Annotated in this window: 101 protein-coding genes and 2 tRNA genes (2 of these 103 only partly in view); 62 read left to right on the top strand and 41 right to left on the bottom strand. The window is 70.8% G+C overall.

Annotated features, from left to right (window positions below; genetic code table 11):
- The 3 genes from OHT77_RS20145 to OHT77_RS20135 form a co-directional block, all read right to left on the bottom strand.
- Positions 1-1696, bottom strand: the 5' portion of a protein-coding gene (locus OHT77_RS20145; RefSeq protein ID WP_328829935.1) for an acetate--CoA ligase family protein. The gene continues 530 nt to the left of window position 1, outside the view; only the first 1696 of its 2226 coding nucleotides appear in the window; the start codon lies at positions 1694-1696; the stop codon falls past the left edge of the window.
- 125 nt (positions 1697-1821) lie between these two features.
- Complete coding sequence (locus OHT77_RS20140; protein ID WP_328829934.1) at positions 1822-3078, bottom strand: flavin-containing monooxygenase; 1257 nt, start codon at positions 3076-3078, stop codon at positions 1822-1824.
- Between the two features lie 231 nt (positions 3079-3309).
- Complete coding sequence (locus tag OHT77_RS20135) at positions 3310-4923, bottom strand: subtype B tannase (protein WP_328829933.1); 1614 nt, start codon at positions 4921-4923, stop codon at positions 3310-3312.
- A gap of 232 nt (positions 4924-5155) precedes the next feature.
- Here OHT77_RS20135 and OHT77_RS20130 point away from each other — a divergent pair, with 232 nt between their 5' ends.
- The 7 genes from OHT77_RS20130 (at position 5156) to OHT77_RS20100 (ending at position 10889) form a co-directional block, all read left to right on the top strand.
- Entirely contained in the window at positions 5156-5605 is a 450-nt protein-coding gene (locus tag OHT77_RS20130; RefSeq protein WP_328829932.1) for a DoxX family protein, read from the top strand.
- Complete coding sequence (locus OHT77_RS20125) at positions 5605-6027, top strand: Zn-ribbon domain-containing OB-fold protein (protein WP_328829930.1); 423 nt, start codon at positions 5605-5607, stop codon at positions 6025-6027. The genes OHT77_RS20130 and OHT77_RS20125 overlap by 1 nt, the downstream gene beginning before the upstream one ends.
- A 12-nt stretch (positions 6028-6039) precedes the next feature.
- On the top strand, positions 6040-6639 hold the full coding sequence (locus tag OHT77_RS20120; protein ID WP_328829929.1) for a GNAT family N-acetyltransferase: 600 nt from the start codon (positions 6040-6042) through the stop codon (positions 6637-6639).
- Positions 6636-7514 carry a GNAT family N-acetyltransferase gene (locus OHT77_RS20115; RefSeq protein WP_328829928.1) on the top strand — a complete coding sequence of 293 codons (879 nt, stop codon included), beginning with the start codon at positions 6636-6638 and terminating at the stop codon, positions 7512-7514. The genes OHT77_RS20120 and OHT77_RS20115 overlap by 4 nt, the downstream gene beginning before the upstream one ends.
- 10 nt (positions 7515-7524) lie before the next feature.
- The gene (locus tag OHT77_RS20110; protein WP_328829927.1) at positions 7525-8214 is read left to right on the top strand and encodes a pyridoxine/pyridoxamine 5'-phosphate oxidase; all 690 of its coding nucleotides are present in this window, start codon (positions 7525-7527) and stop codon (positions 8212-8214) included.
- Complete coding sequence (locus OHT77_RS20105) at positions 8187-9584, top strand: hypothetical protein (protein WP_328829925.1); 1398 nt, start codon at positions 8187-8189, stop codon at positions 9582-9584. Before OHT77_RS20110 ends, OHT77_RS20105 begins: the two co-directional genes overlap by 28 nt.
- Positions 9585-9710: 126 nt before the next feature.
- A complete protein-coding gene (locus OHT77_RS20100) occupies positions 9711-10889 on the top strand; it encodes an acyltransferase family protein (protein WP_328829924.1) in 1179 nt (392 codons plus the stop codon).
- Here OHT77_RS20100 and OHT77_RS20095 read toward each other — a convergent pair.
- A complete protein-coding gene (locus OHT77_RS20095) occupies positions 10787-11959 on the bottom strand; it encodes a thiolase C-terminal domain-containing protein (RefSeq protein WP_328829923.1) in 1173 nt (390 codons plus the stop codon). The two genes, OHT77_RS20100 and OHT77_RS20095, sit on opposite strands and share 103 nt — an antisense overlap.
- 76 nt (positions 11960-12035) lie before the next feature.
- Between OHT77_RS20095 and OHT77_RS20090 the strand changes: the two genes are divergently transcribed.
- Positions 12036-13241 (top strand): acyl-CoA dehydrogenase family protein, encoded by a 1206-nt coding sequence (locus OHT77_RS20090; RefSeq protein WP_328829922.1) that lies wholly within the window; start codon positions 12036-12038, stop codon positions 13239-13241.
- Positions 13238-13723: a nitroreductase family deazaflavin-dependent oxidoreductase gene (locus tag OHT77_RS20085; protein WP_328829921.1), complete on the top strand. Its 486-nt coding sequence runs from the start codon at positions 13238-13240 to the stop codon at positions 13721-13723. Before OHT77_RS20090 ends, OHT77_RS20085 begins: the two co-directional genes overlap by 4 nt.
- A gap of 45 nt (positions 13724-13768) precedes the next feature.
- Here the strand turns inward: OHT77_RS20085 and OHT77_RS20080 are convergent, their stop codons facing one another.
- Positions 13769-14404 (bottom strand): TetR family transcriptional regulator, encoded by a 636-nt coding sequence (locus tag OHT77_RS20080; RefSeq protein ID WP_328834284.1) that lies wholly within the window; start codon positions 14402-14404, stop codon positions 13769-13771.
- 134 nt (positions 14405-14538) lie between these two features.
- On the opposite strand from OHT77_RS20080, the gene OHT77_RS20075 reads away from it, so the two are divergent.
- From OHT77_RS20075 to OHT77_RS20065, 3 genes are all read left to right on the top strand, one after another.
- Positions 14539-15261, top strand: a complete 723-nt coding sequence (locus tag OHT77_RS20075; protein WP_328829919.1) for a VOC family protein — start codon at positions 14539-14541, stop codon at positions 15259-15261.
- Positions 15262-15440: 179 nt separating this feature from the next.
- Positions 15441-17777 carry a serine/threonine-protein kinase gene (locus OHT77_RS20070; protein WP_328829918.1) on the top strand — a complete coding sequence of 779 codons (2337 nt, stop codon included), beginning with the start codon at positions 15441-15443 and terminating at the stop codon, positions 17775-17777.
- Positions 17778-17812: 35 nt separating this feature from the next.
- On the top strand, positions 17813-18349 hold the full coding sequence (locus OHT77_RS20065) for a hypothetical protein (protein ID WP_328829917.1): 537 nt from the start codon (positions 17813-17815) through the stop codon (positions 18347-18349).
- 16 nt (positions 18350-18365) lie between these two features.
- Here the strand turns inward: OHT77_RS20065 and OHT77_RS20060 are convergent, their stop codons facing one another.
- Genes OHT77_RS20060 through OHT77_RS20050 form a run of 3 tightly spaced genes read right to left on the bottom strand, consistent with a single transcriptional unit; the run spans position 18366 to position 20722 of the window.
- Positions 18366-19139, bottom strand: a complete 774-nt coding sequence (locus OHT77_RS20060) for an enoyl-CoA hydratase/isomerase family protein (protein WP_328829916.1) — start codon at positions 19137-19139, stop codon at positions 18366-18368.
- Complete coding sequence (locus OHT77_RS20055; RefSeq protein ID WP_328829914.1) at positions 19136-19552, bottom strand: Zn-ribbon domain-containing OB-fold protein; 417 nt, start codon at positions 19550-19552, stop codon at positions 19136-19138. Before OHT77_RS20055 ends, OHT77_RS20060 begins: the two co-directional genes overlap by 4 nt.
- A gap of 6 nt (positions 19553-19558) precedes the next feature.
- Positions 19559-20722 carry a lipid-transfer protein gene (locus tag OHT77_RS20050; RefSeq protein ID WP_328829913.1) on the bottom strand — a complete coding sequence of 388 codons (1164 nt, stop codon included), beginning with the start codon at positions 20720-20722 and terminating at the stop codon, positions 19559-19561.
- Positions 20723-20820: 98 nt separating this feature from the next.
- Here OHT77_RS20050 and OHT77_RS20045 point away from each other — a divergent pair, with 98 nt between their 5' ends.
- Positions 20821-22401, top strand: a complete 1581-nt coding sequence (locus OHT77_RS20045; protein WP_328829911.1) for a FadD3 family acyl-CoA ligase — start codon at positions 20821-20823, stop codon at positions 22399-22401.
- Between the two features lie 118 nt (positions 22402-22519).
- Here OHT77_RS20045 and OHT77_RS20040 read toward each other — a convergent pair whose 3' ends face one another.
- Positions 22520-22705, bottom strand: coding sequence for a hypothetical protein (locus tag OHT77_RS20040; RefSeq protein ID WP_266771324.1), 186 nt, complete (start codon positions 22703-22705; stop codon positions 22520-22522).
- 220 nt (positions 22706-22925) lie between these two features.
- Positions 22926-25880, bottom strand: a complete 2955-nt coding sequence (locus tag OHT77_RS20035) for an AfsR/SARP family transcriptional regulator (RefSeq protein ID WP_328829910.1) — start codon at positions 25878-25880, stop codon at positions 22926-22928.
- Between the two features lie 210 nt (positions 25881-26090).
- Here OHT77_RS20035 and OHT77_RS20030 point away from each other — a divergent pair, with 210 nt between their 5' ends.
- The 6 genes from OHT77_RS20030 to OHT77_RS20005 all read left to right on the top strand — a co-directional run bounded on the left by OHT77_RS20030 (position 26091) and on the right by OHT77_RS20005 (position 33575).
- Positions 26091-27335 carry an amidohydrolase family protein gene (locus tag OHT77_RS20030; RefSeq protein WP_328829908.1) on the top strand — a complete coding sequence of 415 codons (1245 nt, stop codon included), beginning with the start codon at positions 26091-26093 and terminating at the stop codon, positions 27333-27335.
- Positions 27332-28267 carry an LLM class F420-dependent oxidoreductase gene (locus OHT77_RS20025; RefSeq protein WP_328829907.1) on the top strand — a complete coding sequence of 312 codons (936 nt, stop codon included), beginning with the start codon at positions 27332-27334 and terminating at the stop codon, positions 28265-28267. The genes OHT77_RS20030 and OHT77_RS20025 overlap by 4 nt, the downstream gene beginning before the upstream one ends.
- A 9-nt stretch (positions 28268-28276) precedes the next feature.
- Entirely contained in the window at positions 28277-29047 is a 771-nt protein-coding gene (locus OHT77_RS20020) for an SDR family NAD(P)-dependent oxidoreductase (RefSeq protein WP_328829905.1), read from the top strand.
- An 88-nt stretch (positions 29048-29135) separates the two neighbouring features.
- The gene (locus OHT77_RS20015; RefSeq protein WP_328829904.1) at positions 29136-30254 is read left to right on the top strand and encodes an LLM class flavin-dependent oxidoreductase; all 1119 of its coding nucleotides are present in this window, start codon (positions 29136-29138) and stop codon (positions 30252-30254) included.
- 97 nt (positions 30255-30351) lie between these two features.
- Positions 30352-32073, top strand: a complete 1722-nt coding sequence (locus tag OHT77_RS20010; RefSeq protein WP_328829903.1) for an N-acyl-D-amino-acid deacylase family protein — start codon at positions 30352-30354, stop codon at positions 32071-32073.
- A 68-nt stretch (positions 32074-32141) separates the two neighbouring features.
- A complete protein-coding gene (locus OHT77_RS20005) occupies positions 32142-33575 on the top strand; it encodes an aldehyde dehydrogenase family protein (RefSeq protein ID WP_328829902.1) in 1434 nt (477 codons plus the stop codon).
- A 27-nt stretch (positions 33576-33602) separates the two neighbouring features.
- On the opposite strand, the gene OHT77_RS20000 is transcribed toward OHT77_RS20005, so the two are convergent.
- Positions 33603-33998 (bottom strand): nitroreductase/quinone reductase family protein, encoded by a 396-nt coding sequence (locus OHT77_RS20000; RefSeq protein WP_328829901.1) that lies wholly within the window; start codon positions 33996-33998, stop codon positions 33603-33605.
- A gap of 51 nt (positions 33999-34049) precedes the next feature.
- On the opposite strand from OHT77_RS20000, the gene OHT77_RS19995 reads away from it, so the two are divergent.
- Positions 34050-34931: an endonuclease/exonuclease/phosphatase family protein gene (locus OHT77_RS19995; RefSeq protein ID WP_328829900.1), complete on the top strand. Its 882-nt coding sequence runs from the start codon at positions 34050-34052 to the stop codon at positions 34929-34931.
- Here OHT77_RS19995 and OHT77_RS19990 read toward each other — a convergent pair.
- A complete protein-coding gene (locus OHT77_RS19990; RefSeq protein ID WP_328829899.1) occupies positions 34894-36423 on the bottom strand; it encodes a CehA/McbA family metallohydrolase in 1530 nt (509 codons plus the stop codon). The genes OHT77_RS19995 and OHT77_RS19990 overlap by 38 nt on opposite strands.
- 318 nt (positions 36424-36741) lie before the next feature.
- Between OHT77_RS19990 and OHT77_RS19985 the strand changes: the two genes are divergently transcribed.
- On the top strand, positions 36742-39327 hold the full coding sequence (locus OHT77_RS19985) for a bifunctional FO biosynthesis protein CofGH (RefSeq protein WP_328829897.1): 2586 nt from the start codon (positions 36742-36744) through the stop codon (positions 39325-39327).
- A gap of 113 nt (positions 39328-39440) precedes the next feature.
- Positions 39441-39998: a hypothetical protein gene (locus tag OHT77_RS19980; RefSeq protein WP_328829896.1), complete on the top strand. Its 558-nt coding sequence runs from the start codon at positions 39441-39443 to the stop codon at positions 39996-39998.
- Here the strand turns inward: OHT77_RS19980 and OHT77_RS19975 are convergent.
- A complete protein-coding gene (locus OHT77_RS19975) occupies positions 39991-40491 on the bottom strand; it encodes a DUF2165 domain-containing protein (RefSeq protein WP_328829894.1) in 501 nt (166 codons plus the stop codon). The genes OHT77_RS19980 and OHT77_RS19975 overlap by 8 nt on opposite strands.
- Before the next feature lie 121 nt (positions 40492-40612).
- Here OHT77_RS19975 and OHT77_RS19970 point away from each other — a divergent pair, with 121 nt between their 5' ends.
- Positions 40613-41731, top strand: coding sequence for an ADP-ribosylglycohydrolase family protein (locus tag OHT77_RS19970; RefSeq protein WP_328829893.1), 1119 nt, complete (start codon positions 40613-40615; stop codon positions 41729-41731).
- A 3-nt stretch (positions 41732-41734) separates the two neighbouring features.
- Here the strand turns inward: OHT77_RS19970 and OHT77_RS19965 are convergent, their stop codons facing one another.
- Both OHT77_RS19965 and OHT77_RS19960 read right to left on the bottom strand, forming a co-directional pair.
- Positions 41735-43318 carry a sodium:solute symporter family protein gene (locus OHT77_RS19965; protein WP_328829891.1) on the bottom strand — a complete coding sequence of 528 codons (1584 nt, stop codon included), beginning with the start codon at positions 43316-43318 and terminating at the stop codon, positions 41735-41737.
- A gap of 135 nt (positions 43319-43453) precedes the next feature.
- Entirely contained in the window at positions 43454-44242 is a 789-nt protein-coding gene (locus OHT77_RS19960; protein WP_328829890.1) for an SDR family oxidoreductase, read from the bottom strand.
- Between the two features lie 81 nt (positions 44243-44323).
- On the opposite strand from OHT77_RS19960, the gene OHT77_RS19955 reads away from it, so the two are divergent.
- Positions 44324-45163 (top strand): hypothetical protein, encoded by an 840-nt coding sequence (locus OHT77_RS19955; protein WP_328829889.1) that lies wholly within the window; start codon positions 44324-44326, stop codon positions 45161-45163.
- Here the strand turns inward: OHT77_RS19955 and OHT77_RS19950 are convergent, their stop codons facing one another.
- Entirely contained in the window at positions 45164-47044 is a 1881-nt protein-coding gene (locus OHT77_RS19950; protein WP_328829887.1) for an MFS transporter, read from the bottom strand.
- A 187-nt stretch (positions 47045-47231) separates the two neighbouring features.
- The gene (locus tag OHT77_RS19945; protein WP_328829886.1) at positions 47232-50024 is read right to left on the bottom strand and encodes a D-alanyl-D-alanine carboxypeptidase; all 2793 of its coding nucleotides are present in this window, start codon (positions 50022-50024) and stop codon (positions 47232-47234) included.
- Positions 50025-50493: 469 nt separating this feature from the next.
- On the opposite strand from OHT77_RS19945, the gene OHT77_RS19940 reads away from it, so the two are divergent.
- From OHT77_RS19940 to OHT77_RS19930, 3 genes are all read left to right on the top strand, one after another.
- Positions 50494-51246 (top strand): GOLPH3/VPS74 family protein, encoded by a 753-nt coding sequence (locus OHT77_RS19940; protein WP_026150485.1) that lies wholly within the window; start codon positions 50494-50496, stop codon positions 51244-51246.
- A gap of 361 nt (positions 51247-51607) precedes the next feature.
- The gene (locus tag OHT77_RS19935) at positions 51608-52465 is read left to right on the top strand and encodes a helix-turn-helix domain-containing protein (RefSeq protein ID WP_266771353.1); all 858 of its coding nucleotides are present in this window, start codon (positions 51608-51610) and stop codon (positions 52463-52465) included.
- A 240-nt stretch (positions 52466-52705) separates the two neighbouring features.
- Positions 52706-52897, top strand: coding sequence for a DUF397 domain-containing protein (locus tag OHT77_RS19930; protein WP_328829885.1), 192 nt, complete (start codon positions 52706-52708; stop codon positions 52895-52897).
- 196 nt (positions 52898-53093) lie between these two features.
- On the opposite strand, the gene OHT77_RS19925 is transcribed toward OHT77_RS19930, so the two are convergent.
- The 3 genes from OHT77_RS19925 to OHT77_RS19915 form a co-directional block, all read right to left on the bottom strand.
- Positions 53094-53972, bottom strand: a complete 879-nt coding sequence (locus OHT77_RS19925; protein ID WP_328829884.1) for a MerR family transcriptional regulator — start codon at positions 53970-53972, stop codon at positions 53094-53096.
- Between the two features lie 79 nt (positions 53973-54051).
- Entirely contained in the window at positions 54052-54555 is a 504-nt protein-coding gene (locus OHT77_RS19920) for a glutathione peroxidase (RefSeq protein WP_328829883.1), read from the bottom strand.
- A gap of 111 nt (positions 54556-54666) precedes the next feature.
- The gene (locus OHT77_RS19915; protein WP_328829882.1) at positions 54667-55632 is read right to left on the bottom strand and encodes an ArsR/SmtB family transcription factor; all 966 of its coding nucleotides are present in this window, start codon (positions 55630-55632) and stop codon (positions 54667-54669) included.
- Positions 55633-55702: 70 nt separating this feature from the next.
- On the opposite strand from OHT77_RS19915, the gene OHT77_RS19910 reads away from it, so the two are divergent.
- The 4 genes from OHT77_RS19910 to OHT77_RS19895 all read left to right on the top strand — a co-directional run bounded on the left by OHT77_RS19910 (position 55703) and on the right by OHT77_RS19895 (position 60758).
- A complete protein-coding gene (locus OHT77_RS19910) occupies positions 55703-56890 on the top strand; it encodes an MFS transporter (RefSeq protein WP_328829881.1) in 1188 nt (395 codons plus the stop codon).
- Positions 56891-57021: 131 nt separating this feature from the next.
- Entirely contained in the window at positions 57022-58212 is a 1191-nt protein-coding gene (locus OHT77_RS19905; protein ID WP_328829880.1) for a M23 family metallopeptidase, read from the top strand.
- Between the two features lie 139 nt (positions 58213-58351).
- Positions 58352-59473, top strand: a complete 1122-nt coding sequence (locus tag OHT77_RS19900) for a GNAT family N-acetyltransferase (protein WP_328829879.1) — start codon at positions 58352-58354, stop codon at positions 59471-59473.
- A 175-nt stretch (positions 59474-59648) separates the two neighbouring features.
- Complete coding sequence (locus OHT77_RS19895) at positions 59649-60758, top strand: DUF475 domain-containing protein (protein WP_328829878.1); 1110 nt, start codon at positions 59649-59651, stop codon at positions 60756-60758.
- A 104-nt stretch (positions 60759-60862) separates the two neighbouring features.
- Here OHT77_RS19895 and OHT77_RS19890 read toward each other — a convergent pair.
- From OHT77_RS19890 to OHT77_RS19880, 3 genes are all read right to left on the bottom strand, one after another.
- Positions 60863-60935, bottom strand: a tRNA-Arg gene (locus tag OHT77_RS19890).
- A 195-nt stretch (positions 60936-61130) separates the two neighbouring features.
- Positions 61131-62789: an IclR family transcriptional regulator domain-containing protein gene (locus OHT77_RS19885; protein ID WP_328829877.1), complete on the bottom strand. Its 1659-nt coding sequence runs from the start codon at positions 62787-62789 to the stop codon at positions 61131-61133.
- Positions 62790-62862: 73 nt separating this feature from the next.
- Positions 62863-64146: a M6 family metalloprotease domain-containing protein gene (locus tag OHT77_RS19880; protein WP_328829876.1), complete on the bottom strand. Its 1284-nt coding sequence runs from the start codon at positions 64144-64146 to the stop codon at positions 62863-62865.
- 320 nt (positions 64147-64466) lie between these two features.
- On the opposite strand from OHT77_RS19880, the gene OHT77_RS19875 reads away from it, so the two are divergent.
- Together OHT77_RS19875 and OHT77_RS19870 are read left to right on the top strand one after the other, a co-directional pair.
- Complete coding sequence (locus OHT77_RS19875) at positions 64467-65111, top strand: TetR/AcrR family transcriptional regulator (protein WP_266771369.1); 645 nt, start codon at positions 64467-64469, stop codon at positions 65109-65111.
- Between the two features lie 151 nt (positions 65112-65262).
- Positions 65263-66825: an MFS transporter gene (locus OHT77_RS19870; protein ID WP_328829875.1), complete on the top strand. Its 1563-nt coding sequence runs from the start codon at positions 65263-65265 to the stop codon at positions 66823-66825.
- A 111-nt stretch (positions 66826-66936) separates the two neighbouring features.
- Here the strand turns inward: OHT77_RS19870 and OHT77_RS19865 are convergent, their stop codons facing one another.
- Positions 66937-67449, bottom strand: coding sequence for a MarR family winged helix-turn-helix transcriptional regulator (locus tag OHT77_RS19865; RefSeq protein WP_328829874.1), 513 nt, complete (start codon positions 67447-67449; stop codon positions 66937-66939).
- A gap of 110 nt (positions 67450-67559) precedes the next feature.
- Here OHT77_RS19865 and OHT77_RS19860 point away from each other — a divergent pair, with 110 nt between their 5' ends.
- A complete protein-coding gene (locus OHT77_RS19860) occupies positions 67560-68363 on the top strand; it encodes a dioxygenase family protein (RefSeq protein WP_328829872.1) in 804 nt (267 codons plus the stop codon).
- A gap of 40 nt (positions 68364-68403) precedes the next feature.
- Here the strand turns inward: OHT77_RS19860 and OHT77_RS19855 are convergent, their stop codons facing one another.
- Entirely contained in the window at positions 68404-68934 is a 531-nt protein-coding gene (locus tag OHT77_RS19855) for a GNAT family N-acetyltransferase (RefSeq protein WP_328829871.1), read from the bottom strand.
- A 201-nt stretch (positions 68935-69135) separates the two neighbouring features.
- Between OHT77_RS19855 and OHT77_RS19850 the strand changes: the two genes are divergently transcribed.
- Both OHT77_RS19850 and OHT77_RS19845 read left to right on the top strand, forming a co-directional pair.
- Entirely contained in the window at positions 69136-70134 is a 999-nt protein-coding gene (locus OHT77_RS19850) for a sigma-70 family RNA polymerase sigma factor (protein WP_328829870.1), read from the top strand.
- A gap of 431 nt (positions 70135-70565) precedes the next feature.
- On the top strand, positions 70566-71192 hold the full coding sequence (locus OHT77_RS19845; RefSeq protein ID WP_328834283.1) for a TetR/AcrR family transcriptional regulator: 627 nt from the start codon (positions 70566-70568) through the stop codon (positions 71190-71192).
- Positions 71193-71199: 7 nt separating this feature from the next.
- Here the strand turns inward: OHT77_RS19845 and OHT77_RS19840 are convergent, their stop codons facing one another.
- The gene (locus OHT77_RS19840; protein ID WP_328829869.1) at positions 71200-72171 is read right to left on the bottom strand and encodes a helix-turn-helix transcriptional regulator; all 972 of its coding nucleotides are present in this window, start codon (positions 72169-72171) and stop codon (positions 71200-71202) included.
- A 154-nt stretch (positions 72172-72325) separates the two neighbouring features.
- On the opposite strand from OHT77_RS19840, the gene OHT77_RS19835 reads away from it, so the two are divergent.
- From OHT77_RS19835 to OHT77_RS19800, 8 genes are all read left to right on the top strand, one after another.
- Entirely contained in the window at positions 72326-73879 is a 1554-nt protein-coding gene (locus tag OHT77_RS19835) for an MFS transporter (protein ID WP_328829868.1), read from the top strand.
- Positions 73880-75136: 1257 nt separating this feature from the next.
- Entirely contained in the window at positions 75137-75283 is a 147-nt protein-coding gene (locus OHT77_RS19830; protein WP_328829867.1) for a hypothetical protein, read from the top strand.
- Between the two features lie 2 nt (positions 75284-75285).
- Positions 75286-76020: a Crp/Fnr family transcriptional regulator gene (locus tag OHT77_RS19825; RefSeq protein ID WP_328829865.1), complete on the top strand. Its 735-nt coding sequence runs from the start codon at positions 75286-75288 to the stop codon at positions 76018-76020.
- A 59-nt stretch (positions 76021-76079) separates the two neighbouring features.
- Positions 76080-76553, top strand: a complete 474-nt coding sequence (locus OHT77_RS19820) for a hypothetical protein (protein WP_328829864.1) — start codon at positions 76080-76082, stop codon at positions 76551-76553.
- Positions 76554-76790: 237 nt separating this feature from the next.
- Entirely contained in the window at positions 76791-77552 is a 762-nt protein-coding gene (locus OHT77_RS19815) for a DeoR/GlpR family DNA-binding transcription regulator (protein WP_266771381.1), read from the top strand.
- Positions 77549-78496: a 1-phosphofructokinase gene (pfkB, locus tag OHT77_RS19810; RefSeq protein WP_328829862.1), complete on the top strand. Its 948-nt coding sequence runs from the start codon at positions 77549-77551 to the stop codon at positions 78494-78496. Before OHT77_RS19815 ends, pfkB begins: the two co-directional genes overlap by 4 nt.
- Positions 78497-78638: 142 nt before the next feature.
- Positions 78639-80714: a PTS fructose transporter subunit IIABC gene (locus OHT77_RS19805; protein WP_328829861.1), complete on the top strand. Its 2076-nt coding sequence runs from the start codon at positions 78639-78641 to the stop codon at positions 80712-80714.
- A gap of 115 nt (positions 80715-80829) precedes the next feature.
- Positions 80830-81084, top strand: coding sequence for a hypothetical protein (locus OHT77_RS19800; RefSeq protein WP_266771384.1), 255 nt, complete (start codon positions 80830-80832; stop codon positions 81082-81084).
- Positions 81085-81201: 117 nt separating this feature from the next.
- Here the strand turns inward: OHT77_RS19800 and OHT77_RS19795 are convergent, their stop codons facing one another.
- From OHT77_RS19795 to OHT77_RS19780, 4 genes are all read right to left on the bottom strand, one after another.
- Complete coding sequence (locus OHT77_RS19795; protein ID WP_266771386.1) at positions 81202-81948, bottom strand: DUF6227 family protein; 747 nt, start codon at positions 81946-81948, stop codon at positions 81202-81204.
- A gap of 157 nt (positions 81949-82105) precedes the next feature.
- The gene (locus OHT77_RS19790) at positions 82106-83335 is read right to left on the bottom strand and encodes a L,D-transpeptidase (RefSeq protein ID WP_328829860.1); all 1230 of its coding nucleotides are present in this window, start codon (positions 83333-83335) and stop codon (positions 82106-82108) included.
- A gap of 208 nt (positions 83336-83543) precedes the next feature.
- Positions 83544-84575 carry a P1 family peptidase gene (locus OHT77_RS19785; protein ID WP_328829859.1) on the bottom strand — a complete coding sequence of 344 codons (1032 nt, stop codon included), beginning with the start codon at positions 84573-84575 and terminating at the stop codon, positions 83544-83546.
- Between the two features lie 53 nt (positions 84576-84628).
- On the bottom strand, positions 84629-85867 hold the full coding sequence (locus OHT77_RS19780; protein WP_328829858.1) for a low temperature requirement protein A: 1239 nt from the start codon (positions 85865-85867) through the stop codon (positions 84629-84631).
- Between the two features lie 49 nt (positions 85868-85916).
- Between OHT77_RS19780 and OHT77_RS19775 the strand changes: the two genes are divergently transcribed.
- Positions 85917-86093: a hypothetical protein gene (locus tag OHT77_RS19775; RefSeq protein WP_328829857.1), complete on the top strand. Its 177-nt coding sequence runs from the start codon at positions 85917-85919 to the stop codon at positions 86091-86093.
- Positions 86094-86101: 8 nt separating this feature from the next.
- Here OHT77_RS19775 and mscL read toward each other — a convergent pair whose 3' ends face one another.
- From mscL to OHT77_RS19745, 6 genes are all read right to left on the bottom strand, one after another.
- Entirely contained in the window at positions 86102-86560 is a 459-nt protein-coding gene (gene mscL, locus OHT77_RS19770) for a large conductance mechanosensitive channel protein MscL (protein WP_328829856.1), read from the bottom strand.
- Between the two features lie 174 nt (positions 86561-86734).
- Positions 86735-87349, bottom strand: a complete 615-nt coding sequence (locus OHT77_RS19765; RefSeq protein ID WP_328829854.1) for a hypothetical protein — start codon at positions 87347-87349, stop codon at positions 86735-86737.
- A 141-nt stretch (positions 87350-87490) separates the two neighbouring features.
- Positions 87491-88324 carry an S-methyl-5'-thioadenosine phosphorylase gene (locus OHT77_RS19760; RefSeq protein WP_328829852.1) on the bottom strand — a complete coding sequence of 278 codons (834 nt, stop codon included), beginning with the start codon at positions 88322-88324 and terminating at the stop codon, positions 87491-87493.
- Between the two features lie 98 nt (positions 88325-88422).
- Positions 88423-88743 (bottom strand): FmdB family zinc ribbon protein, encoded by a 321-nt coding sequence (locus OHT77_RS19755; RefSeq protein ID WP_266771399.1) that lies wholly within the window; start codon positions 88741-88743, stop codon positions 88423-88425.
- A gap of 70 nt (positions 88744-88813) precedes the next feature.
- Positions 88814-90091: an MFS transporter gene (locus tag OHT77_RS19750; RefSeq protein WP_328829851.1), complete on the bottom strand. Its 1278-nt coding sequence runs from the start codon at positions 90089-90091 to the stop codon at positions 88814-88816.
- Positions 90092-90362: 271 nt separating this feature from the next.
- Entirely contained in the window at positions 90363-91943 is a 1581-nt protein-coding gene (locus OHT77_RS19745; RefSeq protein WP_328829850.1) for a potassium/proton antiporter, read from the bottom strand.
- A gap of 194 nt (positions 91944-92137) precedes the next feature.
- On the opposite strand from OHT77_RS19745, the gene OHT77_RS19740 reads away from it, so the two are divergent.
- Positions 92138-94888 (top strand): penicillin acylase family protein, encoded by a 2751-nt coding sequence (locus OHT77_RS19740; protein WP_328829849.1) that lies wholly within the window; start codon positions 92138-92140, stop codon positions 94886-94888.
- A gap of 49 nt (positions 94889-94937) precedes the next feature.
- Here the strand turns inward: OHT77_RS19740 and OHT77_RS19735 are convergent, their stop codons facing one another.
- Positions 94938-95519 (bottom strand): 5-formyltetrahydrofolate cyclo-ligase, encoded by a 582-nt coding sequence (locus tag OHT77_RS19735; RefSeq protein ID WP_328829847.1) that lies wholly within the window; start codon positions 95517-95519, stop codon positions 94938-94940.
- A 132-nt stretch (positions 95520-95651) separates the two neighbouring features.
- Here OHT77_RS19735 and galU point away from each other — a divergent pair, with 132 nt between their 5' ends.
- From galU to OHT77_RS19700, 7 genes are all read left to right on the top strand, one after another.
- The gene (gene galU / locus OHT77_RS19730) at positions 95652-96554 is read left to right on the top strand and encodes a UTP--glucose-1-phosphate uridylyltransferase GalU (protein WP_266771406.1); all 903 of its coding nucleotides are present in this window, start codon (positions 95652-95654) and stop codon (positions 96552-96554) included.
- Positions 96555-96559: 5 nt separating this feature from the next.
- Positions 96560-97882, top strand: a complete 1323-nt coding sequence (gene glp, locus OHT77_RS19725; RefSeq protein ID WP_328829846.1) for a molybdotransferase-like divisome protein Glp — start codon at positions 96560-96562, stop codon at positions 97880-97882.
- Positions 97883-97944: 62 nt separating this feature from the next.
- Positions 97945-98457: a cyclic pyranopterin monophosphate synthase MoaC gene (gene moaC, locus OHT77_RS19720; protein WP_328829844.1), complete on the top strand. Its 513-nt coding sequence runs from the start codon at positions 97945-97947 to the stop codon at positions 98455-98457.
- Positions 98454-98984, top strand: coding sequence for a MogA/MoaB family molybdenum cofactor biosynthesis protein (locus OHT77_RS19715; protein ID WP_328829842.1), 531 nt, complete (start codon positions 98454-98456; stop codon positions 98982-98984). The genes moaC and OHT77_RS19715 overlap by 4 nt, the downstream gene beginning before the upstream one ends.
- 20 nt (positions 98985-99004) lie before the next feature.
- The gene (locus OHT77_RS19710) at positions 99005-99619 is read left to right on the top strand and encodes a GNAT family N-acetyltransferase (protein WP_328829841.1); all 615 of its coding nucleotides are present in this window, start codon (positions 99005-99007) and stop codon (positions 99617-99619) included.
- Between the two features lie 208 nt (positions 99620-99827).
- Positions 99828-101168, top strand: a complete 1341-nt coding sequence (sepX, locus tag OHT77_RS19705; protein WP_328829839.1) for a divisome protein SepX/GlpR — start codon at positions 99828-99830, stop codon at positions 101166-101168.
- Positions 101169-101229: 61 nt separating this feature from the next.
- A tRNA-Ala gene (locus OHT77_RS19700) sits at positions 101230-101303 on the top strand.
- Between the two features lie 116 nt (positions 101304-101419).
- Here OHT77_RS19700 and OHT77_RS19695 read toward each other — a convergent pair.
- Entirely contained in the window at positions 101420-102100 is a 681-nt protein-coding gene (locus OHT77_RS19695; protein WP_328829837.1) for an ArsR/SmtB family transcription factor, read from the bottom strand.
- Between OHT77_RS19695 and OHT77_RS19690 the strand changes: the two genes are divergently transcribed.
- On the top strand, positions 102099-103058 hold the full coding sequence (locus tag OHT77_RS19690) for a hypothetical protein (protein WP_328829836.1): 960 nt from the start codon (positions 102099-102101) through the stop codon (positions 103056-103058). The two genes, OHT77_RS19695 and OHT77_RS19690, sit on opposite strands and share 2 nt — an antisense overlap.
- Entirely contained in the window at positions 103055-103177 is a 123-nt protein-coding gene (locus tag OHT77_RS19685; RefSeq protein WP_328829834.1) for a hypothetical protein, read from the top strand. Before OHT77_RS19690 ends, OHT77_RS19685 begins: the two co-directional genes overlap by 4 nt.
- A gap of 137 nt (positions 103178-103314) precedes the next feature.
- Here the strand turns inward: OHT77_RS19685 and OHT77_RS19680 are convergent, their stop codons facing one another.
- Positions 103315-103791 (bottom strand): GNAT family N-acetyltransferase, encoded by a 477-nt coding sequence (locus OHT77_RS19680; protein WP_328829833.1) that lies wholly within the window; start codon positions 103789-103791, stop codon positions 103315-103317.
- 163 nt (positions 103792-103954) lie between these two features.
- Here OHT77_RS19680 and OHT77_RS19675 point away from each other — a divergent pair, with 163 nt between their 5' ends.
- A complete protein-coding gene (locus OHT77_RS19675; protein WP_328829832.1) occupies positions 103955-104758 on the top strand; it encodes an exodeoxyribonuclease III in 804 nt (267 codons plus the stop codon).
- A 196-nt stretch (positions 104759-104954) separates the two neighbouring features.
- Here OHT77_RS19675 and OHT77_RS19670 read toward each other — a convergent pair whose 3' ends face one another.
- Positions 104955-105587: a MerR family transcriptional regulator gene (locus OHT77_RS19670; protein WP_328834282.1), complete on the bottom strand. Its 633-nt coding sequence runs from the start codon at positions 105585-105587 to the stop codon at positions 104955-104957.
- Between the two features lie 198 nt (positions 105588-105785).
- Between OHT77_RS19670 and OHT77_RS19665 the strand changes: the two genes are divergently transcribed.
- The 4 genes from OHT77_RS19665 (at position 105786) to OHT77_RS19650 (ending at position 109413) form a co-directional block, all read left to right on the top strand.
- Positions 105786-107318 carry a flavin-containing monooxygenase gene (locus OHT77_RS19665; RefSeq protein WP_328829831.1) on the top strand — a complete coding sequence of 511 codons (1533 nt, stop codon included), beginning with the start codon at positions 105786-105788 and terminating at the stop codon, positions 107316-107318.
- Positions 107315-108253 carry an alpha/beta fold hydrolase gene (locus OHT77_RS19660; protein WP_328829830.1) on the top strand — a complete coding sequence of 313 codons (939 nt, stop codon included), beginning with the start codon at positions 107315-107317 and terminating at the stop codon, positions 108251-108253. Before OHT77_RS19665 ends, OHT77_RS19660 begins: the two co-directional genes overlap by 4 nt.
- Positions 108250-109134, top strand: a complete 885-nt coding sequence (locus tag OHT77_RS19655) for an SDR family oxidoreductase (RefSeq protein WP_266771451.1) — start codon at positions 108250-108252, stop codon at positions 109132-109134. The genes OHT77_RS19660 and OHT77_RS19655 overlap by 4 nt, the downstream gene beginning before the upstream one ends.
- Before the next feature lie 93 nt (positions 109135-109227).
- Complete coding sequence (locus OHT77_RS19650; RefSeq protein WP_328829829.1) at positions 109228-109413, top strand: hypothetical protein; 186 nt, start codon at positions 109228-109230, stop codon at positions 109411-109413.
- A gap of 281 nt (positions 109414-109694) precedes the next feature.
- Here OHT77_RS19650 and OHT77_RS19645 read toward each other — a convergent pair whose 3' ends face one another.
- Positions 109695-112922 carry a S41 family peptidase gene (locus OHT77_RS19645; RefSeq protein ID WP_328829827.1) on the bottom strand — a complete coding sequence of 1076 codons (3228 nt, stop codon included), beginning with the start codon at positions 112920-112922 and terminating at the stop codon, positions 109695-109697.
- Between the two features lie 165 nt (positions 112923-113087).
- On the opposite strand from OHT77_RS19645, the gene OHT77_RS19640 reads away from it, so the two are divergent.
- Together OHT77_RS19640 and OHT77_RS19635 are read left to right on the top strand one after the other, a co-directional pair.
- Positions 113088-113687 carry a TetR/AcrR family transcriptional regulator gene (locus tag OHT77_RS19640; protein WP_328829825.1) on the top strand — a complete coding sequence of 200 codons (600 nt, stop codon included), beginning with the start codon at positions 113088-113090 and terminating at the stop codon, positions 113685-113687.
- A 122-nt stretch (positions 113688-113809) separates the two neighbouring features.
- Positions 113810-115343 carry the 5' portion of an MMPL family transporter gene (locus OHT77_RS19635; protein WP_328829824.1) on the top strand. Its footprint extends 689 nt past the window's final position, so 1534 of the gene's 2223 nt are visible here — the first part of the coding sequence; the start codon lies at positions 113810-113812; the stop codon falls past the right edge of the window.

Below are 115343 nucleotides of genomic sequence, written 5' to 3'. Positions count from 1 at the left end.
GGTAGCCCACCAGCCCGGCCGCCCGTACGGCCGCCGCCGCGCTGGTCACCAACTGCTCGCGGGGGACCCGGATCCCGTACGCCCGCAGGAGCTGCTTCGCCGCGTGCTCGCTGAGCTGCTGGCCCGGGCGCATCAGGGCCTGGGCCTTGCGGAAGGAGGGGGAGAGGGCGCGGGGGGCCTCGTCGAAGGGGGAGCGGTAGGCGTGGACGAAGCGGTGGTGGGAGAAGTAGGCACGGAGGGCGGTGATGCAGTTGCCGACCGTGCGGAAGGTGGCCACCCGGGACGAGCCCAACAGGCGCTCGCGGTAGGCCGGTTCGGTGCCCACCGGTGAGCCCCACACCACGCACACCAGCTTGTCGGTCTCCTCCGCCGCGGCCACCAGGTCCTCCACCAGCTTGTCGCTCAGCGGGGGGAACGGGCCCGTGATGGGGCAGACCAGCACCCCCACCTCCGGGTCGTCCAGGATCGCGTCGATGATCTTCCGCCCGCGCCAGTCGCCCACGGGGTGACCGCCGTTGTCGACCGGGTTCGCCACGCTCAGGTACGGCGGTATCCACTCGTGGAGCTCGGCCTGCTTGGCGGTCGACAGCTGCGGCAGCCGCAGTCCCGCCTCGCTCGCCAGGTCGGCGAAGTGGGCGCCCGTGCCGCCGGAGATCGAGTAGACGACGACCCCCTCGGCCACCGGAGGCTTCGCCCGCGCCAACAGGGCTGATGTGTCCTGGAGTTCGTCCAGGCCGTCGACGCGGATCACGCCGTACTGGCGCATCGCCGCGTCCACCACCGTGTCCGCGCCGGTGAGTTTGCCGGTGTGGGAGGCGGCCGTGCGGGCGCCGGTCTCGGTGCGGCCGACCTTCACCGCGACCACCGGGACCTGGCGGCGGGCGGCGCGGTCGGCGGCGAGGAGGAAGGAGCGGCCGTCCTTGAGGCCCTCGACGTAGCAGGCGATGGCGCCGACCTCGGGGCGCTCGGCGAAGTAGGAGATGAAGTCGGCTGTCTCCAGGTCGGCTTCGTTGCCGGTGGGGGCCCAGTGGGAGAGGCGGATGCCGAGTTCCTGGAGGGCGAAGACCGGGCGGCCCTGGTGGCCGGACTGGGTGATCAGCGCGATCGCGGGGCCGTCCAGGTCCTCGCGGAAGTGCTCGAAGGCGTTGAGGTTGGTGTTCGGACCGAGGAGACGCAGGCCCGATCGGCCCACCGCGGTGGCGAGTTGGGCCTGCGCCTGCGCGCCCTCCTCGCCGGTCTCCGCGAACCCGGACGCGAAGGCGACCGCGAACTTCACCTTCGCCTCGGCGAGTTGCTCGATCACCGGGAGCGGGTCGGCCACCAGCACCACGGCCAGGTCGACCTGTTCGGGGAGATCGGCGACGGACGGGAAGCAGGGGACGCCGAAGACCGCCGTACGGGTGGGATGGACCGGGTGGAGCCGGGCGCCCACCCGCCCTGCCCAGGCCATGAGCTGGCGGGTGATGCCGGTGTTCGGGCGGCCCTCCGCGTCCGAGGCGCCGATCACGGCGACCGACTCGGGGCGGAAGAAGCGGTCCAGGTCGGGGACGCCGGCGTACAACGGCCGCCCGCTGACGTCGAGATCGTCGACGTCGGCCGGCCTGCCGTGGACGGCGGGGCCGGGTTGCTCACCGCAGGCGATGACCCGGGCCCGGCGGGAGTCGGTGGTGAGGGTGCCGTGGGTTGATCCAAGCATCGGTTCGCCCCGCTCCTGTGTGACGTGACAGTCGTGACAGCGCAAATAACTGACGCACTGTCAGATTACTGAACTGACAGTGCGTCAGGAACTGTCGTGCACGCAAAGAACGGACGGACCCCGGGTCAGGAGGCGGCGGGCACACCCTTCCGGGCGCTCTTCGAGGCCTCCTTGGCCTCCCTCCTGGCCGCTCTCCTGGCTTCCTTCCGGGTCTCCTTGGCGAGCGCCTTCGCGATCTTCTCGGCGTCGATCGCCATCTCGCGGAACATGCCGCTGATGGGGTTGGTGAACCCGGTGAAGTAGAGGCCGGGCGCGTCCTTCGGGGTGTCCGCGCCGTGCACGACCGGCTTGCCGCGTGCGTCCAACACGCCCAGGTGGCCGACGAGTTGCTCCAGGGAGCGGCGGTAGCCCGTGGCCGCGACCACCGCGTCGGGGCCGATGCGGTCGCCGCCGGCGAGGACCACCTTGCCGTCCTCGAAGCTCTCCACCGCCGTCACCACCTCGACCCGCCCCTTGCGCACGGCGTCGATCAGCCCGACGTCCTGCACCGGGATCGACCCCTCCTTGACCCGGCTGTACAGCCCGGTGTCGGGGCGCGGCAGCCCCTGCGCCGCCAGGTCCGGCACGCTGAGCCTGCCCACCGGCCCCGCGAGCCGGTCGACCAGGGCGACCGGCAGCCGTCGTACGAGAACGCCCGTGTACTGGGCCGCCCAGCCCGCGGTCGAGCGGCGCAGGATGTGCGGGGCCGTGCGGACGGCGAGGCGGACGCGGGACGCGCCGCCCTCCACCAGGTCGACCGCGATCTCCGCGCCCGTGTTGCCGATGCCGACGACCAGGACGTCACGGCCGGCGTAGGGCTCGGCGTTGCGGTAGTCGGCGGCGTGCACGAGGTCGCCGGTGTAGGTGTCGCGGCCGGGCCAGTCGGGGATGCGGGGCGTGTGGTTGGTGCCGGTCGCGACGACGACCGCGCGGCCGGTCAGCTCACGGCCGCCGGTGGCGTGCAGCAGCCAGCCGGTGCCGTCGGCCGAGCGCTCGACGCGGGAGACCTCGACGCCGGTGACGATCTCCAGCTCGTGGACCTCGGCGTACTTCTCCAGATAGCGCACCACGTCGTCCCGCGAGACCCAGCGGCCGAACCGGCGCGGTATCGCGAGCCCGGGCAGCGCCGAGAGCCGCCGGGTGGTGTGCAGGTGCAGGCGGTCGTAGTGCCTGCGCCAGGAGGCTCCGACCCGGTCCGACTTCTCCAGTACGACGGCACGGATGCCCTGTGCGCGCAGCGCGTACGCGGCGGCGAGACCGCCGGGACCGCCGCCGATGACGTACACGGGACGGTCTGCGTGGTTCTGCGCCGCGAGGTTCGGGGACGCTGTGGAGTCGGCCATGAGCGCGAGCGTAATCACGCACTACGTTGATGGGTCTCGGTCAAGCCCGGAATTGGTTGCGGATTGATCACGGGTGTGGAGGTGAGGGTGAAGTCGCTGGCGTAGGCGCTCTGGTTGTGGGATGCGGTCGGGCGGCGCGGAGGCCGGGAGACGGGAACGACGCCGAGCCGGCAGGGTGTGCGGTGGGGCTCGGCGTCGTGGTCGGTGGCGGTGCTCGGTCGGTGGCGGTGCCTACTTGTGCTTGGCCTTGTGGCCCGTCACCTGGGCGATCCAGGTGATGAAGTCGCCCGGGTCGGTGTTGGCGCCGTGGCCCTCGTCCCAGTAGTAGAGGTGGTTCACGTCGTCGCCCAGGTTGTCGAGGCGGGCGGCGAGGTTCGCGGCGACCGTCAGCGCGGTGTCCGAGTCCTTGGTGCCGAGGCGGATCCACCAGTGCTTCGAGCGGTTCGGGTTCACCTTCTCGACCAGGTGGTGCATCGGGTTCATCAGGTCGAGCTTCGCCGGGATGTCGCTCGCGACACGCTTGCCGCTCAGCCCTGTTGAGTCGTTCTTCGCGCCGTACGCCGTGAAGTGGCGGGCCAGGGTCTTGCCCGTGCCGAACTCGTTGTTCTCGCCGGCCGACAGGTCGAAGGCGTCGAACGCGGGGGCGTCCTTCTTGCGGGCGCCGACATGGGTGAGGAAGTCGGTCCAGGTGAAGGTGGCCTTGCCGCCGGACCAGGTGATGAAGGTGTTGGCCTTCAGGTAGGTCGCGCGGGCGGTGTCCGAGAGGGCCGCGAGGTACCTGGTCGCCGAGGGCTCCAGGTACTGCTTGACCATGTACTCGTCGAGGTTGCGGGCGTTCAGCGGGCCGAAGCCGCCGAGGCCCCGCAGCTTCAGACCGGCCTGGTACTCGGCGAACTGGGCCTGCAGCGCCTTGGACACCGTCTGGTCGACCGGCTTGCCGGTGCTCAGGTCGTTGGCGCCCCAGTTCCACTCGTAGGCACCGTCCGCGTGCTCCAGGTCCGTGATCGGGCACCAGGCGCCGGTGGCGAAGACCGCGTCGGACGCGTCGGCCGCGCCCAGCGCCTTGAGGTAGGGGTCGTAGATCGGGCTGTCGCCGGAGGCGCCGAGGAGCGAGGACAGCGCGCCACCGGCGCTGGTGCCCGCGGAGACGATCCGCTCGACGTTCCCGGGGATGCGGCCCTTGTTGGCCTTGATGTAGCGGACCGCGGCCTTGAGGTCGACGATCGCGGCGGGCGCGGTGCCGTAGTACTCGCCGCCGGAGTTCTTGAGGGTGCGGCCGCGGGCGCCGGGCTCGACGACGACGTAGCCGGCGGCCAGGGCGAGGAGCTGGTTGCTGGAGGTGGCGCCGCCGGTGGCGTTGGTGTTGCCGTTGGCACCGGGGGCGGACGCGGAGGCGCTCGGGGCGGCCGAACCGCCGGTCGAGCCCGTGGGGGCGCCGCTGGGGGCCGCGCCGCCGCCCATCGCGGAACCGCCGCCGCCGACCTCGGTGGCGGTCGACACGGAGGCGGGGAGGTAGCCGCCGACGGAGTTCGCGAACAGGATCGGCGCGTCGCTCGCGTCGACCGCCCTGCCGTCGATCTCCACCGGGGCGCTGACGATCAGGGACTGGTAGGTGGCGTCGACCGGCTTGGCGACGTACGTGATCGCCTTCCAGAAGTGGTAGACGACCGTGTGCTCGGTGCCCGCGGTGTCCGTGATCGTCTTCGTCAGCTTCGTGAAGGCGTCCGGGTCGAAGACCAGGGAGCCCGCGGACGACGAGGACGCCGACTTCGAGTCGCTCGACGCGTTCGCGTTGAGCGCGATGCCGCCGACCGCCGCGACACCGGCGGTCGCGCCGATGCCCATGACTACCGTCCTGCGCTTCACTGCCCTGTGCTTCACCGTGCTGCCTCTCGTCTTCCTGACCGCGTCGTCCCGACCGCTCCGTGGCCTTGCGCTTGCGAACGTAATCGGGGGTGAACAAAATCGTCAACAATCTGCGGGGCATTCATGGGTGACCCACAGCGGCACCGCCGGTACACAGGAATTTCCTGGCCGGCTCTCGGCTTTCCTCGGCTTCTGACGTACCGTCAGATTCATGGATGCGATCTGGCTCAGCGGAGCGGACTGGCTCGCGGTCCTCCGCATAGGACTCGGGCTGTGGTGGCTGGAGAGCTGGCGGCACAAGGACAAGAAGGCCTGGTTCGAGCGGGGCACCGGCATCGCGTGGGCGTCCGACGTCGCCGCCAAACACCGCTGGACGGCCGTCCGTTCGGGCTTCGACACGGTGGTCGCGCCCCGCCCGCGCGCCATGTCGTACGTCGTCGTCTACGCCGAACTCGCGACCGGCCTCGGCCTGATCGCGGGGTTCCTCACCCCGGCCGCCCTCGTCGGGGGCCTGCTCCTCAACGTCCTCTACTTCACGCTCATGATCCACGACTGGGCGGAGCAGGGGCAGAACGCGATGATGGCGCTCATCTCGGTGGTCGCGCTGTTCGCGATGTCCTGGCAGGTGTGGTCGGTGGACGCGGCCCTGGGGTGGTTCTGATGGGCGACGCGCGCTACGACATCCCCGAGCCCGACGCGTTCACCCGCACCTACTGGGACGCGGCGGCGCAGGGCCGGCTCCTCCTCCGCCGCTGCGCGGACTGCGGACGCGCCCACCACTACCCCCGCGAGTTCTGCCCCCACTGCTGGAGCGAGCACGTCACCTGGGAACCCGCGAGCGGCCACGCCACCCTCTACACGTGGTCCGTCGTCCACCGCAACGACCTGCCGCCCTTCGGGCAGCGGGTGCCGTACGTCGCGGCCGTCGTCGATCTCGCGGAGGGCCCCCGGATGATGACCGAACTGGTGGAGTCCGACACGGCCGGGCTGCGGGCCGGAACCCCGGTCGACGTCGCGTTCCGGGACGGGGTGCCCGTGTTCAGGCTGAGGAAAAAAGACGTATCCGGGGCACGGGACGCTTGATTCAATGGCGCGATGGCCCACATACGCGAGCGGTCCCTCCAGCACCCCTTCCCCGAGCTGAACGGTCACGGACTCCGGCTGCGCCCCTGGGACCCCGACGCCGACAGCGACGTGACCGACTGGCTGCGCGGAGTCTCCGACCCCGAGTTCCAGCGCTGGAACACCCCGCTGCGGCCGATCACGGACACCACCAGCGCCCGCAACTCGCTCCGCTCCCGCGCCGAGAGCGCGGAGGACGGCGTCAGCGCCTCGTTCTGCGTCACCGACGCGGCCAGCGGTACGACGCTGGGGCACATCGGCGTCAACGACATCGACCACATCGTGCGCGTCGCCCGCGTCGGCTACTGGACCCTTCCCGAGGCCCGCGGCCGGCACGTCGCCGTCCGCGCCCTCACCCTCGCCGCGCGCTGGGCGCTGGCCGACCTCGGACTGCACCGCCTCGAACTCGGCCACGCCCTCGGCCACGACGCGTCCTGCCACATCGCCGAACGCTGCGGCTTCCCGGCGGAGGGAGTCCTGCGCGGGGCGATGTTCGAGGCCGGCAGCCAGGACGCCTTCCGTGACGTGCACCTGCACGGCCGCCTGGCCACGGACCCGGAGACCGCCGCATGACACCGCCCGGCTGGCACATCACCGGTGACTTGGCCCGATTCCTCACCCGGGCAGGCGAGTTCCTGCGCTCGCGCCCCGCACTGCACACGGTCCACCTGACGGTGACGGAGGCGCTGCGCAGCCGGGGGCTTCGCATCTACGGCGAGGGCGACCCGGTGTTCGGGGTGCTGGAACGCGACGGCGAAGTGCGGGCCGCCTTCTTCCGCACCCCGCCCGGCCGCCTGATGCTGACCCCGCTGGCCGCAGGGGAGGCCACCGGACTCGCGGCCCGACTGGCGCTGCGCGGCGACAAGTTGCCGGGAGTCATGGCCGAGCTGGACACGGCGGCGGAGTTCGCGCAGGAGTGGGGACGGCGGACGGACTCGACCGCCGGCCTCCACGCCCGCCAACGCCTCTACCGCCTGGGTGAGTTGACGCCCCCGCACCCCGTCCCGCCGGGCCGCCCGAGAATCGCGACGGCAAACGACCGCGAGCAACTCACGCGCTGGTACGTCGAGTTCACCGAGGCGATCGGGGAGAGCGGTCCTTCGCAGGACCCCGGCGAGTGGGCCGACGCCCGGATCGCGTACGGCGGGATCACGTTCTGGGAGACCCCGGACGGTACGCCGGTGTCCATGGCCGGGATCACGACGAAGGTGGCCGGCCAGGTGCGGGTGGCCCCCGTCTACACCCCGACGGACCTCAGGGGTCGGGGTTACGCGGGCGCGGTCACGGCGGAGGTCAGCAGGATGGCGAGGGCGGCGAACGCGGAGGAGGTCCTCCTCTTCACGGACCTGGCCAACCCCACGAGCAACGCCCTGTACCAGCGCCTCGGTTACCGCCCGGTGGAGGACTTCGCGGGCTACGACTTCCACGCCGGGTCCGCCCTGAGGTGATACTCACCCCATGGCAACGGGAACGGACCTCCACGAACTGCTCCGATCACTCCGCGTCTGGGACCCCGAGCTGACGAAGCTCCCGCCCCTGGACCCGGCGACGGCACCGGACGCCCCCCTCCCCCTCTTCACCACCTGGTTCGCGGAGGCGGTGGCGGCCGGGGAGACGGAGCCCCACGTCATGTCGCTGGCCACGCGGGACGGCGACCCGGCGACCGAGGGCGGCGGGCTCCCCGACGTACGGATGGTGATGCTGCACGGCGCGGACGAGGAGGGCTGGTCCTTCGCCACCCACACCACCAGCCGCAAGGGCCACCAGCTCACCACGTTCCCGTACGCCGCCCTCGCCTTCTACTGGCCCCTCCTGGGCCGCCAGGTCCGCCTGCGGGGCCCGGTGATCCCGGCCACCCCGGCCGAATCCCAGGCGGACCTCCACGCCCACTCGGCCGGCGCCCTCGCAGCGGCCCTGACCGGCCACCAGAGCGCCCCCCTCTCCTCCCTGACCGAACTGACCCAGGCCTCGGAGACCTCCTGGTCCCTGGCCCGACGCGACCCGAAGACCCCGGCCCCCTCCTGGTCCCTGTACCGCGTGTTCCCGGACGAGGTCGAGTTCTTCCAGGGCGACGCCCGACGCCGCCACGTACGCCTGAGCTACGTCCGAGAGGAGCGAGGATGGTCGACGGGCCTGCTCTGGCCGTGAGCCCATACGTGGTGAGGTGGGCGACCGGCGTCGGCGCAACCGCCGCCCTCCTGCTGAGCGCGCTCACCGCCTGCGGCAGCGGGGCGACCGACAAGGCGCCCTCGATCACCGCGCCCGAGGTGTTCTACCTCCGCCCCGTCGGCGACAGGTCCGGTCCCAAGGACAAGGCGCCCTTCGGCATGTCCGCCGACGACGGCAAGGTGCACACCGGGGGCACGGGAGCCGTCGATCACACCCTCACCGCGGACGTCCTCCCCGGCGCGAAGGCAGCGGTCGTGCTGCACAGGAGCGGTAACTGCACGGGGAGTTCCACCCATGTGACGTGCCAGGTCGGCGCCAAGTACGACAGTGCCTCGGGCGCCGGGAGTGTCTCCCCGGTCGCCGCCGAGGGCAGCAAGCCGGGGGACGCGGGCACGGTCCGGTTCACCTACGCGGATCGGAACGGCAAGAAGGTGACCGCGCGGACGCGAGCCGTCGTAGGCGAGCCGGTTGTTGAAGTGCTGACCGCCGAGGCCGTCGGCGGGGTCCGTCCCGGGGCCGCGCTGAGCGAACCCGTCGTCGTCCGGAACACCGGCGAGGTGCCGGTCAGCGGGCTGGGGCTGCAAGTCGGCCTCGAACAGCTGGAGTTCGAGAAGCGGTATGCCAACTGCCGTTATCCGGGCATCCATCGGGGCCACACCGCGGTGTGCGAGTTCCCGGATCTCCGTATCGCACCCGGTGCGACCGTGACCCTCCGGCCCGCGCTCCGGCTCCGGACGGACGAGACGGAGATGTACGCCTCCTTCAACAGCGAGGCCTGGGCGCTGGACATGGGGCAGGGGCAGTACGGGAGTCACCCGGCCGGAGGTGACCACGGGGACGGCCCCGCCCTGCGTGCCGAGACCGTAACCGCCAAGAAGGGCCCCTACGCCAAGGGCGGCGGCTGGACGCACGTCGTGCTCGACACCCACGCCGACTACTCCGTCTCCGACGTGGACCTCCACGGCGCCCCCGGCACCAGACGCACCTTCAAGCTCACCGTCCGCAACAACGGCCCCGCCGACGCCGGCGCCACGGAGCAGCTGGTGTTCAGCCCGGCGCCGGGCATGACCATGGTCAAGCAGCCGATGAGCGAGATCGACGAGGACGTCCACGAGCCCTTCTGCAAGCACCGCGGCGCGACCTACACCTGCGACCTCGACGCCCTGAAGCCCGGCAGGACCCAGGACTTCACGTTCACGATGCTCCTCGGCGAACCGGGCGCGGGCACCCTGACCCTCCGGGACAAGGCTCCGGCAGGTGGGTGGTACGCCGGTGGGTGGTACGTCGGCGACCGCGACCCCGATCCCGCCAACGACGAGGCCGTCATCACGGTCCACCCGGAGCGGTAGCGGGCCGGTGGCCGGCCGTCCGTTGAACTGCCCGGCCGGGAGCCGCGTACCACTGGCAGAGGGCCGCGTCGGAGAAAGGGTCGAGCGATTTCAGTCTCAGTGGAAGTGAGGGCGAGCAGCACACCCGTGCGTCGGCAGGTGCTGGGGCTGGACGGCCTCCGGGGGCTGGCGGCGCTGTATGTGGTGCTGTTCCACTGCTGGTTGTACACCTTCCCGGGGTACCCCCACAGTTCGGCGCCGAAGGTCCTGGACGTGCTGATGTTCGGCCGCCTCGCCGTCGTCTTCTTCCTGGTGCTGTCCGGCTTCTCGCTCGCGATCTCCCCGGCCCGGCACGGCTGGCGGACCGGCGGCGTCGGCCAGTTCCTGCGCCGGCGCGCCTGGCGCATCCTGCCGCCGTACTGGGCCGCGCTGGCCATGAGCCTCGCCGTCTCGCTGTACGTGGTCCCGGCCTCGCACCACGGCCCGCCCACCGGCTCGTCGGTTCTCGTCTACGGCCTCGTGCTCCAGGACGTGTTCTTCGCCCCGACCCCGAACGGCGCGTTCTGGTCGATCGGGGTGGAGGCCGAGCTGTACCTCCTCTTCCCGCTGATCCTTCTCGTCCGGCGCCGGTTCAGCGCGGCGGCGGCGGTCGCCTGTGTGACGCTCCCGGTGATCGTCCGCGGGCTGATGGCCCCCGGCGCCAACCCGGTCGAGGGCGACAACTGGCTCGCCCCGCATCTCGCCCCCGTGTTCGTCGCGGGTGTGGTGGGGGCGGGCATCGTCGTCGCGTCGGAGCGCGTCCGGCGCCTGCCGTGGGGATGGTTCGCCGTCCTGGCCGCCCTACCTGTCCTGGCGCTCGGTCTCGTCCAGGGGTCCGTCTGGACCGTGAACCACTACTTCTGGATCGACCTCGCCATCGCCCCCGCCATGACGATGCTGATCGCCGCCGTCGCCACCGGCCAACCTGCCCGGCTCGTACGGCTGTTGACCACCCGGCCGCTGCGGATGCTCGGCGACGCCTCCTACAGCCTCTACCTGATCCACCTGCCGATCGTCCTGGTCGTCATCCGCCGCGTCGCCCCGCAGGTCGTCGCTCCCGGGCTGCCCACCTTCTGCTTCACCCTGCTCGTGGGCCTGCCCGTCTCGGTACTGGCGGCATGGCTGTTCTCCCGGATCTTCGAACTGCCCTTCAAGCGCAACCGATCGTGGAAGTCCCTGCTGGCTCAGTCCCGCCCCAGGACCACGGTCCCCGAGGAGCAGAACCAGCCGCCGGTCCCCGAGGCGACCCCCAGCCGCGGCACGTCGCCGTCCGCGCCCGTCACCTGACGCGCCCCGCCCTCTCCGCGCAACTGCCGCACCGCCTCCACCAGCAGGAACAGGCCCCGCATGCCGGGGTGTTGGGCCGACAGCCCGCCGCCGTCCGTGTTCACCGGCAGCTCCCCGCCCGCCACCCGCAACCGCCCCTTCTCCACGAAGGCACCCCCCTCGCCCTTCGCGCAGAACCCCAGGTCCTCCAGCGTCACCAACGTCATGTAGGTGAACGCGTCGTAGATCTCCGCGAAGTCGATCTCCTCGGGCCCGACTCCCGCCCGCTCGAAGGCAAGTCGGCCGCTCACCGCCGCCGGTGACACCGTGAAGTCCGGCCACTCGGACATCGTCGCGTGCGAGACGTGCTCCCCGGTGCCGAGCACCCACACCGGTGCGGTACGGCAGTCCCGTACGTACTCCTCGGCGGCCAGCAGCACCGCCGCGCCGCCGTCGGACCGTATGCAGCAGTGCAGTTTGGTGAAGGGGTCGGCGATCATCGGGCCCGAGAGGACGTCGTCCACGGTGATCGGGTCGCGGAACATCGCCTCGGGATTCAGGGCGGCGTTCGCGCGGGCCTGTACCGCCACCTCCGCCAACTGCTCGATGGTCGTGCCGTGTTCGAGCATGTGGCGGCGCGCGGCCATCGCGTACTTCGCGATCAGCGTGTGGCCGTAGGGGACCTCGAACTGGAGCGGGCCCCGCGCGCCGAAGGAGAGATCGCCGGTACGGCGGCCCGCCTTGATGTCTGCCCGGGCCGTCGAGCCGTAGACCAGGAGGACGGCGTTCGCGTGGCCCGCCGCGATCGCGTCTGCCGCGTGGGCCGCCATGACCTCCCAGGTCGAGCCGCCCACGGAGGTGGAGTCGACCCACGTGGGGCGCAGGCCGAGGTATTCGGCCACCTCCACCGGGGCCAGGGTGCCCAGGCCCGCCGACGCGAAGCCGTCCACCACCTCCCTGCCCAGGCCCGCGTCCGCCAGCGCGCGGCGGGCCGCCTGGGCGTGCAGGGCGTAGGGGGTCGCGTCGTCCACGCGCCCGCAGTCCGACAGCGCCACGCCCACCACGGCGACCTTGCGGCTCCCCACTGGCATGAGGGGCCTCCTCCCTCTGTGCATATCGTGCCCGGACTCCTAATATGACGGACCGTCAGATCTGGAGGGAAGTGCCATGGACGCCAGCTTCACCGCCGAGCAGGACGAGATCCGCCGTACCCTCCGCGAACTGCTCCACAAGCGGTGCGGTTCCGAGGAGTTGCGCACGGCCGTCGACACCCCCGCCGGACACGACCCCGCCCTCTGGACCGCCCTCGCCCGGCAACTGGGCCTGCCCGGACTCGCCCTCCCCGAGGCCTACGGCGGTATCGGCTGCTCGGTGACCGAACTCGCCCTCGCGGCCGAGGAGACGGGCCGCTTCCTCGCCCCCTCGCCGCTCCTCGCCACCGCCGTGCTCACCGCACCCCTCGTCCTCGCCCTCGGCACCGACACCCAGCGCGCCCGCCTGCTGCCCCGCATCGCCGCCGGCTCCCTCACCGCCGCCCTCGCCGTCCCCGGCACCGAACTCACCACCGCCCTCACCCTCACCGGCCCCAACGGCGGGGAATGGGCCGGGGGCGGACGCGCGGGCGGGGTGCAGGCCCGGCAGGTCGGAGACGCCGGGTGGCGGCTGTACGGGCAGGTCGCGCAGGTGCTCGACGGGCACACCGCCGACGTGCTGCTGGTCGCCGCGCACGCCGGGGGGTTCGCCCGGTCGCGGACTCTCCTCTTCCTCGTCGCGGGCGATGCGGACGGTCTCGTACGCATACGGCAGACGGCACTTGACGCGACCCGGCCGCAGGCCCGCCTCGAACTGAGGGACGTGCAGGCCGAGTTGCTCGGCGAGGACGACGACAGCGCGGCCGACGGCCCCCGTGTCCTCCGTGAACTCTCCGCCACCGGCGACACCGTCGCCGCCGTCCTCGCCGCCGAAGCCGTCGGCGCCGCCGATCGCGCGCTGGAGCGGACCGTCCAGTACGTCAAACAGCGGGAGCAGTTCGGGCGGGCGATCGGGTCGTTCCAGGCGGTGAAGCACCGGCTGGCCGATGTGTACGTACAGGTCCAGGCCGCCAAGTCGGCCGCCTACTACGCCGCCTGGGCAGCCGGCCAGGGGGAACGGGTCGGCGGGCTCGCCCTCGCGCAGGCGCTGGAGGCACTGCGGACCGCCGCAGCCGAGGGGATCCAGCTGCACGGCGGGATCGGGTTCACCTGGGAGCACGAGGCCCATCTCTACTTCAAGCGTGCCGCCGGCGACGAGCTGCTGTTCGGGCCGGTGCACCGGCTGCGGGCGCACGCCGCCGAGGGGGCGCGTCTCTTCGAGAGCCGCGAGGTGACGGTGTGATCGGTGTGCGTGCGATGCAGAAGGTGTCGTCGACCAGGGCGTTCGCGCGGATCGCCCCGCATGTCGTCCCCGCCATGGACCGGACCGTGCACCGGCTCACCCGCGGGAAGGTGCTGCTCAGCGCCCGGATGCTGCCGGGGGTGATCCTGACCTCCACCGGCGCGCGGAGCGGGCAGCCGCGCCGAAGTCCCCTTGCCTGTATGCCGGATGACGGCGGCTGGGTACTCGTCGGGTCCAACTTCGGGCGTACCGGGCATCCCGCCTGGACGCACAACCTGATCGCCCGTCCCGACGCCACGATCAACTGGAAGGGCCGCGAAATCCCCGTCACAGCGCGGCTGTTGGAGGGCGAGGAGCGGGCCGCGGTGTGGAAGACCGCGCTGGTGTTCTGGCCGCCGTACGCCACGTACCAGAAACGGATCGAGCGGGAGATCCGGCTGTTCCGGATCACACGCAGGGCAGGCGGTGGTCCACCGGAGTGAACCACCGCCCACGAGACAGGACTTGGGACCTGGAAGCAGGGACTCCTACTTCGTCGGCTTCTTGCCGGTCACGCCCAGGTGGACCAACAGCGCCAGGTTCGGCTTGAGTTCAGCCTCCTTGACGCCCCACGTCTGGAAACCCTTCTGGTGCGAGGCGACGGCCGCGAGCATCGCGACCAGTGAACCGGCGACCGCCGCCGGGTTCACGTCCTTGTCGACCCTGCCCTTGGCCTGCAGCTCGGCGACCGCGTCCGAGAGGGAGTTGTTCACGGAGTTCAGGATCTTCATCCGGATCTTGTAGAACCGTTTGTCGCCCTCGGCGGCTCCGAGGTCGACGACCCTGAGGATCGCGTCGTTCCGGCGCCAGAACTCCAGGAATCCGTCCACGAGTTCCTGGGAGGTCTGCCAGCCCGCCTTGCCGACCCATGACCGGCCGGCCAGGAGCTCGGTCAACTGACCGCCCTCCGTGGCCATTTGCTCGGCGATCTCCAGGACGGCGCCTTCGACGTCCGGGAAGTACTGGTAGAAGGTCGCGGGTGAAGTCCCCGCCTTCCGGGCGACATCGATGACTTTGACGTCCCGGTAAGGGGAGGAGCTGAGCATCTCGCTTAGGCAGTCGAGCAGCTTCTGCCGGGTCGCCTGCCCACGCCGGCCGGCCACGCGGCCGTCGACGGTACGCACTTGTCCTGTCATGCCGTCAGCTTACCGAGGGGTGATCGGAGCGCGATTCGGCCGACTGCAAATGGGGTGCACGGGGGTCCAGAGGGTGGTGTGCCTGGTCTGCGGGGTGCGTGCGTCGCCGTTACTTTGACGGTATGGCCGAAAACAGGGCATCCGCGTGCGGAGAGGGCGTCCCCTGCTGGGTGGACGCACAGCTTCCGGACCTGGCGGCGGGCAGGCGGTTCTACGGTGAGCTCTTCGGGTGGACCTTCGAGGAGGCGTACGGCGGCTCCGTATGGGCCCGCGAGGACGGCGAGGCCGTCGCGGCGCTCGCCCACAAGGCGGACGGACGGATGCCGACCGTGTGGACGGTGTACTTCGCGACCCCGGACGTCGTCCGGCTGACCGGGCGCATCCAGGAGGCCGGCGGGCAGGTGGTGATGGCGCCGGTGGTCGTGGGGGAACTGGGCACCGCCGCTCTCGCCGCCGATCCGGAGGGGGCCGTCTTCGGGCTGTGGCAGGCGGCCCGGCACCCCGGTTTCGGGACCCGGCACAAGGCCGGCACCTTCGGCTGGGCCGAGCTGTACGCCCGCGACACGGAGACCGCGAACACTTTCTACGGCGGACTTTTCACAGCCGCCCTCTTCGGCCCGGACGCCGCTCCCGACTTCGGACGGGCACCCGTCTCCGACGTCTTCCCGGTCGAGATGCCGCCGCACTTCCTCGTGCACTTCCGGGTCGAGGAGATCACCGCTGTGCTGGGAACCGTGCACCGGCTGGGCGGACGCGTGCAGGTTCCGCCCTTCGAGACGTCGTACGGGAAAGTGGCGGTCGTCACGGACAATCAAGGGGCGTCGTTCGCGCTGCTGCAACGCTGACACCTGGACGTTTGTCCGGAGATATGGCGAGACACCCCGATTAGTCGCCGGGTTCGCAACCTGTGGCCCGGCCAGGAAGAATCAGGGTGCGTGCCGCCATGGCGGTGCGGTGGTGAGACGCTGCACGGGGTCGCGTACATATGTGGGTGGCGTGGCCCGTACGGGGAGGTGGCAGGCAAGTGGTGGATCAGCTGACGCAGCACGATCCGCGGCGGATCGGGCCGTTCGAGGTGCTGGGACGGCTGGGCGCGGGCGGCATGGGGCTGGTCTATCTCGCGCGCTCGGCGTCCGGCCGGCGGGTGGCGATCAAGACCGTGCGGACGGAACTCGCCGAGGACCAGTTGTTCCGGGTCCGTTTCACGCGTGAGGTCGAGGCGGCGCGTGCCGTCTCCGGCTTCTACACGGCGGCCGTGGTCGACGCCGATCCGCGGGCGGCCGTGCCGTGGCTGGCCACCGCGTACGTGCCCGCGCCCTCGCTCGAGGAGATAGTGAACGAGTGCGGGCCGATGCCGGCCCAGGCGGTGCGCTGGCTCGCGGCGGGGGTCGCGGAGGCGCTGCAGTCCATCCACGGGGCGGGGCTCGTCCACCGTGACCTGAAACCGTCCAACGTGCTGGTGGTCGAGGACGGGCCGCGGGTCATCGACTTCGGCATCGCCTCCGGTGTGTCGAACACCCGTTTGACGATGACGAATGTGGCCGTGGGCACCCCGGCCTACATGTCTCCCGAGCAGGCCAAGGACTCCCGCAGCGTCACCGGCGCGAGCGACGTCTTCTCGCTCGGCTCGATGCTCGTGTTCGCCGCCACCGGACACCCCCCGTTCCACGGCGCCAACCCGGTCGAGACCGTCTTCATGCTGCTGCGCGAGGGCCCCGACCTCACCGGTCTCCCGGACGAACTGCGCCCCCTCATCGAGTCCTGCATGCAGATGGAGGCCACCGGCCGGCCCAACCCGGCCGACCTCCAGGCGCAGCTGGCCCCGCACCTCTTCGGCTCGGGCTCCGACGACAGCGGCACGGCCTCGGCCTGGCTGCCCGAGCGCGCCGTCGGGCTGATCGAGACCCGGCGCGGTGGCCGGCCGCCCGTGAAACCGGCGCCCACCAGCGGGCGCAGCGGTGGCGGCCGGGTCGCCGTACCGCCCCCGCCGTCCCACGACCCCGTCGTGCCGGTCCCGGTCGGCGCCCCCGACACCGGGCCCGTACGGCTCGCGGGCGCCCCCGTCCCGATCGGTCCCGGCCCCCGTGTCGCCGACGCCCGCGCCGCCGCCGTGAAAGCGCCCCCTCCGGAGGCCGGTCTCGTCGCCTCCTGGTCCCGGCCCCGGCCCGGCGTCAACGGCGTCGACCCCGCCGCCGTACCCCCGCCCCCCGCGCTGCCCCCGGAAACGGCCTCCGGCTGGCGCCCCTGGCGGTTCCGTATGTCGAACGACGTCTGGGGCACCCCGACCGTCGCGGGCGACCTCGTCTACGTCACCTCCTTCGAGGTGCACGCCCTGGACGTGCAGACCGGCCGCCGTTCCTTCAAGACGCGGGACGTCGCCTGGTCGATGGCGGTCGCCGACGGCCGTATCCACGCCTCGGACGGCCCCACCCTCTTCGCCCTGGACGCCCGCGAGGGCGGTGACCTGTGGCGGCTGTCCACCGACGCCTGGGTGTACTCCCTCAAGGCCGAGCGCGGCACCGTCGTCACCGGCACCCGCGGCGGCGGCGTGCAGGCCTGGGAGGCGTCCACCGGGCAGAAGCTCTGGCAGCTGACCGGCGCGCAGACCGACTTCGAGTCCCCGGAGGCGGGACCGGCCCTGCACGACGGCACCGTCTACGTGTGGCAGGACGCCCGGCTGCGCGCCCTGGACGCCCGGACGGGCGACGAGCGCTGGTCGTACCCGATCGGCGACGCGGCCTCCTGCGGCGGCGTCCCCGTCCGGATCACCCCCGCCCCCGACGGACACGTGTATCTCGCCGCCGGCACCCGCGTCCTCTCCGTCGACGTCGCGAGCGGCCGCGTCCGCTGGCACTTCGAGGCCCCGGCCGTCTTCCTCTGCGCGCCGACCTTCGCCCCCGGCCCCGCGGTCACGGGCGGCGGCATCTACCTCGCCGACTACCTCGGCACGGTCTACGCCCTCGACGCGGCCGACGGTCGCGACCGCTGGCGCATCGCCACCGAACCCCGCGCCTCCATCGAACCCGTCCTGGTCGCCGCGGGCCATGTCCACGTCGGCAGCGGCAAGGGGCTCTACACCCTCGACGCGGTCACCGGGACACCCAAGTGGCGCTTCCAGGCGGGCGGCGACATCGTCGGCGCCCCCGCGGTCGCCGAGGGCCGTATCCACTTCGGCTCCACCGACCACCTGCTCTACACCCTCAAGGCCGACGACGGCCGTCTCCGCTGGAAGCTCGCCACCGGCGGCGAGATCACCGGCGCACCGGTCGTCAGGGACGGGGTCGTGTACGCGTGCAGCAAGGACCGCTGCGTGTACGCCCTCGACGCGGAGAAGGGCACGGGCACCGCGAGAACCGCGTGAGCGGTGCCAGTTGACCAGGTGGGTAGCATGATCGGATGCATACGCGGGGGCGCAGGCTCAGATTCACGGCGGTACTGGCACTGACGGTACTCACTCTCACCGGCTTCTCCACGGGACGGCACCACAGCCACAGCCGTCACGGGAGCAGCGGGGGCGGGTGCAGCAGCTCCAGCCAGGACCACGACACGTCGACATCGTCGGGCGGTACGACGCACGGCTCGACGAACGGCTCCACGCACCGTTCGCGGCCCACCTACCGTTCCACCCCCACGGCGACCTCGTCCGCCACCGCCCGGCCGCTGAAGGACGGCACCGCGGTGCTCAAGCGGTGCGCGAGCCTGGACGACCCGTACTCGACCGTCGAGGTCAGGAACCCGAACGGGCGCGAGGCGCTCTTCACCGTGAAAATCGCGTACAAGAACAGCAACGGGTCCACCCTGGCCGACACGACCAGCCAGGTGTCGGTGCCCGCGAACGGCAGGGCGACCCTCCGGATGGCCGCCGCCGGTACGGGCATCCTGGACCGGCTCGATCACTGCGAGGTCGCTCCACGGGCCACCGCCGATCGGTGACGCCCCTCGGCGCCGCTCACCGGGTCCGGAAGCCGCCGTTCTTCCGGTCGGCGAACAGCTCCGCCTGGCGTTCCGTCGGGAGGTTGCCGAGGGCGATGAGCGGCGGCGCCTGCGCGTATCCCTGCGCCCGTGCCGCCTCCTTCGCCGCCCACAGCGCCCGCACGGTCCCCTGGACCCCCTCCGTCGGATACCCGGCGACGACGGTCGCGCAGGCCACGGCGGCCTCCAACGCCCGCCCGGGCTCGGTGAGTTCGGAGACGAGCCCCAGCTCGTACGCCCGCCGCGCGGAGATCCGCTCCGCCGTCCCCATCAGCATCATCCGCGCGACCTCGCCGTACGGCATCCGGTGCGCCATCAGCACCGACTCGTAGGCGCTGACCATGCCGTAGGTGGTGTGCGGGTCGAAGAACACGGCGGTCGGGTCGGCGACGACGAACTCGCTCTCGCCCAGCAGGTAGAACGCCCCGCCGCAGGCCATCCCGGTCACCGCGGAGATCACCGGCTTCCACAGGTCGTTGGCCTTCGGGCCGATGTGCAGCAGCGGATCGTCCTGCATATAGGGCGAGTTGGGCTGCGGCACCACCGCGTCCCGGTCGAGGCCGGTGCAGAAGGCGCGCTCCCCGGCCCCGGTGAGGACGACGGCCCGCACGGAGTCGTCGAACCGCACCTGCCGCCATACGGCGCTGAGTTCGGCGGCGGTGGCGAGGTCGATGGCGTTGAGCTTGCGCGGCCGGTCGAGGGTGACGACGGCGACGCCGGAGTCCTTGTCGACGGAGACGTTGAGGGTCACGGCCGCTCCAGAACCCACTGCGGCAGCCCGCCCTCGTCGAACACGACCTGCACCCGCGCCCCGATCCGGACCCGGTCGGGCGAAAGGGAGTCGAGGGCGGCCCCCGCCCCCGTGACCAGGTTCCCGACCAGCCGGATGCGCGGGGCGTCGACCAGCTCCACCACGATCACGTTGTACGGCGCGACGGCGGCGTAGTCGGGCAGGAGCGGCGGATGCGGGAAGACGTACGACCAGACCCGGCCCCGCCCGCTCACCGGCCGCCACTCGCTCGCGAAGGACTGGCAGTGGGGGCAGCAGGGGCGGGGCGGGAAGCGGGGTTCGGCGCAGTCGGCGCAGGTCTGGACGCGGAGTTCGCCGGCGCGGGCGTACTGCCAGAAGGGGGCGCCGTCGTCGTCGGTGACGGGAGCGAGCATGGCGGATCAACTCCTCAGGAGCAGGGCGGAGGTGGGGACGCCCTCGCCCGCCGTGACCAGGCAGGTGGCGGCGTCCGGGACCTGGGCGGTGCTGGTGCCGCGCAGCTGTCGTACGCCCTCGTTGATCAGGTTGAAGCCGTGGACGTACGCCTCGGAGAGGCCGCCGCCGCTGGTGTTGAGGGGGAGTCGGCCGCCGATCTCCAGCGCGCCGCCCTCCGTGAAGGCGCCCCCCTCGCCCCGGCCGCAGAAGCCGTAGCCCTCCAGGGAGAGCGGGACGAGGGCGGTGAACGCGTCGTAGATCTGGGCGACGTCGACGTCCTGCGCGGTGAAGTCGGCGTGTTTCCACAGGTGTCGGGCGGCGGTCCAGGCCGGGCCCGTGAGCGGGTCGTCGTTCCAGTAGTTGACCATCCCGTGGTGCTGGGCGGGGAGGCCCTGGGCGGCGGAGTGGACGTAGACGGGGGTGCGCCGGCAGTCGCGGGCGCGCTCGCGGGAGACGATCACGCAGGCCAACGCCCCGTCCGTCTCCAGGCAGTTGTCGAAGAGGCAGAGGGGTTCGCTGATCCAGCGGGAGGTCATGTACATCTCGCGGGTGAGCGGGCGGTCGTACATGATCGCGGCCGGGTTCTGGTTGGACCTGTTCCGGCAGGCGAGGGCGACGTTGAACAGGTGGTCGCGGGTGGCGCCGTACTCGTGCATGTAGCGGCGGGTGAGCATCGCGATCTCGTCGGCCGGCCTGAGGAGGCCGAAGGGGCGGGTCCACTGGGCGGGGGTGGGGAGTTGGCGGGTCGTGTTGGTCCACGGCCGGGCCCCGCTGCCCCGCTTCCGGGACCGCCAGGCCACGCCCACGGTCGCCTGCCCGGCGGCGATGGCGGTGGCGAGGTGGGCGACGGTGGCGCATGAACCGCCGCCCCCGTAGCCGACCTTGCTGAAGAAGGTCAGGTCGCCGAAGCCGACGGCCTTCGCCAGTTCGACCTCGTCGGTCTCCTCCATCGTGTAGGAGGCGAGGGCGTCGACCTCGGCGGGGGCGATGCCCGCGTCGTCGAGGGCGGCGAGGACGGCGCGACAGGCCAAGGTCCGCTCGTCCTCGGGGAGTTGCTTGGCGAAGGAGGTCTGACCGATTCCGACGATCGCGGTCGCGTCCTTCAGTCCGCCCGTGCTCTCTCCGGCCATGCTCTGTGCACCTCCGCGTGACACCGGGGCTGCTGACAGGGCGTCAGGCTACAGCTAATCTGACGGTCAGTCAGCTAGTGGGTGTGGGGAGGCCGTTCATGCGCGGAGACATGGAGTGGGGCAGCATCCCGGGCCTGGTGCGCTCGGCCGCGGAACGGTACGCGGACGCCGAGGCGGTGGTGGAGGGCCGGACCCGGATCTCCTACGCTGAGCTGGGCGCCCGGGTGGAACGCGCGGCGGGGGCCTGCCTCGCCGCCGGAGTGGAGGTCGGCGACCGGGTCGGCATCTGGGCGCCGAACTCGACGGACTGGATCGTCTCCGCCCTGGGCGCGGTGTCCGCGGGCGCGGTGCTCGTACCGCTGAACACGCGCTTCAAGGGGAGCGAGGCCGCGTATGTGCTGGGCGGCAGCGGGGCGCGGCTGCTGTTCGTGACCGGGGCGTTCCTCGGCACGTCGTACGTGGCGTCACTGCGGCGGGCGGCGGGGGAGGGCCCGGGTGACGGTCCGCTCCCCGGGCTCCCGGCGCTGGAACAGGTGGTCGTGCTGGCGGACGACGCACCGGCCGACTTCCGCACCTGGAAGGACTTCCTGGCGGGCGGGGAGGGCGTGACGGCGGCCGAAGTGCGCGAACGGGAGAGTCAGTTGGACGGCTCCACGGTCTCCGACATCATCTTCACCTCGGGCACGACGGGCCGGCCCAAGGGCGCGGTGATCACCCACGCGCAGACGCTGCGGGCGTACGAGGTGTGGAGCGACCTGGCCGGGCTGCGCCGGGGCGACCGCTACCTGATCGTGAACCCCTTCTTCCACACCTTCGGCTACAAGGCGGGCGTGATCGCCTGCCTCATGCGGGGCGCGACGATGATCCCGCAGCCGGTCTTCAACGTTGACACGGTCCTCGCGAACATCGCCGCGGAACGCGTCTCGGTCCTCCCCGGCCCGCCCACCCTGCACCAGTCGCTCCTCGACCACCCCGCCCGCGACGCCCACGACCTCTCGGCGCTGCGGCTCGTGGTGACCGGCGCCGCGGTGGTGCCGTTGCGGCTGGTGGAACGGCTGCGGGGCGAGCTGGGCGTGGACACGGTCCTGACGGCGTACGGCCTCTCGGAGGCCAGCGGCATCGTCACGATGTGCCGGCGCGGCGACGACCCGGAGGTCATCGCGTCGACCTCGGGGCGGGCGATCCCGGGCGCCGAGGTCCGGGTGGCGGCCCCGCCCGGCACCCCGGGCGAGGTGCTGGTCCGCGGCTTCAACGTCATGCGGGGTTACTACGAGGACCCGGCCGCCACGGCGGAGGTCGTCGACGAGGACGGCTGGCTGCGCACCGGCGACGTCGGCGTCCTGGACGACGCGGGCAATCTCCGCATCACCGACCGCATCAAGGACATGTTCATCGTCGGCGGCTTCAACGCGTACCCGGCGGAGATAGAGCAACTCCTCGGCATCCACCCCGACGTGGCCGACGTCGCGGTGGTCGGTGTCCCGGACACCCGCCTCGGCGAGGTCGGCAAGGCCTACGTCGTCCGCCGCCCCGCCGCCACCCTGACCGGCGACGACCTGATCGCCTGGGCCCGCCGCGAGATGGCGAACTACAAGGTGCCGCGGGTGGTGGAGTTCGTGGCGGAACTGCCCCGGAACGCGAGCGGGAAGGTGCTGAAGGGCGCGTTGCGGGAGGCGTGAGCGAGGCGCGGGGGAGGTGGACCGCCCGGAACCGGATCCAGCCCCCCCCCGGCAAACACCTCGGCCGCGACGGCTCCCCCTGGGCCGTCGCGGCCGGTCCCCCGCGGTGGGTGAAGGTCTAGCTGGGGTCGGACGTGATGTGCGTGTTGTCCGGTGTGGCGGTGCCGTCGTCGTCGGCGGCCACGACAGTCTCGACGTCCGTGATGTGCGTGTTGAGCGGCTTGATGTCGCCGGTCAGCTTGGCGTCGGTGATGTGGGTGTTGTCCGGCTTGACGACCGTCTCGTCGTTCTTGGTGTCGCTCATCTCACTGGCTCCCCTGTTACGTGCGGTGATTGGGCGGGATCCGCCCGGCAACTCCCCCGAGAACTGCCGGACGGATCCTCGAGGCCGGTTCACCTTAGATGCCCGGCCGCCTGCCGTTCCGTCTGCCCCCCGACGCGACGGCCCGACACAGCTAAGAGTGCCGGACCGCGATAAACGAACGATGAACGCCCTTCCGCGGAGGGCACCGGTTCCGTCGGCGTCAGACGGTGGTCGACGGCGCCAGCAGGCCCCGGACCTCCTCCACCTCCGGCGACTCCAGCCGCTCGTAGATCTCCAGCGCCTCGGTCCAGCAGACCTGGGCGCGGCCGGACTGGCCGATGCCATTCAGGGCCTTGCCGAGGACGGTCAGGACGTTGCCGCGGCGCCACTCGCCGCCGATCTCGCGGAGCGGCGTCAGCGCCATCTCGGCGTTGGCCGCGGCCTGGGCGGGACGCTGGGCCAGGAGGTCCACCTCGGCGAGGCGGAATAGGGTCATGCCCTCCCAGAGGCGTTGCCGGCTCGCGCGGAAGACGGTCAGCGCCTGCTTGAGATGCGCGACGGCGTCGGTCGGCTGGCTGTTCTTGCCGAGGGCCAGCCCGAGGGCGTAGTGACCGTTGGCCGCCTTGAGGGTGTGCCCGAGTTCCTCGTACATCTCGGTGCCCTGGCGGGCGAGGCCGACCGCGCTGTCGGGGCGTTCCGTCTGCAGGTGCAGGCGGGAGAGGTTGCACAGCGCCGACGCGGCGCCGGAGAGGTCCCCGCAGGCGCGGAAGCTCGCGATGGCCCGCTCCAGGAACTCCTCGGCCTCGTCGTAGCGGCTCTGGTAGAAGGAGTAGATGCCGAGGAGGTTCGCCGCCCAGCAGCACGGCAGGGCGTCGTCCGAGGCCTCCGACAGGGCGAGTGCCTGCCGTGCCTCCTGGTACGCCTGCTCGAACTGCCCGGAGAAATGGCGGGCGTTGGCCAGCACCAGGACGGCCCGGCCCTCCGCCCGGCTGTCGGCGGCCTCGCGGGCCGCGTCGCGCAGGATGGTGCCGGCCGCCTCGTACTCCTTGAAGTTCGCCCCGGACTCCGCGAGGTCGACCGCCGCCCACAGCAGGTCGACGGCGCGCCGCAGCGTCGTCCCGCCCGCCGACTGCCGCACGCAGGCCAGCAGGGGCATCGCCTCGCTGTACAGCCAGTCCTGGGCGGCCCGCCGGTCGGGGAAGACCAGGCCGTCGACGCCGGTCTCCTCCAGGTGGTCGACGAGGCGGTCGCCGGGCCGCTCGATGCCGTAGACCCCGGCGGCCGTGGCGAGATAGAAGTCCAGCAGCCGCGACATCGCCGCCGTCGTCTCGCTCGGCGGCCACTCGTCCCGCTCGGCGCACGCACGCGCGTAGAGCCGCACCAGATCGTGGTACCGGTAGCGTCCCGGCGCCGCCGATTCCACAAGGGACGTGTCCACGAGGGATTCCAGGACGTCCTCCGTGTCCTCCAGGGGGAGGTCGAGCACCGCCGCCGCTGCCGCGAGGGAGATGTCCGGGCCGTCGGCCAGCCCCAGCAGACGGAACGCGCGCGCCTGGGCCGGCTCCAACTGGCCGTAGCCCAGCTCGAAGGTGGCCTTCACGGCGAGGTCGCCGGCCTGGAGCTCGTCCAACCGGCGCCGTTCGTCGGCGAGTTTGGCGGCGAGGACGGAGACCGTCCAGGTGCGGCGGGCCGCGAGGCGGGAGGCCGCGATCCGGATCGCGAGGGGGAGGAAGCCGCAGGCCGCGACCACGTCGAGGGCCGCTTCCCGCTCGGCGGCGACGCGTTCGGCGCCCACGATCCGGGTGAAGAGCTGGAGGGCTTCCTCGGGGGACATCACGTCGAGGTCGACGAGGTGCGCCCCGGCCAGGTCCACCATCCGCACCCGGGAGGTGACCAGCGCGGCGCAGCCCTCGGTGCCGGGCAGCAGGGGCCGTACCTGGGCCGCGTCCTTGGCGTTGTCCAGCAGCACCAGCACGCGCCGCCCGTCCAGCACCGACCGGTACAGCGCGGACCGCTCCTCCAGGGAGTCAGGTATCGCGGAGTCCGGGGTGCCCAACGCCCGCAGGAACGCGCCGAGTACGGTCTCCGGCTCGGCGGCCCGGGAGCCGGCGCCCTGGAGGTCGACGTACAACTGGCCGTCGGGGAAGGTGGACCGGGCCTGGTGGGCGACGTGGACGGCGAGGGTCGTCTTGCCGACGCCGCCGATTCCGGCGAGCGCCGACACCGCCATCACGCGGCCCTCGGCCGAGGCGAGGACATCGCTCAGTTCCGACACGAAGGCCACGCGGCCGGTGAAGTCCGGGACCGTCGCCGGGAGTTGGTGGGGGCGGACCGGTGCCGTCACGGTCTCCGCCGCCGGTGCGGACGGTTCGGCGAGGTTCGGGTCGGCCTGGAGGATGCGGTGCTGGAGTTCGCGCAGGCCGGGGCGCGGGTCCACGCCGAGTTCGTCGGCGAGCAGCCGCCGGGTGTCGGCGTACACCGCGAGGGCCTCAGCCTGCCGGCCCGAGCGGTACAGGGCGAGCATCAGCAGCTCGCGGAGGCGTTCGCGGAGCGGGTGGGCCGCGGTGAGCGCGGTCAACTCGCTGACGGCCTCCGCGTGGCAGCCCTGCTCCAGGTCCATGTCCAGCCGGGATTCGAGGAGTTGGAGCCGCCACTCCTCCAGGCGGACACGCTGCGCCTCCGCGTACGGGCCGGGCAGCCCGGCCAGCGGCTCCCCCTCCCACAGCGTGAGCGCGCGGCCCAGCAGGTCCCTTGCGTGGGCCAGGTCACCCGCCGACTTCGCCTTCTCCGCCTCGGTCGCCAGGTCCTGCACCTCGGCCACGTCCAACGCGCGCTCGGGCAGCCCCCGTACGGCATAGCCGCCCGACTCGCTGACCAGGACGCCGGCGTCCAGGACCTTCCGCAGCCGGGACGCGTACGTGCGCACCGCGGCCAGCGCCTGCGACGGAGGGTCGTCGCCCCACAGGGCGTCGATCAGCTCGCCGGACGTCGCCGTGCGGCCTTCGCGCAGCAACAGCGCGGCCAGCAGGGCGCGTTGCTGAGGCGAGCCCGTGGGCAGCGCGTCGGGGCCCCGCCAGGCACGTACCGGACCGAGCACGCTGAAGCGCAGCGCGGCCGACTCCTCCGTGCCGGAGCCGGGGCGCCGCTGCTCCGGTACCCGCGGTCCACCGTCCATCGCCGTTCCCCCTAGGCAAGCCTGATAACTACGACAGTTTGCCTTGTTCATGGCGGATGCGTCAGCTCTGGGAGACACCGCTCACAGGTGGCCACGCGGGATGTCACAAGGCTCTCACACGGCCCGCGCACAGTTCCGCACACAACCGAGCATCCCGAACCCGGATCCAGCTAGCTGACGGGTCGTCAGATCGGCGCTACCGTGAGCGCCATGGACACCCAGACCACCGCCCCGACGCCCCTTCCGCCGATCATCTCCGTCGACGACCACACCGTGGAGCCCGCCGACGTCTGGCAGCACCGGCTGCCCAAGAAGTACCTGGACACCGGCCCCCGCGTGGTCCGCGCGCCACTGAAGGACATGACCTTCCTCGGCGGCCGGTTCAAGCCCGTGATGGGCGAGCCCGGCGACGACGGACCCATCGGCGACTGGTGGGTGTACGAGGATCTGCACCGCCCGCTCACCCGCCTCGACACCGCCGTCGGCTACAGCAGGGACGAGATCAAGCTCGAAGTCATCACTTACGAGCAGATGCGTCCGGGGTCGTACGACGTCCCGGCCCGGCTCGCCGACATGGACGTCAACCACGTCCAGTCCGCGCTCTGTTTCCCCACCTTCCCCCGCTTCTGCGGCCAGACGTTCACCGAGGCCGCGGACCGCGACCTCGGGCTGCTGTGCGTGCGCGCCTACAACGACTGGATGGTGGAGGAGTGGTGCGGCCCCGACGCGCAGGGCCGCCTCATACCCCTGCCCCTGATCCCGCTCTGGGACCCGGAGCTGGCCGCCGCAGAGGTCCGGCGCAACGCGGCCCGCGGCACCCGTGCCGTCGCCTTCTCCGAGATACCCCCGCACCTCGGGCTGCCGTCCATCCACACCGACGACTGGGACCCGTTCCTCGCCGCCTGCGCCGAGACCGGCACCGTCGTCGCCATGCACATCGGCTCCAGCAGCCGCATGCCGTCGACCTCGGCCGACGCGCCGCCCGCCGTCGGCTCGACGATCACCTTCGCCAACTGCTGCTACTCCATGGTGGACTGGCTGATGAGCGGCAAGTTCGAGCGCTTCCCCGACCTCAAGGTCATGTACGCCGAGGGCCAGATCGGCTGGATCCCCTACATCCTGGAGCGCGCCGACGTCGTCTGGGAGGAGAACCGCGGCTGGGGCGGCGTCGCCGACAAGGTCCACCGCCCGCCGTCCGAACTCTTCGCCGAGCATGTCTACGGCTGCTTCTTCGACGACGCGTTCGGCCTGAAGAACCTCGACTCGATCGGCGTCGGCAACGTCCTCTACGAGACCGACTACCCCCACTCCGACTCGACCTGGCCCAAGTCCCGCGAGGTCGGCGAGGCGCAGATGGGCCACCTGGCGCCGGACGTCGTCGAGCGGATCGTCCGGGGCAACGCGATCGACCTCCTGGGCCTGACCCCGGCCGGCCTGTGGGAGGGCCCCAAGTGACCGCCCTCGCCTACGGGTTGCAGCTCCCGGTGCAGTCCCAGAGCACCATCTACGCCGAGCCCTGGGAGGCCGACGCGGGCCCCGCCGACCTCGTCGGGATCGCGCGGGCCGCCGACCGGGCGGGCTTCGACTACATCGCGTCCTGCGACCACGTCGGCGTCCCGCACCGCCTGGCCACGGCCATGAGCACCATCTGGTACGACCCCGTCGCCACCCTCTCCTACCTCGCGGGCGTCACCGAACGCGTCCGCCTGCTCAGCCATGTGGCGGTCGTGGGCCTGCGCCACCCGCTCGTCACCGCCAAGCAGTACGCCACCCTCGACCACCTCAGCGGCGGCCGCCTGATCCTCGGCGTCGGCGCCGGGCACGTACGCGAGGAGTTCGAGGCGCTGGGGGTGGACTTCGACCGCCGGGGTCCCGTCCTCGACGAGTCGATCGATGCGCTGCGGGCGGCCCTCGGCCCGGACGAATTCCCTTCCCATCACGGCAAGTTGTACGACTTCGAGGGCCTGGGCCAGCGCCCCCGCCCCACGCAGGAACACGTCCCCCTCTGGGTCGGCGGCTCGTCGCCCGCCGCCGTCCGCCGGGCCGCGCTGAAGGCGGACGGCTGGCTGCCGCAGGGCGACCCCCGCGACCGGCTGCCCGCGCAGATCGAGCGGATACGGCGGCTGCGCGAAGAGGCCTCGGTCCAGGGGCCGTTCGTGTTCGGGGCCATCACCGAGCCGCTGTACGTCGGCGAGCCGGGATGGGAGGTCGGCCGCCGCACGCTCAGCGGGCCCCCCGACCTCGTCGCCGAGTCCCTGCGCGCCTACGGGGCGATGGGCGTGGACCAGATCCAGGTGCGGTTCCGGTGCCGAGACCGGGCCGAACTCACCGACCAGATAGCCGCGTTCGGGGCCGGGATCGCGCCCCACCTCGACCACCTCGACTAGGGAGACCGCATGGGCAAGCTGGACGGACGTGTCGTCATCGTCACCGGGGCGGCACGCGGGCAGGGCGAGCAGGAGGCGCGGCTGTTCGCGGCCGAGGGCGCGAAGGTCGCCGTGGCCGATGTGCTGGACGAGCAAGGGGAGGCGCTGGCCAAGGAGTTGGGCGCGCTCTACGTGCACCTGGACGTGGGGGAGGAGGCCGACTGGGGCGCCGCGGTCGGGGCGGTCAAGGAGGCGTACGGGCGGATCGACGGGCTGGTGAACAACGCGGGAATCCTGCGCTTCAACTCCCTTGTGGACACCCCTCTTGAGGAGTTCATGCAGGTCGTGCGGGTCAACCAGGTCGGCTGCTTCCTCGGGATCAAGACCGTGGCGTCGGCGATGGAGGACGGCGGCACGATCGTCAACACGGCCTCGTACACGGCGGTGACCGGGATGGCCGCCGTCGGGACCTACACCGCCACCAAGCACGCCATCCTCGGGCTCACCCGGGTGGCCGCCCTGGAGCTGGCGAGCCGGCGGATCCGGGTCAACGCCGTCTGCCCCGGGGCCGTGGACACCGCGATGTCCAACCCGGCGCGGCTCGACCCGGACGCGGACCCGCAGGAGATGACCCGGGCGCTGGACGAGCTGTACCGCAAGCTCGTGCCGCTGGGCCGGATCGGGCGGGCCGACGAGGTGGCGCGGCTCGCGCTGTTCCTGACGTCGGACGACTCGTCGTACATCACCGGGCAGCCGTTCGTGATCGACGGGGGCTGGCTGGCCGGAGTCAGTGTTATCTGACGAGGCGTCAGCTATTGACGAATCTGACGCCACGTCAGAAAGTCGTAGCACTCAGACGAACCATCTGGACTTGGGACGGTGAACCTCCTTGGAATTCGGGCTCTTTGTACAGGGATACGTGGGCAAGCGTGCCGAGACGGACCCGCTGGCCGAGCACAAGGCGCTGATGGAGGAGACCGAGTACGTCATCCAGGCGGACAAGTCCGGGTTCAAGTACGCCTGGGCGTCCGAGCACCACTTCCTGGAGGAGTACTCGCACCTCTCGGCGAACGACGTCTACCTCGGCTACCTCGCCCACGCGACCGACCGCATCCACCTCGGATCGGGCATCTTCAACCCCCTCGCGCAGGTCAACCACCCGGTGAAGGTGGCCGAGAAGGTCGCGATGCTCGACCACCTCTCGGGCAACCGCTTCGAGTTCGGCAGCGGGCGCGGGGCCGGGTCGCACGAGATCCTCGGGTTCATCCCCGGGGTGACCGACATGAACTACACCAAGGAGATCTGGGAAGAGACCATCGCCGAGTTCCCCAAGATGTGGCTCCAGGACGAGTACGTCGGCTTCCAGGGCAAGCACTGGCAGCTGCCGCCGCGGAAGATCCTGCCCAAGCCGTACGGGAAGGCGCACCCCGCGATGTGGTACGCCGCCGGGTCGCCTCCCTCGTACGCCATGGCCGCCCGCAAGGGGCTCGGGGTGCTCGGGTTCAGCATCCAGAAGGTGTCCGACATGGAGTGGGTGCTGGAGCAGTACAAGACGGCGATCGTGAACGCCGAGCCGGTGGGGGCGTTCGTCAACGACAACGTCATGGTGACCACGACGGCGATCTGCGCGCCGACCCATGACGAGGCGATCCGGATCGCCACGAGTGGGGGGCTGCACTATCTGCCCTCGCTGGTGTTCCGGTACCACGACACGTTCCCCCGGCCCGAGGGGTTCCCGGTGTGGCCGGAGACGCTCCCCGAGTACACGCCGGAGTTCGTCGAACTCCTCGTGGAGGAGGAGCTGTTGATCTGCGGGGATCCGGACGAGGTGCTCACCCAGTGCAAGCGGTGGGAGCAGGCCGGGGCGGATCAGCTGAGCTTCGGGCTGCCGGTGGGGGTGCCCAAGGAGGAGACGTTGCAGACGATCCGGTTGATCGGGGAGCACGTGGTTCCGAAGATCGACACGGATCCCGTCCACCGGACCACGCGGTTCCGTCAAGCCGCCTGATCTTTCGTCGCGGGGCGCGGGTGCGTGGGGGCTGGTCGCGCAGTACCCCGCGCCCCTCGCTAGGCGCCCCTGGCCGGAGTCTGAGGAGCTGAGCCTCGTGCTTGATCACGTCATCAAAGGGGTCACCGTCGTCGATGGGACGGGAGCCGCAGGGTTTGTCGCCGACGTCGGGATCCGCGACGGTCGTATCGCCGTCATCGGCACGGTGGCCGAGGAGTCGCGGACGTCGGAGGACGCGCACGGGCTCGTCCTCGCTCCCGGCTTCGTGGACCCCCACACGCACTACGACGCCCAGTTGTTCTGGGACCCGTATGCGACGCCCTCGCTGAACCACGGGGTGACCACCGTCGCCGCCGGGAACTGCGGGTTCACCCTGGCGCCCCTGAAACCGGGGGACGCCGACTACACGCGCCGGATGATGTCCAAGGTCGAGGGGATGTCGTTGGTGGCGCTGGAGGAAGGGGCGCCCTGGAGCTGGCGGGGGTTCGGGGATTACCTGGACGCGCTGGAGGGGCGGATCGCGGTCAACGCCGGGTTCATGGTGGGGCACTGTGCGCTGCGGCGGTTCGTGATGGGGCCGGATGCCGTCGGTGGGCAGCCCAGTGAGGAGCAACTCGCCGAGATCGTCGGCCTGTTGCACGAGGCCATGGACGCGGGGGCCTGGGGGTTCTCCACCACGCAGTCCTCCACGCACTCCGACGGTGACGGACAGCCGGTCGCCTCTCGGCATGCCCGGCCGGAGGAACTGCTCGCCCTTTCCCAGGCGGTCGGGGAGCACGAGGGGACGCAGATCGAGGCGATCGTCGCCGGGTGTCTGGATCAGTTCAGTGACGCCGAGATCGATCTGTTCGTCGAGATGAGCGCCGTGGCCGGGCGGCCGTTGAACTGGAACGTGCTGACCATCGATGCCGCCGTGCCCGAGCGGGTGCCCCGGCAGCTGTTCGCCAGTGAGCGGGCCCGGAAGGCCGGCGGCCGGGTCGTCGCGCTGACCATGCCGATCCTCACGCCGATGAACATGTCCCTCGGCACCTTCTGCGCGCTGAACCTGATACCCGGGTGGGGTCCGATCCTGGGCCTGCCCGTGCCCGAGCGGATCGCCAAGCTGCGCGAACCCGACGTACGCGCCGAGATGCTGCGCAACGCCAACAGCAAGGAGGCGGGCGTCTTCCGGCGGCTCGCCGACTTCGGGCGGTATGTCATCGGGGACACGTACAGCGAGGCCAATGAGGGGCTGACCGGGCGGGTGGTCAAGGACATCGCCGCCGAGCGCAGTCAGGAACCCTTCGAGTGTCTGGTCGAGATCTGCGCGGCCGACGAGCTGCGTACGGTCCTGTGGCCCATGCCGTCCGACAACGACCCCGCGTCCTGGGCCCTGCGCGCCGAGACCTGGCGGCACGAGGACGTGCTGCTCGGCGGGTCCGACGCCGGGGCGCACCTGGACCGGATGTGCGGGGCGCCGTACACGACCCGGTTCATCGGGGACTGTGTGCGGGGGCGGAAGCTGGTGGGCCTTGAGCAGGCCGTGAAGATGCTCACCGATGATCCGGCGCGGCTGTTCGGGCTGCGGGAGCGGGGGCAGGTGCGCGAGGGCTGGCACGCGGACCTCGTGCTCTTCGACCCGGAGCGGATCGACGCCGGCAAGGCCACCCTGCTGCACGACCTGCCGGGGGACAGCCCGCGACTCGACTCCAAGGCGATCGGGATACGGGCCGTGTGGGTCAACGGAGTCGAGGCCATCCGCGACGACGTGGTGAGCGGGAACGTGCCGGGGCGGGTGCTGCGCTCGGGGCGGGACACCAGGACGGTGAGCACCAGGTGAGTTCCGGGTCGGGGTCTCAGGGGGTGGGTTCTCAAGGGGTCGGCTCTCACGTCGCCGATGGGCAGCGGTTGTTCGTCGGGGGTGAGTGGGTCGAGCCCGACGGCGGGCACTATGCCGTGATCGATCCCGCCACCGAGGAGACCGTGGGGTGGGCGCCCGAAGCCTCTCGGGAGCAGGTGTTCGCCGCTGCCGCCTCGGCCCGTGAGGCCTTCGGGGCGTGGTCGCGTACGCCTGCCGGGGAGCGCGCGGCGGTCCTCGGGCGGGCCGCGGACATCATCCGGGAGCGGCTCGTGCCGTACGCCGAGCTCGCGCAGGCGGAGAGCGGGGCCACGACCGGGACCGCCCGGGGCATGCAAGTGGGCGTGGGCGCCGCCCGGTTCAGGCGGTACGCGACCGTGGAGCCGGGCGAGTGGGCCATCGCGCCGCAGGTGAACGAGGCGGGGCCGTTCGGGCGGGCGGCTGTCATGGGCGCGCTCGCCGTGCGGCAGCCGGTCGGGGTCGTCACGTGCGTCACGTCGTACAACAACCCCTGGGCGAACCCCGCAGGGAAGATCGCGCCCGCTCTCGCCATGGGCAACACGGTGGTCGTGAAACCCGCGCCGCAGGACCCCCTGTCCGTCTACCGCATGGCGGAGGCGCTGGAGGCGGCCGGGGTGCCGCGCGGGGTCGTGAACGTGGTCAACGGGCAGTCCGTGGCGGTCGGTGAGGCGGCCGTGGAGTCGCCGGACGTCGACATGGTCAGCTTCACCGGGTCCACGGCGGTAGGGCAGCGGATCGCCGAGGTGTGCGGGCGTTCGATGAAGCGGCAGTTGATGGAGCTGGGCGGGAAGGGCGCGGCCCTCGTCTTCGACGACGCGGACCTCGCCTCCGCCGTCTCCGGCATCGGTACGACCTTCTCCTTCTACAGCGGGCAGATCTGCACGGCGCCGACACGGGTGCTGGCGCAGCGCGGGATCTACGACCGGCTCGTCGACCAACTGGCTTCCTACGCAGGCGTGTTGAAGGTAGGCGATCCGCGCCTCCCGGACACGGTGGTCGGGCCGGTGATCTCGGCGGCACACCGGGAGCGGGTCGAGTCGTACGTCGAACTGGGCCGCAAGGAAGGCGCGGTGGTCGTGGCCGGCGGCGAACGGCCGTCCGCCGGGCCGGGGTTCCTCGTCGCGCCGACCGTCCTCGCCGACTGCGGGCCCGAGATGCGGGTCGTCCGCGAGGAGATCTTCGGGCCGGTCGTCGTGGTCGTCCCCTTCGACGAGGAGGAGGAAGGCATCGCCCTCGCCAACGACAGCGACTACGGCCTCATCGACTACGTCTGGTCCGCCGACGTGGCCCGCGCCTTCCGGGTCGCCCGGCGGCTGAGGGCGGGTGGCGTGGGCGTCAACACCGTGGGCCGCAACATGGAGGCCCCGTTCGGCGGCTTCAAGAGGAGCGGGGTCGGCCGGGACGTCGGCTCGTACGCGCTGCACGCGTACAGCGAGGTGCAGGCGATCGTGTGGTCGGGGTGAGGGACTTCCCTCAGTGCCCGTGCGGGCTCAGTCCCGCAGGTCCACCCGAACCGTCAGCAGGTTCGAGCCCATCGCCTTGACCGCCGCGCTGTTGAAGCGGGGGAGGGTGCGCAGGCGGGCGCGGGGGTCGTCGTCGGGGAGGAGGTGGGCTGTGCCGGTGTGCCAGCGGCCCATGACGCGTACGCGGACTTCAGGGTCGGCCTTGATGTTGCGGACGTAGTGGGAGAGTTCGCCGAACTCCGAGACCAGCCAGAAGGTGCTGCCGACGCGGCGGCCGCCCAGCGGGGTGCGGCGGGGCTTTCCTGAGACGCGGCCCGTGGTCTCCAGGACGGTCTGGGTGGGGAGGTGGCGGGTGACCGAGTTCAGGACGCGCTGGAATCTGCTGATGGTGCGGTACTTGGCTTCCGGGTTCGGCGTGGGCATGGGTTCTCGGGTCTCCTGTCGGGCGGGCGGGGTGTGGCCTTCAATGGTGCCGTGCGGGTCGTGACGTGGAATCTGTGGTGGCGGTACGGGCCCTGGGAGGCCAGGCGGAAGGCGATTCTGGCCGTGCTGCGTGAACTGCGGCCCGATGTCGTCGGGTTGCAGGAAGTGTGGGACACACGGGACTCCGGCGGGGAGAACCTCGCCGGGTGGCTCGCCGGGGAACTCGGGATGCACTGGGCGTGGGGAGCCTCCCACGACCCCGGGTTCTGGCAGCGGCGGCTCGGCGACCCGGCCGTGGGCATCGGAAACGCCGTCCTCAGCCGCTGGCCCGTCGCCGAGCGGGCCGTCCTGCCACTGCCGCCCGGGGACGGCGACGGCGGCCGGCTCGCGCTGTACGCGGGGCTGGACGCGCCCGGCCACCGCGTCCCGTTCTTCACCGCCCACCTCTCCTCCGCCACCGCCGCCTCGGCCGTACGGTGCCAACAGGTCACCGCGCTCGCGGAGTTCGTCGCAGAGCGGCGCGGGGACGGGCCCTTCCCGCCCGTCGTCACCGGTGACTTCAACGCCTGGCCGGACTCGGACGAGGTGCGGCTGTTCGGCGGGTACAGGACCGCGCCGCCCGTGCCCGGCCACGTCCTGATCGACGCCTGGGACTTCGCCGAACCCGGGGCGCCCTCGGCCACCTGGGACCTCCAGAACCCGTACGTCGCGGGCACGTTCGGGCCGGGCGTCCGCGTCGACTACGTCTTCGTGGCACCGACCGGGCGCGGCGGCCTCGGGCACGTACGGGGCGTACGGCGGGCGGGGGACGGGCCGGTCGGCGGGGTGTGGCCGACCGACCACGCGGCCGTCGTCGTGGACCTGAGCGACGAACCGACCGTGGATTCCGCCTGGTTCAGCGGACCGGGTCGCCCAGGAAGATCGGGTTCGTGAGCGCGGCCAGGGCACCCGGCAGCGGCCCCGCCGCCACCTCGTGCCGCACCTCCGCGCGTACGTAGGCCGCGTAGGCCGGGGTGGTGTGCCACTCCACGACGCCCGCGCCGCCGACCGGAAGGGGATCGCTGGTGAGGAGGACCCCCTGGTCGGTGACGAGACGGACCGTGCAGCGCGGCGCGCCGGTGACCTCCAGCCGTACCGTGACCGGGGTGTCCGCGGCGACCCTCAACCGGTCCCCGATTCCCGCCTGTTGGGCCCGGCCGCCGGACGCGGTGAAGGCGAGGGAGACGTTCTTGGACTCGGCGATGTAGGAGTGCCCGGCGCGGATGCCGTCCTGGACGGCCTCGCGGGTCAGGTCGTCGGCCAGCACCACGGTCTGGGGCAGACCGACGACGTCCGGGTCGCGGTGGGCGTCGCTGTTGCCCATCGCCGGAAGCCACTCCCGGTTCTCCCGCACGGACGCCACCAGCGTCGCGTCCCAGGAGGCGAGGGCGATCTCGTCGTCGGGCGTGTAGGGGCCGTTCCACACCTCGACGGCGTCCGCCTCGCCGAAGCCGAACTTCCAGGCGCAGCCGATGCAGGTGGCGTGCGGATGGGCGGGCACGACCAGGCCGCCCGCCCGCCGGATCTCGCGGGCGTACTTGCCGAAGCGGTTGTCGCGGGCCCGGTAGCGCCAGTCGACGAAGGTGCCGGGCTCGGTGCCGAGGGCGACGACGTGACCGTTGCGGGTGGTGATCTCCTCGCCCAGCATGATCAGCAGGTCGTCACCCGCCTCCGGGGCCCAATGGGGGTGCGAGGACGGGGTGTTGTGGTCCGAGGTGTTGATGAAGTCCAGGCCCGCCGCGCGCGCCAGCGCCGCGATCTCGGCGGGGGTGCGGCGGCCGTCGGAGTACCAGGAGTGCAGATGGCAGTCGCCCCGGTACCAGTCCCGCCCGCGCCCCTTCGCCCGCTCCGGCGGGTACACCGGCCGGGGTGCGGCACCCGGTGTGCCGTAGGTGAGCGTGATCGTCAGCTCGTACGCCAGGCCCTGTGGGGAGACCGTGTACGGGCCCAGCGCGATGTGCCAGGTGCCGGCGTGCACCGGGCCGGGGAGGTAGCCGGGCGTCGCGTCGTCGACGCGGAGGAAGAACTCCGTGCGGGCCCCGCCCGACCAGCCGCGGAAACCCCGGCCGCCGAGGTCCGTGCCGCGCTGGTCGAAGATGCCGATGTCGAGGGCGTTGCCCTGGGTGCCGGCCGGGACGGACGGTCTGTCGTACGTGTACGCCACCTTCAGCTCGCGGACCCCCGCGGGGACCTCCACCGGCACGTACACGTAGTCGGGCGAGCCGGTCGGGAGGGTGCCCCGTACCGTCCGGCTCTCCTGGTCGCCGTCTGCCGCGGCCGCGGCGCCGCTCGCGAAGGTCACGCTTCCCAACGTAAGCGCGGCGGCGGCGCCCGTCACGATCAGCGCGCGCCGGTTGATGCCGTTTCCGTGATCGTCGTCGCACATGCTGCTGCTCCCGGGGTGTCGTGAGTGACAGGGATGGCGTGTACGACTCTGATAGTCGGCTGTGAACTCCCGTGCAAGCACAGGGAATCGGCGGGTGTCGGGAAACCGGAGTCGGCATGGGGCGGAGCCGGGGCGGGATTGCCTCCGGTCGAAGCGCCGTGGAGAACCTGCGGGCCGGTGGGGGCTTGTCGCGCAGTTCCCCGCGCCCCTTACGAGGCATGGGTGCCCCACTGTCAGTGACACCGTGTAACGACTGCCCGGCAGGAACGAATCGGCCGCCCCTCTTTGGCCTGATCAGAGCGATCGTATGCTCGAAGGATGACGACTCCCGCGAGCTCCGGAACCGGCCCGACCGAGAACTCCATGCGTCGCGCCCTCAAACGCGCCCGTGACGGCGTGGCCCTCGACGTCACGGAGGCCGCGGTGCTGCTCCAGGCGCGCGGCGAGGCCCTCGACGACCTCACCGCGTCCGCCGCCCGGGTGCGGGACGCGGGCCTGGAGACGGCCGGCCGCCCCGGCGTGATCACGTACTCGAAGAGCGTCTTCATCCCCCTCACCCGCCTGTGCCGTGACAAGTGCCACTACTGCACGTTCGTCACGGTCCCCGGCAAGCTCCGCCGCGCCGGCCACGGCATGTTCATGTCCCCGGACGAGGTCCTCGACATCGCGCGCAAGGGCGCCGAACTCGGGTGCAAGGAAGCCCTGATCACCCTCGGCGACAAGCCCGAGGACCGCTGGCCGGAGGCGCGCGAGTGGCTCGACGCGCACGGCTACGACGACACCATCGCGTACGTCCGCGCCATCTCGATCCGCATCCTGGAGGAGACGGGCCTGCTCCCGCACCTCAACCCCGGGGTGATGACCTGGACGGACTTCCAGCGCCTCAAGCCCGTCGCCCCGTCCATGGGCATGATGCTGGAGACGACCGCGACCCGCCTCTGGTCCGAGCCCGGCGGCCCGCACCACGGCTCCCCGGACAAGGAACCTGCCGTACGGCTGCGGGTGTTGGAGGACGCGGGCCGGTCCTCGGTCCCCTTCACGTCCGGCATTCTGATCGGCATCGGCGAGACCTACGAGGAGCGCGCGGACTCCCTCTTCGCGCTGCGCAAGGTGTCCCGTTCGTACCACGGCATCCAGGAACTGATCATCCAGAACTTCCGCGCCAAGCCGGACACCGCGATGCGCGGGATGCCGGACGCGGAGCTGGACGAACTGGTCGCCACGGTCGCGGTGGCCCGGCACATCATGGGCCCGGCGGCCTGCATCCAGGCGCCCCCCAACCTCGTGGACTCCGAGTACAAGCGCCTGATCGGCGCGGGCATCGACGACTGGGGCGGGGTCTCTCCCCTCACCATCGACCACGTGAACCCCGAACGCCCCTGGCCCCAGATCGAGTTGCTGCGCGAGCAGTCGGCGGAGGCGGGCTTCGAACTCCGCGAACGCCTCTGCGTGTACCCCGAGTTCGTGGGCCGCGGCGAACCCTGGCTGGACCCGCGGCTGCTGCCGCACGTACGGGCCCTGGCGGACCCGGAGACGGGCCTGGCGCGCGAGGACGCGACGGTGGAGGGGCACCCCTGGCAGGAGCCCGAGGAGGCCTTCGTGGCGACCGGCCGCACGGACCTCCACACCACGATCGACACGGAGGGCCGCACGTCCGACCGCCGTGACGACTTCGACGAGGTCTACGGCGACTGGGGCGCCCTGCGCGAGGCGGCGGCCCCCGGCATGGTCCCCGAGCGCATCGACACGGACGTACGCCAGGCCCTGGCCACGGCGGCCGACGACCCCACCAGGCTGACCGACGCGGAGGCGCTGGCGCTGCTGCACGCGGACGGCCCGGCGCTGGACGCGCTGACGCGGATCGCGGACGACGTGCGGAAGTCGGCGGTCGGGGACGACGTGACGTACATCGTCACGCGGAACATCAACTTCACCAACGTCTGCTACACGGGCTGCCGCTTCTGCGCCTTCGCGCAGCGCCGTACGGACGCGGACGCGTACACGCTCTCCCTCGACCAGGTGGCGGACCGGGCCCAACAGGCCTGGGAGGTCGGGGCAGTCGAGGTCTGCATGCAGGGCGGCATCCACCCCGACCTGCCCGGCACGGCGTACTTCGACATCGCGAAGGCGGTCAAGGAGCGCGTCCCCGGCATGCACGTCCACGCGTTCTCCCCGATGGAGGTGGTCAACGGCGCGACGCGCACGGGCATGTCCATCCGCGAGTGGCTGATCGCGGCGAAGGAAGCGGGCCTGAACTCGATCCCCGGCACGGCCGCGGAGATCCTGGACGACGAGGTCCGCTGGGTCCTGACGAAGGGCAAGCTGCCGACGGCGACCTGGATCGAAGTGGTCACCACGGCCCACGAGTTGGGCATCCGTTCCTCGTCGACGATGATGTACGGCCATGTCGACCAGCCGCGCCACTGGCTGGGGCACCTCCGCACCCTGGCGGGCATCCAGCAACGCACGGGCGGCTTCACGGAGTTCGTGACGCTGCCGTTCATCCACACGAACGCGCCGGTGTACTTGGCGGGAATCGCGAGGCCGGGCCCGACGATGAGGGACAACAGGGCGGTGGTAGCCATGGCGAGGCTGTTGCTCCACCCCCACATCCCCAACATCCAGACGAGCTGGGTGAAGCTCGGCTCGGAGGGTGCGGCGGAGATGCTGCGCTCCGGGGCGAACGACCTCGGCGGCACGCTGATGGAGGAGACGATCTCCCGGATGGCGGGCTCGTCGTACGGCTCGTACAAGTCGGTGCGGGACCTGGTGGCCGTGGCGGAACTGGCGGGCAGGCCGGCGAAGCCGCGCACCACGCTCTACGGCGAGGTGCCGGAGGAGCGGCAGCGGGCCGCCGCCGTCTCGGACGGGCATCTGCCGGAGCTGCTGCCGGTGCTCGACTGAGCGGACGGAGCCGTGGACGGGCGACACGGTGATCGACGGGGGGCCGGTACGATGATCCGACCCCTGTTCGATCGGAACGCGGGAGCTGTGTGTAGCTGAGGAGATGCGTGCCCGTGCCTGCCTCCAAGGTCTGGGTGACCGGTCTGACGGCGGGAGCGATCGCCGCGGTCACGGTCCTGGCCGTCCAGGCCAACAAGGGGCCGCACCCGAAGGCGTCCGCCGCCCGCCCGAGCGCGTCGGCGTCCGCGCACGCCTCCACGTCCCCCAAACCGCACGCGACGGCCGCCGCCGGGGTCCCCGCCGACTCCGGCACCGGCCGCCGCATCGTCTACGGGGTGGGCGAGAAACGGGTGTGGCTGGTCGACGCGAGCGACAAGGCGGGCCGTACGTTCACGGTCTGGCCGGGCACGGTGAGCCCCGACCCGGGCACCTACACGGTGTCGGTCCGCAAGGACGCCACGACGGGCTCCGACGGCGTCCAGATCGAGAACATCGTCTACTTCGCCACCAAGTCCGGCCTCAACATCGCCTTCTCCAACGCGGTCGACGGCTCCTCGCCCCCACCGGCGGCGGCGGGCAAGCAGACGGGCGGCGTCCGCATGGCCAAGGCGGACGGCGCGGCGCTGTGGGCCTTCGGCACGACCAGCACGAAGGTCATCGTGGTCAAGTAGCGGACCGCTCGCCGGTCAGCTGCACGACGACCAGCACGACCCCGCTCAACAGGAACACCCGCGTCGCCGCGTCCAGCCCGTTCCAGTCCTTCGACTGCCACATCGCGAACCACTCACCCCCGACCGCGATGAACCCGGCCCCGAACAACACCATGAGCATGAGCAGCCCGTACGTGGACACCCGCCGCGCCCGCCCGTCGTCCCGCCGCACCCACAACCAGGTCCCGTGGACGAGCACCAGCGCGGCAACGGTCTCCCACACGATGATCACGACATAGGCGGCGTCCTGCAGCCCCCTGCTGGTCACCGCCCGCCACATCAGATCGTCGTCCTTGAACGTCGTGTCCATGGCCAGCACATGCCGCACGAACTGCTGATTCGTCCCGAAGTCGGTGATGTTCCCGAAGGCGACGAGGGCGATGTAGAGGGCGACGGTGGCAGTGAGGAGGGTGGCGGCGAGTGTCGCCGCGGTGCGGGGGGTAGAGGCGCTCATGACAGGTTCTTTCCCTGTGCGGGCGGGCTGAAGAGGCGCTCCACCCCTCAACCCACCGTCCCCGTTCGATTACAGTGCTGAGCTGACTCGTACGTACGAACGGCACTGTGAGGGGGCTTTGGTGAGTACGGCAGCCGGGGCCGTCTGGGGGCGGGTGGAGCAGCAGGATTTTCGGAGTCGGGTGCGGGGGACGTTGCTGGGGGCCGCCGTGGGGGACGCGTTGGGGGCGCCCGTCGATCTGTTGGCGATGGATGAGATCCGGGAGGCCTACGGGGCCGAGGGGGTCGTGGATCTCGCCTTCGGGTTCGGGCGGCGTGGGGGCGTCACTCATCTCACGCAGCTCAGTCTGTTCAGTGTGGACGGGTTGATCCGGGCCCAGGTGCGGAGAGACACCGGGGCCTGGCATCCGCCTACCGATCTGCATCGGGCCTATCTGCGGTGGGCCGCCACCCAGCACGACTGGGGGCCCGATGAGCGTCGTAAGGACGACGGGTGGCTCGCGCGGGAGGAGTGGCTCTACGCGCGGCGGGAGCCTACTCGGGCTTGTCTGCTGGGGTTCGGCGATGAGCGGATGGGGACGCTGGACGCGCCCAAGAATCCGGGGGAGGCGGGCGGGGAGGCCGCCGCTCGGTCCGCGCCCTTCGGGCTGCTCGTGGGGTGGGAGCCCCAGTTGGTGATGCAGCTCGCCGTGGAGTGTGCGGCGCAGACCCATGGGCATCCCGTGGGGTATCTCGCCGCCGGGGCCTACGCCGTCGTCGTGCATGGACTCGCCCGGGGCGAGAGTCTCGACGCCGCCGTGCAGCGGGCCCTCGCGCTGCTCGCCGCCCGGCCCGGTCACCCGCCCGTCTCCGACGGTCTGCAGCGTGCCCTCGGCGCCGTACGGCAGGGGATGCCCACCTCGGGGCGGGTCGAGGAACTGGTGGGGGAGGGGACCGCGGAGGGCGTGCTCGCCGGGTCCGTCTACTGCGCGCTCGTCGGTGAGGACGTACGGCACGGGCTGTGTCTGGCCGTGAACCACGGCGGGCCGTCCGGTGTCGTCGGCGCGCTCACCGGCGGCCTGCTCGGGGCGCTGCACGGCGAGACGGCCCTCCCGCCGGCCTGGCTGGCCGAACTGGAGGGCCGTCCCACGTTGCTCGTGCTGGCCGACGACTTCGCGGTGGAGATGACCCAGGGACCCGCGTTGCACGGGCCCGCCGGATCGTCCCCGGGCTGGATCGCCCGCTATCCGCGGGGTGCCTGAGTCCTACGACTGGCTGCCTACGACGTCGTCGCCCGCGCCCGCCTGGGCCTGCGCCGGTACCGCCACCGCGGCCGCCTCCCCGTCGTCGTCCCCGCCTCCGTTGATCTTCTCGATCAGCGCGTCCCGCTCCGGGGTGTCCTCCGGCTTCACATAGCCGATGAGGATGTAGAGGACGAGGGAGACCGCGAGCGGGATCGACACCTGGTACTGGAGCGGGACCCCGCCGTCGACCTCCCAGTTGATGGGGTAGTTGACCAGCCAGAAGGCGAACAGGCCCGCCGCCCAGCTGGTGAGGGCCGCCGTGGGACCGGACTTGCGGAACGGGCGGAGCAGACCCAGCATCATCGGGATCGCGATGGGGCCCATCAGACCGGCGACCCACTTGATGACGACGGTGATGATGTCCTTGAACGTGGGCGAGTTGACCTGGGTGGCCACCGCCATGGACAGGCCGAGGAAGACGACCGTGGTGACGCGGGCCGCGATGAGCCCCGAACGGTCGTTCCACGCACGGGCCCTGGCCGACACGACCGGTGCCACGTCCCGGGTGAAGACGGCCGCGATCGCGTTGGCGTCGGAGGAGCACATGGCCATCGTGTGCGAGAAGAAGCCGACGACCACCAGCCCCAACAGGCCGTGCGGGAGCAGCTGTTCGGTCATCAGGCCGTAGGAGTCGGAGCCGTCCGGCTTCTGCGCGTGGACCAGGAGCGGTGACATCCACATCGGGAAGAACAGGACCGTCGGCCAGATCAGCCACAGCGCCGCCGACAGCCGGGCCGAACGCTCCGCCTCGTAGGGGCTCTTGGTGGCCATGTACCGCTGGGCCTGGTTCAGCATGCCGCCGTTGTACTCGAAGAGCTTGATGAAGAGGAACGCGAGGAGGAACACCGTGCCGTAGGGGCCGACGAGCGGTTTGCCGTGGCCCTGGAGCGCGGGTTCGTCCCAGGCGCCGAGGAAGCCGATGCCCTTGTCGTTCAGCTTCAGTACGACGGCCACGAACATGGAGACGCCGGCCAGCAACTGGATGATGAACTGGCCGAGTTCGGTCAGCGCGTCCGCCCAGAGGCCGCCGATCGTGCAGTAGACGGCGGTGATCGCGCCGGTGATGAGGATGCCCTGGTTCAGGGACACACCGGTGAAGACGGACAACAGGGTGGCGATGGCAGCCCACTTGGCCGCCACGTCCACGATCTTCAGCAGCATCCCGGACCAGGCGAGCGCCTGCTGGGTCTTGAGGTTGTAGCGGTTCTTCAAGTACTCGAGCGGGGACGCCACATGGAGCCGTGAGCGCAGCCGGTTGATGCGCGGCGCGAACAGCTTGGAGCCGATCGCGATGCCCAGCGCGATCGGGAACGACCACGTGATGAACGACGTGACGCCATAGGTGTAGGCGATGCCCGCGTAGCCGGTGAACATCACCGCGCTGTAGCCCGACATGTGGTGCGAGATGCCGGAGAGCCACCACGGCATCTTCCCGCCGGCCGTGAAGAAGTCGCTCACGTTGTCGACACGCTTGTGCGACCACACGCCGATCGCGACCATCACGCCGAAATAGCCGATGAGCACGGCCCAGTCGAGCCCGTTCATATGTGCCCTCCCACGATTGAGCCGGTTCAGCCCGGGGCTCATCGTGGGCGGTCGCGCGTGAGCACGACAAGTAAGCGTGAGGTCAAGGGGGAGTAAAATCGTTCGGATTGATGTTCCGCGTTCACCTACATGAACTCATCGCATCAGCTCCCCCGCGTTGACCAGCAACGACTGACCCGTGATCGCCCGCGCCCGGTCCGACGCCAGGAACACCGCCGCGTCCGCCACATCCCCGTCCGTCGCCAGCTCCGGCAGCGCCATCCGGTCGGACAGCCGCTTCAGCACCTCCGCCTCCGGGACCTGCTCCGCGTGCGCCGTGAACTGCACGTACGCCTCCACCGGCGGCCCCCACATCCACCCCGGCAGCACGGTGTTCACCCGGATCCGATACGGCCCCAACTCCCTTGCCAGCGAGTACATCGCGCTCGTCAGCGCCCCCTTCGACGCCGCGTACGCCGCCTGCCGGACCTGCGAGGGCGCGGCCACGGCCGACTGCGTCCCGATGAACACGACCGAGCCGCCGCCCACCTCCTTCAGTGCCGGCAGACAGGCCCGCGTCATCTTCAGTGTTCCCAGCAGATTCACCCCGACCACGGACTCCCAGGTCGCGAAGTCCGCGTCCTCGACCCCGCCGAAGTAGCTGTCCCACGCGGCCACTTGGACCACCGCGTCGACCCGCCCGAACCGCTCCCGCGCCACCGCCACCAGCGCCTCGCACTGGCCCTCGTCCGTGATGTCCGTCGCCCGGTACGCCGTGTGCGACCCGTCCGGATCGATCTCGGCGGCCGACTTGGCGAGATTCGCCTCCGTGCGCGCCCCGAGGACGGCGTTCCCCCCGTCCCGTACGACGGCGGCGGCGACCTGGTGGCCGAGTCCCGCCCCGACCCCCGAGACGACGACGGTCTTGCCCGCGAGCAGCGACATCCGATCCCTCCCGGGGTCTGGCGATTTATCTGACGGGGCGTCAGAGTATGGGCGACCGGCGGAGGACGGAAGGGGAGCGACGTGAGCGAGGAAACCCGGAGCGACGTGTACGCCGAACTGGCCGCCGTGGGACCGTACGGAGTCCGGCCGGGGCATGCGCTGATCACCATGGTCGAGCCGCATCCCGGCCACGAGTACGCCTACAACCGCTGGTACGAGGACGACCACTACTACGCGGGCGCGATGGCCATGCCCTGGATGTACGCGGGCCGCCGCTGGGTCGCCACCCGGGACCTCCAACTCCTGCGGTATCCCGAGAAGTCGGCGATCGCGCAGCCCGTCACCGCCGGCTGCTACCTCTCCACGTACTGGGTCACCGAGGGCCGCTACGACGACCACATGAAGTGGACCGTCGGCATCAACAAACGGCTGAATCGGGACGGCCGCGTCTATCAGGACCGTACGCACGTCTTCACCGCGTTCCAGGACCGCGAGGCGACCGTGTACCGGGACGGCGCGGCGGGACCCCGGGACTTCCACGCCCTCGACCACCCTTACGCCGGGCTGGTGTTGGAGGTCGTCGACAGTGAATCGGCCGAGCGGCGCGCCGAGTTGCTGGAGTGGCTCCGCTCCCGCCACCTGCCCAAACGGCTCGCCGGGTCACCGGCCGCGATGGTGACCGTCTTCCGGCCGACCCCGCTGCCGGGCGACCGCATGACCTACGTCAAGCAGGTCGAAGGGGTCGACACCCGGCTCACGCTGCTGTGGTTCCTGGAGGCCGATCCGCGCGACTGCTGGGAGGAGCACTTCGCGGACCTCGAAGCGCCGGTGGCCGAATCCGGCCTGGGACGCGTGGAGTTGGTGGCACCCTTCATCCCCACGGTCCCGGGCACGGACAAGTACGTCGACCGGCTGCGCTGACTACTTCAGCTCGTCAGGACAGGGAGTGCCCCGGGGCAACTGGTACGGCGCCGCCAGCCGGTACGTCCCCGTCTTCGGTGCGAGCAGCATCGTCCACTTGTCGCCCTTGGAGTCCTCCTCCGTCTCCATCAGGCAGCCGTTGAGGTTGTCGAACGTCTTCGGCGTGCCCTCGGCGCGGTGCTTGGACGCGTCGGTCTCCTGCGGGGGCTTGAGGCTCTTGCCCTTCGCGTCGACGATGCTCAGCCACGGCGAGTACGGGATACGGATGAGGATCCGCCCCTTCTTCCTCACCTCGATGGTCAACTCGCCCTGCTCCGCCCGGTCCACGACCGAGTTCGGCTCGGCGAGCGGCGTCGGGTCGGTGACCTGGAACAGTTGCCAGTTCGTGTCGCCCCAGACCTGCTTCAGATACGGCATCCCGCGCTGGACCAGGGCCCGTTCGCGCTCGCCGCCGTCGCCGTCCAGCTTGTCCTTCGGCAGCACGACGTAGTGCACGGCCCAGCGCTGGAGCCACTCGTGGTAGTTCGCCGAGTTGAGGGTGTCGTCGTAGAAGAGGGGGTTGCGCTCCATGTCGGCCTGGCGGTTCCAGCCGCGGGCCAGGTTGACGTACGGCGCGAGCGCGGAGGCCTCGATGTGGGACGCGGCCGGGACGACCTCGACGCGGCCGCGCTCGGCGCCCACGGTCTGGAGTTCGTTGACCAGCGGCGCGAGCTCGTGCGACCAGGACGCGGCCGGGGCGGTGTTGACGACGTCGTCTATCGACTTGAAGCCGATCCAGCCGTTGAAGCCGACGAAGGCCAGCGCGATGGCGTACCACTTGCGGGACCGCGGCACCGCGAACGGCAGCGCGGCGATCAGGGCCACGCCCGCGAACAGCATCGCCAGCCGGCTTATGTTCGAGCCGATCTGCGAACTGACCAGCCAGACGAGGATGACACCGATGCTGTACACGGCCGCCGTGATCCGTACGGTCGTCCACTCGCGCGGCACCAGGAAGTAGACCAGGACCCCGGAGATCAGCGGCAGGATCATCGAGCCGAACAGCATCGGCTGCGTGCCCGAGAACGGGAACAGCCACGCGGACACGGCCACCACCGCGGCGGGAGCGAGGCCGAGAGCCCACGCGCCGGGGCGCCGCTTCTGCAGGAACAGGGCCACCGCGACCAGGCCGACGAACAACCCGGCCACCGGCGAGGACATCGTCGCGAGCGCCGCCAGCGGGGCCGCGCACAGGGCCTTCGCCCAGCGTTTGTAGCGCCAGCGGTAGGGCCAGCAGAAGACGACGGCCACCGCGCCGAGCCCGAAGACCAGACCGAGGCCGTACGTCACCCGGCCCGACGCCGCGTTGCACAGCAGCGCGAAGACGCCCGCGAGCGAGGCCCACAGCGGGTTCTTCACCGAGCGGCTGCGGATCAGGATCATGGTGAGCAGGCCCGCCGAGATGGTCCCGGCGATCATCATCGTCGTCCGCACGCCGAGGACCGACATGAGGTACGGCGAGACCACGCTGTACGACACCGGGTGCATGCCGCCGTACCAGGCGAGGTTGTACGCCGAGTCCGGATGGCGGCCGACGAACTCCGCCCACGCGTCCTGCGCCGCGAGGTCCCCGCCGCTGTTCGCGAACGTGAAGAACCACGCGACGTGCAGGACACCGGAGAGAAGCGTGAAGCCGATCACCGGGTGCCGGAGGAAAGGGGCACGGAGACGGTCGACGAACCGCGTCAGGCGGGTGTCGCCGTCGCGGGCCGCGCCGTCGTCCGTGGGCTGGGCGCAGGCTGCCGCGTCATCTGCCGCGGCGGGCGCGGGCAGGCGTATTCGCGGGCCGGTTCCCGGGCCCGGATCGGCATCGTCGGCGCGTGTCGGCTCCGCAGTGGCCACCTGAAGGCACTCCCCGTGTCCCGTCTTCTGTTCTCGGCCGCGTCCTGTCCCGTTCCCGGCCTGTTCGACGCCGCGTCTCCCCGACCGGCGACCTGCCCCGATTCGCGACGCTAGCACGCACCCCGCCGACGGGCTCCCGGGTGGGTGCCCGCCTGACGGGGTGCGGTGACGTACATCGCCTCGTGGGTCAGCCGAGACGGGTCAGCTTGGACGTCAAGGCCGGTTCCGCGAGATCCTTCTGCAGGGCGACCGGCACCTTGACCGCGCCGCCCGAACCGTCGCCCACGGTGAGCGTGCCCACCTTGGTGCCGGCCTTCGCGGTGTGCGGTACGTCGTCGGCCGCGAAGGACAGCTTCACCTTCAGGCCGGCCCAGCCGACCGCCGCGACGTCCTTGGTGACGACGACCGGGGTGTGACCGCCGAGCTGGTCGTCCACGTACCCGACCACGGTCCCCTTCTTCAGGATCTTCGCCGAGGTCATCGCGTCCTGCGCCCCGAGCATCGCCGTCTTGCTGACCGCGTTGACCGTGTCGATGATCGGCGCGGTGTGCTGGCCGAGGATCGCGCCCACGATGACGGCCGTCTCACCGCCGACCTCCTTGGTGGCGGCGAAGAGCAGGTTGCCGCCGGCCGCGGTGGTGGTGCCGGTCTTGATGCCGAGCGAGTTGTTGTACGGCACCAGGCGGTTGTAGTTGGTCCACTTGTGACCGGACGGGTCGACCCAGCTCGGCAGCTTCGTGATGTCCATCAGCGCCGGGATCTTCACCAGCTCGTTGCCCAGCTTCACCTGGTCCTCGGCGGAGGAGACGGTGGTCTCCTTCAGGCCCGAGGCGTCGGTGTACGTCGTGTTCGTCATCCCGAGTTCCTTGGCGGTGGCGTTCATCTTCTTGATGAACGCCGCCTCGGTGCCCGCGTCCCAGCGGGCCAGCAGACGCGCGATGTTGTTCGCCGACGGGATCATGATCGCCGAGAGGGCCTGCTTCTCGGTGAGGACGTCACCCGCCTTCACGGTGTTGAGCGTGGACTCGCCGTCCTTGTCGTAGCCGCCCTCCTTCTCGGCGGTCGCGTCGACGGTGATCTTCTCGCCCTCCGTGCCCGCCTTCAGGGGGTGGTCCTTGAGGACGATGTACGCGGTCATCGCCTTCGCGACCGAGCCGATGGCGACCGGGGTCTGCTTGCCGAAGTTGCCCATCGTGCCGATGCCGTTGACGTCCATCCAGCCCTGGCCCTCGGTGGGCCACGGGAGGTTCGCCTTGCTGCCGTCGAAGGTGTACGAGTCCTCGGCGGTCAGGGTGAGGGACGGGGTCGGCAGCGGGCGTACAGCCTGTACTACTGCAAACACGATCGCCAGGAGGATGACCAGGGGGGTCCAGATCTTGACCCTGCGGACCGCTGTGCGGACCGGGGTCTCCGGGGGTGGCGGGGTGTTGGTCAGTTCGGCGAGGAGGTCCAGCGGGGGCTTCGGGGGGAGCGGTTGCTGGGTGGTGTGCTCCGGGCCCACGTGGGGGACGGGGCGGGTGGCGTCCTTGGGGGGTGTGTCTCTGCGGGGGGTGCGGGGCTCGTCGAGGGGCTTGAGGGCGACGAACTTGCTGGTGCGCTCGGGGGCGGACTCGGGGGTCTTGGGGGGCTTTGTCGCGCCGCCCAGTTTGAGCATGGTGGTGGGCTGGTCGACCTCGGGCTTGGGGGGTCGAACGGCCTTGAAGACGGTGGTGGGGTGGTCGAGGGCCTCGGCCTCGGCTTCGCCCTCGGCCGTTTCCGGTTTCCCACCCGCACCGCCCGTGCGGGTCTCGTCGTCGGGTGCGGGTGGAGCCTGTGGGGCGTCCTCGCCGTCGGCGGCTCGCGGTTCGCTGTCGCCGCCGTCCGCGTCGCCTTCGGCTTCCGCGTCGACGTCCGGGGCCGCGTCGCCTTCGGGCTCGGCGTCCTCGGGCTTCGCGTCCTCGGGCTTCGCGTCCTCGGGCTTCGCGTCCTCGGGCTTCGCGTCGCCTTCGGCTTCCGCGTCGCCGTCCGTGTCCGTGCCCGCGTCGCCTTCGGCTTCCGCGTCCGTCTCGGCGTCGGCTTCCGCGGTCTTCGGGGCGGTGGCAGCGTCCGTGGCGGGGGTTGCCTTGGCCTCGGCGGTCCTCGGGTCGGGGGTTGCCTTGGCCGGGGAGGTGGCTGCGGGGGTGTCCGCCTTCGGGTCGGTCGCGTCGGCCGCGTCGGCCTTCCCGGCCTCGGCCGCAGCGGTCCCGTCCGTCTCCGGAACCGCGTCCTCGGGGTCGTCGGAGCCGGTGTCGGTGGCTTCCGTGGCCTTGTCCGCCGTGGAGGCGTCCTCGGCGTCGGCTGCCCGCTCGCCCTCGGTCACGTCGTCGTCGCTTCCGGGCTCGGCGGCAGACGCTTCGCCCTCGGTGGGCTCGTGAGCCGCCCCGGCGTCGCCGCTCGCGGCCTCTCCGGGCTTGCCGGCATCCCGGTCGGCCTCGGCCGCTACGGCGCCTTCGGCGTCCTCGGGATCATCCACGGCGGGTGCGGTCGCCGTAGCCTCGGCGTCCTCGCTCGTGGAGCTTTCACCCGCAGTCCCGGCGCGCTTCCCGGTTGCCTCGGTCGGCTCGGCGGTGTTCTCGGAGGTCCCGGCGTCGGCAACCCGGGCCGAGCCCTGGGCGTCCTCGTCCGTCATCTCGGACCCGGTCAACTCCCCGGCATCCTCGGAGACTTCCGCGTCGGCGGTCCGCTCGGAGGCCGTGGAATCCTTCTTCGCCGGAGTCTTCCCGTCCGCCGGCCCCTCGGTCCCGTCCGCAGACGTCACCCAGGCCGCCACGGCCGCCCGCAACCGCGCGTCGCCGGCCGTGCCGTCCTTGGCGGAAGGGTTCTGCTCATCGGCGCTCTCGGGGCTCTCGGGGGTCTCCGCGGACCCGGAGTCGGCCGAGTCGCCGGAGTCGCCGGACCCGGTCCCGGAGTCCGCATCCGTCCGCAGGTCCTTGATCGAGAAGACCTTCGTCGCCGTGTCCACACCCCCGCGGCGGTCCGCGGACGACGGCGAGGATGTCGGAGATGTCGCGTCATCTCGGGCCACCGCGAGCCGGGGGTCACGTTCACCCCGGGCCTCAGGAACCGGACTCGCGCTCCCCGGCGTCGGTTCTGCCGACGACTCGCGCTGCTTCGACCTGTCGGGGGACTCGCCCGCCACCGATGCCTCCTCCATGCGCCGCACGCTCCGCGTGCGTCAACCGAACCGACCGAGATAACCGAGTTGGTTACAAAAACAGCTGGAAAATCAGCTGGGAAATCTCTTACCCGCAGTCCGGACGACGCATCAACAACGCTGTCCGAACCATGTACCAGTGTCCTGTGTGCGGGCTTAACCCCACCGGTAGACGAGAACGACATACCTACCGGTTCCACTACGAAGCGGTCACGCACCCTCGACAAGCCAATGTGAGAGGGGTCACCCTGTCATTCATCCACGCGGGGAGGCATGGATGGGCAGGAGCCGCAGAACACTTCCGGAAGAGCTTCTGCTGCTGGCATTGGACCCGGCCACGGGTACCACTGCACAGCCGCAGTCGCTCGACCTCGGTCTGGCCGGAGCACAGCTAGTGGAGCTGGCGCTGGCCGGACGGATAGCCCCAGACGGGGATCGTATCGCCGTGGTGGTACCACGGCCGACCGGAGATCCGACTTTGGACTGCGCGTTGGAGTTGCTGCGAAGGCGTGGCGCTCCCGTGCGTGCAGTGAACTGGATTGGCGGGCCCCGACTGGGACTTCGCCAGACCTACCTCTCGCATCTCGAGCGGTGCGGCATGGTGCATGCCGTGGCGGGACAGATGTGCGGGGTGCTGCCGACGACTCGCTATCAGGCGACGGACAACGAGATCAGCCGCGAGATCAGGGGCCGACTCGATTCCGCGATCCGCACCGGTGTGCCACCGGACCCGCGGACGGCCGCGCTCGCCGCACTGGCGCACGCGGTCGGTCTGGGCAAGCACCTGTATCCGGGTAACGAGGGACGTTCGTCCCGCTCCCGGCTGCGGGACCTGATCAGGCACGACCCGATGGGCGGACTCGTGGCGCACGCCGTGATGGACGTCCAGAACGGAGTGGCGGCACAGCCACGCCGTAGCCCGGCCCCGGCCGGCCGTCAGGCCGCGCCCGGATCAAGGCCACCGGAACCGGCTCGTGGTGTTCCGATGCAGCCGCACCGCGGCACCATGGCGCGCGCCGTGGCTCACTGAGCCGCAGTCCCACGGCACACGTCCGCATCACGAAGGACCGCACGACGGAACCACCGCAGGACCGCGACACCGCAGGACCGCACGACCGCAGTAACGCCGCACCGCCAGTCCCCAAGACCCGGTTCGGGAGCCGCTGGTCCGAGCGGGGTGGAGTAGACGTAACGTCACTCCACCCCGCTCGGCCGCATCTACGGGCACCTTCGGCAACCCGAACCTGGCTCGTACCTGCCGCATATCCACCGTTTCCCAGCGGTAGAAACCACCTTGGTGGCAGTCTGCTCAACAGCAGATACGCAAAGTGGCAAGCATTGAGCAGCACGTAGCAGCAAGTAGAGGCATGCAGCCGGAGGTGCACGTTCCCGTGGCGTCAAGTGTCAATCCCACCGTCAGGCGACGCCGGTTGGGCCAGGAGTTGCGTCGGCTCCGCGAGCTCAAGGGCATGACGGCCGAGGAGGTCGCCGAGAGACTCCTGGTGTCCCAGTCGAAGATCAGCCGGCTGGAGAACGGCCGGCGCAGCATCAGCCAGCGCGACGTCCGCGACCTGTGCGGGGTCTACGAGGTCGAGGACGTCCGGATCGTCGACTCCCTGATGCAGATGGCCAAGGACTCCCGCCAGCAGGGCTGGTGGCACTCCTTCGGTGACATCCCGTACAGCGTGTACATCGGACTGGAGACGGACGCGGCCAGCCTGCGCGTCTACGACCCCCAGGTCGTCCCCGGCCTGTTGCAGACCCGGCAGTACGCCGAGGCGCTGATCACCGGCGCGCTGCCCGAGTCGGCCCCGGCGGACGTCGAGAAGCGGGTCCAGGTGCGGCTGCGCCGGCAGGAGCGGATCGCGGCCGCGGAGAACCCGTTGCGGCTGTGGGCGGTGCTCGACGAGGCGGCGCTGCGCCGCGAGGTCGGCAACAAGCAGGTGATGATCGGGCAGCTGGACGCGCTCATCGAGATGTCCCAACTCCCGCATGTCACCGTGCAGGTGATCCCGTTCGCGATGGGCGCGCACCCGGGGGTCAGCGGGCAGTACGCGATCCTGGAGTTCCCCGACGCGGCCGACTCCAGCGTGGTCTACATCGAGGGCGTCACCAGCGACCTGTATCTGGAGAAGGCGCAGGACGTCCAGAAGTACAGCGTGATGTACGAACACCTCAGGGCGCAGGCCCTGAACGCGGACCAGAGCCGGGAGTTCATCTCCAACGTGGCGAAGGACTATGCGCGTTGAACCGTCCCGAACCGCCCTGTGACGCGTGCGGTGCCGGAAAATACACCCTCCTCGGGTGAGAGGGAAGACACCACTGGAATATGCCACCCGGTCGAGTGAATGGCCGCTCCGTGCGGCGATGTTGGCGAGTAGCGTCGATCACGCCATCGAGCAACAACGTTGGCGCAAACCGTGTCCCGCAGGCGGAGTCATGTGCGGGACACGGCGACAGCAACTCAGCAACTGGTAATCGGAGCGAACATGGCAATCAAGCAGGGCGCCGCGGACAAGTGGATCAAGTCCTCTTACTCGCAGGGCAACGGCGCGTGCGTCGAGATCAAGTCACCGGTCGTGTCGGCGATGGCCGTCCGGGACTCGAAGGTCTCCGAGGGACCCACCCTGGACTTCCCGGCCGACGCGTGGAAGGCCTTCGTGGCATCGGTCAAGGCATAGGCACACGACACGGGGGGAGGATCTTCCTGATCTTCGAGCGATCAGGTGATCGAGAACTTCACCGTCCAGAGCTTCACCGCCGACAGCCTCACCGTCGGCCGCGTCACCATCGACAACTTAAAAAGCACCACCGAAGCCCTCTCGACCGGCCGCCGTCCTTGCCGAGAGGGCTCGGCTTTTTCCAGGACCGTTCCGGCTAGCGCGCCGAGAACTCCACCGGGAACGCCACGTCACACACCGCGTCCCCCGGCCCCGCCGCCTCCCAGTCCGCGAAGTACACCTCGCGGCACGGTCCGGCGTAGCTCAGGCCCTGTGCGGCCACCCACTGCTCGACCGCCTCGAACGCGGCCAGGATCTGCGGGTGCGCGACCTGCGCCTTGGTGATGCGGGTGCAGGCCAGTCGGCGGGCCGGTTCCACCCGGACCGCGGTCTGCCGGGCCCGCCCCTGCCGTGCGGCCCAGGCCCGCGCCGCCGCCTCGTCCGCGACCGGTACGCAGGCCTCGGCCGGGCCGTCGCTCTCCATCGACACCTCGGCGTGGTAGACGACGAACGGCGCCGCGCTCACGCCCCCGCACTCCCGCGCCGCCTCCCCGAGCCGCCCCAGCGAGGCGCCGATCCAGGCCGGCAGCTCGTCCGCGAGGGTGTGCCGGGTCTCGGTGATCAGCACCTGTTCCGGTACCTCCACCGTTTCGACCACGAATGTTCCGTACATCTCGGAGCTCCTCCCCGACAGTCGTGCACGGAGGTACTCGGCGAGCGTGCGCTGCCCGGCGATCCGGGTCTCCACGGCCGTCCAGTACGCGGCGAGGAGTTCCGCCGCGTCGCTGCCGTCGGCCTCGACCAGCTCGGCGATCCGAGCCAGCGGCATGTCCAACTGCCGTAGCAGCGCGACGAGTCGGGCCCGTTCGGTCTGGTCGGCGCGGTAGTAGCGGTAACCGCTGTCCTCGTCGACGTGCGCCGGGGACAGCAGTCCCAGCCGGTCGTACAGCCGCAACGCCTTGGCCGAAAGCCGCGCCCGCGCCGCGAACGCGCCGATGGTCAGCAGTTCGTCGTCCACCCTCGCATCCTCCGTCACCGGGCGGTTTCCGTCCGCCCGGCGAGAAGGACGCTCAGCCCTGCCCCAGGGGCAAGGTCAACACCTGCCCACGACGGTCCTAGGCGACCGCGGTCTCCACCGCCGCGACGACCTCCGCCGACTCCGGCTCGGTCTGCGGGGAGAAGCGGGCGACGACCGTGCCGTCGCGGCCGATCAGGAACTTCTCGAAGTTCCAGCGGATGTCCCCGGTGTGGCCCTCGCCGTCCGCGAAGCCGACGAGCCGGTCGTACAGCTCGTGCCGGCCGTCCCCGTTGACCTCGACCTTCTCGGTCAGCGGGAAGGTCACGCCGTACGTCGCCGAGCAGAACTCGGCGATCTCCTCGGCGCTGCCGGGCTCCTGCCCGAGGAACTGGTTGCAGGGCACGCCGAGCACGGTGAAGCCCTGCGCCGCGTACCGCTCCTGGAGCCGCTCGAGGCCCGTGTACTGGGGGGTGAGCCCGCACTTGGAGGCCACGTTCACCACGAGGACGGCCTTGCCCGCGTACTGCGAGAGGTCCGCGGAGCCGCCGGTGAGCGACCCGATCTCGACACCGAGGGGACCCGTGTTCTCTGTAGTCGTCATAACCGGATGCTAACTCCGGTAAATGTCGTTCTCCCCACGGGCCCGGAAGCCTCAGTGGTTACAGGCCGACGGCCGCCCACAACACCCCGGCCGTCCCCGGACGCCCCGGCCCTACAGCCCCGCCGCCCTCACCACGACCTCCCCCGCCGCCGTCCGCGAATACAGCACCGACCGCCCAGCCCGCCGCCGCTCCACGAGCCCCGCGTCCAGCAGCACCCGCAGATGCCGCCCCACCGACCCGAGCGCCTGCCCGGTCACGGCCGTCAGCTGGCTGGTACTCATCGGTGCGCCGAGCAGCACCAGCACCTCGGCCCGTGAGGCCCCCAGCAGCGTGCCGAGGCCCGTCGGCACCGCCCGCCCGCCGGGATCGGCGAGAGCGCCCGCGCAGGGGTAGACGATCGCGTACAGGTCCGGCTCCTCCCACGACGCCCAGCCGGCCTTCGACGTCACCGGCATGAAGAGCAGCTCCGCGCCGGAGACCTCGCGCGGCGGGTTCTCGTGCAGGTTGATCTGCAGCCGGTTCTCCCCGAGCCACCGCGTCCGCCCCGGCTGCAGGGCGTCCAGCACGGCCGCCCAGCCGCCCTGGCTCACCTGGGCCGTCCGCGCGACCACGTCCGCCTCCAGCACCCGCCGGCGCCGCGCCCAGTACGGCCGTACGGTCTCCTCCCAGACGTACTCCAGGACATGCGCCGCCCGCTCGGGCAGGTCGTCGCGGTCTAGGACGGTGGGGAGCGGGCCGGCGAGCGAGACCCGTAGGTGGGCGCGGGCGGCGGCCGGGGGAGTGGCGCGAACCCGGGCGACGGTCTCGGCGAACGACTCCTGGTCGGTCTGGGTCGGGCAGAAGAAGTCGGCGATCCAGGACCGCCCGAGCGCCGCCCGCACCAGCGCCGCGCTGACCGGATCGGCCGCCAACAGCCCCCGGTATCCGGGCAGATGATCCCGCAGCCACACCTGCTCACCGGGGTGCGCGCCCGCCCCCGCGTGCAGCAGTTTCAGCGCGGCGAAGGTCTCGGCGAACGACGACAGCACGAACCGGCTCCGCGCGAGCGTGTCCGCGTTGAGCTGCCACAACCCCATCCGCGCCCCCCGTGTTTCGCGTCCGCGCGAAAGAATAGGACCCTCGCGCGCACCCCCGCAGACTCCGCTCATGCGCAGCTACCGCGAGCTCTTCCGCACCCCTGAGTACACGCCGTTCTTCCTCTCCTTCGCCGCCCAGAACGCGGCCCTGACCATCAGCGGCCTGGCGCTGGCGACCCTCGTGTACCGGGCGACCTCGTCCCCTTTACTGTCGGCCGTCAGCATGTTCGGCCCGCAGCTCGCCCAGATGCTGGGCGCGACCTTCTTCCTGTCCGGCGCCGACCGCCTGCCGCCCCGCGCCACCCTCACCGGCATCAACACGGCCTTCGCGGTCTGTACGGCCCTGCTGGCACTCCCCGGTCTGCCGATCGCCGCGGTCTTCGCCCTCGTGTTCCTGCAAGGGCTGATCGCCTCGCTGGGCGGCGGGGTGAGCGGCGGTCTGCTGAACGAGATCCTCTCCAAGGACGGCTATCTGCTGGGCCGTTCGGTGTTCAACATGGCATCGGGGCTGATGCAGGTCACCGGGTTCGCGGCGGGCGGCGCCCTCCTGGCCCTCCTCGCCCCGCGCGTCTGCCTCCTCCTCGCCTCAGGGCTGTACCTCACCACGGCTCTCGTCCTCCGCCTCGGCCTGACCGCCCGCCCACCCCGCACCGCGGGCCGCCCGTCGGTCGCGGCCACCTGGCGCACGAACGCCGTCCTGTGGTCCTCCCGCCCCCGCCGCCTCACCTACCTCGGCATGTGGATCCCCAACGGCCTGATCGTCGGCTGCGAATCCCTCTACGTCTCCTACGACCCCGGGTCCGCGGGCGCGCTGTTCGCGAGCGCGGCGCTGGGCATGTTCGTCGGCGACCTCACCCTGGGCCGCTTCGTCCCGGCCACCCTCCGCGCCCGCCTCGACATCCCCCTCCGCCTCCTCCTCGCCACCCCGTACGTCTTCTTCGCCCTGCGCCCGGGCATGCCCTGGGCGGCCATCGCGGTGTGCCTGGCCTCCATCGGCTACGGCGCGAGCCTCGTCCTCCAGGAACGCCTGATGGAACTCACCCCCGGCGAACTCGCGGGCCACGCCCTCGGGTTGCGCTCGGCGGGCATGCTCTCCATGCAGGGCATCGGCGCCGCCCTCGCGGGCACGGTCGCCCAACTCACCTCCCCGGCAACGGCGATGACCCTGGTCGCGGTGGCATCGGTCGCGGTGACGCTGGTCCTGGCGGTGCTGGGCCGACAGGTACGGGGGGAGGTGGCGGAGGTGCGGACGGCTTGAAGGGGGGAGGTAAACGGCTTGAAGCGCAAGGGTGTTGAGGGCGTCCGGCGAGGCTGCTGAGAACCGTGCCGGGCGTCCACTCGTCTTCTCTACGCCGGTCATCGCATCGAAGGCACGCGGAGGAACCCCCGTTGACCCTTGAGCCGCCTCCGTCCCGACGCCCGGAGATCGACGCACTGCTGAGGTTCCTGACCGCCGCCCCGGCGGAACGGCCCCGCCTCGCTCCCCGCGTGGCGGAGGCGGTGGGCGCCGACACCCTGGAGCGCATCGTCCAGGCGACCCTGAGCCGCACCGGCCGCCCCGTCGCCGTCACGGACAGCCCCGACGGCCTGCTGGTGACCGGGGAGGAGGGCCAGGTGCGCGCCTGGGCCCGTGCCGCGCCGGACGGTGGACTCGCCGCCCTGTACCTCGAAGGCGCCCGCCACACCCCGCCCCGAGGCCGTCGACTCCGCGTGCCGTACGGCCTGTTGGTGATCCTCGTCGCCGTCGCGAACGTCGTCGCCCTCTGGACGGCCTCCGACCGCACCGCCTGGTGCACCGACCTGACGGTCCTCGCCCTCTGCGGTGTCCTCGTCGAGGGCCTCGGCGCCCCCGCCCAGCAACCGCGCCTGCCGCGCCGTACGGTCGAGGCGGGAACCGTCGTAGCCACCCTCGCCTCGGCTTCCCGACTCCCCGAACTGCCCACGGGGAACGGCACGTTGGGGCTGTCGATCACGGTCGTGGTCCTGCTGGCACTCCTCGGGGCGGTCGCCGTCGGGCGGACACGCACCTGGCGGGCGCCGCTGTCGCAGCCGTTGCGGTTTCCGCTGGAGGGGGTCTGGTACGTCGTCCAGGGGGGTGCCCGGCCGCTCAATCACCATGCCGGGGTGCCCGAACAGCGGGGTGCGGTGGATCTGGCGGGGCTGGGGCGGTACGGGAGCCGTACGCGGGGCGGTCATGAGCTGACGGCGTTCGCCGCGTACGGGCGGGCCGTGCGGGCGCCGTGCGACGGGCGGGTGGTGTCGGCCGAGGGGGCGATCGAGGACCAGGACGCGGGGCCGGGCGCGCGGGCCCGTTATCAACCCCCATACGGGAACCACGTGTTCATCGACACCGGGCGGGAGATCGTCAAACTGGCCCACCTGAGGGCGGGTTCACTGACGGTGAGCCGGGGCGACACGGTGCGGGCGGGCCAACTCGTAGGAGAGACCGGCAATTCCGGCAACACCACCGAGCCGCATCTCCATCTGCACGCGGAGCGTGACGGGGTCGGCCTGGACCTGCGGTTCACGGACGTTCCGGGCCGGTTGTACCGGGGAAGGGTGATCCGTACTTTTCCGTGACGACAAGCATCCTTGACGGCGTGCGTACTGTTTCGCGACGTTTGGGCCCTGCCGAACTGTTCGTGTCTCGTCGTACCTTGGGATGCGTAGGCAGGACGCGGACGACGCGTCGTGGGGGAAAGTGGGGGGACGGTCGCCCATGCGATCCAACAGCAAGGCGGACATCACGATCCACAGACCGGAGGAGCTCGGCAGCACGCTCCGCCAGGCCTGGCACAAGGCGATGGACGAGTCGCCGGACTACGCGAACCCTTTTCTGGCACCGGAGTTCGCGGACGGCGTCGGCCGTCACCGCGGCGGCGCGCAGGTGGCGGTGCTGCACGAGGGCGGGGAGCCGGTCGGCTTCTTCCCGTACGAGCGCAACCACGTGGGCGTCGGCCGGGCCATCGGCCTCGGTCTCTCCGACTGCCAGGCCCTGGTGCACCGGCCCGGTGTCACCTGGGACGTCCAGCAACTCCTGCGGGCCTGCGGCCTTTCGGTCTTCGAGTTCGATCATCTGGTGGAGGAGCAGCAGCCGTTCGCCCGCCATGTGACGGGCACGTTCGCGTCCCCGGTGATCGACCTGAAGGACGGCGACGGCGAGGTCCCGTACCCGGAGTGGCTGCGCGGCGCCTACCCGGGCATCGCCAAGACCACCCTGAAGAAGGAACGCCGGCTGGGCCGCGACCTCGGCGAGATGCGGTTCGTCTACGACGAGCGCGACCCCGAGGTGCTGCACACGCTGATGCGGTGGAAATCGGCCCAGTACCGCAGGACCGGCCGCATGGACCGCTTCGCGCGCCCGTGGATCGTCGACCTGGTGGACCACCTGTTCCGCGTCCGCGAGGAACACTTCACCGGGATCCTGTCCGTCCTCTACGCCGGGGAGCGCCCCGTGGCGGCCCACTTCGGCCCGACGTCCCGGACGCTGTTCGCCGCGTGGTTCACGGCCTACGACCCCGAACTGCGGTACTACTCACCGGGGTTGATCATGCATCTGCGGATGGCCGAGGAGGCGGGGCGGCACGGCGTGCGCCTGATGGACCTGGGGCGCGGCGACAAGGAGTGGAAGGACTGGCTCAAGACGCGCGAGCTGCGCGTCGCCGAGGGGTTCGCCACCCGTCCGCACCCGGTGGCGGCGGCCCATCGCCTGTGGCGGCGCCCGGTGCGCGGGCTGCGCAACACGGTGCTGGCCCATCCGTCCCTGCGCGATCCGGCGGACCGGCTGCTCAAGACGGTCGGCACGCTGCGGACGACGGGCAAGGTGGCACCGAAGAAGTGACGGCGAGGTGTGTCGGCCGGGGCCCTGGACCGCTGAGGTCGGGGCCCCTTCCGCGTTCCCAGGGCCGCCCCCCGACACCTGTACGACAGGCGGTCGTGGTAGACAACGCCGATGATGGTCAGGGCTGTTGTGCCCGGCCCGCGGGCGACCGCGCGACAACAGGAAGGGGCAACCCGTGCTTCTGAAGACCTTCCGCTGGTCGTTCGCGGTCACCGCGGTCGGCCTGGCTCTCGGGGTCTGGTACGGCGGCTGGACGGCGTTCGGTGTCATCGCGATCCTCGCCGTGCTCGAGATCTCGCTGTCCTTCGACAACGCGGTCGTCAACGCCGGGATCCTGAAGAAGATGTCGGCCTTCTGGCAGAAGATCTTCCTCACGGTCGGCGTCCTGATCGCGGTCTTCGGGATGCGCCTCGCGTTCCCGGTGCTGATCGTCGCGGTCACGGCGAAGAAGAGCCCCTTCGAGGCGGTCAACCTCGCGCTGACCGACAAGGACCGCTACGAACAGCTGGTCACCGACGCCCACCCGGCGATCGCGGCGTTCGGTGGCATGTTCCTGCTGATGATCTTCCTCGACTTCATCTTCGAGGACCGGGACATCAAGTGGCTGGGCTGGCTGGAACGCCCCCTCGCCAAGCTCGGCAAGGTCGACATGCTGTCGGTCTGCATCGCCCTGATCGTCCTCCTGATCACCTCCTTCACCTTCGCGACCCACGCCCACCAGCACGGCGGCGCCCACGCGGACAAGGCCCAGACGGTCCTGATCTCCGGCATCGCCGGCCTCATCACCTACATGATCGTCGGCGGCCTCTCGGGCTACTTCGAGGACCGCCTGGAAGAGGAGGAGGAACGGGAGCGGGAGGGCGAGCGATCGGCGGTCGTCCTCGCCGGCCAGGCCGCGTTCTTCATGTTCCTGTACCTCGAAGTCCTGGACGCGTCCTTCTCCTTCGACGGCGTGATCGGCGCCTTCGCCATCACCAACGACATCGTGCTCATGGCCCTCGGCCTCGGCATCGGCGCGATGTACGTCCGCTCGCTGACGGTGTACCTGGTCCGCCAGGGCACCCTCGACGACTACGTCTACCTGGAGCACGGCGCCCACTACGCGATCGGCGCCCTGGCCGTGATCCTGATGGTGACCATCCAGTACCAGATCAACGAGGTCATCACCGGGTTGGTGGGGGTCGTGCTGATCGGGTGGTCGTTCTGGTCCTCCGTGCGGCGGAACCGTGCGGCGGCGGAGAACGACGGGGCCGTGGGGGCCGCGGACGAGGCGAAGGTGCCGTAGCCGACGGGCGGGTGCAGGGACAGGCTGTCCCTCATCCGTGTCCCGAGACGCCGGAGGCCCTCCCGTCCACCGGACGGAAGGGCCTCCGGACCAACCTCTTGCTGTGCCCTCGGCAGGATTCGAACCTGCGACACCGGCTTTAGGAGAGCCGTGCTCTATCCCCTGAGCTACGAAGGCGGGGGAACAAACCCGCTGGTCAGTGCCGGTGTCACCTCCCCCGCGCCCTTGCTGGGGCGGACGACGCGGCGTACCGACTACTGGCCAAGGACAGGGTAGCGGATACGAGCGGACGAGGGTTGCGGGGAGGGGGCGAAGCGGGGTCGCCCTTCACCGCGGGACGCGGGACACGGGCCGACCATGAGTCGCCGGTGGTCAGGCCGCCGACACGCTGGTGAAGCGGCCGGCCACCCGTAGGTCCGCCTCGATCGCGCCCGCCGTCACCGTCAGCTCGGGCAGCACGTCCCGGACGTACTCCGTGACCGTGCGGCCGGTCACATGGGTGGCCGTGTTCAGCGCGGCCACCACCCGGCCCGTGCGGTCGCGGACCGGTACGGCGATCGAGCGCAGGCCCGCCTCCAACTCCTCGTCGACCAGGGCGTATCCCTGCGTACGGACCGTGTCCAGCGCCGCGGCAAGCGCCGCCGGGTCGGTCAGTGTGCGCGGGGTCAGGGCGCGCAGCTCGTGTTCGCGCGGCGGCGCGTCGGCCAGCAGGACGCGGCCCAGGGCCGTCGCGTACGCGGGGAGGCGGGTGCCCACGGCGATGTTCACGCTCATCACGCGGCTGGTGGCGACCCGGGCCGTGTACTGGACGTCGTCGCCGACGAGGATCGCGAGGGACGCCGGTTCGTGGATGCGGGCGGCGAGGGCGCTGAGGTGGGGGAGCGCGAGGGCGGGCAGGGTCGTACGGGAGAGGGGCGGGAAGCCCAGGGACAGCACGCGGGGGGTGAGGGCGAAGCGGCGGTCGCCCGACGGGGTCACCAGGCCCAGGTGCTCGTACGTGATCAGGGCTCTGCGCGCCGTCGCGCGGGCCAGTCCCGTCGCCTGGGCGACCTCCGTGAGGGTCAGTTCGGCGCGGCCCTCGCCGAAGGCCGTCAGGACGGTCAGGCCGCGGGCCAGGGACTCGACGAACTCCCGGCCCAGTTCCTGCTTGGACGCGCCCGTCCAGGTCGCGAGTCCGGAAGGGGCGGGGGACTCGCCGTGCGGGGTCTCGCGCAGGTCCTCCGCCAAGTCCTCCTCCATCGTGCGCACCGCCGAACGCAGCCTGGGCAGAAGGGAGTTCCGCAGATCGTCGGCGGTGTGCCGGCTCGTGTGGCTCACGACGCTCGCCACGCACGCGATCGTGCCGGTACGCGGGTCCCGTACGGGCACGGACACCGCGACCAGTCCGGGTTCGATCAGCTGGTCGTCCAACGCCCAGCCGTCCTCCCGGACTTGGGCGGTCCACTGCTCGAAGTCCGGCCCGGGGGAGGACCGTTCGGGTACGGCCGGGAAGCCCTCGTCCCTCGGGTCGGCGGCCCGGCGCTCCCGCCAGTGCCGCCACTGCGCTTCCGTCCACTCGGTGGCGAACAGCGGGCCCGGGGCGGTGCGTTCGGCCGGGAGCAGGTCGCCGATGCGGAAGCTGAGGGACATCGCGCGGCGGCGGGTGGCCTGGTGGATGAAGCGGATGCCGTCCCGGTCGGCCACCGCGAGCGACACCGACTCGTCCAGCTCGTCGGCCAGCGCGTCCGCGCGGGCGTCGAGCAGGGCGGGCAGGCGCAGCGCGGCCAGGTAGGCGTTGCCCAGCTCCATGATCCGGGGGGTGAGCACCGCGTCCCGGCCGTCGAGACGGACGTATCCCATCCGGGCGAGCGTCCCGGTGATCCGGTCCACCGTCGAACGGGCGAGCCCGGTCGCCCGCTCCAGCCCGCTGAGGCTCAACACCCCGCCCGCCTCGGTCAGTTGCCGCACCACGGCAACCCCACGGATCAACGGCGCGACCGCCTCGGCGGGCACGGCACCGGCGGCGTCGGTCAACGTGGTCTCAGCGGGCATCGATTCTCCGGTACGGCAATCTCGGCAGCCCTACGGTAAGCCCGACCTCGCCGCCTTCGTCGCCGGCGTACTCCTACCGGGTCCGGCTCACCGCCACCCGATACGCCCCCGCCGTGTCGGTTCCCGTGACCGTGATGCGGATTCCTCGTCCGGGGTCCTTGAACGTCTCGCCCACTCCGAAGGGCGCGTCCGAGAGTTCGGCCTGGACGTTGGGGCTGCGGGTGCAGCCGCCGCTGTCGCGGTGGGCGTCGTAGACCTTCACGGGGCCCATGCCCGTGTCGACGTCCGCCTCGACCTTGTAGATGAGGACGCCGGGGCGGCAGACCGCCTCGTCGTTGCCCTCGCGGGTGCGGAGTTCCAGGGCGTAGCCGGTGCGGCGGTCGAGGGGGACGAAGATCAGGCGGGTGCCGTCGCCGCCGGGCCGCTCCAGCGGGGTCAGGGTGTACTGCGTGGTGCCCGGGGTGCGCGCGCAGGTGACCTGGGACGGGTCGAGCCAGCCGAGCTTCCACTTGTGCCAGCCGAGGAAGTCGTTGTTGGCGCCCCAGTCCTCGCTCATGATGTCCCAGTGGCCGACCGCGCCCCCGCCCTCCTGGGTGTAGAGGTCGGGCAGGCCGAAGACATGGCCGTTCTCGTGCGGGAGGACGCGGTAGCCGGTCTGGGAGTACGAGCCTGAGCCGTCGTCCTGGCGGGAGTACACGAACGAGGCGTTGGAGACCGGGACGCCGTCCGCGACCGGGGCCTCCGTGTTCCCCGCGAACGTCACCGACAGGACCGTGTCGAGGGCGGAGGGGCCCGCGTTCGGGGTGACCAGGACGTTCAGGAGGTCGTACTGCCGGAAGTCCACCGTCGGGTCGGCCGCGGCCACGATGTCCTGGACGAGCTGCCGGTACCCGGGGTCGAAGGGCGCGCCGCGCTCTATGCCGTAGGACCGGAACGGCTTGGGCATGCGGAGCCAGTGGTCGACCGGGGTCTCGGGGCGGTAGTCGAGGCGGCCGTAGGAGCTGGTGGCGAACCATTCCTGGGTCTTGGGGAAGAACTCGCGGTACCGGTCCATGGCGCTGCCCTCGCCGGGCGCGTCGGAGAAGTCGACCATCAGGGTCAGGGCGTGGACCGTGCCGGTGGAGCGGGAGTAGCCGCCGGGGGTGGGGATGCCCTCGGACATCTGGACGTCCAGCGGGCCGTTGATCATGCAGGGGCCGAGTGCGGAGGTGCGGGCCAGTGCGACCGGACCCGCCGCCGTCATGGCGCCCGGGGTGAAGCGCTCCGTGCCGGCCGAGGTGCTGACCGCGAGGGTCAGGACGGTCACGGACGCGAGGGCTGCCACGCGGCGCGGGGATATCCGACGGCTGGGCTGCATGCAGGGACCCTTCGCGCCAACGGCAGCCGCCGGTCTCCGGCTGCACCCTTTCGATCACCCTGTGTCGACTCCCGTGCGGGCGCGCGCTGGAGGAGACCGACCGTGTGTTTCTCGCTGGTAGGGGGCCGAACGAGGAGCCCGGAGGGGCGGTGCGCGGAGATCCAAACCGGGAATCCGGTGAATGTGACTCAGGTCACATCGAAGAAATCGCGGAGGCGGAAATAACCGGGGAGCGTCTCCCCGTTTAGCCATGTGTCCGAGCGAAACGGGGACTGCCTCCCCGGATCGCCTCAGCAGTCCAAGACCTTCAGGAGCACGCCGTGACGACCGCGACCCCCGTACAGCGAAAGGTGACCCGGCCCCGCGCCGACGCTTTGCGCAACCGGGAGCGGATCGTCACCGCCGCCCGCGAGATGTTCGTCGAGTTCGGCCCCGATGTGCCGCTCGACGAGATCGCCCGCCGGGCCGGCGTCGGCAACGCCACGCTCTACCGCAATTTCCCTGACCGCGACGCCCTCGTCCGCGAGGTAGTGGTCTCGGTCATGGACCGTACGTCGGAGGCCGCCGAGCAGGCGCTCACCGAGACCGGCGACGCCTTCGCCGCTCTGGAGCGCTTCGTGCACGTGTCCGCCGACGAACGGATCAGCGCGCTGTGCCCGATGATCTCCAGCACGTTCGACCAGTTCCACCCGGATCTGGAAGCCGCGCGGCAGCGGGTCGAGCAGCTCATCGACGAGGTCATGGACAGGGCCAGGAGGTCCGGACAGCTCCGCACCGACGTGGGTGTCGGTGACGTGATGGTGGCCGTGGCCCAGCTCAGCCGGCCCCCGGCCGGCACCGGTTGCCTCAGCGCCGACCGCTTCGTACACCGACACCTGCAGCTGTTCCTGGACGGACTGCGGGCCCCGGCCCGCTCGGTCCTGCCCGGTACGGCCGCGACGATGGAGGATCTCCGGCAGCCCTGACCGATCAGTTCAGAGCGTCACGCCAGTCTCGACAACAAGCACCGGCTCTCGTCCCGTAGCGACCGCAGAGTGTCGCTCGTAGGACGAGCCGTCCCCGAACACGTCCTTCTTCCGAATTTTTCCGTCACGAAGTCCCGAAGTGGGTACCACCATGTCTGAAACAGCTCGAAGCGCTCCAAGCGCTCTCGACAAGGCCGCCGAGGCCGCCGCGCACGAAGCCCATTCCAACCGCTGGAAGGCGCTCGCGTTCATCGCGCTCGCCCAGCTGATGGTCGTGCTCGACGCGACCATCGTGAACATCGCCCTCCCGTCCGCCCAGACCGACCTGGGCATCTCCGACGGCAACCGCCAGTGGGTCGTCACGGCCTACGCGCTCGCCTTCGGTGGACTCCTCCTCTTCGGTGGCCGCATAGCCGACCTGTGGGGCCGCAAGCGCGCCTTCGTCGTCGGTCTGACCGGCTTCGCCGCCGCGTCCGCCCTCGGCGGTGTCGCCACCACCGGCGCCATGATGTTCGGCGCCCGTGCCCTCCAGGGCGCGTTCGGCGCGCTGCTCGCACCCGCCGCGCTCTCCCTGCTCGCGGTCATGTTCACGGACGCCAAGGAACGCGCCAAGGCGTTCGGCATCTACGGCGCGATCGCCGGTGGCGGCGGCGCCGTCGGCTTCATCCTCGGCGGTGTGCTCACCGAGTACCTGGACTGGCGCTGGACGTTCTTCGTGAACATCCCGTTCGCGATCGTCGCCGCGCTCGGCGCGTACTTCGTCATCCGCGAGCCGGCCGGCGGCCGCAACCGCAACCCGCTCGACATCCCCGGCGTGCTCCTGTCGACCCTCGGCCTGGTCTCGCTGGTCTACGGCTTCACCCGCGCCGAGTCCAACGGCTGGGGCGACTCCTCCACCATCGCGCTCTTCATCGCCTCCGCGGTCCTGCTGGTCTCGTTCGTCATCGTCGAGTCCAAGGTCAAGGCCCCGCTGCTGCCCCTGCGCGTGATCACCGACCGCAACCGCGGCGGCATCTACCTCTCGCTCGGCATCGCCATCATCGCGATGTTCGGCACGTTCCTGTTCCTCACCTACTACCTGCAGGTCGTGAAGGGCTTCTCGCCCATCAAGACCGGTTTCGCCTTCATGCCGATGATCGTCGGCATGATGGTCGGCTCGACCCAGATCGGCACCCGGCTGATGACCCGCCTGCCGGCCCGTCTGCTGATGGGCCCCGGCTTCCTGGTCGCCGCGGTCGGCATGCTCCTGATGACGCAGCTGGAGATCGGCTCGTCGTACGCCTCGATCATCCTGCCGGCGATGCTGCTGCTCGGTCTCGGCATGGGTACGGCGTTCATGCCGGCCATGTCGCTGGCCACCCTGGGCGTCGAGCCCCGGGACGCGGGTGTCGCCTCCGCGATGGTCAACACCTCGCAGCAGGTGGGCGGCGCGATCGGTACGGCCCTGCTGAACACGATCGCCGCGTCCGCGACGACCGCGTACATCAAGGACCACATCGCCGGTGCGGGCACCTCCAAGACCCAGCAGCAGCTCGTCGCGCTGCAGGGCCAGGTGCACGGCTACACCAACGCCATCTGGTTCGCCGTCGGCATGCTGGTGACGGCCGCCGTGATCGTCTCGGTGCTCGTCAACGCCGGCAAGCAGGGTTCCGACCCGGTCGCCTCCGGTGACGACGTCGAGGACGACTTCAAGATCCCGGTCGTCGCCCACTGACGACGCCCGGCCGGTCGTACCCCCTTCGCACCATCCGTGCCTACGGGGAAGGGGACGCCCCGTAGGTACGACTCCCAGGAACTGCCCTGGTTCTCCGCTGAGTTGAGCGGCTCAGCGGAGCCAGGGCAGATCCGCACCCGCTTCGTTCGGCTGAAGTCCCTCGGCGACGATCTCCATGATCTCGCCGAGGGACTTCTGCTGTTCCGGGGTGAGCCGCTCGAACAGCGCCTGCCGTACGGCGGCCACATGGCCCGGCGCGGTCCGGCTGAGGACGCCGTAGCCGTCGTCGGTCAGCACCGCGAACTGGCCGCGCTTGTCGGAGGGACAGTCCTCGCGGCGCACCCACCCGTTCTTCTCCAGCCGCGCGATCGCGTGCGAGAGACGGGAGCGGGTGATCTTCGCGTTCTTGGCCAGCTCGGTCATCCGCAGCCGGCGGTCCGGGGACTCGGCGAGCTGCACGAGCAGTCCGTAGTAGATGTGCGGCATGCCCGCGTCCCGCTGGAGCTGACGGTCGAGGTAGTCCTCCAGGAGGGTGCTGGCGTGCATGTAGAAGCGCCAGACGCGCTGCTCCTCGGCGGTGAGCCAGCGGGCTTCAGCGGGTGCGGGTGCGGATGCCGTGTTCATGCACCCACTGTACGAGAAGGCTCCTTGAAGGTTAAACAAACGAGGCGTAAGCTCTGACGCAGGAAGTTTGAGAGTTCAAGCATCGAGTTCGACCCTGGGGAGTGACCGTCATGTCCACCGCCGCACCGGAGCGCATGCCCGCCCTGTACCTCAGCCACGGCGCCCCGCCCCTCGCGGACGACCCGATCTGGCCCGGCGAACTCGCCGCCTGGTCGGCCGGCCTCCCCCGCCCCAAGGCGATCCTCATGGTCTCCGCCCACTGGGAGGAGGCCCCCCTCGCCCTCGGCGCGGTCGACCCCGTCCCCCTGGTCTACGACTTCTGGGGCTTCCCCGAGCACTACTACCAGGTCCGCTACGACGCACCCGGCGCCCCCGAACTCGCCGATTCCGTACGGAAGTTGCTGCGCGCCCCGGGCATCCCCGTCCAGGACGTCCCGGACCGCGGCCTCGACCACGGGGCGTACGTCCCGCTCGTCGAGATGTTCCCGGCCGCCGACATCCCCGTCCTCCAGGTGTCGATGCCGACCCTCGACCCCGCCAGGCTGATGGACATCGGCCGCAAGCTCGCCCCGCTGCGCGACGAGGGCGTCCTGATCGTCGGCTCCGGCTTCTTCACCCACAACCTCGCCGCCCTGCGCCACACCGGCGGGGGAGTGCCCACCTGGTCCTCCGAGTTCGACGACTGGGGCAGGAGGGCGCTGGAGTCCCGCGACTGGGACGGCCTGCTCGACTTCCTCCACAAGGCACCGGCCGGGCGCTACGCCCATCCCCGCACCGAGCACTTCGCCCCGCTGTTCGTCGCCATGGGCGCGGCGGAGGCGGCCGGGGAGCTGGACGCGCGGGAGTCGGTGAACCCGTCGGTGATCGACGGGTTCTGGATGGGGATGGCGAAGCGGTCGGTGCAGTTCGGCTGAGGCCGGGGCGGCGGGTGCGTGCCCTTCCCCGCGGGAGGGGCTACAGCTCCTTCTCGTACCAGGCGACATCCCAGTAGCGGCCGAACTTGCGGCCCACCTCCCGGTAGGTGCCGACAGGCCGGAACCCGAAGCGTTCATGCAGCCGCGTGGACGCTTCGTTGGGCTGTGCGATGCCCGCGTACGCCCGGTGCACGTCCTCGTCCGCCAGGGACGCGAACAGGGCCTTGTAGAGCAGCGTCCCGATGCCCCGGCCGCCCGCGCCCGGGGCGAGGTAGACCGTGACCTCGACCGAGGTCGAGTAGGCGGGCTTCGCCCGGTAAGGGCTGGATGTGGCGTAGCCGAGGATTCGCTGTGAGTTTCCTTGGAAGGTCCCGTCCACGGCAACCTTCAGCCGGTATGGGCCGTCTTCAGGGTGGGAGAGCAGCCAGGGGCGGCGCTCCTCCGGCGTGAAGGGGGCGGTGTCGAAGGTGATCGGGGTCTCGCGCACGTAGTGGTTGTAGATGTCGGTGAGGGCATCGAGGTCACCCTCGACTCCCGACCTGACCTGCACCTCTGTAGGTTCCGGCGGCATCGTGACCCCCTTGTGGCCGGACAGGGTACTGCAAGATCAGAAAAATAGGGGAGCGGGTTGGGAATTCTGTCCGGATTCCAGTCGTTGTTTCCATCAGATGCAGGGCACACGAGAAGAGTGCCAGAGCATCGGACGAACAGCTGCTGACCCTCCCCCAGTGCCAAAGGGCCTGGGGGGACCCCCATTCGCAAGGGAGCACGCATGGCAACCCGTGCCGTCGCCCGTCGTAAGTCCGCCACCGGCGAGACCTCCGACGCGGCACGCAGTGTTCGCGCCCATGGCGGCGAGATCGCCGACCGCGACCTGGTCGGCATGTATCTCGACGAAATCGCGCGTACACCGCTGCTCGACGCCGCAAAGGAAGTCGAGCTTTCGCAGACCATCGAAGCGGGCGTGTTCGCGCGCCAGGTTCTCGAGGGCGAGGAGAAGTCCCAGGCGGACGCCTCCCGCGCCGAGCTCGAGGCCCTGGTCGCCGAAGGGGAGCGTGCCAAGGACGTCTTCATCCGTTCCAACCTCCGCCTGGTCGTGGCCGTGGCCCGCCGTTACCCCCGTAGCGGCCTGCCCCTCCTCGACCTGATCCAGGAGGGCAACGCGGGCCTGGTCCGCGCCGTCGAGAAGTTCGACTACCGCAAGGGCTTCAAGTTCTCGACGTACGCGACCTGGTGGATCCGCCAGGCCATCACCCGCTCCATCGCCGACCAGTCCCGGACCATCCGGCTCCCCGTCCACCTGGTGGAGGAGCTGGGCCGCATCCGCCGAGTGCAGCGCGAGTTCAACCGGAAGAACGGCCGGGAGCCCGAGCACGCGGAGATCGCCGCGGAGCTGGACTCGACGCCGGAGCGCGTGACCGACGTGCTCGACTGGGCCCGTGACCCGGTCTCGCTGAACATGTCGGTGGACGACGACGGCGACACCCAGTTCGGCGACCTCCTGGAGGACACCTCCGCGGTCTCGCCCGAGCAGTCCGTCATGACCCTGCTGCGCAGCGAGGAGCTGGACGATCTGATCGGCCGGCTCGACCAGCGCACGGCGTCCATCATCAAGATGCGGTACGGCATCGAGGACGGCCGTGAGCGGACGCTGACGGAGGTCGGCAAAGAGCACGGGCTGACGCGGGAGCGGATCCGGCAGATCGAGAAGCACGCGTTGCTGGAGCTGAAGAAGCTGGCGAGCCAGACCGGGTTCGACGCGGCGGCGTGAGCGGGGCGCTCCCTCGCGGCGCTGTCAGGCTCGCCAACTATGGCTGTGTAACGCCGCTTCAACCCCAGGGGCCCAGGGAACAAGACTTCAGGGCCCAGGAGTTGGGGCCCGGGGTACGCCCTGAGACCCCCTGAGCCAAGTCCCGACGCAATCCCCCCCCCGGCGCCGGGACTCTCCGGAACCGGGCTTCGGCGCCTACCCCCCAGGCGTCGGGGCCCGGTTCTTTCTGCGTGAGCATGCTTGGATGGCGGGGCACCCCGTACCTGAACTCCGGGGTGGCCCGCCGAATGGCAGATTGTGCCACAGAGGCATAGCCTGCCGATGTGAGCAGCCCCACCCCAGCACCGGATTCCGCCTCCGCACCGCACTCCCGTACCGCCTCCCCCTCCGCCCCGCTCTCGCTGACCGAGCGGCGCAAGGCCGAGACCCGGATGGAGATCGCCCGGGCGGCGGCCGGACTCTTCGTGAGACACGGGCTGCGCGCCACCCGCGCCGAGGACATCGCCCAGTCGGCCGGTATCGCCCCGCGCACGTTCTACCGCTACTTCGCCACCAAGGAAGAGGCCGTCGCCCCGCTCTACGCGGCCGGCGCCCAGCGCTGGGCGGAGGCGGTCCGCGCGGCCCCGGCCGCCCTGTCGGTGCCGGAGGCCCTGGAACACGGGGCACGCCACACACTGACCCCCGGGGTGGGCGTCTCCGTCAACTCCTGGACCTGGGTGCGCACCCTGATCGGCCTGGCCGAGTCCAGCCCCGCCCTGCGCCGGGTCTGGGCGGAGGTCTGCCAGGCCTCGGAACACACCCTGGGCGAGGTCATCATGGAACGCCTCGCCCGGTCCGACGACACCCCCGCCGACCGGACCCCGCCGCCCTCCCCGGAGCTGCGCTTCGCGGCGGCCGTGGCAAGTGCCGCCGTACGCACGGCGGTCGAGGGCTGGGCGGCCGAGGAGGCGCACGGCGGCGCGACGGCGGGACCGGCCGAGATGGCGCTGCGGAACCTGCGGGTGCTACGGGACTTCCCCTGGGGGGAGCTGGGAGGGGCGGGACCGGGCGGGGTGTGAGCCCGGCTCAGGTGTCCCCGCCACCGGCCCGGATCAGCCGCTCGCCCAACTCCCGTACGCAGCTGGCCAGTTCCGTCGGCCCCTGCACCGTGAACTCGTACCCCAGCATCGCCAGCCGTACGGCCAGCCAGTCCACCGCGTCGCCCGTCGTCGCGCGCAGGCGGCAGCTGTCGTCGCCGAGCGGCTCCGGGGCGCCGAGCCAGGCCGGGATGTTCGCCGCCACGGCCTCGGCGGAGGCGGCGAAGGTGACCGTGTACTCGTAGGTCTCCTGACGCCGGTACATGGACTGCCGCAGGTACTCCGCCGCGTTCCCCGTCGGGAGCTCGCGCGGGGTGAACCGCGCCCCCGTGGCGAAGGGCCGGCTCACCCGGTCGACGCGGAACGTGCGCCAGTCCTCGCGGTCGAGGTCGTAGGCGACGAGGTACCAGCGCCGGCCGGTCGAGACGAGGCGGTACGGCTCCGTCACGCGGCGGGACTCGGTGCCGTCCTTGGTGCGGTAGGCGAAGCGCAGCCGCTCCTGGCCCGCCACCGTCGAGGCCATCACGGTCAGCGTCTCGGGGGCGATGCTCGCGCCGTCGCCACTGGTCAGCGGGGTCGTGGCGGCCTGGAGGGTGGCGACCCGGTGCCGTAGCCGCGAGGGCAGTACCTGTTCCAGCTTCGCCAGGGCGCGTACGGACGCCTCGTCCACGCCCTCCAGCGCGTGACCGGCGCCCGCGCGCAGGCCGACCGCGATCGCCACCGCCTCCTCGTCGTCCAGCACCAGCGGGGGCATCGCCTTGCCCGCGACGAGCCGGTAGCCGCCGTCGGAGCCGAGGCTCGCCTGCACGGGGTAGCCGAGTTCGCGCAGCCGGTCGATGTCCCGGCGGACCGTGCGCCGGGAGACCCCGAGGCGGTCGGCCAGCTCGCCGCCGGGCCACTCGCGGGGCGTCTGGAGGAGGGAGAGGAGCTGGAGGAGCCGGGCCGGGGTGTCCGTCGTCATGAGCGCTCCGTCGTCTTCATGGGGTCGTCGTCACGGGGTCGTTGTGTCATGGGGCCGCCGTCATGAGGCCGTCTTCACGAGGTCGTCGTCACGGGTTCGAGGATGCCGTAGAACTAGGACACGATCTGACCTAGTAGGGTCATAGCTTCGACTCATGACCTCCACCGAAACCCTTGTGGACAGCCCGGCCCCCGAGGCCCCCGCGGCCGGCGCGGGTGACCGGCGTCGCTGGTTCGCCCTCGCCATCGTGATGACGGCGGCCTTCATGGACCTCGTCGACGTCACGATCGTCAATGTCGCGATCCCGTCGATCCAGCGGGACGCGGGCGCCTCCTTCAGCCAGATCCAGTGGATAACGGCCGGTTACGCGCTCGCCTTCGCCGCCGGGCTGATCACCGGCGGACGGCTCGGTGACATCCACGGCCGCAAGCGGCTGTTCCTCGTCGGCATCGGCGGCTTCACGCTCGCCTCCGCGCTGTGCGGCTTCGCGGCGAACCCGGAGATGCTGGTCGCCTCGCGCATCCTCCAGGGCGGGATGGCCGCGATGATGGTGCCGCAGGTGCTGTCGATCGTGCACGCGACCTTCCCGGCGCACGAACGCGGCAAGGTCTTCGGGCTGTTCGGCGCGATCGTCGGGCTGGGCGCGGTCTCCGGTCCGCTGCTCGGCGCGCTGCTCACCGAGTGGAACCTGTTCGGGCTGGAGTGGCGCCCGATCTTCCTGATCAATCTGCCGGTGGGCATCGCCGGTCTGATCCTCGGCAGCCGCTTCATCACCGAGTCCAAGGCTCCGCGTGCCCTGAAGCTGGACCTGGTGGGCGTCACCCTGGTCACCCTCGGCCTGCTGATGCTGCTCTATCCGCTCACCCGGGGCGACGAACTGGGCTGGCCCGCCTGGGGGTTCGTGTCGATGTCCGGCTCGATCGGGGTCTTCGCCGGACTGGTGGCGTACGAGCGGCGGAAGGCGGCGCGGGACGGTTCGCCGCTCGTCGAGCTGTCGCTGTTCGAGGTGAAGAGCTTCGCGGCCGGTATCGCCGTACAGACGGTCTTCGGGATCGGGCTCGGCATCTTCTTCCTGGTCTGGACGCTGTACATGCAGATCGGGCTGGGCTGGAGCCCGCTGCGGGCGGGGCTGACCGGCGTGCCGTTCTCCATCGCCTGCTCTGCGGCAGCCGGGATGTCCGTGCAGAAACTGGTGCCGCGGCTCGGCGGGCGCAACGTGCTGCAGACCGGCGCACTGGTGATGGTCGTCGGCGTGCTGCTGTACCTCTGGGAGGCCGACCGGTACCAACTGGCCATCGCCTCCTGGCAGATGGCGCTCCCGCTCATCGTGATGGGCGCCGGCATGGGCCTGATCTTCGCCCCGCTGACCGACACGATCCTCTCCGAAGTGCCGCGCGAGCACGCGGGATCGGCGTCCGGGCTCATCAACACCGTTCAGCAGATGGGCAATGCGCTGGGTCTCGGGCTGGTGTCGGTGGTCTTCTTCGGCTCGATCGGGGACCGGCTGACCCCGGCCCAGGTGGGACCCGCGTTCGTCAACGCCTTCCAGAACTCGCTGGGTTGGGTCGCCGCGGTGATGGGGCTGATCTTCCTGCTGATGTTCGCGCTGCCGGGGCGGGCGGCCGGGGCGGCGGCCAAGGAGGCGGCGGCCAAGGAGGCTGCGGGCACTGAGGCGGCGGCCAAGGAGGCTGCGTTCGACGGGAGTTGACGCCCCACGCAGGTACGTGACAGCGCCCCGCCCCGGGCAGTACGGGGGCGGGGCGCTCGACGTGAAAGAGCGGACGATGGCGTACGCCGGGGGACGGGCGGGGCGTACGCCCGGCAGCTCGGACGGCGCACCGAGGGTCGAACGCCGCAGTACGTCCCCTAATGCTCGCTTCTGGGAGGAACACTCCGGCTTCGGGGGTCTCGTGCGCCCAAGTCGCCTGCGCCGAGGGAAAACTGACAGACCGTGAGATGCCGGTGTGACGGGCGGGTCGGGTGCGCGGGGCGGGGGTGCGGACACGGGATCGGAGCGGTGTCCTTATTATCTTGTCGACACTTTACGATGTTGCGGCGGCGAACCATTGATTTCCGTTCAGGAATCCGTCCGGCACCCCGGACGACCGCATTTTCTGTCGCCTTTGATTGCCTCGGAAAAAAGAATTCCGGCAGCGTGGGCCGGTTAATCGGGCGGGCCGGAGTGACGCCCTCCGCGGGCTTTGCCGGGTAGGCTTCCGGTGGCCGGAGTCGGCGGTCGCGTCGGCCAGTACTGGCCGAATCTGTTTACTCTTGATCGATGGCAATCATTTGATAACGCTGTCATGTCCCTGTGGGCGTCGGAAGCGCCTTGCCCACGTGCGGGCAAAGGGGACAAAAAGCGCGGCCTTTCGAGGCGTCCCGACGGCGCGTGTGGCGAGGTTAGCTGTCGGTGACAATCCCCACGGGCGGGGATTCTGCTGGACTATCCGTCGCCGGTGGCGGGCGGGGAGTGACCCAAACGGCATCCGTGGTGTTTACTGGGCAGCGGTCTGATCCTTGGTGGGTCCGGACCATTCCGGGAGGCCCTGGGGGTGGTGCCCCGGGGCCTCTCGTTTTTTGCCAAGGGTTTGTGCGGGTGTCATATCTCGGCCACCCGAGAAGGGTCCCGCCACCCCTCCGGAACGGGGCGGATAACCAGGACAACCGCGATCGAGAATGCGGTAAAGGGTGTTTTCTTTCCCCTTCGTATTGCTCGTGATCTTCTGTAATAAAGCCCTACGGCCAGGGGTTTTCGAAACGATCTACATTCTCCGCCGCCACCTTCGAAAACGCGGCTGGCTCTTCACTCCTGGCGAGGGGTACCGTGCTATCTCGCGCCACTGTTTCCACCCGCCGGGCCCCACCAGCCGGGCGGTGCCGTACCTCCCGGAACGTTCCGGACCCACCACCCGGAACCTCGCTGACCAGCGGGGTTCTCCTGCGTTAACACTACGAGGATCGCACTATGCGTACCGTCAACGGCGACGGCGTACGTCCGCCGTCGCGCCGCGGCTCCCGCGGCACCCTCCTGGTGACGCCCCGTCACCACCCCACGTCTCAGGGCGAGTGCGCCGGTGCGCGCGCCGCCGCGACCGCCGGGACGGGGGAGTAAGCGTGCCCTCGACCGCCGACACCAACCGGCCGACCGACCACCCTCTCATGGGCCACGAGGACAAGCCTGAGGGAAGCTTCCTGCAAGGCCTGTCCGCCGACGACTGGCGTTTCCTGCTGGAGGACGACCTCCGGGGCCGCAGCTTCGGCCAGGACGAACACCTGCCGATGGCGTCGGACGACCGGAACGTCTACATGATCTGGGACGGCGTCGTACGCCAGGACCGCTTCCCGCTCGGCGACTGGGACGGCGCCCCCGCCGTCACCCGGTTCCGGGGCGGCGGCCAGCTGGTCGGCGAGGCCAAGCTCATCAGCCCCGAGTCCGCCGTCCGCACCCGTTGCCTGACCAGGACCGTCGTCATCCCCTGCCGCGCGCGCCGCTTCAACGTGCTGCTGAGCAAGCGCCCCGAGGCCAAGCTCGCGCTCCTGCGCAGCCTGGAGCACCGCAACCGCAGCGACGAACTCGTCTACACCCTGACCACCAGGCCGCCCCTGGAGCGCACCAGCCGGCTCCTGGCGCATCTCGCCGACACCGCGGGCACCCCCGACCCCCGGACGGGCGTCACCCACATCACGGGCCCGGCCCAGAAGGACATCGCGGCCGCGCTCCAACTCGCCGTGTCCACTACGGAGAACGCGCTCAGGACCCTGCGCTACCACGGGATCGTCGAGGCCCGGTACCGCAAGTTCCTCGTCCACGACGTCGACGCGCTGCGTCACCTCGCCGGCCCGGTCTGACCCCGCCCGGCGCACCGATTCCCTCCCCGCTCGCGTTTCATCCCCGAACGGATCACCTCATGATGATCAGCACCTTCCTGGTGCCCAGCGCCACCGCCATTCTCGGGGCCCTGACGTACCGGCATCACCGGCAGGTCTTCGCCTGGACGAAGAAGCTCCGCCACAAGGACGAGACGAACGCCGACTTCAGCAAGCCCGCCGAGTGGCTCGCCGATCTCTACAAGGCACAGTGCGGCCTCGCCCAGAAGCCCTGTGTCGCCGAGGACTTCAAGGGCATCGCCACGACCGGCACCATGCTCGCGGGCATAGCCGACCACACCGAAGGCGTCCGGTTCGAGCTGGCGAAGGTCGTCGAGAGCGTGCGGGCGTATGTCGCGACCGCGCTGCCCGCGGAGGGCCCGACCGTGCGCGTCGGCCTCGTGGAACACCGCGCGCGGCTCGAACAGGCCATGCGCCAGGAGGCCGCCCGCGACGCACTGGCGCACGCCATCCTCGCGGCCGAGCAGCGGATCAAGGAGCTGCGTCACAGCTGACGACGGGCCTGGTGCCACGGCCGCTTACGGCTCCCGTGACACGGCTGGCTACGGTCCCGTGACACGGCTGGCTACGGTCCCGTGACACGGCCGGCTATGGCTCCCGTGACACGACTGATCGCCCCCGTCTGCCCGTTCATGTCTACCTGATGCCCGAACCTGTTTACTTTCCGGAAATCCGGGCGTAGCCTCCCCAGCGAAACCACAAGTTCGGGCACAGGTCGGAGGCGAACGGACATGTACGCACCGGAGCGGCAGCAGGAGATCCTCCGGCTGGCCCGTGACGGCGGCCGGGTGGACGTCGTGTCGCTGGCCGAGGAGTTCCAGGTCACGGCGGAGACGATCCGCCGGGACCTGAAGGCCCTCGACCGCGCGGGACTCGTCCGCCGGGTGCACGGCGGTGCCATACCCGCCGGGCGGCTGGACTTCGAGCCGGACCTCGCCGAGCGCGAGTCGACGGCGGCCGACGAGAAGGACCGCATCGCCAAGGCGGCCCTCGCCGAGCTGCCGATGCAGGGCACGGTGATCCTCGACGCCGGTACGACGGTGGCCCGACTCGCGGGCATCGTCCCGCTGGAGGCCGAGCTGACCGTCGTCACGCACTCCCTGCCCATCGCGGCCCGCCTCGCGGACCACCCGGGCATGCAGCTCCACCTCGTCGGAGGGCGCGTGCGGCACCGTACGCGCGCCGCCGTGGACGCCTGGGCGCTGCGGGCCTACGGCGAGATCCGCGCCGACGTCGTGTTCGTCGCGGCCAACGGCTTCTCCGCCGGACACGGGCTGACCACCCCCGACCTCGCCGAGGCCGCGGTCAAGCGCGCGGCGATCGCCGCCGCCCGCCGGGTGGTGCTGCTCGCCGACTCCGCCAAGCACGGCCAGGAGCACTTCGCCCGCTTCGGCGCCCTGAGCGACGTGGACCTCCTGATCACCGACAGCGGGCTGAGCCCAGAAGACGCCACCGCCATGGAGCGCGGCGGCATGGAAGTAGTGCGCGCATGATCCTCACCGTCACCCCGAACCCGTCCCTCGACCGCACCTACGAGGTCCCCTCCCTCGACCGCGGCGAGGTCATACGGGCCACCGGCGAGCGCATGGACCCCGGCGGCAAGGGCGTCAACGTCTCCCGGGCGGTGTCCGCCGCGGGCCGTCGTACCGTCGCCGTCCTGCCGTTGGGCGGTGCTCCGGGCGCGCTGGTCGCGGAGCTGCTCGACGCGCAGGGCATCGAGGTCGCGCCGGTCCCGGTCGCCGGGGCCACCCGCTCGAACATCGCGCTCGCGGAAGCGGACGGCGTCCTCACGAAGATCAACGCACCCGGGCCCGAACTGACCGCCGCCGAGCAGGAGTTGCTCCTGGAGACGGTCAGGCGGCAGTCCCGTGACGCCGACTGGATCGCCTGCTGCGGCAGCCTCCCGCGCGGCCTCGCGCCGTCCTGGTACGCCGAGTTGGTGGCCCGCGCGCACGCCGCCGGGGTCCGGATCGCCCTCGACACCTCCGGTCCCGCGCTCATCGAGGCCCTGCGGGAACGCCCGGACGTGGTCAAGCCCAACGCCGAGGAACTCGCCGAGGCCGTCTCCCGCCCCCTCGCCACCGTCGGCGACGCGGTCAAGGCAGCCGAAGAACTGCGGGAGTTGGGCGCCGGTGCCGTCCTCGCCAGCCTGGGCGCCGACGGGCAGCTGCTCGTGGACGGCTCGGGTGCCTGGTACGGCAGCGCGCGCGTCGACGTCGTACGCAGCAATGTCGGTGCGGGGGACTCCTCGCTGGCCGGCTTCCTGATCGCCGGCGGCAGCGGCCCCGACGCCCTCGCCTCGGCCGTCGCCCACGGCGCCGCCGCCGTCCAGCTCCCCGGCAGCGTGATGCCGACCCCGGCCGACCTGGACCCGGCCGCGGTGACCGTCACGGCGGACGTCCCGGTGGACCGCGTCCTCACGGAGCCGGTGACATGAGCGCGCCCGTCGCCCCTACGGCCGCCCGCCCCCGCTCCCCGTCAACCGCCGCCCCCTCCCCGCAGTGCCGCAGCAACCCCGTCCCCGTCCCCACCCCCGCCCACGGCAGTCCCCGGGCGATACGCGAGCGAAGGAGCCCGCGATGAGCGAGATGATCACCGCGGACCTGGTCGACCTCGACCTGTCCGCCGATACCAAAGAGGCGGCGGCACGTGCCCTCGCCGAGCGCATGGTCGCCCAGGGCCGGGTCACCGACCTCGACGGCTTCCTCGCCGACGTGGCCGCCCGCGAGGCGCAGATGCCGACCGGCCTCGACGGCGGCATCGGCATCCCGCACTGCCGCAGCGCGTACGTCACCGAGCCGTCCCTCGCCTTCGGCCGCAGCGCCGGGGGTGTCGACTTCGGCGCCCCCGACGGCCCCGCCGACCTGATCTTCCTGATCGCCGCGCCCGCAGGCGCCGACGACGCCCACCTCACGATCCTCTCCTCGCTGGCCCGGCAGCTCATGAACGCCGAGTTCACGTCCGCGCTGCGCTCGGTGGGCGATCCGGAGAGCGCGGCGGCGCTGATCCGCGGCGACGAAGCCCCCGCGGCCAGCACCTCCGAAGCCCCCGCGGCGCGCACCTCCGAAGACTCCGTGGCGGCGTCGGCGGCGGCCTCCGCCGACGCCGCCACGGACAGCACCGCACCGGCGCCCGACGGGGACGGCGGCAGCGACGGCCCGTTCCGCATCGTCGCCGTCACCTCCTGCCCCACCGGCATCGCGCACACCTACATGGCGGCCGAGTCGCTGGAGAACGCGGGCCGCGAGGCCGGTGTCGACCTCGTCGTCGAGACGCAGGGCTCGGCCGGTTTCACCCGGCTCGACCCGGCGGTGATCGCGGCGGCGGACGCCGTGATCTTCGCCCACGACGTGCCCGTACGGGACAAGGACCGCTTCGCCGGGAAGCCGACCGTCGACGTCGGCGTGAAGGCGGGCATCAACCGCCCCGCCGAGCTGATCTCCGAGGTCCGCGGCAAGGCGGAGCGCGGCGAGGTCACCGGCGGCGCCACGCCCACCCCGGTCGAGCGCGGCGGCGAGGAGGGCGAGGGCTACGGCTCGATGCTCCGCAAGTGGCTGATGTCCGGCGTCAGTTACATGGTCCCGTTCGTCGCGGCGGGCGGTCTGCTGATCGCCCTCGGCTTCGCGATCGGCGGCTACGAGATCAAGTCGGCGCCCTCGGTCATGCAGCACTTCGTGTGGACGCAGACCGACAGCTGGGCCGCCCTGATGTTCCAGATCGGCGGCGTCGCCTTCGGCTTCCTCGTCCCGGTCCTGGCCGGTTACATCGCCTACGGCATGGCCGACCGGCCGGGTCTGGTGCCCGGGTTCGTCGGCGGCATGATCGCCTCCACCATCAACGCGGGCTTCCTCGGCGGTCTGGCCGCCGGTCTGATCGCCGGTGGTGTGGTGCTGGCGATCCAGAAGGTGAAGATCCCCAAGGCGGTCCGGGGGATCATGCCGGTGGTGGTGATCCCGCTGATCTCCACGGCGATCGTCGGGTTCCTGATGTTCGTGGTCATCGGCAAACCGATCGCCTCGGCGCAGAAGGGCATGACCGACTGGCTCAACGGCCTCAGCGGCTCGAACGCGATCCTGCTGGGCGCCCTGCTCGGCCTGATGATGTGCTTCGACCTCGGCGGCCCGGTCAACAAGGTCGCGTACACCTTCGCCACCGCCGGTATCGCGGTCTCCAACCCCAGTGACTCCGCGATGAAGATCATGGCCGCGGTGATGGCGGCCGGCATGGTCCCGCCGCTGGCGATGGCCCTGGCCACGACCGTGCGCGGCAGGCTCTTCACCGAGACCGAGCGGGAGAACGGCAAGGCCGCCTGGGTGCTGGGCGCGTCCTTCATCTCCGAGGGCGCGATCCCGTTCGCGGCGGCCGACCCGCTGCGGGTCATCCCGTCGTCGATGGTGGGCGGCGCGATCACCGGAGCCCTGTCGATGTCCTTCGGCGCGACCCTGCGGGCCCCGCACGGCGGCATCTTCGTGGTCCCGCTGATCGGCAACCCGTTCCTCTACCTGATCGCCATCGCGGTCGGCATGTGCGTCACGGCGGCGCTGGTCGTCGTACTGAAGGGCATGCGCAGGCCGGTCGCGGGCGGCACCGCTCCGGGAGCGCCGGATGACATAGCCGCTCCGGCGGCGGACACGAAGCAGCCGGTCGCGGCCTAGCCCTTGTCCGACCTCCGTCTGGCCTCTTTTGGGCCGGTGTGAGGTGTTCACGGCAACTGCGATATACGTCACGGTCCGGGACCACGGTCCCGGACCGTGGTGTCTACTGGAACGCATGCCTGAGCACGTCTCGATCCTCCAGCTGACCGGTGCGGCCGTCCTCGCCCTGGCGACCGTCGCCTGGGTGGTCGGCCTGACGCGCGTCCTGCGCCGCTCCCTCGCGGAGCCCACCGCATGGCACGCGGCCCACCCGCTCTACGGCCTTCCGCCGCAGCGCGCCACCCCTCCGCACGTGGAGTCCGTCGAACTGACCCCGGCCGAGCGCGACGCGTTCGCGGGTCTCGTACGACAGCTCAGCGACGGGCGTTGACGCGGCGGCGGGTGCTGATCCGGCGACGGGCGTTGACGCGGCGACGGGTGCTGATCCGGCGGCGGGTGTTGAGCGGCCCGGCTCGCGGCTCGGGGGAGACCTGCGCCGTCCCGGTCGCTACGAGACCTGCGCCGCCCGCCGCTCCATCGCGTCGCGGGCCGCGTCCTCGCTGACGTACACCTCGCACATGTGCCGGCCGTCGGGCGTCGCCGTGTGCTCGACCTCCCACAGGGAGATCTCCGTCCCGTCCTGCAGCAGGAACGCGTGCTCGTAGAGCGAGAAGCACAGCGCCGCCCTGCCCGCCCGGAACGGTCGGCCGAAGGCCTGCGTGATCTGGTGCGCGAACGCCGTCTCCAGCAGCTCGGCCGTCTCCTCGTCCGGCTTGTCCGCGTTCTCCGCCCGGCGCAGTAAACGGCGCGCGTGGTCCGCGGAGTCGTCCGCCAGATACGTGTGCCGGGGCTCCGGGAGCGGCGACAGCTGGACCAGCACCGGCAGTTCGAAGTCCGGGGTGTCCGGCGGCAGCGGGAGCCGCACGGTCGCGGTGCGCAGCTCCTCCTCGTCGACATACACCTCGTGCTGGGTCTCGCGGCCCAGCACGGTGTTGTGGACGAGCTCCCACAGGGTGAGCGCCGAGCCGTCGGCGAGCAGCCATGTGTGCCGGTACGTCTCCCGGTGCAGGCCGGCGCTGTGGTGCGCGGAGTGCAGCGAACTGTCGTGCGCGAGCGCGCAGTCGAGGCGCCTTATGGTCTCGTCCGGCAGCTCGAAGGAGTTCAGGGCCCGGCCGAGGAGTCGCTCGAGGTGCTCTTGCGGAGACTCGGGCGACTCGGGTTGTTCGTACGCTGCCGTGTCGTACGGAACGCTCAAGGCTTCTCCCGGCGTTGCTGCATGTCACCTTGTGGGTGCATACCGTAGCCCCTCGGTCGGACATCATGTCCGGGAACCGAGAAAACGTATGCCCAGAAAACGCGCGGGCCGCGCGGGATGTTCCCGCGCGGCCCGAGGTTCCGTCAAAATCCGCCGGTCAGGCGGCACTTCCGGCAGTCCAGTCGCTCCATGACATGTTCCAGCCGTTGAGCCCGTTGTCCGGGTCCACCGTCCTGTCGGGGGAGTGCTTCACGATCACGACGTCCCCGATGAGGGAGTTGTCGTAGAACCACTTGGCGTTCGTCGCGCCCTGCGCGCCCTGGACGTCCGCGAGGCCGACACAGCCGTGGCTGGTCCCCGTCTGACCGAAGGGCGGGTTGGCCTTGTTGTACCAGTAGTTGCCGTGGATGAACGTGCCCGTCGAGGTCAGGCGCATCGCGTGCGGCACGTCCGGGATGTTGTACTCGCCGCCCAGACCGACCGTCCGGCTGTCCATCCGCGTCTGCGTGAACTTCTCGGAGATCACCATCTGGCCGTTGTACGTGGTGTGTTCGGGGCTGCCGGACGAGATCGGCAGCGACTTGAGGGTCTGGCCGTCCCGAACGACCGTCATCGTCTGCGTGTTGACGTCGACCGTGGAGACCTGCGAGCGGCCGATCGTGAAGCTCACGGTCTTCTTCTGCACGCCGTACACGCCGTTCGCGCCCTGTACGCCGTCCAGGTCGATCTTCATCGTGACCTTGGAACCGGCCTTCCAGTAGTCCTGCGGCCGGAAGTCCAGCCGCTGCGCGCCGAACCAGTGGCCCACGACCTGCTGCCCGGTGCTCGACGTGACCGTGATGTGCGACTGCACGGCCTTCTTGTCGCTGATCACCTTGTTGAACGTGAACGACACCGGCATCCCCACGCCGACCGTCGTCCCGTTGTCCGGGGTGTACGTCCCGATGAAGCTGTTGCTCGAAGTGACCGTCGTGAAGATGGAGTTGGCCGCCGCGGTCTTGCCGGCGGAGTCCTTCGCGGTCGCCGATATCTGGTACTTGGTGCCGCGCTCCAGCTGCTCCTTCGGCTTCCAGCTGGCACCGTTCGCGGATATCGCGCCGTCCACGGCCTGCCCGGAGCCCGCGACCGTCATCTTCACGTCGGTCAACTTGCCGTCGCTGACCCGCACTCCGGTCGCGTTGATGGACGCGTTCGTCGAGCCGTCCTTCGCCGAGATGACGATCTTCGCGGTGGACGTCTTGGCGGTGTTGCTGCCGCTGCCGTTCTTGATGTCGGTGTTGGCGTCCGCGCTGGCGTTCCCGCCGCACGCGCTGAGGGTGAGGGTGCCGACCACCAGGGCGGCGATGGCCCCCAGTACGCGCCGCGCTGCTATGTCCGGCGTTGTCACGGGCTGCTCCAGGTTCGGTGTGGTGTGCGTTGTCCGCTGTCCGCTGTGATGCGTGAACGAAGAGGGGCGAGGGGACTGCGCGGGTTCCCGGCGTTTCTCTTGGACGTCATCCGGTGACAGAACCGGGACATATGTGGGGGGTGGGGAGTTCCGGTGGGGGAGGACACGGGGTGGGTGGGGAGTTCGGCTGGGGGAGGAAGCGAGGCGGCTACCGTCTGCCGTACAGCTCCTCGTACGACGGCCACGTTCCGCCCGGGCCCTCCACCGGCTCGGCTGCTCGTACCGCTCGCACGATCGCCCTGGTCACCGTCTCCGCGCCCGCCGCCAGGATCTCGTTCAGGGCCAGGGGGTTCTGCGTGTTCAGGGGGCGGGTTCCGGTGGCCAGCGTGAATACCGTGTCGCCGTCGTTCAGCAGGTGTACCGGGCGTACGGCGCGTGCGATGCCGTCGTGCGCCGTGCCTGCCAGCTTCTGCGCCTGGGCCTTGGTCAGGGTGGCGTCCGTGGCTACCACCGCGAGGGTTGTGTTCAGTGGGGGCGGGGTGTTCTTCACGGCGGCCTCGGTCAGGCGTTGTCCTGCCGCCTCGTGGACCTCTGGGTCGGGGTACGTCACTCGGCCGCCTTGCAGCAACTCCCCGTACAGCACGCCCGTTTCCGGGTCCGTTGCCGAGCCGGCCGCGTTGGCCACCACCAATGCCGCCACCGTGATGCCCGACTCCAGCACGATGCTCGCCGTTCCGATGCCGCCCTTCAGCTGTCCGACCACCGCCCCCGTGCCGGCGCCCACGCATCCCTCCCGCACCCGCACCCCGGGGCCGCTGATCGCCGCGGCCTCGACTGCGGCCCGGCCGGTGGACGCGTCCGGTCTGGCCTTGAAGGTGCCGCCTCGTCCCAGGTCGAAGACACAGGCCGCGGGTACCACGGGTACTACGTGCAGCGGGTCGGGTCCCACCCGTACCCCGCGTCCCTGTTCCTCCAGCCAGGCCATCACCCCTGACGCGGCGTCCAGCCCGTACGCGCTGCCGCCGGTCAGGACGATCGCGTCCACCCGTTGCACCAGGTTGCGCGGGTCCAGCGCGTCCGTCTCCTTGGTGCCGGGGCCGCCGCCTCTCACGTCCACGGCGGCCACCGCTCCGCCCTCCGGCGCCAGCACGACCGTGGTGCCGGTGAGCCAGCCGTCGCCCGCCCTTGTCGCATGGCCCACCCGCACGCCGGCCACGTCCGTCAATGCGTCAACTGTCATGGCTCCCAGTCTTGCCCAGCACCTGGTCGATCCGGGGACCTTCCGGATTTCGGTCAGGCCGTCCGCGCCGTTGCCCCGGGCCCGCTCTCCGCGGCCGCCATGCGTGCCGTCAGGGTCACCCCTACCGCCACCGTCAGCGCCGACACCAGGCCCGCCGCCAGTACCGCCCAGTGGCCCAGGAACGTGCAGCAGATCACCAGCAACGCGGCCACCGGGAGCACCAGTTGCTGGGCGATGCCCACCTTGTAGTGGCGGGCGTGCAGGGCCCACACGCTGAGCAGGTAGAGGGCCGTGGGAAGGGTCACCGCCGCGGAGGCCGCCAGGGTGGAGATGTGGGCCTTGCCCACGGCCTCTGTCACCGACACCTCCAGGCCCGCGCCGATCGTGGCCGCGGCGGCGAAGATCAGGTAGTGGCCGTAACCCCACAGGAACGCCTGCTGGTTGGTGCGCAGGTGCCCGTGGATCGGCACTACGAAGTAGATCCACCAGGCGGCGAACACGATCAGCAGTCCGCCCGCGGCGATCGGCAGCAACTCGCCCAGCGCGTCGTGCTCGTCCACCCCCGACTTCACCGCCACCGTCGCCGCCGCGATCGTCTCGCCCAGCACGATGATCGTGAACAGGCCGTACCGCTCGGAGATGTGGTGCGGATGCCAGGGCGTGGTGAAGTCCTTCTCCGCGTAGAGCGGCACGCACAGCTCCGCGATCACCATCACGAGGAACACCCACGCCCGTGCGTGCTCCGGCAGGACCACCAGCCCCAGCCAGCCGACCAGGCAGAGGAGTACGCCGCCCGCGTACCTCAGGGCCATCGTGCGCTCCGGGCCCTGTGCCGCCCGCGCCGCCCGCAGCCACTGCGATGCCATCGCCAGCCGCATGATCAGGTAGCCGAGCCAGACGACCACGTAGTCGTGCTGGTCGAAGGCCCGCGAGACACCGGCCGCGAGGACCAGGACGCCGGCGATCTGCACCAGGGTGACGACCCGGTACAGCACGTCGTCGTTGTCGTAGGCCGAGGCGAACCACGAGAAGTTCATCCACGCCCACCAGATGGAGAAGAACTGCATCGCGTAGTTCAGGATGCCCTCGCCCGCGTGTCCCTCGCCGACGGCGTGGGCCAGCTGGAGGCCCGCCTGCGCGATGGCCACGACGAAGCACAGGTCGAAGAAGAGCTCCAGCGGCGAGGCGACCCGGTGCGGCTCGTCCCGGCCTCGGGCGGTGAGCGGGCGCACGGAGCGCAGGGGTCTCTGGGGGCCGTGGGAGCTGGGGGAGCTGTGGGTGTCCGACGTCATGGGGACTAGCACAGCAGATGACGTCCGCAGGTGGCCGTACCCTGGAGGCATGAGTACCGCCCCCGACCCCGGGCCGCGCGATCCCAAGCCCGCGCTGGTCTTCGACGACCCGCTGAGCCGGCCGTCCTCCGACGACACGGACCGTGGGTGGGGCGAGCGTCCAGAGGGCGACAGCGCCGCCGATCTGAAGCGCTTCCTCGACGAGAAGCCGCCCCACCACATCTGAGCCGTCGGTTACGGCTCGCGGTGTCCTTCGCCGCGCTGCGCGACGAGCGCGTCGCGGATCTCCTTGAGCACTTCCAGCTCCGTGATCTCGATCATCTCGTGCGTGCCCTCCTTGGCCTTCCGATGGGCCTCGATCCGCGCCAGGTACTTCGACATGGGCAGGACCATCAGGAAGTAGACGACCGCCGCGGTGATCACGAAGCTGAGGGTGGCTCCCAGGACGGAGCCCCACATCAGCTGGATGCCCTTGTCGCCCGAGCAACTGCTGCTCAGACACGAGCTGTAGGTGTCCAGGTTCTGTGTGCCGATCGCCCCGACGAGCGGGTTGATGATCCCCTTCACCACCGAGTTGACGATGTTCGTGAAGGCGGCACCGATGACGACCGCGACTGCCAGATCGACGACGTTCCCGCGCATCAGGAAGGCCTTGAAGCCCTGCCAGACGCCCGGTTCCTTCTTCTCGCTCAACTCGGAGCCTCTTCTCGCACGCGCGGGGTGTGGAACCAACAGGTCCGCAACCTACGTCAAGGTCCGGCCGTCCTGTCCAATTCAGTAACTCCAATGAGGGACTTGACAGCAAGTCGCCGAGTCCTCGAAAGGCACGGTTCACCCCCCGGACCAGCACCGACACCAACCGGCTGATCAACACATCGTCACCGCCAGCCGTGCCGTGGCACTCGCGCCGGCCAGCCGCGCCGCCGTGCCGCGCGGCACCGACAGCACCACCAACGCCCCGCCGCCGCCCGCCACTTCGACCGGTTCGGGCACCTTCGTCACCCGCGCCCCGCGCGCGACCACGTGCGCGTCACCGCCTGCCGCCGGCTCCTCCGCGGCGATCACATCGACCCGGTCGCCCGCCCGCAGCAGCCGCACCGTGCCGGCGTCGGCGATCCGCACCGGGGCCGACACCCACTCGACCGCCCGGCGCTGCCGTACCGGATCGACCACCGGGTGCCCGCGGGGCCGTTCACTGTGCCGCGCCTCCGCGGCCTCGCGCGGGCCCGCCGCCACGAGCGCCGCGGCCGTCAGCGCCAGCCCCGCGGCCACGGCCCGCCTCCGATGCCGTAGCAACCGGCGCAGCTGCTGACGGCCGCCCCGCACCCGCACCGGTGCGAAGTGCGGCACCTCGCAGGTGGGCGGGGCGTCGGTGCCCAACGGGCGCGGGAAGGGGGCGAGATGGGGATCGGGATCGGCTGAGAGTGAGGTCGTGAAAGGCGGTCCTGACGGGGCTGTGAAGGGCGGACGGGACAGGGACATGGGAACACCACCTGCGACGAGGGATCGGCTTGCGGTCCCACGATGAAGGTTTGCGCCGATGTCTGCCGGAGCCCGTGTGTTACCCGTCGGTTGTGGACAACTCCCTCACCCGAACGGGACGTTCCGCCGCCTGGGCCCCGGTTACGGCAGTGCGAAGCCCGGGTCCATCCCGCCCAGCGCGTTCGCGCACAGGCAGTCCCGCTCCCCGCTCTCCGGCAGCGCGGCCACCGTGTCGAACAGCACGCCCCGCAGCCGGTCCACGTTGGCCGCGAACACTTGCAGCACCTCGTCGTGGGAGACGCCCTCGCCGGTCTCGGCGCCCGCGTCGAGGTCGGTGACGAGGGTCAACGACGAGTAGCAGAGCTCCAGTTCACGGGCGAGCGCGGCCTCGGGGTGGCCGGTCATGCCGACCACCGACCAGCCCTGCGCCTGGTGCCACAGCGACTCGGCGCGGGTTGAGAAGCGCGGGCCCTCGATCACCACGAGCGTGCCGCCGTCCACCGGCTCCCAGTCGCGCCCGCGCGCCGACTTCAGCGCGGCGGCCCGGCCGGTGGGGCAGTAGGGGTCGGCCAGCGACACGTGCACCACGTTCGGCACCGCGCCGTCGGGCAGCGGGAGTCCGTCGAAGTACGTGCCCGTGCGGGACTTGGTGCGGTCCACCAGCTGGTCCGGCACCAGCAGCGTGCCCGGCCCGTACTCGGGGCGCAGCCCGCCCACCGCGCACGGGCCGAGGACCTGGCGGACGCCGACGGAGCGCAGCGCCCAGAGGTTGGCGCGGTAATTGATGCGGTGCGGCGGCAGATGGTGGCCGCGTCCGTGCCGTGGCAGGAACGCGACCCGCCGGCCGGCGATCTCGCCGAGGAAGAGGGAGTCGCTGGGGGGTCCGTAGGGGGTGTCCACCTCGATCTCGGTCACGTCGTCGAGGAACGAGTAGAAGCCGGAGCCGCCGATTACGCCGATCTCTGCGTTCGCCATGCCCCGCACCCTAGCGGCCGTCGAAATGGCGCGGAAACCGGCTCCGGAAACGCCGAAGACCCTGTCGTCGTGCGACGACAGGGTCCCGCGGAAGTGTCCTACGCGGCGGAGCTGTTACTGGACGAGGAGCCCGAACTCGACGACTTCGAGTCCGAGGAGGACGACGAGGTCGAGGGGGTGGACGGCTTCGAGTCCGAGGACGTCGACGGCTTCGGGGTGGCCGGCGTGCTGCTCGACGAGGAGCCGCGGCTGTCGTTCCGGTAGAAGCCGGAGCCCTTGAAGACAATGCCGACCGCGGAGTACACCTTCTTCAGGCGTCCGCCGCAATTGGGGCACTCGGTCAGCGCGTCGTCGGTGAACTTCTGGACCGCTTCAAGGCCCTCGCCGCACTCGGTGCACTGGTACTGGTAGGTCGGCACTGTTGTCTTCCTCCTGGCACTCTCACTCAATGAGTGCTAACGAGCGTCCATACTGACGTATTCCCGGGGATCAGTCCACTGCCACCGGCACGCGGTGACCGACGCCACGTGCCACGGTCCGGCTGTGGGGCCGGGTCGCGAGGCGTGAGCGCAGGGCCAGCAGGGTCCCCAGGGCGAGCACGGTGCCGACCATCGGGACCAGGAAACCGGCGCCGCCCCACAGGCGGTCCTCCAGCTGTCCCGCGACCGTGACGGCGGCGGCCTGGCCGAGGGCGACCGCGCCGGTCAGCCAGGTGAAGGCCTCCGTACGGGCGCCGGCCGGGACGAGTCCCTCGACCAGCGTGTAGCCGGTGATCAGGGCGGGCGCGATGCACATGCCGACCAGGAGACCCAGGCCCGCCAGCAGCGCCACCGAGTGCGCGGTCCACAGGGCGGACGCGGTCAGCGCGAGCGCCGCGTAGCCGATGAGCAGGCGGCGCTGCGGGGCGACCTTCCAGGCGACGGCACCGCAGACGATCCCGGAGAGCATGTTGCCGGCGGCGAACGTGCCGTACAGGACGCCGTTCAGGCCCGGTTCGCCGATCGACTCGGTGAACGCGGCCAGGGAGACCTGCATCCCGCCGAAGACGGAACCGATGCCCAGGAAGGTCACGATCAGCACGCGCACCCCGGGGATGCTCAATGCGGAAACGTGCTCCACGCGTGCGTGCCCGGCGGTGACGGCCACCGTGGGCTGGGTGCTCTTCTGGGCGGCGAACAGCAGGCCGCCGACGAGGGTCAGCGAGGCCTCGGTGATCAGGCCGGCGGCCGGGTTCACGGCGGTGCACAGGGCGGTGGCCAGGAGCGGGCCGAAGACGAAGGTCAGCTCGTCCGTGACGGACTCGAAGGCCGCGGCGGTGCTCAGCAGCGGGGAGTCCTGGAGCTTCACGCCCCAGCGGGCGCGCACCATGGGCCCGATCTGCGGCACCGAGGCGCCGGTGGGCACGGCCGCCACGAACAGCGCCCACAGGGGCGCGTGGCCGAGCGCGAGGGCCGTGAACGTGAGGCCCGACAGGGTGTGCACCAGGACGCCGGGGAGCAGGACGGTCCGCTGTCCGTAGCGGTCGGCCAGGCGGCCGCTGTAGGGCGCGAACAGGGCCATGGAGACGCCGGTGACGGCCGCGGCGGCGCCCGCCGCGCCGTAGGAGCCGGTGGTGTGCTGGACCAGCAGCACGATGGAGATGGTGAGCATCGCGAACGGCTGGCGTGCCGCGAAGCCGGGAAGCAGGAACGTCCAGGCGCCGCGCGTGCGCAGCAGCTGCCCGTATCCGGGACGGGATCCCGTCCCGGAGGTGACCGTGGATGCCACGGCCCGTGCCTTTCTGCCGCCTGGTAGCGCGCCCTGTGCGGGGGGCGCCGAGAGCTGTCCTCTTGCGCGGAACTGCGGTAGATACCGGTGCCCACTGCGGAGAGGGTCTCGGCCGCCATACGGTCGCGCCAGCACTGCTTCAGGCAGAGTTGGTTCGATCAGAATGTGCCTTCATCGTACAGGTGGAGAGGTGCGGTGAGCCTGTGAAAACGGGCACCACGCGCGCGTTCACCTGTGATTGGTGAACATGTGAACCGTGCGAAACATGCCCTTAACGGCCGGCGCCGGTGACGTCCGTGCCCAGCCACCCCGCGAGCTTGCCGCCGTGGCCCACCGCGCGCAGACGCTGCTCCGCCGCGTCCCGGACCGGGTCCGTGGTGACCACGAGGAGTTCGTCGCCGCGCCGCAGGACCGTCGAGGGCAGGGGGACGAACGATTTTTCATCGCGTACGACGAGGGTGACCGCGGCCCCGGCCGGCAGTCTCAGCTCGTTGACCTCGACGCCGTGCATCTTCGACTCCGGGGGGATCGCCACCGACAGCAGATGCCCGCGCAGCCGCTCCAGAGGCGCTGATTCGACTCCGAGGTCGGCGGCCTCCGCACCCTCGCCGAGCCGCAGCTTGCGCGCCAGCCAGGGGAGTGTCGGCCCCTGGATGAGGGTGTAGACCACGACCAGGACGAAGACGATGTTGAAGATGCGGCGGCTGCCGGAGACGCCGTTCACCATGGGGATCGTCGCCAGGATGATGGGCACCGCGCCGCGCAGCCCGGCCCAGGACATGAGGGTCTGCTCCTGCCAGGGCACCCGGAACGGCGTGAGGCTCACCACCACGCTGAGCGGCCGGGCGACCATTGTCAGCACCAGGCCGATGATGAGCGCGGGCCAGACGTCGTCCCCCAGTTCGTGCGGGGTGACCAGCAGGCCGAGCAGGACGAACATGCCGATCTGGGCGATCCAGCCGAGCCCCTCGGCGAAACCGCGTGTGGCGGGCCAGTGGGGCAGCTTGGCGTTGCCGAGCATCATCGAGGCGAGATAGACCGCCAGGAAGCCGCTGCCGTGTGCCAGGGCGCCCGCCGCGTACGCGGTGACCGCGATGGCCATGACGGCGATCGGGTAGAGCCCGGAGGCGGGCAGCGCCACGTGCCGGATCCCCCAGGACCCGAGCCAGCCCACCGCGACACCCATGGCCGCGCCGATGGCCAGTTCCAGGGCTATCTCGCCCACCAGGAGGTACCAGTGCTCGACGGGGCCCGCCGTGGAGAAGGCGACGACCAGGATGACCACCGGGGCGTCGTTGAACCCGGACTCGGCCTCCAGCGTGCCCGTCACGCGCGCGGGGAGGGGGATTCGGCGCAGCACGGAGAAGACCGCCGCCGCGTCCGTCGAGGACACCACCGCCCCGATGATGAGCGCCTGCCGCCATTCCAGGCCGACCACGTAGTGCGCGGCCGCGGCCGTGACGCCGACGCTCACCGCCACTCCCGCCAGCGCCAGTGTGGCCGCGGACGACAGGACGGGCCTGACCTCTTTCCACTTCGTGCCGAGGCCGCCCTCGGCCAGGATCACGACCAGGGCCGCGTACCCGATGACCTGGGTCAGCTCGGCGTTGTTGAAGTGGATGTCGCCGACGCCGTCCTGGCCCATGGCGACGCCGATCCCCAGGTACACGAGCAGGCTCGGGAGCCCGCTGCGCGAGGAGATCCGGACCGCCGCGACGGCGACGAGCAGGACGAGCGAGCAGACGAGCAGAAGCTGGTCGAGGTGGTGGACAGTCAGTGGCCTTCCCTTCCTCGGCTGACGCGCCTCTGGGGCGACAGCACACGTACAGGGGACGCGAGGCTGCGGCGCCATGCATCCAAGTACTTCGTTACCTTACCTAACTCTTGACGCTTTCTTGACACTTCTCGAGGCAAGATCGAACGCCCGTCCGCGTCGGTACCCGACTCCGCGTCAAGTCGCCCGGGACCCTGCGCCTATGGTTGCTCCAGCGCTCAGTCAAAAGCACAGCCCGCCCTGCCGCTCGCGTTAGGACAGCAAGGACAGCGATGCCCCCCAACACCACCGCCTCATCGGGTCATAAGCCCGGCAAGTCCGGCAGGAAAAAGGGGCGCAAAGCCCGTCTATTGGTGCTTGTTCTGGTACTGGCCATCATCGGGGGCATCGCCTACGGCGCGTACTGGTCGATCAGCACGGTCCGCGCGTCGCTTCCGCAGACCACCGGATCGATCACCCTCGACGGCCTGTCCGGACCCGTCGACGTGAAGCGCGACAGCTACGGCATCCCCCAGATCTACGCGTCCTCCGACGCGGACCTGTTCATGGCCCAGGGCTACGTCCAGGCGCAGGACCGGTTCTACGAGATGGACGTGCGCCGGCACATGACCTCCGGCCGGCTCTCCGAGATGTTCGGAAAGGGCCAGGTCAAGAACGACGAGTTCCTGCGCACCCTGGGCTGGGACCGAGTGGCCCAGAAGGAGTACGACACCACGCTGTCGGCCTCCACGAAGAAGTACCTCCAGGCGTACGCCAAGGGAGTCAACGCCTACCTCAAGGGCAAAGACGGCAAGGACATCTCCCTGGAGTACGCGGCCCTCGGGTTCGAGAACAACTACAAGCCGCAGAAGTGGACCCCGGTCGACTCGATCGCGTGGCTCAAGGCGATGGCCTGGGACCTGCGCGGCAATATGCAGGACGAGATCGACCGCGCCCTAATGACCAGCCGCCTCGGCCCCCAGCAGATCGCGGACCTGTACCCGGAGTATCCGTACAGCCGCAACCAGCCGATCGTCACCGAGGGCGAGTACGACGAGTACACCAAGACCTTCGGCAGCTCTGACAGCTCCACCAGCACGTCCACGAGCGGCACGACGGGGTCGACGTCGTCCTCGTCGGGTTCGGCCCTCACGAGCCAGCTCTCGAGCCTCTCGAACGTCCTGGAGGACCTCCCGACGGCCGTCGGCGTGAACGGCCAGGGCATCGGCTCCAACTCCTGGGTCGTCGCCGGCAAGAACACCATCACCGGCAAGCCCCTCCTGGCCAACGATCCACACCTGGAGGCGTCGCTGCCGTCGGTGTGGTACCAGATGGGCCTGCACTGCCGCGCGGTCTCCAGCAAGTGCCAGTACGACGTCTCCGGCTACACCTTCGCGGGCATGCCCGGCGTCGTCATCGGCCACAACCAGAACATCGCCTGGGGCATGACCAACTCCGGGGTCGACACCACCGACCTCTACCTGGAGAAGCTCTCCGGGGACGGCTACCTGTACGACGGCAAGACGAAGCCCTTCACGACCCGCACGGAGACCATCAAGGTCGCCGGCGGCGCGTCCAAGAAGATCGTCGTCCGGGAGACCAACAACGGCCCGCTGCTGTCCGACCGTGACGACGAACTCGTGAAGGTCGGCAAGAAGGCCACCGTCGACGCCGCGGCACCCGACAGAGGCGACGGCTACGGCATCGCCCTGCGCTGGACCGCCGAGGACCCGGGCACCACCATGGACGCCGTCTTCGCCATCGACAAGGCGTCGAACTGGACCGAGTTCCGCGCGGCCTCCACGAAGTTCGACGTGCCCTCCCAGAACCTCGTCTACGCCGACACCAAGAACAACATCGGCTACACGCTGCCCGGCAAGATCCCCACGCGCGGGAAGGGCGACGGCTCGCTGCCGGTGCCCGGCTGGGACCCCAAGTACGACTGGAACGGCTACATCCCGCAGGCCGCCCTGCCGTACGAGTTCAACCCGAAGCGCGGCTACATCGTCACCGCCAACCAGGCCGTGATCGACAAGGACAAGTACCCGTACACACTCACCACGGACTGGGGCTACGGCACCCGCAGCCAGCGCATCACCGATCTGATCCAGTCGAAGATCGACGGCGGCGGCAAGATCTCCACCGACGACATGCGGCAGATGCAGCTCGACGACAGCAGCGAGATCGCCAAGCTGATCGTGCCCAAGCTGCTGAAGCTCGACATCGACGACCCGGACGTGCGCGAGGCGCAGAAGCTCCTGGAGGGCTGGGACTACACCCAGGACGCCGACTCGGCGGCCGCCGCCTACTTCAACTCGGTCTGGCGCAACATCCTCAAGCTCGCCTTCGGCAACAAGCTCCCCAAGGAGCTGCGGGTCAAGGGCCAGTGTCTGATCGTCAAGCCGGTCGACACCACCGGGCCCGCCGACGAGGACAACCAGAAGGTCCGCGAGTGCGGCGAGCGCGATGCCGACGAGGCCCAACCGGACGGCGGCGACCGCTGGTTCGAGGTCGTCCGCAAGCTCATGGACGACCCCACCAGCGACTGGTGGAAGACCCCCGAGTCGGGCAACCGCCCGGGTGCGAGCAACATGAACCAGCTGTTCAAGCGCGCCATGATCGACGCCCGCTGGGAGCTCACCGCCAAGCTCGGCAAGGACATCGACACCTGGAGCTGGGGTCGGCTGCACCGCCTGTTCCTGAAGAACCAGACCCTGGGCACCGAGGGCCCCGGCATCGTCAAGTACGTCCTCAACCGCGGCCCCTGGAAGCTCAGCGGCGGCGAGGCCACGGTCAACGCGACCGGCTGGAACGCGGCCGGCGGCTACGGAGTCGTCTGGGTGCCGTCGATGCGCATGGTGGTCAACCTGGACAACTTCGACAAGTCCAAGTGGATCAACCTCACCGGAGCCTCCGGACACGCCTACAGCGCGCACTACACCGACCAGACCAGCAAGTGGGTCAACGGTGAACTGCTGCCCTGGTCGTTCTCGTCCAAGGCGGTCGACGACAGCACGAGCGACACCCTGGTGCTCAAGCCGTGAATCGTTGAACGAACTGAAATGGCCCTCCACGCGTGCGTGGAGGGCCATTTCAGTTCTCGGTGAACCGGTGCGGACCGCTCGGTGTGACCGCCGCCCGCACCGGCCGGTCGTGCGCCTCCGCAGGGACCCGCTCGACGACCTCGGAGTCGTACAGCAGCACCACCAGCGCGGGATGCGCGCCCGCCCGCTCCAGCCGCGCCAGTACGCGGTCGTACGACCCTCCGCCGCGGCCCAGGCGCATCCCGCGCCCGTCGACCGCCAGGCCGGGCAGCAGGACGACGTCGGCGGCCGTCACGGCGTCCGGGCCGAGCCGCTCGCCGGAGGGCTCGAACAGCGCCATCTTTCCGCCGTGTTGGACCCTTGCGAGCGAGCCCTCGCCGTCGTAGGCGCCCCAGTCCAGGTCGTTGTCCGGGAGGAGCACCGGCAGCAGGACGCGGACGTCCCGCGCGCGGAGTGCGTCCAGGAGCGCGAGCGTTCCGGGTTCGGTCCCGACGGAGACGTAGGCCGCCACCGTGCGCGCGTGCGCCAACTCCGGCAGTTCCAGGGCGCGGTCGGCGAGCGCGTCGCCCGCCTCCCGTACGTCATCGGCCGTCAACCTGTTCCTCACCGCGAGGAACTCTCGCCGCAACATTCGCTTGTCAGGCTCGGCTTCATGTCCTAGGTGACGCACAGGTCCCACCCGTACCCTCTCTAATGTGCTCATATGAGAACGTTTCAACCGGTGCCACAGATTGCGCACAAACGCACCGGATAAGGTTCGGGCATGACTCAGTCGCACCCCAGGATCAGCAAGGCTGTCATTCCCGCAGCCGGTCTCGGCACCAGGTTCCTGCCGGCCACGAAGGCAACTCCCAAGGAGATGCTGCCGGTCGTGGACAAGCCCGCGATCCAGTACGTGGTCGAAGAGGCCGTGTCGGCTGGGCTCGACGACGTCCTCATGATCACCGGACGCAACAAGCGCCCTCTTGAGGACCACTTCGACCGCAACTACGAGCTCGAATCCGCCCTCCAGAAGAAGGGCGACGCGGGCCGGCTCGCCAAGGTCCAGGAGTCCAGCGACCTCGCGACCATGCACTACGTCCGCCAGGGCGACCCCAAGGGCCTCGGCCACGCCGTCCTGTGCGCCGCCCCGCACGTCGGCCACGAGCCCTTCGCCGTCCTCCTCGGGGATGACCTGATCGACCCCCGCGACCCCCTCCTCGCGCGCATGGTCGAGGTCCAGGAGCTGCACGGCGGCAGCGTCGTCGCCCTCATGGAGGTCGAACCCGAGCAGATCCACCTCTACGGCTCCGCGGCCGTCGAGGCCACCGCGGACGACGACGTCGTCAAGGTGACCGGCCTGGTCGAGAAGCCCGACGCGGCCGACGCCCCGTCGAACTACGCGATCATCGGCCGCTACGTCCTCGACCCCCACATCTTCGACATACTGCGCAAGACCGAGCCGGGCCGCGGCGGCGAGATCCAGCTCACCGACGCCCTCCAGCAGCTCGCCACCGACGAGAAGGTCGGCGGCCCCGTGCACGGCGTCGTCTTCAAGGGCCGCCGCTATGACACCGGAGACCGGGGCGACTATCTGCGTGCCATTGTCAGACTCGCGTGCGAACGTGAAGACCTGGGGCCGGACTTCCGGGCCTGGCTTCGCAGTTACGTAGCCGAGGAGATGTAGCAACGTTGAGCACCGCCGCGACCCGCACCGCAGGACCCGACCACCTCTGGACGGTGGACGAGCACCTGGAGGACATCCTCGCGACCGTCCGCCCCCTGGACCCCATCGAGCTCCATCTGCTCGACGCCCAGGGCTGCGTCCTGGTCGAGGACGTCACGGTGCCGGTCTCGCTCCCGCCCTTCGACAACAGCTCGATGGACGGGTACGCGGTGCGGGTCACGGACGTGGCGGGCGCGAGCGAGGAGTACCCGGCCGTCCTGACGGTCATCGGTGACGTCGCGGCCGGGCAGGCCGAGTCCCTCCACGTGGGCCCCGGAGAGACCGCCCGCATCATGACCGGCGCCCCGCTCCCGCCCGGCGCCGAGGCCGTCGTCCCCGTGGAGTGGACCGACGGAGGCCTCGGCGAGGGCCCGGTCACCGGCATGCGGGCCCGCAGCCAGTCCCCCGAGGGAGCCGGCGGGCACGTGCACGTGTACCGCTCGGCCGAGGCACGCGCGCACGTCCGCGCGCAGGGCAGCGACGTGAAGGCGGGCGACCGCGCCCTGGAAGCCGGCACCGTCCTCGGCCCGCCGCAGATCGCCCTCCTCGCCGCGATCGGCCGCGGCACGGTCCGCGTACGCCCCCGCCCGCGCGTGGTCGTCATGTCCACCGGCAGCGAACTCGTCCAGCCCGACGAGCAGTTGGGCAACGGCCAGATCTACGACTCGAACAGCTTCGCCCTCACCGCCGCCGCCCGCGACGCCGGAGCCATCGCCTACCGGGTGGGCGCCGTCGCCGACGACGCGGAGACCCTCCGCTCCACCATCGAGGACCAGCTCGTCCGCGCCGACCTCATGGTCACCACCGGCGGCGTGAGCGTCGGGGCGTACGACGTCGTCAAGGAGGCGCTGTCCTCCGTAGGGGACGAGGACGAGGAGGGCGCCGGGATCGACTTCCGCAAGCTCGCCATGCAGCCCGGCAAACCCCAGGGCTTCGGCTCCATCGGCCCCGACCACATCCCGCTGCTGGCCCTCCCGGGCAACCCGGTCTCGTCGTACGTCTCCTTCGAGCTGTTCGTCCGCCCCGCGATCCGCACCCTCATGGGCCTGGACGACGTGCACCGCCCGAGGACCCGGGCCACGCTCACCGCGGACAAGGCGCTGACCTCCCCGAAGGGACGCCGGCAGTTCCTGCGCGGGACGTACGCCGACGGCGCGGTCACCCCCGTAGGGGGCGCCGGATCGCACCTCGTGGCGGCCCTCGCGCTCGCCGACGCGCTGATCGTCGTCCCCGAGAACGTCGAGTCCGTGGAGCCCGGCACCGAGGTCGACGTGGTCCTGCTCGGCTGAGTACTGCTGGTTGGCGGTACCGTGTCGCGCACAACACGCCCGGACCGGGAGCGCCACACAGCATGACTGAGCCTTTCCGGGGGAGCACCCCCGGACCCCCTGCGCACGACCGACTGACGCACATCGACGAAGCGGGCGCCGCCCGGATGGTCGACGTGTCCGGCAAGGACGTGACCGCGCGCACCGCCACCGCCACCGGACGCGTCCTCGTCTCGCCCCGCGTGGTCGAACTGCTGCGCGGCGAGGGGGTCCCCAAGGGCGACGCCCTCGCCACCGCGCGCATCGCCGGAATCATGGGCGCCAAACGCACCCCGGACCTGATCCCGCTCTGCCACCCGTTGTCGGTGTCGGGTGTGAAACTGGATCTGTCGGTCGCGGACGACGCCGTACGCATCCGGGCCACCGTGAAGACGACGGACCGCACAGGCGTCGAGATGGAGGCGCTCACCGCGGTCTCCGTCGCCGCGCTCACCGTGATCGACATGGTCAAGGCGGTCGACAAGGGAGCGGTCATCACGGACGTGCGCGTGGAGGAGAAGACGGGCGGCAAGTCGGGCGACTGGAGCCGGACATGACGCCCGACAGCACGCTGTCCGCGCCGTACCGCGCCCTGGTGGTCACGGCCTCCAACCGGGCCGCCACCGGCGTCTACGAGGACAAGGGCGGCCCACTGGTCGCCGACGGCCTCAAGGGTTTCGGCTTCACGGTCGAGGGGCCACAGGTCGTTCCCGACGGCGACCCCGTGGAGGCCGCGCTGAGAGCCGCCGTGGAGGCCGGTTACGACGCCGTCGTCACCACCGGCGGCACCGGCGTATCGCCGACCGACCGCACCCCCGAGGCGACCCGCGCGGTCATCGACTACGAGGTGCCGGGCATCGCCGAGGCCATCCGGGCGTTCGGACGGGAGAAGGTGCCGACCGCGGCGCTCTCCCGGGGGCTCGCCGGAGTCGCCGGGTACACACTGATCGTCAACCTTCCGGGGTCCACCGGCGGGGTGAGGGACGGCCTCGCCGTCCTGGAGCCCCTGCTGGCGCACGCCGTCGACCAGATCCGCGGCGGCGATCACCCCAGACCCGCCGACACCAGTGGGGGTGCGAGCTGAACAGCCCATCCTGGCCTGCCGTGCTGGTGGACGGCGACATCGTCCTGAGGCCGATAAAACTGCGCGACCAGCGTGCCTGGCGCGAGGTCAACCGGCGCAACCGGGACTGGCTGCGCCCCTGGGAGGCGACGATTCCGCCGCCCACTCCCAGCGGGCCGATCGCGCACCGGCCGACGTACCGGCAGATGGTCCGGCATCTGCGTTCCGAGGCGAACTCGGGCCGGATGCTGCCGTTCGTCATTGAATACCAGGGGCGCCTGGTCGGGCAGTTGACGGTGGCGGGGATCACCTGGGGTTCCATGTGTTCGGGCCACATCGGTTACTGGGTGGACGAGTCGGTGGCCGGGCGCGGAGTGATGCCGACGTCCGTGGCACTCGTCGTCGACCACTGTTTCCGGTCCGTCGGACTGCACCGCATCGAGGTCTGTATTCGCCCGGAGAACGGCCCCAGCCGCCGCGTCGTCGAGAAACTCGGATTCCGTGAGGAGGGGCTCAGGCCCCGTTATCTCCACATCGACGGCGCCTGGCGCGACCATCTCGTCTTCGCGCTCACCGCGGAAGAGGTGCCCGAGGGGTTGCTGAGCCGCTGGCAGCGGGCACGCTCCCGGAGTACCCCGCACGACAATCCCGCATAGCCCGGAGGGGTGGAAGTCCGGGACGCTGGAAATGGAATAAGTGTTCGAAAGTGATCGGCGGATGACCGTCTTAGGGCAATGAATTCGCCAACTCGGCGGCCTGTTGATCGCATCGGTCACAAAAAAAGCTCGAAATATCAGCCAGATCGTGCGACACACCGGCTCAATTGGCAGATGGCCTCACGCAAACCCCTCTACCGTGTGAGGCGTGAGCAGCAGCGGCCTCATCTACGCAGTCATTGTCGGGGCCTGGGCCGCCTACTTGGTGCCGATGTGGCTCCGTAGGCAGGACGAGCTGAACGAGGCCCGTCCGACGGAACGCTTCAGCACCGCCATCCGGCTGCTGTCCGGACGGGCGGGAATGGAGCGCCGGTACGCCAAGGACCTGCGGGCGCGCTCCGCCGAGGAGGGGGAGCCCAGCGCCGACGCCTCGGACGCCGTCACCGACTCGGTGGACGTCCGGGCCTTCGCCATGCCCCCGGTCCGTCCCCAGGTGCACGCACCCGTCCGCCAGCAGAGCCACGAACGGCCGGAAGCGCCGCGAGAACCGGAACGCGGAACGGTCCGCGAGCCGGAGCGCGCGGCGGCGCGGGAAGCGGCGCGCGAGTCCGAGCACACGCCGCCCGTCCGTGAACCGGCACGCGAGCAGGCGCCCAAGTCGGCACCCCCGCAAGCCCCCGCGTCCGCCAAGGCGCCCAAGTCCCCCTCCGCGTCCGCGCGCAAGCGTGTCCCGGTCGCTCGGCGCAGCCCCGCCGAGGAGGCCGCGGCAGCGCGCGCCCGGCGCGTGAAGGTGCTCGCGCGCCGCAGACGTACCACCGTGATGCTCTTCCTCGCCTTCACGCTCGGCGCGATCGTCGCGGCGGTCGGCGGGCTCGCCCTGCTCTGGGCGCCCGGCGTGCCGGCGGTACTGCTCAGCGGATACATCGCCTACCTGCGCACCCAGGAACGCCGCCGCTTCGCCTACCAGATGGACCGGCGCAGGGCCGAGGTCGCCGCGCAGCGACTGCGGGAGCGCCAGCCGCGTCGGCGCGCGTCCGTGGACGCCTCGCTCGACGACGCCGAGGAGGGGCCGGAACCGCAGACCGACCCCGGGCTGTCCGCGCTCGCCGCCGACCGCCGCGCCCTCGTCGAACAGACCGACCACGCCGAGTGGGTCGACCAGCAGCGCGAGCGGCAGCGCCGGCCGGGCCAGGGCGACAGCTGGGACCCGGTACCGGTCCCGCTGCCGACGTACGTCACCGCACCGGTCGCGCCGCGCGCCACGTCCGACGTGGACCTCGGGGCGCCGGACGCGTGGAGTTCGGCCCGGTCCAGTTCCGTGGCGCCGGAGCAGGAGGCGCAGTCGGGTGCGCGGGACGACCGCGACGCCCAGCACGCCCACGACGTTCAGGACGAGGACGCGGAGGACGGGTCGGAGGACAGGACGACGGCGGACGGCCGCACCGACGCCCGCCGCGCGGCCTCCGCCCGCCGCGCCCGCGAGCGGGGCCGCACCCCGCTGTTCGATCAGTACGAGGACGGCGAACGGCCCCGCGCGGCCAACGAGTGACCAGGCAAGGAACGGATTTCCAAGCACCCTGACGGGGATGCTAGAGTTTCACTCGTTGCAAGGGCCTGTGGCGCAGTCTGGTAGCGCACCTCGTTCGCATCGAGGGGGTCTGGGGTTCAAATCCCCACAGGTCCACCGCAATGACTGTTCTTGAGTTCACTCAGGGGTAGTTGACGAGATCCCGTCCGATCTTCACGATCGGGCGGGATCTTCGTCGTTTCCGGGGGCCTTCGCCCGCAGCCGAGTTGGGGTCATTCGGCGGGGAGGGCGAACCACCGCAGATGGACGGGGCGGGCGCCGGGCGGTGCGTCTTCCGGGCCGCGGGAGAAGCGGGCCAGCAGCTCCAGATAGGCGTCGTGGAAGGCGTCGACCTCTTCCGCGGTGAGGTGGCTGAGGCTCCGTGAGCCTCGCATCCAGCCTTGTGAGTCCGCCTGTTCCGCCATGAAGCGGCGGGCGAGCTCGATGTCCTCCTCCATCCTCATCCGGTCGAGCGTGCTCGCGACGGCACGCTCGCCGTCCGTCATCTCCTCCTGCGCGGGCCTGCGAATGTCCAGCCCGCGCACCGCCCGCCACCAGCGCTCGCGTCCGCCGGGGCTGTCCGGGACGTCCTCGATGAACCCGCCCTGCTCCAGCCGGCGCAGGTGATAGCTGAGGGTGCCGGTGTTCTCGCCGAGGGCGGCGGCGAGGGTCGTCGAGGTCGCTGGTCCGGAGACGCCGAGGTGACGCAGGATCCGTAGCCGCAGGGGGTGGGCGAGGGCCTTCAGTGCGGCGGGGTCGCTGACTTGGCGCCGGGTGTCGTCCGTCGGTTCGGGAGCCGGGGTGGAGTCCGGTGCGGGGGTGGGCGCGGGGTCCGGTGCGCGGTCTGGCGCGAGGTTCGGCTCAAGGGCGTCCCGTGCGGGATCCGGTGCGGGGAGCTCCTGCGATTCGCTCATGGCGGCAGCGTACAGCCAATGCTCTGCAGATTTTTCTCTGCAGAACTTCCCATGCAGAGAAAAGCCTGTAATGCTGGATGGAGGCCGCTCCTTCGAGTCGGCCGACTCGACGCTTCATTCGGAGGTCGCCATGCTTCGTGCCGCCCGCACAGCTCGTGCAGTGCGCACAGTTCACGCAGCCCGTTCGGTCAGTTCAGTCCGTTCGGTGCGCCCGGCCCGTCTGGCCCGGCGGCTCGTGCTGTCGCTGGCCGCTCTGACTCTGGGGGTGGGTGTGACGGCAGGGTCGGCCCATGCGGCGGCTCCCGCCCCCGTGCCGGGTGCCGACTTCAGTGCCTGTCCGGCGCTTTCCGAGCTTCCTGAGGGTGCCGATCCCGGGGACTGGCGTTGCGAAGCGATGACTGCCGTCGGGCATCTGACCCTCGGGCGCATAGACCAGTCGCTCGACAAGGGCATGGCGATCACCTTCGCCGAGGGCACGGTCGACGGAGAGTTCCGCCAGGTCTTCGGCGCGATGACGGCCGCTCCTGTGCGCGTCCGGGGCACGTGGTTGGAGATCACGCCTCGGTACGCGGGTTACTTCGACTTCCAGTCGAACGATCAGCGGCGCGGCGAGCTGAACTTGAAATTCGGGATCTCGGGGCCGGCCGTGCCGTCCGGCTGTTCCATCGGTACCGATGAGGATCCGGTGCGGCTGGTGCTGAAGGAGACCGCGGCGTCGACCGTCGTCTCGCAGGATCCGCTCGTCGTCGCGTTCGGGGTGGCGGACAACCGGTTCACGGCACCGAGGACCGCGGGCTGCGGCCGTCTGGGGCCGGTGCTCGACGCGGTGCTCCGGATGCCGTCACCGGCCGGGGCGAACAGCCTGGAGTTGGATGCGCGGGTGGGCCTCCGCGGCTATGGCGAGGCAGGGACGGCCGCGTCTTCGCCGAGTGGGCTCATATCAGGGATATCCCGGTGAGCCGCGCTGCCGCCCGGCCTGGGCTCGCGTTTCCGCTGGTCGGTGAGGTCGGTGAGGTCGGTGAGGTCGGTGAGGTCGGTGAGGTCGGTGAGGCGGGTACGGCGAGGGGCGTCGTCTAGTTGCCCGGCTGCCTCATCGCCCGCCTGACGGATCCCACCTGCTTAACGGACCCCACCCGTCTGACGGACCCCACCCGCTTAACGGACCCCACCCACCCGCCGGACGCCCCCGAGCCAGCCCACCGCCCCGACGAGACTCACAGCCCCTTCGCAAAACACCGACTGTCCGCGTGGAAGCGGTAGTAGCCGAACTTCACGCAGGGCTCGTAGCCGCTGGAGGTGTAGAGGGCGATGGCCTCGGGCTGCTTGATGCCGGTTTCCAGGACCATGCGGGTGCGGCCGGCCGCGCGGGCGTTTTCCTCCAGGGTGGCCAGTATGCGGCGGGCGAGGCCCAGGCCGCGGGCCTGCTCGATGACGTACATGCGCTTGAGTTCGGCGTCGCCGTCCTCGTTGCCCTCGCCGTTGGCGTCCTGGGCGCGCCAGCCGCCGGTGGCGACGGGGGAGTCGTTCTCGTCGTACGCGATCAGGTACACGCCGTTCGGCGGGGTGAAGTCCGTCGGGTCCAGGGTGGTGGCGTCGCCGCCGTCGCCGTAGCGGACGTGGTATTCGGCCTGGACCTGGTCGTTCAGCTTCACGGCGTCGGGGTGGTCGAACGGGACGGGGCGTATTTTCATGCCGAGTATCGTACTTCTATGCGTAGGGAGGGCCTGCGGAAGACCGGGTGGAGCCGCGGAGGACCGAGGGGGTCCGCGCAGTGCCGCGAGGGTTCATGGAGGACTGTGAGGGTCCGCGCAGGGTGGATCCGGACTCCGTCCAGTGTGCCGGTATTGTGCCCGAGTGCTCACTGTGACCTCTGCCAATGTGAACGGACTGCGGGCCGCCGCGAAGAAGGGCTTCGTGGAGTGGCTCGCGGAGACCTCCGCCGATGTGCTCTGTCTGCAGGAGGTGCGGGCCGAGCCGCAGCAGCTGCCGGACCACGTCCGCGCCCCGGAGGGCTGGTACGTCGTGCACGCGCCGGCCGCCGCCAAGGGGCGTGCGGGTGTCTCCCTCTACAGCCGGCGTGAGCCGGACCGGGTCCAGGTGGGCTTCGGGTCGGCCGAGTTCGACGGGAGCGGTCGTTACGTCGAGGTCGACCTGCCCGGGGTCACGGTCGCGAGTCTGTATCTGCCCTCCGGTGAGGTCGGTACCGAGCGGCAGGACGAGAAGGTGCGGTTCATGGGCGAGTTCTTCGCCTATCTGAAGGGGCTGCGGGAGCGGTCCGCGGCCGACGGGCGTGAGGTCGTCGTCTGCGGTGACTGGAACATCGCCCATCACCCCGCGGACCTCAAGAACTGGCGGGCCAACCAGAAGAGTTCGGGGTTCCTGCCGGAGGAGAGGGAGTGGCTGGGCACCGTCTTCGACGCCGGGGACGGTGGGTTCGTTGACGTCATGCGCGGACTGCACCCCGATGTCGAGGGGCCGTACTCCTGGTGGTCCTACCGGGGGCGGGCGTTCGACAACGACAGTGGTTGGCGCATCGACTATCACGTTTCGACGCCGGGGCTCGCGGCGAAGGCGGTCAAGGGGTTCGTCGAGCGGGCGGCCACGCATGACGAGCGGTGGTCGGACCACGCGCCGGTGACGGTGGTCTACGACCTCTGATCGGCGGTCTGCGGCCTGGAGACCGTGGTGGAGGCGCCCCGGCTCCTCCCGTGCCGCCTCTGGTCGGTGGTCTACGACCTTGATCGGCGGTCTGTGTCTTGGACGCCGATGTGCAGGCGCCCCGGCTCCTCCCGTGCCGCCTCTGACCGGTGGTCTACGACCTCTGATCGGTGGTCTACGTCCTCCGGTCGGTGGGCTACGACCCCTGGTCGGGCTGGCGGAGTCGGCGGTCCATGGCCATGGAGAGTTCCGCCTCGACGACGCTCTTCGCGAGGGGGCGCAGTCGTTGCAGGTCGTCCGGGGTGCGGCCGCCGGAGATGACCAGGGCGGTGAAGAGTTCGGCGAGGGCGTCGGTGTGCTCGCGGACCCGGCGGCCCGCGGCGAGGACGTCGGCGAGGGGGATGCCCTCGCGGACCAGGGCGGCCGTGACGTCCAGGAGGCGGCGGCTTATGTGGACGATCTCGCTGCCGTCGGTGCCGAGGTAGCCGAGTTCGAGTGAGGCGGCGAAGTTCTCCGGGGTGGCCTGGTCGCCGAAGTAGTCGGCGAGGGCCTCCGGGGTGAGCCGGACCGGGGTCTCCTCGGTGGGGGCGCCGAGGCCGAGGAGCTCGCCGACGTTGCGGCCGTGGTCGAAGGCCTCGGCGAGTTCCGCGATGCCGTTGAGGGTGTGGCCGCGTTCCAGGAGCGCCGAAATCGTGTGCAGGCGGGCCAGGTGCGTCTCGTCGTACCAGGCGATACGGCCCTCGCGGCGCGGCGGGTGGATGAGTTTGCGCTCGCGGTAGAAGCGCAGGGTGCGCACGGTGATGCCGGCCTCCGCGGCCAGTTCCTCCATGCGGTACTCGCGCTTCTCCGTCTGCTCTGCCTTCTCCGCCACGCCCGCACCCTACGTCGTGGCCCGGGGGCGCGTGTTGGCGGCCGCTGATTCAAATGCCCTCCTCCCGACCCCTACCCATCGGTAAGGAGCTGCTCTACGCTCCGATTGCGCCAGTGTTCACTGGCGCGGTTACTTGGTCGTATGGAAGGGCACGGGATGACCGAACACGAGCATGTGCGGGTGGCGGTGATCGGGTCCGGGTTCGGCGGGCTGGGAGCCGCCGTGCGGCTGCGGCGCGAGGGCGTCACCGACTTCGTCGTCCTGGAGCGCGCCGACAGCGTGGGCGGGACCTGGCGGGACAACAGCTATCCCGGCTGCGCCTGCGACGTACCGTCCCATCTGTACTCGTTCTCCTTCGCGCCGAACGCCGACTGGCCGCGCACGTTCTCCGGGCAGGGGCACATCCGCGCCTACCTGGAGCACGTCACGGACGTCTTCCGGCTCCGGCCGCACCTCCGCTTCAACAGCGAGGTGAAGATGATGACGTGGGACGCGGAGCGGCTGCGGTGGGAGATCGAGACCACCAGCGGGTCGTACTCCGCCGACCTCGTCGTCTCCGCGACCGGGCCGCTCTCCGACCCCAAGGTCCCGGACGTGCCCGGGCTCGACACGTTCCCCGGTGAGGTCTTCCACTCGGCGCGCTGGGACCACGACTACGACCTGCGGGGCAAGCGCGTAGCGGTGGTCGGTACCGGGGCCTCCGCGATACAGATCGTGCCGGCGATCCAGCCCGAGGTGGGGCGGCTCACCCTCTTCCAGCGCACCCCGCCCTGGGTGATGCCCCGCGTCGACCGGGCCATCAGCGGCGCCGAGCGCGCCCTGCACCGCGCGCTGCCCTTCACCACCCAGGCGCGGCGCGGACTCCTGTGGGGCATAAGGGAGTTGCAGACCCAGGCGTTCACCAAGCGGCCCGACCAGCTGGCCCTGGTGGAGCGGGTGGCCAAGCGGAACATGGCCCGCTCGATCAAGGACCCGGCGCTGCGCGCCAAGCTCACCCCCGACTACCGCATCGGCTGCAAGCGCATCCTGCTCTCCAGCGCCTACTACCCGGCGCTCGCCCAGCCCAATGTCGACGTCGTGGCCAGCGGGCTGAGCGAGATCAGGGGTTCGACCGTCGTCGCGGCCGACGGCACCACGGCCGAGGTCGACGCGATCGTCTTCGGCACGGGCTTCCACGTCACGGACATGCCGATCGCCGAGCGCGTCATCGGCGTGGACGGGCGGACGCTGGCCGAGGCCTGGCAGGGCGGGATGCAGGCGCTACGCGGGACCTCCGCGGCCGGGTTCCCGAACTGGATGACCGTCATCGGGCCCAACACCGGCCTCGGCACGTCCTCCATGATCCTGATGATCGAGTCCCAGCTGAACTATCTCGCCGACTACATACGGCAGTTGGACGTCCTGGGCGGACAGGTCGCCCTCGACGCCCGGCCGAGCGCGGTCGGCGCGTGGAACCGGTGGGTGCAGGAACGCCTGAAGCGGACCGTGTGGAACACCGGCGGCTGCACCAGCTGGTACCTGGACGCGAGCGGCCGTAACACCACGATCTGGCCCGGTACGACGGCCGAGTTCCGCAAGGCGACCCGGCGCGTGGACCTCTCCGAGTACGAGGTCGTCCGGGCGCAAGCACGGTCGACGGAGGCCGCGGAGACGGAGGAGACAGAGGAGACGGAGGTGGCCAGCGCATGAGCCGGCTCCTGCATGTCGCCACCGGGGTGTACGCCCCGCCCACTCCCGTACGGGAGTTGACCGTCACCTCGGCCGACGGCTCCCGGCTGCACGTCGAGGTGCACGGGCCCGAGGACGGCGTGCCGACCGTCGTCCTCGCGCACGGCTGGACCTGCTCGACCGCGTTCTGGGCCGCGCAGATAAGGGAGTTGGCGGTCGACCACCGGGTCGTCGCCTACGACCAGCGGGGCCACGGGCGCAGTCCCGCGGCCCTCGCGCACAGCGCCGACGCGCTCGCCGACGACCTGGACGCCGTACTGGAGAAGACGCTTCGGGGCGGGGAGAAGGCGGTGGTCGCCGGGCATTCCATGGGTGGGATGGCGGTGCTCGCGGCTGCTTCGCGGGCGCGGTTCCGGGAGCATGTGGTGGCCGTTCTGCTGTGCAGCACGGGGAGTTCGCGGCTGGTGGACGAGTCGCTCGTGGTGCCCTTGCGGGCCGGGCGGGTGCGGTCCTGGCTGACCCGGAAGGCGCTCGGGTCGCGGGCGCCGCTCGGGCCGGTCACGCCGACCGCGCGGCGCATCCTCAAGTACGCGACGATGGGCGCCGGTTCGGCACCCGACATGGTCGAGGCGTGCGCGCGGATCGTGCACGCGTGTCCGCGGGGTGTGCGGCACGCGTGGTCGGAGGTCCTCGACTCGCTCGAACTCGACCACCAGGTGCGGGAGTTGGCGGTGCCGACGGCGGTCGTCGTCGGGACGGCGGACCGGATGACGCCGCCGGTGCACGCGCGGGGGCTGGTCGCCGCGCTGCCGCAGTGCGTCGGCAGTACCGAACTTCCCGGGCTCGGCCATATGACGCCCGTCGAGGCGCCCGAGCTGGTCAGCGCGAAGATCCGCGAACTGGCCGCCACGTACGCGCAGTTCAGTCAGGGCGATCAGGTCAAGGAGGGCGCATGAGCAGGGTGAGTCTTGAGGGTCAGGTCGCGGTCGTGACCGGGGCCGCGCGAGGTGTCGGCGAGCTGCTCGCCCGCAAACTCTCCGCGCGCGGGGCCAAGTTGGCGCTCGTCGGGCTGGAGGCGGACGAGCTGAAGCAGGTCTCCGAACGGCTGCACACCGACAGCGCCCACTGGTACGCCGACGTCACGGACCACGAGGCGATGGCGCGGGTCGCGGCCGAGGTCAAGGAGCGGTTCGGGAAGGTCGACATCGTCGTCGCCAACGCGGGTGTCGCCAGCGGGGGGCCGTTCCTCGACTCCGATCCCGTCGCCTGGCGGCGGGTGATCGAGGTCAATCTGATCGGGTCCGCGGTGACCGCGCGGGCGTTTCTGCCCGTGCTGATGGAGAGCCGGGGGTATCTGCTGCAGATCGCCTCGCTGGCCGCGATCACTCCGGCGCCGATGATGACCGCGTACTGCGCGTCCAAGTCCGGCGTCGAGGCGTACGCGCACAGTCTGCGGGCCGAGGTCGGGTACAAGGGCGTGCGGGTCGGGGTCGGGTATCTGTCGTGGACCGACACGGACATGGTGCGCGGGGCCGATCAGGACGACGTCATGCGGGAGTTGAGGTCGCGGTTGCCGTGGCCCGCGAACAAGACGTATCCGCTGGGGCCGGCCGTGGACCGGATCGTCGCGGGGATCGAGCGGCGGTCCAGCCATGTGTACGGGCAGTGGTGGCTGCGCGGGATGCAGGGTGTGCGGGGGTATCTGCCGGGGGTCATCGGGTCCGTGGGGCAGCGGGAGATGCGGCGGTTCGGGTCGCGGCTGGACGGGATGCGGTCGGGGCTCGTCGGGGCGGGTGGGGCGGCGGACGACGCGGCCCGTGCTACTCAGCGTGACTGATCGAGATGCGGGGGGTTAGCGGGCGTGTGAGTCTGGATGAGGCCCCACCGAGGGGTCATGAATTCCCCCCCACCTGCACGGGAGTGAACCCACATGGGTATGAAGGACCAGTTCCAGGACAAGGCCAAGGACCTCGCCGACAAGGCGAAGGAGCGGATGGACCAGGGTAAGGACCAGGCGCGGGACCGGGGGCAGCAGCGGGACGAGGACGTTCAGCGTACGGGGCAGGGTGCGCGTGAGCGGGTGGAGCGGGAGATGGACCAGGACTACGACGCGTAACTGTTCGTAGTCTGTATGCGTGGGGCGCCCTGGTTTTTGGGGCGCCCCACGTTTCGTTGTCGGGTGCGGGCCGGTGGGGGCTGGGTGCGCAGTTCCCCGCGCCCCTGAAAGGCCTCGCTCATCCCTGTTTTAGACGTGGCGGCGCGGTTCCCTGCGCCTCTGAAAGGCCCCGCCCTTCCCTGTTTTAGAGCGTGGCGGCGCGGTTCCCCGAGCACCTGAAAGGCCTCGCCCCTCCCCGTTTTAGAACGTGGCGGCGCAGTTCCCCGCGCCCCTGAAAGACCTCAAGAGCGTGGCGGCAGCTTTGGTCTGCTTCGGTTTGGTACGGCTGAGTGGTCCGGTGGGGTTGCCGGGGGGTGGATGGACAGGAGGTCAAGGGCCAGTTTGATCGCGTCGTCCAGTTGGGCGTGGCGGCCCTCCGCCCAGTCCAGGGGGGTGCGGAGGATCTCCAAGTCGGGGGTGACTCCTCGGTTTTCCACCGACCAGCCGTAGGCGTCGAACCAGGCCGCGTTCATGGGCACGGTGATCACCGTGCCGTCGCCGAGCTCGTGGCGGCCGGTCATGCCGACCACTCCGCCCCAGGTGCGTTGGCCCACCACCGGGCCGAGTTTCAACAGCTTGAACGCCGCCGTGATCATGTCGCCGTCCGACGACGTCGCCTCGTCGGCCAGGGCAACCACCGGGCCCCTGGGGGCGTTCGAGGCGTAGGACACCGGTTGGGCGTTGCGGGTGAGGTCCCAGCCGAGGATCGTGCGGGTGAGTTTCTCGACCACCAGCTCGCTGATGTGGCCGCCCGCGTTGCCGCGTACGTCGACGATCAGGGCGGGGCGGGAGACCTCCAGGCGCAGGTCGCGGTTGAACTGGGCCCAGCCGGAGCCGCCCATGTCGGGGATGTGGAGGTAGCCGCAGTGGCCGCGGCTCAACTCCCGTACCACGGCCCGGCGTTTGGCCACCCAGTCCTGGTAGCGCAGGGGGCGTTCGTCGATCAGGGGGACCACGGCGACCCGGCGGGCCCTGCCTTCGCCCTCCGCCGGGGTGAAGGTCAGCTCGACCGTGGTGCCGCCCGCGCCCGCCAACAGGGGGTAGGGGCCGGTGAGTTCGTCCACCGGGCGGCCGTCGACGTGGGTCAGGATCGCGCCCTCCCGGATGCCGGTGCCGGCCAGGGGTGAGCGGGCCTTGGAGTCCGAGGACTCGCCGGGGAGGATGCGGGCCACCGTCCAACCACCCTCCCTGCGCACGAAGTTGGCGCCCAGCAGGCCCTGGCGGCGCTGGTAGTGGGGCGGGCCCTCGTTGCGGCGGGACGGGGTGACGTAGGCGTGCGAGGTGCCCAACTCGCCCAGGACTTCCCGCAGCAGGTCCGCGAAGTCGTCGGGGGAGGCGACCCGGTCGACCAGCGGGCGGTACTGGTCAAGGACCCCGGTCCAGTCGATGCCGCACATCTGCGGGTCCCAGTAGTACGCGCGGATCAGGCGGCCCGCCTCCTCGTACGACTGGCGCCATTCGGCGGGCGGGTCCACCTCGTGGAGGATGCGGCGGAGGTCGATCCAGACCGTGGAGTCGCTGTCGCCGGACTCCGTCGAGGGGACCGCGCGCAGTTCGTCCTCGTCGACCACGACCAGCCGGGTGCCGTCGCCGCTCACCGCGAACCAGTCCAGGTGGTCCACGAGTTCGGACTTCTTCGCCTTGCTGATGTTGAAGTACTCGAGGGTCGGGCGGCCGCTGGTGTCGTCCGGGTTGGCGAAGGTCTCGCCCAGCGCGCCGGAGATCGGCCAGCGCAGCCAGACCAGGCCGCCGCCCGAAACCGGGTACAGCGCCGAGTACTTGGAGGCCGAGACCGGGAACGGGGTCACCCTGCTCTCCAGGCCCTCCACCTCCACCGTCACCGTGCCGTCCGCGCCCTCGTCGTCCTCCGCCGCGTCCAGGCCGCCGGCGGCCGGGCGGCCCTCCGGGGTGAGCGCGAAGGGGGAGGGCGTGGCCGAGGAGAGCGGGACGAGGTAGGGGCGGCAGCCGAGCGGGAAGGACAGGTCGCCGGTGTGGACGTCGTAGACCGGGTCGAAGCCGCGCCAGGAGAGGAAGGCGAGGTAGCGGCCGTCCCTGGTGAAGACCGGGTTCTCGTCCTCGAAGCGGCCGTTGGTGACGTCGACGATCAGGCGGTCCTTGATGCGGGCCATCTTGATCTGGCGGAGGGAGCGGCCGATGCCCGGGTGGGACCAGGTCAGCCAGCTGCCGTCGGGGGAGAAGGCGAGGTCGCGGACGGGTCCGTTGATCGAGCGGATCAGCTCCGTCACTTCGCCGTTGGACTCCTCCGTGGCGTCCAGGAGCAGGAGCCGGCCGTCGTGCGCGGCGATCGCGAGGCGCTCGCCCGCCGAGTCCGACACCAGCTCCAGCGCGCGGCCCACCTCGCCGGAGGCGAGCCGGCGGGGCTCGCGGTCGCCGGTGGCGCGGGGGAGGTAGGCGATCTCGATCGCGTCCTCGCCGTCGGCGTCGGTGACGTAGGCGACCTGGCCGCCGGAGCCGAGCATCTCGGGGAGCCGGACGCGGACGCCCGGGGTGTCGGTGATGGTGCGGGCGGGGCCGTCGCGGTGGGTCAGCCAGTACAGGCTGCCGCGGACGACGACGGCGCTCGCGCGGCCCGTCTCGTCGACCGAGATGCCGTCGACGTGCTGGGCGGCGGGGACCTGATACGTACGGCGGCCCGCGCGCGGCCCGCTCAACCGCACGTCCAGCGTGCGCGGGGTCGACGTGGGGGACAGGTCGTCGACGATCCACAGGTCGCCGGCGCACTGGTACACGACGCGGGTGCCGTCGCTCGCCGCGTGCCGGGCGTAGAAGGCGTCGTGGTCGGTGTGGCGGCGCAGGTCGGTGCCGTCGTAGGAACAGGAGTAGAGGTTGCCGATGCCCTCGTGGTCGGAGAGGAAGGCGATACGGCCGTCGACGAACATCGGGGAGTGCAGATGGCCTTCGAGGTCGGCGAGGAGGCGGCGGCCGTGCAGCCAGAGGCGGCCCATCGCGCCGCCGCGGTAGCGCTTCCAGGCGGCCGGCTCGTGCGGCGGGGTGCCGGTCAGCAGCAGGGTCCGGTGTTCGCCGTCGATGTCGGCGAGCTGGATGTCGGCGACCGGGCCCCAGGGGAGCCGGCCGCCGGGGTCGCCGTCCGTGGGGACCTTGTGGGCCCAGGTGAAATAGGAGAACGGTTCGCCGTGCGAGGCCACCGCAAGGATGTCGCCGTCGGGGGTCCAGCCGCAGACCTGGGTGTCGGCGCTGCCCCAGTACGTCAGGCGGCGGCCGGGGCCGCCCTCGACCGGCGCGAGATGGATCTCCGGGACCAGGCTGCGCCAGCTCGTGTACGCGATGTGGCGACCGTCGGGCGAGAAGCGCGGGTGGCCGACCTTGGTGCGGTCGACGGTGAGCCGCCAGGCGCGGCCCCTGCCGTCGAGGGGGGCCAGCCAGAGGTCGTCCTCGGCCACGAAACTCAGGAGGTCGCCACTGAGGTGCGGCAGGCGCAGATAGCTCACGTCCCTATGCTTTTCCGGGGGACGGACCGGAGCAACTCGTGAAAAATCCTCGAGGGTGACTCAACACACGTACGAAACGGTTTCGTTTCGTTGTGGAGTGCGCTACATTCGTGACCACGAGGTAGGTACGAAACCGTCTCGTTCGGATCCGGAGAGGTGAGTGGCATGACTGAAGTCGCAACGGCGCGTCGCAGTCGCATCACGCCCGAGCGCGAGGCCGAGCTGTACGCGGCCGTGCTCGACCTGCTCCGGGAGGTCGGCTACGACGCCCTCACCATGGACGCCGTGGCGGCCCGCACCCGGTCAAGCAAGGCGACGCTCTACCGCCAGTGGGGCAGCAAGGCCGAGCTGGTGGTGCGTGCCATGCGGCACAGCAAGCCGGGACGGGTCACCGACGTCGACACCGGGACGCTCCGGGGCGACATGCACGCCATGGTGGTCCGCGAGGACGACTGCCGGATGGAACAGAACTCCGCGCTGATGCGGGGCCTGGCCATGGCCACGCACAACAACCCGGACCTGCTGCGGGCGTTCCGCGAGCTGATGGTCGAACCGGAGATGGAAGAGTTCCGGATCGTCATGCAACGTGCCATCGACCGGGGTGAGGTCCGTGCGGACTGCCCGGCGCTGCGGTACGTCGTGCACATGATGATCGGCGCCTTCGCGACCCGGACGCTCATCGAGGACCAGCCGCCGACCCAGGAGTACCTCACCTCGTACATCGACGCCGTCATGCTCCCCGCTCTCGGCGCACCCACCTCCTGACCCACCCACAGCACGCCCTCCTGACGTAACCGCTCACGTCGTCGGGCCGATCATCCGCGTCCCCCACCGGCTGATCACCCCTGCCCCGAAGAACCCCACGACCTGACCGGGAGTACGCCCTCGTGGCCACGTTCCTCTACAAAGTCGGCCGGCTCGCCTTCAGGCGACGGCACTACGTCGCCCTGCTATGGATCGCGCTGCTGACGCTCGCGGGAGTCGGCGCGGCCAGCGCGCCCGCCGCCGGCGCCTCCTCCTTCTCCGTACCGGGAACCGAGGCCCAGAAGGCCTTCGACCTGCTGGAGCAGCGCTTCCCCGGGATGAGCGCCGACGGCGCCACCGCCCGGGTCGTCTTCAAGGCCCCGGCCGGCGAGAAGCTGGACACCGGCGCCAACAAGGCCACCGTCGAGAAGACCGTCAAGGACCTCGGCGACGGCTCCGAGGTCGTCTCGGTCGCCGACCCCTTCAAGGGCAAGGCCGTCAGCAAGGACGGCACGATCGCCTACGCGTCCGTGAAGTACAAGGTCTCCGGCATGGAGCTGAAGGACGCCTCCAAGGACGCCCTGACGGACACCGCGGAACAGGCGCGCAAGGCCGGACTCACCGTCGAGGTCGGCGGTGACGCGCTCACCGCGACCCCCGAGACGGGCTCCACGGAGATCATCGGCATCGCGATAGCCGCCGTGGTCCTCGTGATCACCTTCGGCTCCCTGCTCGCGGCCGGCTTCCCGCTGCTCACCGCCCTCATCGGGGTCGGCATCGGCGTCTCGACGATCACGGCACTCGCCAGCGCCCTCGACCTCGGCACCACCACCTCCACCCTCGCGATGATGATCGGCCTCGCGGTCGGCATCGACTACGCCCTGTTCATCGTCTCCCGCTACCGGGCGGAGCTGGCGGAGGGCCGCGAACGCGAGGACGCGGCCGGACGAGCGGTCGGTACGGCGGGCTCGGCGGTCGTCTTCGCCGGCCTCACGGTCGTGATCGCCCTGGTCGGCCTGGCGGTCGTCAACATCCCGATGCTGACGAAGATGGGCGTGGCCGCGGCCGGCACGGTCGCGATAGCGGTCCTCATCGCCCTCACCATGATCCCGGCGCTGCTCGGCTACGCCGGCAAGAAGATCAAGCCCACCGGCCAGAAGAGCAAGCTCCTGGGCGGCGGACGCGCCAAGTCCGCCGAGAAGTCGGCCCGCCCGAACATGGGCACCCGCTGGGCGAGCTTCGTCGTACGACGCCCGCTCGCGGTGCTGCTGCTGGGCGTGATCGGACTCGGCGCGGCGGCGATCCCTGCGGCCTCCCTCGAACTGGGCCTGCCCGACGACGGTTCGCAGCCCACCTCCACCACCCAGCGCCGGGCCTACGACCTGCTGTCCGAGGGCTTCGGCCCCGGCTTCAACGGGCCGCTGATGGTCGTCGTCGACGCGAAGGACAGCAAGACCCCGAAGGCCGACGTCACCACGGTGACCGACAAGATCAAGGCCCTCAAGGACGTCACCACCGTCACCCCGGCGAGCTTCAACAAGGACGGCGACACCGCGACGATCACCGTCGTCCCGGACTCCAAGCCGTCGTCCGTCACGACCGAGGACCTCGTCCACGGCATCCGTGACGCGGGCGCGCAGGTCAAGGCGGACACCGACTCGTCGGTCCTGGTCACCG

It is taken from the genome of Streptomyces sp. NBC_00252 (genome assembly GCF_036187565.1).
Classification (GTDB): Bacteria; Actinomycetota; Actinomycetes; order Streptomycetales; family Streptomycetaceae; genus Streptomyces.
The sequence above is the reverse complement of the archived record's forward strand: the minus strand, read 5'-3'. Positions and strand labels throughout refer to the sequence as shown.

What these genes read in the sequence shown, in the direction of transcription:
- OHT77_RS19715 (WP_328829842.1), top strand. Translation starts at nt 98,454, where the DNA reads ATGACGCCCGACAGCACGCTGTCCGCGCCGTACCGCGCCCTGGTGGTC.
- OHT77_RS20115 (WP_328829928.1), top strand. Translation starts at nt 6,636, where the DNA reads ATGACACCGCCCGGCTGGCACATCACCGGTGACTTGGCCCGATTCCTC.
- OHT77_RS19815 (WP_266771381.1), top strand. Translation starts at nt 76,791, where the DNA reads ATGTACGCACCGGAGCGGCAGCAGGAGATCCTCCGGCTGGCCCGTGAC.
- OHT77_RS19835 (WP_328829868.1), top strand. Translation starts at nt 72,326, where the DNA reads ATGACCTCCACCGAAACCCTTGTGGACAGCCCGGCCCCCGAGGCCCCC.
- OHT77_RS20125 (WP_328829930.1), top strand. Translation starts at nt 5,605, where the DNA reads ATGGGCGACGCGCGCTACGACATCCCCGAGCCCGACGCGTTCACCCGC.
- OHT77_RS19865 (WP_328829874.1), bottom strand. Translation starts at nt 67,449, where the DNA reads ATGAACACGGCATCCGCACCCGCACCCGCTGAAGCCCGCTGGCTCACC.
- OHT77_RS19885 (WP_328829877.1), bottom strand. Translation starts at nt 62,789, where the DNA reads ATGCCCGCTGAGACCACGTTGACCGACGCCGCCGGTGCCGTGCCCGCC.
- OHT77_RS19990 (WP_328829899.1), bottom strand. Translation starts at nt 36,423, where the DNA reads ATGTGCGACGACGATCACGGAAACGGCATCAACCGGCGCGCGCTGATC.
- OHT77_RS20030 (WP_328829908.1), top strand. Translation starts at nt 26,091, where the DNA reads ATGGACACCCAGACCACCGCCCCGACGCCCCTTCCGCCGATCATCTCC.
- OHT77_RS19800 (WP_266771384.1), top strand. Translation starts at nt 80,830, where the DNA reads ATGCCTGAGCACGTCTCGATCCTCCAGCTGACCGGTGCGGCCGTCCTC.
- OHT77_RS19690 (WP_328829836.1), top strand. Translation starts at nt 102,099, where the DNA reads ATGGCGGCAGCGTACAGCCAATGCTCTGCAGATTTTTCTCTGCAGAAC.
- OHT77_RS20075 (WP_328829919.1), top strand. Translation starts at nt 14,539, where the DNA reads ATGGCCGAAAACAGGGCATCCGCGTGCGGAGAGGGCGTCCCCTGCTGG.
- OHT77_RS20050 (WP_328829913.1), bottom strand. Translation starts at nt 20,722, where the DNA reads ATGGCCGGAGAGAGCACGGGCGGACTGAAGGACGCGACCGCGATCGTC.
- OHT77_RS19855 (WP_328829871.1), bottom strand. Translation starts at nt 68,934, where the DNA reads ATGCCGCCGGAACCTACAGAGGTGCAGGTCAGGTCGGGAGTCGAGGGT.
- OHT77_RS20140 (WP_328829934.1), bottom strand. Translation starts at nt 3,078, where the DNA reads ATGGCCGACTCCACAGCGTCCCCGAACCTCGCGGCGCAGAACCACGCA.
- OHT77_RS19785 (WP_328829859.1), bottom strand. Translation starts at nt 84,575, where the DNA reads ATGACAGTTGACGCATTGACGGACGTGGCCGGCGTGCGGGTGGGCCAT.
- OHT77_RS19765 (WP_328829854.1), bottom strand. Translation starts at nt 87,349, where the DNA reads ATGTCCCTGTCCCGTCCGCCCTTCACAGCCCCGTCAGGACCGCCTTTC.
- OHT77_RS19845 (WP_328834283.1), top strand. Translation starts at nt 70,566, where the DNA reads ATGGAGATCGCCCGGGCGGCGGCCGGACTCTTCGTGAGACACGGGCTG.
- OHT77_RS19655 (WP_266771451.1), top strand. Translation starts at nt 108,250, where the DNA reads ATGAGCAGGGTGAGTCTTGAGGGTCAGGTCGCGGTCGTGACCGGGGCC.
- OHT77_RS19930 (WP_328829885.1), top strand. Translation starts at nt 52,706, where the DNA reads ATGGCAATCAAGCAGGGCGCCGCGGACAAGTGGATCAAGTCCTCTTAC.
- OHT77_RS19665 (WP_328829831.1), top strand. Translation starts at nt 105,786, where the DNA reads ATGACCGAACACGAGCATGTGCGGGTGGCGGTGATCGGGTCCGGGTTC.
- OHT77_RS20040 (WP_266771324.1), bottom strand. Translation starts at nt 22,705, where the DNA reads ATGAGCGACACCAAGAACGACGAGACGGTCGTCAAGCCGGACAACACC.
- OHT77_RS20055 (WP_328829914.1), bottom strand. Translation starts at nt 19,552, where the DNA reads ATGCTCGCTCCCGTCACCGACGACGACGGCGCCCCCTTCTGGCAGTAC.
- OHT77_RS20105 (WP_328829925.1), top strand. Translation starts at nt 8,187, where the DNA reads ATGGTCGACGGGCCTGCTCTGGCCGTGAGCCCATACGTGGTGAGGTGG.
- OHT77_RS20110 (WP_328829927.1), top strand. Translation starts at nt 7,525, where the DNA reads ATGGCAACGGGAACGGACCTCCACGAACTGCTCCGATCACTCCGCGTC.
- pfkB (WP_328829862.1), top strand. Translation starts at nt 77,549, where the DNA reads ATGATCCTCACCGTCACCCCGAACCCGTCCCTCGACCGCACCTACGAG.
- OHT77_RS19910 (WP_328829881.1), top strand. Translation starts at nt 55,703, where the DNA reads ATGCGCAGCTACCGCGAGCTCTTCCGCACCCCTGAGTACACGCCGTTC.
- OHT77_RS19985 (WP_328829897.1), top strand. Translation starts at nt 36,742, where the DNA reads ATGACGACTCCCGCGAGCTCCGGAACCGGCCCGACCGAGAACTCCATG.
- OHT77_RS19920 (WP_328829883.1), bottom strand. Translation starts at nt 54,555, where the DNA reads ATGACGACTACAGAGAACACGGGTCCCCTCGGTGTCGAGATCGGGTCG.
- OHT77_RS19880 (WP_328829876.1), bottom strand. Translation starts at nt 64,146, where the DNA reads ATGCAGCCCAGCCGTCGGATATCCCCGCGCCGCGTGGCAGCCCTCGCG.
- OHT77_RS19940 (WP_026150485.1), top strand. Translation starts at nt 50,494, where the DNA reads ATGGGCAGGAGCCGCAGAACACTTCCGGAAGAGCTTCTGCTGCTGGCA.
- OHT77_RS19640 (WP_328829825.1), top strand. Translation starts at nt 113,088, where the DNA reads ATGACTGAAGTCGCAACGGCGCGTCGCAGTCGCATCACGCCCGAGCGC.
- OHT77_RS20065 (WP_328829917.1), top strand. Translation starts at nt 17,813, where the DNA reads ATGCATACGCGGGGGCGCAGGCTCAGATTCACGGCGGTACTGGCACTG.
- OHT77_RS19670 (WP_328834282.1), bottom strand. Translation starts at nt 105,587, where the DNA reads ATGGAGGAACTGGCCGCGGAGGCCGGCATCACCGTGCGCACCCTGCGC.
- OHT77_RS19735 (WP_328829847.1), bottom strand. Translation starts at nt 95,519, where the DNA reads ATGTTGCGGCGAGAGTTCCTCGCGGTGAGGAACAGGTTGACGGCCGAT.
- OHT77_RS19695 (WP_328829837.1), bottom strand. Translation starts at nt 102,100, where the DNA reads ATGAGCGAATCGCAGGAGCTCCCCGCACCGGATCCCGCACGGGACGCC.
- OHT77_RS20130 (WP_328829932.1), top strand. Translation starts at nt 5,156, where the DNA reads ATGGATGCGATCTGGCTCAGCGGAGCGGACTGGCTCGCGGTCCTCCGC.
- OHT77_RS19660 (WP_328829830.1), top strand. Translation starts at nt 107,315, where the DNA reads ATGAGCCGGCTCCTGCATGTCGCCACCGGGGTGTACGCCCCGCCCACT.
- OHT77_RS20095 (WP_328829923.1), bottom strand. Translation starts at nt 11,959, where the DNA reads ATGCCAGTGGGGAGCCGCAAGGTCGCCGTGGTGGGCGTGGCGCTGTCG.
- OHT77_RS20035 (WP_328829910.1), bottom strand. Translation starts at nt 25,880, where the DNA reads ATGGACGGTGGACCGCGGGTACCGGAGCAGCGGCGCCCCGGCTCCGGC.
- OHT77_RS19840 (WP_328829869.1), bottom strand. Translation starts at nt 72,171, where the DNA reads ATGACGACGGACACCCCGGCCCGGCTCCTCCAGCTCCTCTCCCTCCTC.
- OHT77_RS19745 (WP_328829850.1), bottom strand. Translation starts at nt 91,943, where the DNA reads ATGGCGCCGCAGCCTCGCGTCCCCTGTACGTGTGCTGTCGCCCCAGAG.
- OHT77_RS20045 (WP_328829911.1), top strand. Translation starts at nt 20,821, where the DNA reads ATGCGCGGAGACATGGAGTGGGGCAGCATCCCGGGCCTGGTGCGCTCG.
- OHT77_RS20135 (WP_328829933.1), bottom strand. Translation starts at nt 4,923, where the DNA reads ATGGGCATCGGCGCGACCGCCGGTGTCGCGGCGGTCGGCGGCATCGCG.
- OHT77_RS19775 (WP_328829857.1), top strand. Translation starts at nt 85,917, where the DNA reads ATGAGTACCGCCCCCGACCCCGGGCCGCGCGATCCCAAGCCCGCGCTG.
- OHT77_RS20020 (WP_328829905.1), top strand. Translation starts at nt 28,277, where the DNA reads ATGGGCAAGCTGGACGGACGTGTCGTCATCGTCACCGGGGCGGCACGC.
- OHT77_RS19805 (WP_328829861.1), top strand. Translation starts at nt 78,639, where the DNA reads ATGAGCGAGATGATCACCGCGGACCTGGTCGACCTCGACCTGTCCGCC.
- OHT77_RS19960 (WP_328829890.1), bottom strand. Translation starts at nt 44,242, where the DNA reads ATGTCGCTGCTCGCGGGCAAGACCGTCGTCGTCTCGGGGGTCGGGGCG.
- OHT77_RS19860 (WP_328829872.1), top strand. Translation starts at nt 67,560, where the DNA reads ATGTCCACCGCCGCACCGGAGCGCATGCCCGCCCTGTACCTCAGCCAC.
- OHT77_RS19915 (WP_328829882.1), bottom strand. Translation starts at nt 55,632, where the DNA reads ATGGGGTTGTGGCAGCTCAACGCGGACACGCTCGCGCGGAGCCGGTTC.
- OHT77_RS19975 (WP_328829894.1), bottom strand. Translation starts at nt 40,491, where the DNA reads ATGAGCGCCTCTACCCCCCGCACCGCGGCGACACTCGCCGCCACCCTC.
- OHT77_RS20090 (WP_328829922.1), top strand. Translation starts at nt 12,036, where the DNA reads ATGGACGCCAGCTTCACCGCCGAGCAGGACGAGATCCGCCGTACCCTC.
- OHT77_RS19965 (WP_328829891.1), bottom strand. Translation starts at nt 43,318, where the DNA reads ATGAACGGGCTCGACTGGGCCGTGCTCATCGGCTATTTCGGCGTGATG.
- OHT77_RS19740 (WP_328829849.1), top strand. Translation starts at nt 92,138, where the DNA reads ATGCCCCCCAACACCACCGCCTCATCGGGTCATAAGCCCGGCAAGTCC.
- galU (WP_266771406.1), top strand. Translation starts at nt 95,652, where the DNA reads ATGACTCAGTCGCACCCCAGGATCAGCAAGGCTGTCATTCCCGCAGCC.
- OHT77_RS19680 (WP_328829833.1), bottom strand. Translation starts at nt 103,791, where the DNA reads ATGAAAATACGCCCCGTCCCGTTCGACCACCCCGACGCCGTGAAGCTG.
- OHT77_RS19760 (WP_328829852.1), bottom strand. Translation starts at nt 88,324, where the DNA reads ATGGCGAACGCAGAGATCGGCGTAATCGGCGGCTCCGGCTTCTACTCG.
- OHT77_RS19650 (WP_328829829.1), top strand. Translation starts at nt 109,228, where the DNA reads ATGGGTATGAAGGACCAGTTCCAGGACAAGGCCAAGGACCTCGCCGAC.
- OHT77_RS19870 (WP_328829875.1), top strand. Translation starts at nt 65,263, where the DNA reads ATGTCTGAAACAGCTCGAAGCGCTCCAAGCGCTCTCGACAAGGCCGCC.
- moaC (WP_328829844.1), top strand. Translation starts at nt 97,945, where the DNA reads ATGACTGAGCCTTTCCGGGGGAGCACCCCCGGACCCCCTGCGCACGAC.
- OHT77_RS20000 (WP_328829901.1), bottom strand. Translation starts at nt 33,998, where the DNA reads ATGCCCACGCCGAACCCGGAAGCCAAGTACCGCACCATCAGCAGATTC.
- OHT77_RS20120 (WP_328829929.1), top strand. Translation starts at nt 6,040, where the DNA reads ATGGCCCACATACGCGAGCGGTCCCTCCAGCACCCCTTCCCCGAGCTG.
- OHT77_RS19820 (WP_328829864.1), top strand. Translation starts at nt 76,080, where the DNA reads ATGATGATCAGCACCTTCCTGGTGCCCAGCGCCACCGCCATTCTCGGG.
- OHT77_RS19900 (WP_328829879.1), top strand. Translation starts at nt 58,352, where the DNA reads ATGCGATCCAACAGCAAGGCGGACATCACGATCCACAGACCGGAGGAG.
- OHT77_RS19830 (WP_328829867.1), top strand. Translation starts at nt 75,137, where the DNA reads ATGCGTACCGTCAACGGCGACGGCGTACGTCCGCCGTCGCGCCGCGGC.
- OHT77_RS19850 (WP_328829870.1), top strand. Translation starts at nt 69,136, where the DNA reads ATGGCAACCCGTGCCGTCGCCCGTCGTAAGTCCGCCACCGGCGAGACC.
- OHT77_RS19780 (WP_328829858.1), bottom strand. Translation starts at nt 85,867, where the DNA reads ATGACGTCGGACACCCACAGCTCCCCCAGCTCCCACGGCCCCCAGAGA.